This window comes from Mycobacterium angelicum (assembly GCF_002086155.1).
Taxonomy (GTDB): Bacteria; Actinomycetota; Actinomycetes; order Mycobacteriales; family Mycobacteriaceae; genus Mycobacterium; species Mycobacterium angelicum.
The window spans coordinates 114,146-229,488 of the sequence record NZ_MVHE01000003.1 but is presented as its reverse complement, the minus strand read 5'-3'; the positions used below and the strand labels follow the sequence as shown (position 1 = coordinate 229,488).

Annotated in this window: 111 protein-coding genes and 4 pseudogenes (2 of these 115 running past the window's edge); 69 read left to right on the top strand and 46 right to left on the bottom strand. The window is 67.0% G+C overall.

All coding sequences use genetic code 11. The annotated features are described in order from the left end of the window. The 5 genes and pseudogenes from BST12_RS03815 to BST12_RS03800 all read right to left on the bottom strand — a co-directional run. Window positions 1–1,121 carry the 5' portion of a type I polyketide synthase gene (locus BST12_RS03815; protein WP_083111672.1) on the bottom strand. It extends 3,409 nt beyond the left edge of the window, so 1,121 of the gene's 4,530 nt are visible here — the first part of the coding sequence; the start codon lies at window positions 1,119–1,121; its stop codon lies off the left edge, out of view. Further along, window positions 1,121–2,227 (bottom strand): annotated as a pseudogene (locus BST12_RS34795) (beta-ketoacyl reductase); the annotation flags it as partial. The gene BST12_RS03815 and the pseudogene BST12_RS34795, both read right to left, overlap by 1 nt. A 596-nt stretch (window positions 2,228–2,823) precedes the next feature. After that, a pseudogene (locus BST12_RS34790) lies at window positions 2,824–5,890 on the bottom strand (type I polyketide synthase); the annotation flags it as partial. Beyond that, entirely contained in the window at window positions 5,887–7,638 is a 1,752-nt protein-coding gene (gene fadD26, locus BST12_RS03805; RefSeq protein WP_083111670.1) for a long-chain-fatty-acid--AMP ligase FAAL26/FadD26, read from the bottom strand. The gene fadD26 and the pseudogene BST12_RS34790, both read right to left, overlap by 4 nt. A gap of 680 nt (window positions 7,639–8,318) precedes the next feature. Next, entirely contained in the window at window positions 8,319–9,032 is a 714-nt protein-coding gene (locus BST12_RS03800; protein ID WP_083111669.1) for a thioesterase II family protein, read from the bottom strand. Between the two features lie 219 nt (window positions 9,033–9,251). Between BST12_RS03800 and sepIVA the strand changes: the two genes are divergently transcribed. From sepIVA to BST12_RS03745, 11 genes are all read left to right on the top strand, one after another. Then, window positions 9,252–9,989, top strand: coding sequence for a cell division protein SepIVA (gene sepIVA, locus BST12_RS03795; RefSeq protein ID WP_083111704.1), 738 nt, complete (start codon window positions 9,252–9,254; stop codon window positions 9,987–9,989). An 80-nt stretch (window positions 9,990–10,069) separates the two neighbouring features. Continuing rightward, window positions 10,070–10,660 (top strand): YceD family protein, encoded by a 591-nt coding sequence (locus BST12_RS03790; protein WP_083111668.1) that lies wholly within the window; start codon window positions 10,070–10,072, stop codon window positions 10,658–10,660. Continuing rightward, entirely contained in the window at window positions 10,657–11,370 is a 714-nt protein-coding gene (rnc, locus tag BST12_RS03785; RefSeq protein WP_083111667.1) for a ribonuclease III, read from the top strand. Before BST12_RS03790 ends, rnc begins: the two co-directional genes overlap by 4 nt. Continuing rightward, window positions 11,371–12,219, top strand: a complete 849-nt coding sequence (gene mutM / locus BST12_RS03780) for a DNA-formamidopyrimidine glycosylase (RefSeq protein ID WP_083111666.1) — start codon at window positions 11,371–11,373, stop codon at window positions 12,217–12,219. It begins immediately after the preceding gene. A 97-nt stretch (window positions 12,220–12,316) separates the two neighbouring features. Next, a complete protein-coding gene (locus tag BST12_RS03775) occupies window positions 12,317–12,724 on the top strand; it encodes an OsmC family protein (protein WP_083111665.1) in 408 nt (135 codons plus the stop codon). After that, window positions 12,717–12,992 (top strand): acylphosphatase, encoded by a 276-nt coding sequence (locus BST12_RS03770; protein ID WP_083111664.1) that lies wholly within the window; start codon window positions 12,717–12,719, stop codon window positions 12,990–12,992. Before BST12_RS03775 ends, BST12_RS03770 begins: the two co-directional genes overlap by 8 nt. Window positions 12,993–13,058: 66 nt before the next feature. Then, window positions 13,059–16,658, top strand: coding sequence for a chromosome segregation protein SMC (gene smc / locus BST12_RS03765; RefSeq protein ID WP_083111663.1), 3,600 nt, complete (start codon window positions 13,059–13,061; stop codon window positions 16,656–16,658). Window positions 16,659–16,673: 15 nt separating this feature from the next. Beyond that, on the top strand, window positions 16,674–17,966 hold the full coding sequence (gene ftsY / locus BST12_RS03760) for a signal recognition particle-docking protein FtsY (RefSeq protein ID WP_083111662.1): 1,293 nt from the start codon (window positions 16,674–16,676) through the stop codon (window positions 17,964–17,966). A gap of 178 nt (window positions 17,967–18,144) precedes the next feature. Further along, the gene (locus tag BST12_RS03755) at window positions 18,145–19,569 is read left to right on the top strand and encodes an ammonium transporter (RefSeq protein ID WP_139801470.1); all 1,425 of its coding nucleotides are present in this window, start codon (window positions 18,145–18,147) and stop codon (window positions 19,567–19,569) included. A 2-nt stretch (window positions 19,570–19,571) separates the two neighbouring features. Next, complete coding sequence (glnB, locus tag BST12_RS03750) at window positions 19,572–19,910, top strand: nitrogen regulatory protein P-II (RefSeq protein WP_055577570.1); 339 nt, start codon at window positions 19,572–19,574, stop codon at window positions 19,908–19,910. 36 nt (window positions 19,911–19,946) lie between these two features. Then, the gene (locus BST12_RS03745) at window positions 19,947–22,367 is read left to right on the top strand and encodes a [protein-PII] uridylyltransferase (protein ID WP_083111660.1); all 2,421 of its coding nucleotides are present in this window, start codon (window positions 19,947–19,949) and stop codon (window positions 22,365–22,367) included. Here BST12_RS03745 and BST12_RS03740 read toward each other — a convergent pair. Then, entirely contained in the window at window positions 22,364–24,040 is a 1,677-nt protein-coding gene (locus BST12_RS03740) for a DEAD/DEAH box helicase (protein WP_139801474.1), read from the bottom strand. The two genes, BST12_RS03745 and BST12_RS03740, sit on opposite strands and share 4 nt — an antisense overlap. Window positions 24,041–24,481: 441 nt before the next feature. On the opposite strand from BST12_RS03740, the gene ffh reads away from it, so the two are divergent. The 5 genes from ffh to BST12_RS03710 all read left to right on the top strand — a co-directional run bounded on the left by ffh (window position 24,482) and on the right by BST12_RS03710 (window position 31,396). After that, a complete protein-coding gene (gene ffh / locus BST12_RS03730; RefSeq protein ID WP_083111659.1) occupies window positions 24,482–26,068 on the top strand; it encodes a signal recognition particle protein in 1,587 nt (528 codons plus the stop codon). Beyond that, a complete protein-coding gene (locus BST12_RS03725; RefSeq protein WP_245850044.1) occupies window positions 26,064–27,155 on the top strand; it encodes a metal-dependent hydrolase family protein in 1,092 nt (363 codons plus the stop codon). The genes ffh and BST12_RS03725 overlap by 5 nt, the downstream gene beginning before the upstream one ends. Window positions 27,156–27,196: 41 nt before the next feature. Next, window positions 27,197–28,930, top strand: a complete 1,734-nt coding sequence (locus tag BST12_RS03720) for a serine/threonine-protein kinase (RefSeq protein WP_083111657.1) — start codon at window positions 27,197–27,199, stop codon at window positions 28,928–28,930. Window positions 28,931–29,004: 74 nt separating this feature from the next. After that, window positions 29,005–30,792 (top strand): N-acyl-D-amino-acid deacylase family protein, encoded by a 1,788-nt coding sequence (locus BST12_RS03715; protein WP_083111656.1) that lies wholly within the window; start codon window positions 29,005–29,007, stop codon window positions 30,790–30,792. Window position 30,793: 1 nt separating this feature from the next. Beyond that, on the top strand, window positions 30,794–31,396 hold the full coding sequence (locus BST12_RS03710) for a TetR/AcrR family transcriptional regulator (protein ID WP_083111655.1): 603 nt from the start codon (window positions 30,794–30,796) through the stop codon (window positions 31,394–31,396). Here the strand turns inward: BST12_RS03710 and BST12_RS03705 are convergent, their stop codons facing one another. Beyond that, the gene (locus BST12_RS03705; RefSeq protein WP_083111654.1) at window positions 31,397–32,269 is read right to left on the bottom strand and encodes a D-alanyl-D-alanine carboxypeptidase family protein; all 873 of its coding nucleotides are present in this window, start codon (window positions 32,267–32,269) and stop codon (window positions 31,397–31,399) included. A gap of 161 nt (window positions 32,270–32,430) precedes the next feature. On the opposite strand from BST12_RS03705, the gene BST12_RS03700 reads away from it, so the two are divergent. The 5 genes from BST12_RS03700 (at window position 32,431) to trmD (ending at window position 34,972) form a co-directional block, all read left to right on the top strand. Further along, on the top strand, window positions 32,431–32,850 hold the full coding sequence (locus BST12_RS03700) for a nuclear transport factor 2 family protein (protein ID WP_083111653.1): 420 nt from the start codon (window positions 32,431–32,433) through the stop codon (window positions 32,848–32,850). Window positions 32,851–33,004: 154 nt separating this feature from the next. Beyond that, a complete protein-coding gene (gene rpsP, locus BST12_RS03695; protein ID WP_083111652.1) occupies window positions 33,005–33,502 on the top strand; it encodes a 30S ribosomal protein S16 in 498 nt (165 codons plus the stop codon). Window positions 33,503–33,509: 7 nt separating this feature from the next. After that, a complete protein-coding gene (locus tag BST12_RS03690) occupies window positions 33,510–33,752 on the top strand; it encodes an RNA-binding protein (protein ID WP_036354608.1) in 243 nt (80 codons plus the stop codon). 8 nt (window positions 33,753–33,760) lie between these two features. Continuing rightward, on the top strand, window positions 33,761–34,282 hold the full coding sequence (rimM, locus tag BST12_RS03685; protein ID WP_083111651.1) for a ribosome maturation factor RimM: 522 nt from the start codon (window positions 33,761–33,763) through the stop codon (window positions 34,280–34,282). Window positions 34,283–34,285: 3 nt separating this feature from the next. Further along, entirely contained in the window at window positions 34,286–34,972 is a 687-nt protein-coding gene (gene trmD, locus BST12_RS03680; protein ID WP_083111650.1) for a tRNA (guanosine(37)-N1)-methyltransferase TrmD, read from the top strand. Between the two features lie 3 nt (window positions 34,973–34,975). Here the strand turns inward: trmD and BST12_RS03675 are convergent, their stop codons facing one another. Next, the gene (locus BST12_RS03675; protein WP_083111649.1) at window positions 34,976–35,932 is read right to left on the bottom strand and encodes a serine hydrolase; all 957 of its coding nucleotides are present in this window, start codon (window positions 35,930–35,932) and stop codon (window positions 34,976–34,978) included. A gap of 375 nt (window positions 35,933–36,307) precedes the next feature. Here BST12_RS03675 and rplS point away from each other — a divergent pair, with 375 nt between their 5' ends. The 4 genes and pseudogenes from rplS (at window position 36,308) to BST12_RS03655 (ending at window position 38,670) form a co-directional block, all read left to right on the top strand. Beyond that, window positions 36,308–36,649, top strand: coding sequence for a 50S ribosomal protein L19 (rplS, locus tag BST12_RS03670; RefSeq protein WP_012393605.1), 342 nt, complete (start codon window positions 36,308–36,310; stop codon window positions 36,647–36,649). A gap of 54 nt (window positions 36,650–36,703) precedes the next feature. Further along, window positions 36,704–37,576, top strand: coding sequence for a signal peptidase I (lepB, locus tag BST12_RS03665; RefSeq protein ID WP_083111648.1), 873 nt, complete (start codon window positions 36,704–36,706; stop codon window positions 37,574–37,576). Between the two features lie 13 nt (window positions 37,577–37,589). Beyond that, window positions 37,590–38,331 (top strand): annotated as a pseudogene (locus BST12_RS03660) (ribonuclease HII). A 33-nt stretch (window positions 38,332–38,364) separates the two neighbouring features. Continuing rightward, on the top strand, window positions 38,365–38,670 hold the full coding sequence (locus BST12_RS03655) for a DUF2469 domain-containing protein (protein ID WP_012393608.1): 306 nt from the start codon (window positions 38,365–38,367) through the stop codon (window positions 38,668–38,670). Between the two features lies 1 nt (window position 38,671). Here the strand turns inward: BST12_RS03655 and BST12_RS03650 are convergent, their stop codons facing one another. Both BST12_RS03650 and BST12_RS03645 read right to left on the bottom strand, forming a co-directional pair. Then, window positions 38,672–39,409 carry a GAF and ANTAR domain-containing protein gene (locus BST12_RS03650; RefSeq protein ID WP_083111646.1) on the bottom strand — a complete coding sequence of 246 codons (738 nt, stop codon included), beginning with the start codon at window positions 39,407–39,409 and terminating at the stop codon, window positions 38,672–38,674. A gap of 83 nt (window positions 39,410–39,492) precedes the next feature. After that, entirely contained in the window at window positions 39,493–40,878 is a 1,386-nt protein-coding gene (locus BST12_RS03645) for a WS/DGAT/MGAT family O-acyltransferase (protein WP_083111645.1), read from the bottom strand. A gap of 119 nt (window positions 40,879–40,997) precedes the next feature. Here BST12_RS03645 and BST12_RS03640 point away from each other — a divergent pair, with 119 nt between their 5' ends. The 9 genes from BST12_RS03640 (at window position 40,998) to BST12_RS03600 (ending at window position 51,422) form a co-directional block, all read left to right on the top strand. Next, window positions 40,998–41,978 (top strand): NAD-dependent epimerase/dehydratase family protein, encoded by a 981-nt coding sequence (locus BST12_RS03640; RefSeq protein WP_083111644.1) that lies wholly within the window; start codon window positions 40,998–41,000, stop codon window positions 41,976–41,978. After that, window positions 41,968–44,334 carry an FdhF/YdeP family oxidoreductase gene (locus BST12_RS03635; RefSeq protein ID WP_372510947.1) on the top strand — a complete coding sequence of 789 codons (2,367 nt, stop codon included), beginning with the start codon at window positions 41,968–41,970 and terminating at the stop codon, window positions 44,332–44,334. Before BST12_RS03640 ends, BST12_RS03635 begins: the two co-directional genes overlap by 11 nt. Further along, entirely contained in the window at window positions 44,334–45,155 is an 822-nt protein-coding gene (fdhD, locus tag BST12_RS03630) for a formate dehydrogenase accessory sulfurtransferase FdhD (protein ID WP_083111642.1), read from the top strand. The genes BST12_RS03635 and fdhD overlap by 1 nt, the downstream gene beginning before the upstream one ends. A 189-nt stretch (window positions 45,156–45,344) precedes the next feature. Then, a complete protein-coding gene (locus BST12_RS03625) occupies window positions 45,345–45,722 on the top strand; it encodes a YraN family protein (protein WP_083111641.1) in 378 nt (125 codons plus the stop codon). Beyond that, a complete protein-coding gene (locus BST12_RS03620; RefSeq protein WP_083111640.1) occupies window positions 45,722–47,233 on the top strand; it encodes a YifB family Mg chelatase-like AAA ATPase in 1,512 nt (503 codons plus the stop codon). The genes BST12_RS03625 and BST12_RS03620 overlap by 1 nt, the downstream gene beginning before the upstream one ends. After that, a complete protein-coding gene (dprA, locus tag BST12_RS03615) occupies window positions 47,230–48,399 on the top strand; it encodes a DNA-processing protein DprA (protein ID WP_083111639.1) in 1,170 nt (389 codons plus the stop codon). The genes BST12_RS03620 and dprA overlap by 4 nt, the downstream gene beginning before the upstream one ends. Window positions 48,400–48,433: 34 nt before the next feature. Then, the gene (locus tag BST12_RS03610) at window positions 48,434–49,285 is read left to right on the top strand and encodes a siderophore-interacting protein (protein WP_083111638.1); all 852 of its coding nucleotides are present in this window, start codon (window positions 48,434–48,436) and stop codon (window positions 49,283–49,285) included. A gap of 34 nt (window positions 49,286–49,319) precedes the next feature. Next, the gene (locus BST12_RS03605) at window positions 49,320–50,480 is read left to right on the top strand and encodes a lactate 2-monooxygenase (protein ID WP_083111637.1); all 1,161 of its coding nucleotides are present in this window, start codon (window positions 49,320–49,322) and stop codon (window positions 50,478–50,480) included. A 33-nt stretch (window positions 50,481–50,513) separates the two neighbouring features. Further along, window positions 50,514–51,422 (top strand): tyrosine recombinase XerC, encoded by a 909-nt coding sequence (locus BST12_RS03600; RefSeq protein ID WP_083111636.1) that lies wholly within the window; start codon window positions 50,514–50,516, stop codon window positions 51,420–51,422. A gap of 129 nt (window positions 51,423–51,551) precedes the next feature. Here the strand turns inward: BST12_RS03600 and BST12_RS03595 are convergent. Then, window positions 51,552–52,052: pseudogene (locus BST12_RS03595) on the bottom strand (M23 family metallopeptidase); the annotation flags it as partial. A gap of 238 nt (window positions 52,053–52,290) precedes the next feature. Between BST12_RS03595 and rpsB the strand changes: the two are divergent. The 11 genes from rpsB (at window position 52,291) to BST12_RS03540 (ending at window position 61,086) form a co-directional block, all read left to right on the top strand. Beyond that, a complete protein-coding gene (gene rpsB / locus BST12_RS03590; protein WP_083111634.1) occupies window positions 52,291–53,127 on the top strand; it encodes a 30S ribosomal protein S2 in 837 nt (278 codons plus the stop codon). A gap of 12 nt (window positions 53,128–53,139) precedes the next feature. Beyond that, window positions 53,140–53,955, top strand: coding sequence for a translation elongation factor Ts (tsf, locus tag BST12_RS03585; RefSeq protein WP_083111633.1), 816 nt, complete (start codon window positions 53,140–53,142; stop codon window positions 53,953–53,955). A 20-nt stretch (window positions 53,956–53,975) separates the two neighbouring features. Beyond that, window positions 53,976–55,379: an amidase gene (locus BST12_RS03580; protein WP_083111632.1), complete on the top strand. Its 1,404-nt coding sequence runs from the start codon at window positions 53,976–53,978 to the stop codon at window positions 55,377–55,379. A 191-nt stretch (window positions 55,380–55,570) separates the two neighbouring features. Then, the gene (locus BST12_RS03575) at window positions 55,571–56,056 is read left to right on the top strand and encodes a Na+/H+ antiporter subunit E (RefSeq protein WP_170062044.1); all 486 of its coding nucleotides are present in this window, start codon (window positions 55,571–55,573) and stop codon (window positions 56,054–56,056) included. Further along, window positions 56,053–56,307 (top strand): monovalent cation/H+ antiporter complex subunit F, encoded by a 255-nt coding sequence (locus BST12_RS03570; RefSeq protein ID WP_083111630.1) that lies wholly within the window; start codon window positions 56,053–56,055, stop codon window positions 56,305–56,307. The genes BST12_RS03575 and BST12_RS03570 overlap by 4 nt, the downstream gene beginning before the upstream one ends. Beyond that, a complete protein-coding gene (locus BST12_RS03565; protein WP_083111629.1) occupies window positions 56,304–56,609 on the top strand; it encodes a monovalent cation/H(+) antiporter subunit G in 306 nt (101 codons plus the stop codon). Before BST12_RS03570 ends, BST12_RS03565 begins: the two co-directional genes overlap by 4 nt. Continuing rightward, on the top strand, window positions 56,606–56,872 hold the full coding sequence (locus tag BST12_RS03560; RefSeq protein WP_083111628.1) for a Na(+)/H(+) antiporter subunit B: 267 nt from the start codon (window positions 56,606–56,608) through the stop codon (window positions 56,870–56,872). Before BST12_RS03565 ends, BST12_RS03560 begins: the two co-directional genes overlap by 4 nt. Beyond that, entirely contained in the window at window positions 56,869–57,612 is a 744-nt protein-coding gene (locus tag BST12_RS03555) for an MnhB domain-containing protein (RefSeq protein WP_245850041.1), read from the top strand. Before BST12_RS03560 ends, BST12_RS03555 begins: the two co-directional genes overlap by 4 nt. Further along, on the top strand, window positions 57,609–57,959 hold the full coding sequence (locus tag BST12_RS03550; protein ID WP_083111627.1) for a sodium:proton antiporter: 351 nt from the start codon (window positions 57,609–57,611) through the stop codon (window positions 57,957–57,959). The genes BST12_RS03555 and BST12_RS03550 overlap by 4 nt, the downstream gene beginning before the upstream one ends. Continuing rightward, a complete protein-coding gene (locus BST12_RS03545) occupies window positions 57,952–59,769 on the top strand; it encodes a complex I subunit 5 family protein (RefSeq protein ID WP_211281198.1) in 1,818 nt (605 codons plus the stop codon). The genes BST12_RS03550 and BST12_RS03545 overlap by 8 nt, the downstream gene beginning before the upstream one ends. Before the next feature lie 66 nt (window positions 59,770–59,835). Continuing rightward, window positions 59,836–61,086, top strand: a complete 1,251-nt coding sequence (locus tag BST12_RS03540) for an HNH endonuclease signature motif containing protein (protein ID WP_083111625.1) — start codon at window positions 59,836–59,838, stop codon at window positions 61,084–61,086. Window positions 61,087–61,242: 156 nt separating this feature from the next. On the opposite strand, the gene BST12_RS03535 is transcribed toward BST12_RS03540, so the two are convergent. The 9 genes from BST12_RS03535 to BST12_RS30575 form a co-directional block, all read right to left on the bottom strand. Further along, the gene (locus tag BST12_RS03535; protein WP_083111624.1) at window positions 61,243–61,449 is read right to left on the bottom strand and encodes a hypothetical protein; all 207 of its coding nucleotides are present in this window, start codon (window positions 61,447–61,449) and stop codon (window positions 61,243–61,245) included. A gap of 23 nt (window positions 61,450–61,472) precedes the next feature. After that, the gene (locus BST12_RS03530; protein WP_083111623.1) at window positions 61,473–62,093 is read right to left on the bottom strand and encodes a DUF5947 family protein; all 621 of its coding nucleotides are present in this window, start codon (window positions 62,091–62,093) and stop codon (window positions 61,473–61,475) included. Then, the gene (locus tag BST12_RS03525) at window positions 62,090–62,650 is read right to left on the bottom strand and encodes a hypothetical protein (RefSeq protein ID WP_083111622.1); all 561 of its coding nucleotides are present in this window, start codon (window positions 62,648–62,650) and stop codon (window positions 62,090–62,092) included. Before BST12_RS03525 ends, BST12_RS03530 begins: the two co-directional genes overlap by 4 nt. After that, window positions 62,647–64,440: a nickel-dependent hydrogenase large subunit gene (locus BST12_RS03520; protein WP_083111621.1), complete on the bottom strand. Its 1,794-nt coding sequence runs from the start codon at window positions 64,438–64,440 to the stop codon at window positions 62,647–62,649. Before BST12_RS03520 ends, BST12_RS03525 begins: the two co-directional genes overlap by 4 nt. A gap of 28 nt (window positions 64,441–64,468) precedes the next feature. Beyond that, entirely contained in the window at window positions 64,469–65,530 is a 1,062-nt protein-coding gene (locus tag BST12_RS03515) for an NADH-quinone oxidoreductase subunit B family protein (RefSeq protein WP_083111620.1), read from the bottom strand. 32 nt (window positions 65,531–65,562) lie between these two features. Further along, window positions 65,563–66,108 (bottom strand): hemerythrin domain-containing protein, encoded by a 546-nt coding sequence (locus tag BST12_RS03510; RefSeq protein WP_083111619.1) that lies wholly within the window; start codon window positions 66,106–66,108, stop codon window positions 65,563–65,565. 9 nt (window positions 66,109–66,117) lie between these two features. After that, complete coding sequence (locus BST12_RS03505) at window positions 66,118–67,455, bottom strand: hypothetical protein (protein WP_083111618.1); 1,338 nt, start codon at window positions 67,453–67,455, stop codon at window positions 66,118–66,120. Between the two features lie 100 nt (window positions 67,456–67,555). Continuing rightward, entirely contained in the window at window positions 67,556–67,750 is a 195-nt protein-coding gene (locus BST12_RS03500) for a hypothetical protein (protein WP_083111617.1), read from the bottom strand. Window positions 67,751–67,862: 112 nt separating this feature from the next. After that, complete coding sequence (locus tag BST12_RS30575) at window positions 67,863–68,267, bottom strand: ANTAR domain-containing protein (protein WP_308207355.1); 405 nt, start codon at window positions 68,265–68,267, stop codon at window positions 67,863–67,865. A gap of 215 nt (window positions 68,268–68,482) precedes the next feature. Between BST12_RS30575 and BST12_RS03490 the strand changes: the two genes are divergently transcribed. Both BST12_RS03490 and BST12_RS03485 read left to right on the top strand, forming a co-directional pair. After that, window positions 68,483–68,962 (top strand): MPT63 family protein, encoded by a 480-nt coding sequence (locus BST12_RS03490; RefSeq protein WP_083111616.1) that lies wholly within the window; start codon window positions 68,483–68,485, stop codon window positions 68,960–68,962. 81 nt (window positions 68,963–69,043) lie between these two features. Continuing rightward, window positions 69,044–69,979 (top strand): lysophospholipid acyltransferase family protein, encoded by a 936-nt coding sequence (locus tag BST12_RS03485; RefSeq protein ID WP_083111615.1) that lies wholly within the window; start codon window positions 69,044–69,046, stop codon window positions 69,977–69,979. A 5-nt stretch (window positions 69,980–69,984) separates the two neighbouring features. Here the strand turns inward: BST12_RS03485 and BST12_RS03480 are convergent, their stop codons facing one another. Continuing rightward, on the bottom strand, window positions 69,985–70,722 hold the full coding sequence (locus tag BST12_RS03480) for a winged helix-turn-helix domain-containing protein (RefSeq protein WP_083111614.1): 738 nt from the start codon (window positions 70,720–70,722) through the stop codon (window positions 69,985–69,987). 194 nt (window positions 70,723–70,916) lie between these two features. On the opposite strand from BST12_RS03480, the gene pyrH reads away from it, so the two are divergent. From pyrH to BST12_RS03440, 8 genes are all read left to right on the top strand, one after another. Next, a complete protein-coding gene (gene pyrH / locus BST12_RS03475; protein ID WP_372510946.1) occupies window positions 70,917–71,732 on the top strand; it encodes a UMP kinase in 816 nt (271 codons plus the stop codon). A gap of 31 nt (window positions 71,733–71,763) precedes the next feature. Further along, window positions 71,764–72,321, top strand: coding sequence for a ribosome recycling factor (gene frr, locus BST12_RS03470; protein ID WP_083111701.1), 558 nt, complete (start codon window positions 71,764–71,766; stop codon window positions 72,319–72,321). 32 nt (window positions 72,322–72,353) lie between these two features. Next, window positions 72,354–73,262 (top strand): phosphatidate cytidylyltransferase, encoded by a 909-nt coding sequence (locus BST12_RS03465; protein ID WP_083111612.1) that lies wholly within the window; start codon window positions 72,354–72,356, stop codon window positions 73,260–73,262. 20 nt (window positions 73,263–73,282) lie between these two features. Further along, window positions 73,283–74,383 (top strand): dual-specificity RNA methyltransferase RlmN, encoded by a 1,101-nt coding sequence (rlmN, locus tag BST12_RS03460; protein WP_083111611.1) that lies wholly within the window; start codon window positions 73,283–73,285, stop codon window positions 74,381–74,383. A 129-nt stretch (window positions 74,384–74,512) separates the two neighbouring features. Further along, window positions 74,513–75,022, top strand: a complete 510-nt coding sequence (gene dsbE, locus BST12_RS03455; protein ID WP_083111610.1) for a disulfide bond-forming protein DsbE — start codon at window positions 74,513–74,515, stop codon at window positions 75,020–75,022. A gap of 4 nt (window positions 75,023–75,026) precedes the next feature. Continuing rightward, window positions 75,027–75,932, top strand: a complete 906-nt coding sequence (locus BST12_RS03450; protein WP_083111609.1) for a cytochrome c biogenesis CcdA family protein — start codon at window positions 75,027–75,029, stop codon at window positions 75,930–75,932. 15 nt (window positions 75,933–75,947) lie between these two features. Beyond that, window positions 75,948–76,454 (top strand): YlcI/YnfO family protein, encoded by a 507-nt coding sequence (locus tag BST12_RS03445; RefSeq protein ID WP_083111608.1) that lies wholly within the window; start codon window positions 75,948–75,950, stop codon window positions 76,452–76,454. A 23-nt stretch (window positions 76,455–76,477) separates the two neighbouring features. Then, window positions 76,478–77,293, top strand: a complete 816-nt coding sequence (locus BST12_RS03440) for a DUF4097 family beta strand repeat-containing protein (RefSeq protein WP_083111607.1) — start codon at window positions 76,478–76,480, stop codon at window positions 77,291–77,293. Window positions 77,294–77,296: 3 nt separating this feature from the next. On the opposite strand, the gene BST12_RS03435 is transcribed toward BST12_RS03440, so the two are convergent. The 4 genes from BST12_RS03435 to BST12_RS03420 form a co-directional block, all read right to left on the bottom strand. Further along, window positions 77,297–77,551 carry a DUF2631 domain-containing protein gene (locus BST12_RS03435; protein WP_083111606.1) on the bottom strand — a complete coding sequence of 85 codons (255 nt, stop codon included), beginning with the start codon at window positions 77,549–77,551 and terminating at the stop codon, window positions 77,297–77,299. A gap of 77 nt (window positions 77,552–77,628) precedes the next feature. Continuing rightward, window positions 77,629–78,222: a fasciclin domain-containing protein gene (locus tag BST12_RS03430; RefSeq protein ID WP_083111605.1), complete on the bottom strand. Its 594-nt coding sequence runs from the start codon at window positions 78,220–78,222 to the stop codon at window positions 77,629–77,631. A 107-nt stretch (window positions 78,223–78,329) separates the two neighbouring features. After that, window positions 78,330–80,069 carry a cytochrome c biogenesis protein DipZ gene (locus tag BST12_RS03425; protein ID WP_083111604.1) on the bottom strand — a complete coding sequence of 580 codons (1,740 nt, stop codon included), beginning with the start codon at window positions 80,067–80,069 and terminating at the stop codon, window positions 78,330–78,332. A 127-nt stretch (window positions 80,070–80,196) separates the two neighbouring features. Continuing rightward, the gene (locus BST12_RS03420) at window positions 80,197–80,856 is read right to left on the bottom strand and encodes a fasciclin domain-containing protein (protein ID WP_083111603.1); all 660 of its coding nucleotides are present in this window, start codon (window positions 80,854–80,856) and stop codon (window positions 80,197–80,199) included. On the opposite strand from BST12_RS03420, the gene dxr reads away from it, so the two are divergent. The 13 genes from dxr (at window position 80,855) to BST12_RS03355 (ending at window position 95,431) form a co-directional block, all read left to right on the top strand. Beyond that, complete coding sequence (gene dxr, locus BST12_RS03415; protein WP_083111602.1) at window positions 80,855–82,195, top strand: 1-deoxy-D-xylulose-5-phosphate reductoisomerase; 1,341 nt, start codon at window positions 80,855–80,857, stop codon at window positions 82,193–82,195. The two genes, BST12_RS03420 and dxr, sit on opposite strands and share 2 nt — an antisense overlap. A gap of 8 nt (window positions 82,196–82,203) precedes the next feature. After that, on the top strand, window positions 82,204–83,418 hold the full coding sequence (locus tag BST12_RS03410; protein WP_083111601.1) for a M50 family metallopeptidase: 1,215 nt from the start codon (window positions 82,204–82,206) through the stop codon (window positions 83,416–83,418). 22 nt (window positions 83,419–83,440) lie between these two features. Continuing rightward, on the top strand, window positions 83,441–84,628 hold the full coding sequence (gene ispG / locus BST12_RS03405) for a flavodoxin-dependent (E)-4-hydroxy-3-methylbut-2-enyl-diphosphate synthase (protein WP_083111600.1): 1,188 nt from the start codon (window positions 83,441–83,443) through the stop codon (window positions 84,626–84,628). 59 nt (window positions 84,629–84,687) lie between these two features. Continuing rightward, a complete protein-coding gene (locus BST12_RS03400) occupies window positions 84,688–85,542 on the top strand; it encodes a GNAT family N-acetyltransferase (RefSeq protein ID WP_083111599.1) in 855 nt (284 codons plus the stop codon). Between the two features lie 146 nt (window positions 85,543–85,688). Then, window positions 85,689–87,500, top strand: a complete 1,812-nt coding sequence (locus BST12_RS03395) for a penicillin-binding transpeptidase domain-containing protein (RefSeq protein ID WP_083111598.1) — start codon at window positions 85,689–85,691, stop codon at window positions 87,498–87,500. 89 nt (window positions 87,501–87,589) lie between these two features. Continuing rightward, window positions 87,590–88,186, top strand: a complete 597-nt coding sequence (locus tag BST12_RS03390) for a DUF1707 SHOCT-like domain-containing protein (protein ID WP_083111597.1) — start codon at window positions 87,590–87,592, stop codon at window positions 88,184–88,186. Between the two features lie 5 nt (window positions 88,187–88,191). Next, the gene (gene map, locus BST12_RS03385; protein ID WP_083111596.1) at window positions 88,192–89,049 is read left to right on the top strand and encodes a type I methionyl aminopeptidase; all 858 of its coding nucleotides are present in this window, start codon (window positions 88,192–88,194) and stop codon (window positions 89,047–89,049) included. Window positions 89,050–89,052: 3 nt separating this feature from the next. Further along, complete coding sequence (locus BST12_RS03380) at window positions 89,053–90,552, top strand: cobyric acid synthase (protein ID WP_083111595.1); 1,500 nt, start codon at window positions 89,053–89,055, stop codon at window positions 90,550–90,552. Window positions 90,553–90,608: 56 nt separating this feature from the next. Then, entirely contained in the window at window positions 90,609–91,166 is a 558-nt protein-coding gene (locus tag BST12_RS03375; protein WP_083111594.1) for an alpha/beta hydrolase, read from the top strand. A 54-nt stretch (window positions 91,167–91,220) separates the two neighbouring features. Next, window positions 91,221–92,570, top strand: a complete 1,350-nt coding sequence (locus tag BST12_RS03370; protein WP_083111593.1) for a glutamine synthetase family protein — start codon at window positions 91,221–91,223, stop codon at window positions 92,568–92,570. After that, window positions 92,524–93,291 carry a gamma-glutamyl-gamma-aminobutyrate hydrolase family protein gene (locus tag BST12_RS03365; RefSeq protein WP_083111592.1) on the top strand — a complete coding sequence of 256 codons (768 nt, stop codon included), beginning with the start codon at window positions 92,524–92,526 and terminating at the stop codon, window positions 93,289–93,291. Before BST12_RS03370 ends, BST12_RS03365 begins: the two co-directional genes overlap by 47 nt. Further along, complete coding sequence (locus tag BST12_RS03360; protein WP_083111591.1) at window positions 93,288–94,658, top strand: aldehyde dehydrogenase family protein; 1,371 nt, start codon at window positions 93,288–93,290, stop codon at window positions 94,656–94,658. The genes BST12_RS03365 and BST12_RS03360 overlap by 4 nt, the downstream gene beginning before the upstream one ends. Beyond that, window positions 94,655–95,431, top strand: a complete 777-nt coding sequence (locus BST12_RS03355; protein ID WP_083111590.1) for a 3-oxoacyl-ACP reductase — start codon at window positions 94,655–94,657, stop codon at window positions 95,429–95,431. The genes BST12_RS03360 and BST12_RS03355 overlap by 4 nt, the downstream gene beginning before the upstream one ends. Before the next feature lies 1 nt (window position 95,432). Here the strand turns inward: BST12_RS03355 and BST12_RS03350 are convergent, their stop codons facing one another. The 21 genes from BST12_RS03350 to nicT form a co-directional block, all read right to left on the bottom strand. Next, window positions 95,433–96,623, bottom strand: a complete 1,191-nt coding sequence (locus BST12_RS03350) for a PPE family protein (protein WP_083111700.1) — start codon at window positions 96,621–96,623, stop codon at window positions 95,433–95,435. Between the two features lie 373 nt (window positions 96,624–96,996). Continuing rightward, window positions 96,997–98,115: an alkaline phosphatase family protein gene (locus tag BST12_RS03345; protein WP_083111589.1), complete on the bottom strand. Its 1,119-nt coding sequence runs from the start codon at window positions 98,113–98,115 to the stop codon at window positions 96,997–96,999. Between the two features lie 21 nt (window positions 98,116–98,136). After that, a complete protein-coding gene (locus BST12_RS03340) occupies window positions 98,137–98,919 on the bottom strand; it encodes a DUF6390 family protein (protein WP_372510918.1) in 783 nt (260 codons plus the stop codon). Further along, window positions 98,882–100,018: a hydrogenase formation protein HypD gene (hypD, locus tag BST12_RS03335; protein ID WP_083111588.1), complete on the bottom strand. Its 1,137-nt coding sequence runs from the start codon at window positions 100,016–100,018 to the stop codon at window positions 98,882–98,884. Before hypD ends, BST12_RS03340 begins: the two co-directional genes overlap by 38 nt. A gap of 9 nt (window positions 100,019–100,027) precedes the next feature. Continuing rightward, on the bottom strand, window positions 100,028–100,300 hold the full coding sequence (locus BST12_RS03330; RefSeq protein WP_083111587.1) for a HypC/HybG/HupF family hydrogenase formation chaperone: 273 nt from the start codon (window positions 100,298–100,300) through the stop codon (window positions 100,028–100,030). A gap of 16 nt (window positions 100,301–100,316) precedes the next feature. Then, on the bottom strand, window positions 100,317–101,423 hold the full coding sequence (gene hypE, locus BST12_RS03325; protein WP_083111586.1) for a hydrogenase expression/formation protein HypE: 1,107 nt from the start codon (window positions 101,421–101,423) through the stop codon (window positions 100,317–100,319). Beyond that, entirely contained in the window at window positions 101,420–102,088 is a 669-nt protein-coding gene (locus tag BST12_RS03320) for a D-sedoheptulose-7-phosphate isomerase (protein ID WP_083111585.1), read from the bottom strand. The genes hypE and BST12_RS03320 overlap by 4 nt, the downstream gene beginning before the upstream one ends. After that, on the bottom strand, window positions 102,085–102,798 hold the full coding sequence (locus BST12_RS03315; RefSeq protein ID WP_083111584.1) for a HypC/HybG/HupF family hydrogenase formation chaperone: 714 nt from the start codon (window positions 102,796–102,798) through the stop codon (window positions 102,085–102,087). Before BST12_RS03315 ends, BST12_RS03320 begins: the two co-directional genes overlap by 4 nt. Before the next feature lie 4 nt (window positions 102,799–102,802). Continuing rightward, window positions 102,803–105,139, bottom strand: a complete 2,337-nt coding sequence (gene hypF / locus BST12_RS03310; RefSeq protein WP_083111583.1) for a carbamoyltransferase HypF — start codon at window positions 105,137–105,139, stop codon at window positions 102,803–102,805. Beyond that, the gene (locus BST12_RS03305; RefSeq protein WP_083111582.1) at window positions 105,136–105,375 is read right to left on the bottom strand and encodes a HypC/HybG/HupF family hydrogenase formation chaperone; all 240 of its coding nucleotides are present in this window, start codon (window positions 105,373–105,375) and stop codon (window positions 105,136–105,138) included. Before BST12_RS03305 ends, hypF begins: the two co-directional genes overlap by 4 nt. Before the next feature lie 4 nt (window positions 105,376–105,379). Then, a complete protein-coding gene (locus BST12_RS03300) occupies window positions 105,380–105,847 on the bottom strand; it encodes a hydrogenase maturation protease (RefSeq protein WP_083111581.1) in 468 nt (155 codons plus the stop codon). 23 nt (window positions 105,848–105,870) lie between these two features. Next, window positions 105,871–105,990 carry a DUF6893 family small protein gene (locus BST12_RS34785; protein ID WP_372510916.1) on the bottom strand — a complete coding sequence of 40 codons (120 nt, stop codon included), beginning with the start codon at window positions 105,988–105,990 and terminating at the stop codon, window positions 105,871–105,873. A gap of 10 nt (window positions 105,991–106,000) precedes the next feature. Then, window positions 106,001–107,356, bottom strand: coding sequence for a hypothetical protein (locus BST12_RS03295; RefSeq protein WP_083111580.1), 1,356 nt, complete (start codon window positions 107,354–107,356; stop codon window positions 106,001–106,003). Next, entirely contained in the window at window positions 107,353–108,009 is a 657-nt protein-coding gene (locus tag BST12_RS03290; protein WP_083111579.1) for a DUF6084 family protein, read from the bottom strand. Before BST12_RS03290 ends, BST12_RS03295 begins: the two co-directional genes overlap by 4 nt. Then, a complete protein-coding gene (locus tag BST12_RS03285; protein ID WP_083111578.1) occupies window positions 108,006–108,638 on the bottom strand; it encodes a DUF5947 family protein in 633 nt (210 codons plus the stop codon). The genes BST12_RS03290 and BST12_RS03285 overlap by 4 nt, the downstream gene beginning before the upstream one ends. Next, on the bottom strand, window positions 108,635–109,513 hold the full coding sequence (locus tag BST12_RS03280) for a NifU family protein (protein WP_083111577.1): 879 nt from the start codon (window positions 109,511–109,513) through the stop codon (window positions 108,635–108,637). Before BST12_RS03280 ends, BST12_RS03285 begins: the two co-directional genes overlap by 4 nt. 3 nt (window positions 109,514–109,516) lie before the next feature. Continuing rightward, window positions 109,517–111,310, bottom strand: coding sequence for a nickel-dependent hydrogenase large subunit (locus BST12_RS03275; RefSeq protein WP_083111576.1), 1,794 nt, complete (start codon window positions 111,308–111,310; stop codon window positions 109,517–109,519). A 50-nt stretch (window positions 111,311–111,360) separates the two neighbouring features. After that, on the bottom strand, window positions 111,361–112,416 hold the full coding sequence (locus BST12_RS03270; RefSeq protein ID WP_083111575.1) for an NADH-quinone oxidoreductase subunit B family protein: 1,056 nt from the start codon (window positions 112,414–112,416) through the stop codon (window positions 111,361–111,363). Between the two features lie 190 nt (window positions 112,417–112,606). After that, entirely contained in the window at window positions 112,607–113,392 is a 786-nt protein-coding gene (gene hypB / locus BST12_RS03265) for a hydrogenase nickel incorporation protein HypB (RefSeq protein ID WP_083111574.1), read from the bottom strand. Window positions 113,393–113,404: 12 nt separating this feature from the next. Continuing rightward, window positions 113,405–113,740: a hydrogenase maturation nickel metallochaperone HypA gene (locus BST12_RS03260; RefSeq protein ID WP_083111573.1), complete on the bottom strand. Its 336-nt coding sequence runs from the start codon at window positions 113,738–113,740 to the stop codon at window positions 113,405–113,407. Between the two features lie 88 nt (window positions 113,741–113,828). Beyond that, window positions 113,829–114,890, bottom strand: a complete 1,062-nt coding sequence (gene nicT / locus BST12_RS03255; RefSeq protein WP_083111698.1) for a Nickel transporter NicT — start codon at window positions 114,888–114,890, stop codon at window positions 113,829–113,831. Window positions 114,891–115,065: 175 nt separating this feature from the next. On the opposite strand from nicT, the gene BST12_RS03250 reads away from it, so the two are divergent. Next, window positions 115,066–115,343 carry the 5' portion of a Fur family transcriptional regulator gene (locus BST12_RS03250; protein ID WP_083111697.1) on the top strand. Its footprint extends 256 nt past the window's final position, so 278 of the gene's 534 nt are visible here — the first part of the coding sequence; its start codon is at window positions 115,066–115,068; its stop codon lies beyond the right edge, outside the window.

Below are 115,343 nucleotides of genomic sequence, written 5' to 3'. Positions count from 1 at the left end.
ATATTGGTCTTGACCGCCCCCAGTGCGCACGAGCCGTCGCCGCGGCCGTAGGTGGCGGCCAGCGCCTCGAATTCGATCGGGTCGCCCAATTGTGTTCCGGTGCCGTGGGATTCGACGTAGTGCACGCTTTCGGGCGCGATGTCGGCCGACCGCAGCGCGTCGGCGATCACGTCGCACTGGGCCGCGGTGTTGGGCGCGGTGATGCCGTTGGAGCGCCCGTCCTGGTTGACCGCCGAGCCGCGCACCACGGCCAGCACCTGATCGCCGTCACGCAACGCGTCGGTGAGCCGCTTGAGCACCACCACTCCGGCGCCCTCGCCGCGCACGAAGCCGTCGGCGGTCGCGTCGAAGGTGGCACACCGGCCCTGCGGTGACAGCAATCCCCAGGCGGAGATGGCGATTTGGGTTTCGGGGCGCAGCGTCACGCTGACCCCGCCCGCCAGCGCCAAGTCGGTTTCCCGCAATCGCAGGCTCTGACAGGCCAGGTGGATGGCCGTCAGCGACGACGAGCACGCCGTGTCGACAGCCGCCGCCGGACCGCGCAGCCCCAGCATGTAGGAGATGCGTCCCGCGGTGATGCTGTGCGAGTTCCCGGTGCCCGTGTAGGCGTCCACGTTGTCGCGGCTGCTGGCCAGCATGGACTGGTACTCGCTGAAGTAGACGCCCATCATGACGCCGGTGCGCGTGCCGGCCAGGGAATCCGTTGGGATGCCGGCATGTTCGAGCGCTTCCCAGGCAACCTCGAGCAGCATGCGCTGCTGCGGGTCCATGGATGCGGCCTCACGCGGGGTGATGCCGAAGAACTCGGCGTCGAATCCGGCGATGTCGGGGACGAAACCGCCCCACTTCGTCGTCATGTGCCCAGGTGTCAAGGGGTCCGGGCTGTAGTACTCGTCGGCATCCCACCGGTCGGCGGGAATTCCGGAAATCGCGTTGCGTCCCTCGACCAGCAACTCCCAGAAGCTCTCCGGGCCCGTCACGTCACCGGGAAAGCGGCAGCCGATACCGACCACCGCCACCGGCTCGGCCAGCGTGGTGCGCGAGGCCTTGCTGAATTCTTCGGTCAGGGCAGCGCGCTGCTGCGCCGTCATGCCCGAAATGCGGCTGAAAACGGTTTGCATTACGAAGACTCGATGCGGTCGAACAGGCTGTCCAGCGTGCTGCCCGCGGAAGCGGACAGCTTGGAGATTTGGTCGATCTCGGTTTCCTGTTGCGGCGCAATCAGTTTCGCGAGGTGACCCGCCAGGGCGGCGACAGTCGGGTGGTTGAACAGCATGGTCGCCGACAGCTCCATGCCCACGAACATCTCGGCTTCGCGCCGAATCGCCATCGCCATCAACGAGTTGAGCCCCAGCTCGGCCAGTGGCCGGTCGGTTTCCAGGTCGGACTCCGGAATCCGCAACTCGCGCGCCACGATGGCGCGCAGCCCGTTCTCGAATTCCTCGCGCAGCGCAGCCGGTGACAGATGCGACCAATCCCGGGCCGGGATCGGCGAGGCCTCCGCCTGCAGCAGGTCGTCGACGATGCGCAGCGATCCGCGGGTCCGGTACGCCTCGGCCAGCAGCGGCCAATCCGCGTCCACCACAACGGAATGCACCCCGGCGGCACGGCTCATCACGACGGGCAGTGCGGCAATTGCCACCTCGTCGTCCATCGGCCGCAGCCCGGATTCCACGCTGACGCTGCCGTCGCCCTGGGTGTTGGCCAGGGAGTTCCACAAGCCCCAGTTCACCGTCGTGGCCGCCAGCCCCAACGCGCGGCGCGAGTAGGCCAGCGCGTCGAGGTAGCCGCTGGTCGCGGTGTAGTGGCCCAGCCAACGCGAGCCGGTGAGGCCGGAGATCGAGGAGAACAACACGAAGTGCTGCACCGGCTTCTTCAGCGTCAAGCGGTGCACGATAGCGGCCGCGTCGAGCTTGGGCGCGAACATGGCACGCACGTCGTCGTCGGTCATTTCGCTGAGCAGGACCGGGCCGCCGCCGAAGGCCGCGAGGTAGACGCCCTCCAGCCGCGGCAAGTCGGCGCCGAACCGGTCGAACAGCGCAGCCATGCCGGCCTCGTCGGTGGCGTCGACGGCCACGGTAACGAGGGTAATGCCCTGTGCGGCAAGGGTTGCGGTGAGCTCCCGCAGCCGCTCGCCGGGGTTGCGGGAGGCGGCGACGATGGTCTTGGCGCCCATCTGTGCGAGCTGGCGGATCAGATGCGGCCCGATGTTGCCCGTCGCACCGAGGACCAGTTGGCTGGTCTCGCCATCGAGCTGGACCGGGGCTTCGGCGGGCACGGCGCGACGGCGCAGCCGTGCCACATGCCGCACACCCCAGCGGTAGACCACCTGGTCTTCGCCGTCGCTGCCGGCGACTTCGTCAAGCAGCTGCGGCGCTGCCAGTTCGGCGGGCACCGACTCGTCCAGATCGACGATGCCGCCCCAGATTTCGGGGTGTTCCAGAGCCAGCGTGCGCCCCAGGCCCCACAGCACGCCGTGCGCGGGATTGGCCCGGTCGCCTTCGGTGACCGGCTGGGCATTACGGCTGACGACGAACAGCTTTGCAGCGCCCGGCTTTTCGGCCTGCTTTTCGGCTAGAGCCGCGGCGAGCGCGCGCAACTGGTGGAACTTCCCGTAAGCCAGTGTCACATCGAGGGCCTGGCCCGCGGGCGGTGCGTACACGACGTGGTCGACGCCTTCGAGTGCGTCGAGCAGCGCGGCCCGGTCCGCGACCGATTCCAGCACGGCGACGTGCGATTGCTCGCCGGCGATCCGGCCCAGTTCGGCACCCAGGCCGGGGTCGGCGACCACCAGCCAGCGGCCGGTCGCGGCTTCGGCCTTCAGCGGCTTGGCATCCAGTGGCTTGGTGGGCCAGTCCACCTGATAGCACCACTCGTCCAGCGCCCCATCCAGATACTCGGTGGCCACGGGAGCGCTTGGCGCAGCACCGCTTTGGTGTTGGGTCGCCGGAAGCTGCAACGCCACGGACGAGGTATTGATCCAGTGGTGGGTGTGGTGCCAGGGCGTGGTGGGGATCTGTGGGTGCGGCTCGGGCGGATGCGGCGTCTGCGGCGGGTGTGAGGTGCGGACCGTGTTGAGGTTGGTGCGGAAGGTGATGGTGTCGTCGTTGTCGCGCTGCAGGCTGCCGACGCAGGAGTACTTGCTTCCGTGCTGCACGGTGTGCAACGTCTCGAGCACCGCCTGAGTCAGCAGCGGATGTGCACTGATCTCGATGAACGTGTGGTGGTCGGTTCCGGCGGCGGTGATGGCCTGCTGGAAGTGCACCGGGTTGCGCATGTTGGTGGCCCAGTGCTCGGCATCGAAAACCACAGTGCTGTCCAGGTTTTCGTACGTCGTCGAGATGATCGGAATGGCCGGGGTGCGCGGGGCGAGATCAGCAAGCTCCGCGCGCATCGCGGGCTGCAGCGCATCCATGGCCGGATTGTGCGGGGCCACTTCGATATTGACCCGGCTGGCGAACCGGTCCTTGGCGCGGACCCGGGCGATCAGTTCGTCGATCTGCTCGGTGGGTCCGGAGATCACCGTCTGGCGCGGCGAGTTGTAAATGCCCAGCGTGACTTGCGGGTAGTCGGCGATCAGCGCCTCGGTCGCGGCCGCGTCGAGTTCTAGCAGCGCCATGCCGCCCTGTCCGGACAACGGGGCCATCAGCCGCGAGCGGACAGCGGTCACCCGCAGCCCCTCGGCCGGGGTGAGCGCCCCGGCGACCACGGCAGCGGCGACCTCGCCCATCGAGTGGCCGATAACCACGTCGGGCTGCACGCCGTAAGAGCGCCATAGGCCGGTGAGTGCCAGTTGCATGCCGATCAGGCCCAGCTGGATCTGCTCGATGCCGACCAATTCCGTGCCGCCGGCGATGACGTCGTACAGCGAGAAGCCGGCGTTCTCCAAGAACACCGGTTCCAGTTCGGCGACGGCGGCGGCGAAAGCGAGTTCGTCAGCGAGCAATTGGCGGCCCATGCCGGCCCACTGCGAGCCGCGGCCGGAGTAGACGAAGACCGTTCCTGGACCGGGCGGGCTGTCCTGCGGGTTGACGACGCCGGGCGCGTGCTGGCCGGCGGCCAGCGCCCGCAATCCGGCGACCGCCTGGCCGCGCTCGCGTGCCACGACGGTCCCGAACATCGCCTGCCGGGAACGGTGATGGTTGACCGTGTGGGCGACATCGGCCAGCGCCACGTCGGCGCCGGCGCTCTCCATCCAATCGGCAAGCACCGCCGCCGTCGCGGCCACTCGCTGCGGCGTCTTGCCCGCAACCACCAGCGTTGACACCGCGGGATCGGCTACCGGCTCGGGTGCCGCATATATCTCTTGGCCCTGCTCGATGACCACGTGCGCATTGGTGCCGCCGAATCCGAACGACGAAACACCGGCGCGGCGTGGATGCCCCGTCTCCGGCCATTCCAGTTGTTCTGCAACAACTTTCATGCGCAGATCGGCAAAGGGGATGTGCGGATTCGGGCTTTCGAAACGCTGATTGGGCGGAATCTGGCCGCGCTGCACCGCGAGCACCGTCTTGATGAAGCCGGCGATCCCGGCCGCCGCCTCGGTGTGGCCGAGGTTGGTCTTGACGGTGCCGATGAGCAGGGGAGACTCCTCGGAACGTCCGCGACCCAGCACCGTGCCGAGCGCGCGGGCTTCGATGGGATCACCCAACAGAGTTCCGGTCCCGTGCGCCTCGACGTAGTCGACCTCGTTGGGCTGCATCCCGGCGTTGGTGTAAGCGGCACGCAACACCGCCATCTGGGCCGCGGGATTGGGCGCCATCAGCCCGTTGGAGCGACCGTCCTGGTTGACCGCCGAGCCGCAGATGACGGCCAGCACCCGGTCGCCGTCACGCTGCGCATCGGTCAACCGCTTGAGCACTACCACCCCGGCGCCTTCACCGCGCACGAACCCGTCGGCCGCCGCGTCGAAGGCACGGCAATGACCCGTCGGCGACAACGCGCCAACCTGATCGAACCCGCGAAACACCGCCGGGGACAACAACAAATTCACACCGGCCGCGATCGCCAGGTTGGAGTCCTCGGTGCGCAGGCTCTGGCAGGCCAGATGGATCGCGACCAATGAGGACGAGCATGCGGTGTCCACGGCCACCGAGGGGCCGCGCAGGTCAAGGAAATACGACAGCCGGTTGGCGATGATGCTCATGGCGCCGCCGGTGTTGCTCCAGCCGTCCACCTGCGACAGATCCGTGGATGCGATGGCACCGTATTCGCTTAAGCAGGAACCGGCGAATACACCGGTCTGCGTGCGCCGCAGCGAGCTGGGCGCAATTCCCGCGTGCTCCAACGCTTCCCAGGCCACTTCCAGCAGCAGGCGCTGCTGCGGGTCCATCTTGTCGGCCTCGCTGGGGGAGATCTCGAAAAACTCTGCGTCGAAGGCATCGATGTCGGACAGGAAGGAGCCCCACCGGGTGGTGCGGGCCAGCGTCGCGGCCACCTCCGGCGACACGCTCTCGAACGGCTCCCACCGCTGCGCGGGGACTTGTCCGATCGAGGAACGGCGTTCACAGAGGAACTCCCACAACGCTTCTGGTCCGGTTATCCCGCCGGGGAAGCGGCATCCCATCCCGATGACCGCGATCGGCTCGTCGAGCGAGTTTCGCGCCGGGCGCTTCTGCGCGGCCTCGGATTCTGGATCGGGCTCGGGGGAGGTGAGATATGCGGCGAGGGCGTTGATCGTCGGGTGCTCCCAGAAGTCGATCGGGGATACCGTTCTGCCCAACAACTCCGTCAGCTCACCCGAAAGCACCACTGCGTCACGTGAACTCACGCCGAGGTCGGCCAGCGACAGATGCGGATCCACCTCGTCGGGTGTGCAGCCGATATTCGTAACCAGGTAGTCGACGAGCCAGTGGCGAAGGTCGGATTCGCCACGAACGCTCGCCGTCATACGGTCACATCCAGCCGCTTGAATCCGTCGCTGCGGTATCGCTCGACGCAGGCCGAACGCCGGACCTTGCCGCTGGTGGTGATGGGAATCGAACCCGGTGATACCAGCACCAGGTCGGCCACGCGCAGACTGTGCGACTTCGATATTGCCGAGGTGACCTCACGCTTCACCGAGCGCAGTTTGAGCATGGCCTCCTCAGCGGAAGCCCCGCGCCGCTTGAGTTCGATGATGGCGACCAGTTGTTCGGTGATGTCGTCGGGCACGGCGATGGCCGCAACCCGGCCGCCGGTGATCTCCTGAATCGTGGCCTCGATGTCGTCGGGGTAGTGGTTGCGCCCGTCCACGATCAGCAGGTCTTTGATCCGCCCCATGATGAACAGCTCGCCGTTGGACATGACGCCCAGATCTCCGGTGCGCAGCCATGGTCCCTCCGGGGTACCCGGCGCGGGGTTGACCAGCTTGGCGTTGAAGACGCGTGCGGTCTGCTCCGGCTTGCGCCAATAACCCATGGCCACGTGGTCGCCGTGCGCCCAGATTTCGCCGACTTTGCCCGGCGGATTCTCGACCATGGTCTCGGGATTGACGATTCGCACCGACGACGGATCGGGCGAGCCATAGCTGATCAGTTCAGTACCGACCGAACGCTCGGTTCCGCAGGGCCTGGCCTCTCCGGACGTCAAATGCTCGTAGTCGAACCGGACCGTCTTGGGCACGGTCCCGGCTTCGGGCGCCGCCACGTACAGGGTGGCTTCGGCCAGCCCGTAAGAAGGCCGTACCGCGGTGGGGCTGAGGTTGTACGGAGCGAAACGCTCGGTGAAACGCTTCACCGTTGCGACGTGAATACGTTCACTCCCGCTAACGATGCCCTCGACGTTGCCCAGGTCGAGCCCGGCCATGTCGTCGTCGGACGTGCGTCGCACCGCCAATTCGAAAGCGAAATTGGGTGCAGCGGAAAAGCACTTTCCACTGGTGGCAAGCAGTTGCATCCAGCAGGCCGGGCGGCGCAGGAATGACATGGGGCTCAGCAGTATCGCGCTGCGCCCGGCGACCAATGGTGCGCAAATTCCGAGAATCAAACCCATGTCGTGGAACAACGGCAGCCAGGACACCACCGTCCCGCTCGGAATCTTTGCCGGATCCCCGAAATAGCCGTAGAGACTCTGCGTCACATTGGCGACGACGTTTTTGTGCGACACGATGACGCCGGCCGGTGTGCGTGTCGATCCGGACGTGTATTGCAGATAGGCGGCGCCGGTGGACAGCTGCGGGAAGGAGGGAAGGTCGCGCGGTGTGTCCAGATCGAGCAGATCGACTTCAATGACGAACGGGGCGGGCTGCCCGTTCTGCGCGCATGCGTATTTCGTCACGTCGCCCACCACCGACGAAGTCGTCAGAATGGCGACCGGCTGCGAATCGCGCAGCACCGCGGAAACGCGATCATCGTGAATTCCGTATTGCGGGGTCGACAGTGGGACCGCAATAAACCCGGCTTGCAGCGCGCCGAGAAAAGCGATGACGTATTCCAGACCCTGCGGCGCCAAAATCGCTACCCGGTCACCGGGCGCGCCGCATAGTTTGAGTTCCTCAGCAATAATGCAAGCGCGACCGTAGATCTGTGCCCACGTCAAAGTCTCAGCAAACCCTTTAGGGTCTAATCCGTAGTCAATGTACGTGTACGCGGTGGCATCGGCCTGCTGCTCGGCCCGCTCCCGCAGCAAAGCTGGGAGGGAAGGATCCGTCACCGGCATCGCGTTACGCTCCTATTCGACTGCCTGCAGTTGTCTATGATTCGTCCCCGGTGGGCCGCCGGTTGGATCGCGCAGGGGACTTCCTTGCCCTCTGCAACCTGCTGGTCTGAGCTGACCAGGCCGCTCTGACGATTACGCAGCCATCTCTACCGCAGCACGCCCGCGTTCCGTCAGTTGATCGCCCCTAAGACTATCCCCGTTTCCCCGTACTACTAGGCCCTATAAATAAGGTAAGCACCTCTGGTGACGGGTGCGTGCAGTATTTGCAAAATACACACGCTACCCACAGCCATCGCCAATGTCATCGACACGCCTTCTGGCCCTCTCACCTGCGACTAAGCTTCTCGCCTGGGTTGCCCTGTGTGGTTGTTGTGACTTTTGATACATCAGTGACGGATGTTCAGTCTTGTGAGAGTTGAGCCGTATTTTCTGGCACGGTGCGCCAGTTCTTTTGGGACCAGCGTCCCGTTGTGACGACACTAACACGTCTCGCGGGGGTGCCGGCCCACGTACATAAGGGCGCCCTTCCCATCGCCGCACGGGCGGCCGGAGGGCTCCGCCGGGACGCGCCGGGCAGCGCTGGCGGGGCTCGCGGCGCGGCGAACTTCCGGCGCCGGCCGGCCGGTATGGCACGCAGGGGGTTCGGCTCCGCCGGACGTAGGGCCAGATTTTGGCCGCAGCTAAGCCTGTTCAGTCCATTCGAGTGTTCGGTCCTGTATCTCACCGACCAGCTCTGGCAAATGGCTACTGAGGTAGAAGTGATCTCCGGGAAATAGCTGAAGCCTGAACTCCGAAGTCGTTCGCTCTCGCCATGGCTCCATGTCGTCCGGGGTGGCAATCCAATCCTTGTCCCCGATGAATGCATAAATCGGGCACGACAACCGTGTCTCGGGGGGACAGTTATAGCCGGCGATGGCACGGGCCGCGCGCAAGGTGGGCAGCACCCCTACCAGAAATTCCTCGTCCTCAAAAAACTCAGGGTTGGTCCCCGTCATTTGCGCAACGAGATTCAGCATTTCGCGATCCGTCATGCCCTGAATCTGTTTGTAGCGGATATGTCCCGGCGCCGAACACGCCGAGAGGAAGAGGGCGACGACTCGATGGCCGGCCTTTTGGAATCGTAGGGCCACCTCGAAGGCGAGCAGTCCGCCCATGCTGTGACCGAAGAACGCGTACGGCTCCTCCGTTCGGCTGGAGGGCTTCATCATCGCGAAAATGTCATCGGCCAAGGCGGGAATGCTCGCCAGCGGCGGCAGGCCGGCGCCATCTCGCTGGCCGGGGTAGTGCACGGCGATTCGCTTCAGATCGGCGGAGAACTCCTTGGCGAATGGAACGTAGAACTTCGCGTCGCCCCCGGCGTGCGGGAAAATATAGAGCGTGGGCGTGGTCGTCATTTCACCTTTTATCGTTGTTCGCCCGCCCCATCACCGCGCCCAGCATACCGTCAGCAGCTCCATGCTTCGGCCGGGCCTGCGGACGGTCCCGGCGATACGCTGGCAGCAAGAGACGGCGAAATGTGAAATTGGGCCCGACACACCGACGCACGCACCGTCGTCACAGATGTAACACCAGGCACACTGGTAACAACAAAACGATGCCAGGAGGGTATGGCCGTGTACCGAGTCTTTGAAGCGCTCGACGAATTGGGCGCCATTGTCGAAGAGGCCCGTGGCGTGCCGATGACCGCGGGCTGCGTCGTGCCCCGCGGCGATGTGCTGGAACTGATCGACGACATCAAAGATGCGATCCCCGGCGAACTCGACGACGCCCAAGATGTCCTCGACGCGCGCGATTCGATGCTGCACGACGCGAAGACCCACGCCGACTCCATGGTGTCCTCGGCGACCACCGAATCGGACTCGATGCTCAACCACGCCCGGGCCGAGGCCGACCGGATCCTTTCGGACGCGAAAGCTCAGGCCGATCGGATGGTGAGTGAAGCGCGCCAGCACAGCGAGCGCATGGTCGGCGAGGCGCGCGAGGAGGCGATGCGCATCGCGGCCTCGGCCAAACGGGAGTACGAAGCCAGCGTCAGCCGTGCCAAGACGGAATGCGACCGGCTCATCGAGAACGGCAACATCTCCTACGAGAAGGCCGTGCAGGAAGGTATCAAGGAGCAACAGCGCCTGGTCTCGCAAAACGAGGTGGTGCAGGCGGCCAATGCGGAATCCACCCGCCTCATCGACACCGCACACGCCGAAGCCGACCGGCTGCGCGGCGAATGCGACATCTACGTCGACAACAAGCTCGCCGAATTCGAGGAATTCCTCAACGGCACGCTCCGCTCGGTCGGGCGGGGGCGTCACCAACTTCGCACCGCCGCCGGCACTCACGACTACGCGACACGCTGAGCGCGTTCACGCCGCGCGATGATTACGCGCGGGTGAACGGACCCCTAGCACTTCACGCCGCGCGCCGTAGGATTTCCCCTATGGCGAGGCAGCGAGCTCAGACATCACGTCGCCCTCTGCATACTCTGGCTAAGCCGATGGTGCTCGACATCGCACGATTGGGACGACGGCCAGGAGCCATGTTCACGGTGCAGGACACGGTGCACAGTCCCGCGCGCATCGGCGTGGAGCTGATCGCGATCGAGCAGGGTGCACCGCTGGACCTGGACCTGAGGGTGGAATCGGTCTCCGAGGGAGTATTGGTGACCGGGACGGTGGCCGCGCCCACCACCGGTGAGTGCTCCCGCTGCCTGACCCCGATCCAGGGACGCGTGCAGGTCAGTCTGACCGAACTGTTCGCCTACCCGCACAGCGCCACCGAGGAGACCACCGAGGAAGACGAGGTTGGGCACGTCGTCGACGAGCGGATCGACCTCGAACAGCCGATCATCGATGCCGTCGGCCTGGAACTGCCGTTCTCGCCGGTGTGCCGGCCCGACTGTCCGGGACTGTGCCCGCAGTGCGGAATCGCGCTGGCCAGCGAGCCTGGTCACCACCATGAACAGATCGACCCCAGGTGGGCCAAGCTGGCCGGCATGATCACTCCGGACAACCCCGAGGGCCAGCGGTGACCCCGGCACGACAGCCGCTGCTCGACGCGCTCGGCGTCGAGTTGCCCGAGGAGTTGCTGACCCTGGCGTTGACGCACCGCAGCTATGCCTACGAAAACGGCGGACTGCCCACCAACGAGCGGTTGGAGTTCCTCGGCGACGCCGTACTCGGGCTCACCATCACCGACGAACTCTTTCACCGCCATCCCGACCGTTCCGAAGGCGACTTGGCCAAACTTCGCGCCAGCGTGGTCAACACCCAGGCGCTCGCCGATGTCGCGCGCAGCCTGCCCGAGGGGGGCCTTGGCGTGCACGTGCTGTTGGGCCGCGGCGAGGCCAACACCGGCGGAGCCGACAAGTCCAGCATCCTGGCTGACGGGATGGAATCGCTACTTGGCGCCATCTATCTGCAGCACGGTATCGAGACCGCGCGCGAGGTGATCCTGCGGCTATTCGGGCCGCTGCTGGACGCCGCGCCCACCTTGGGCGCCGGCCTGGACTGGAAGACCAGCCTGCAGGAGTTGACCGCCGCACGGGGACTGGGGCCGCCGTCGTACCAGGTCAGTTCCACCGGCCCGGATCACGACAAGGAATTCACCGCTGTGGTCGTCGTGATGGACACCGAATACGGCTCGGGGGTGGGCCGCTCCAAGAAGGAAGCCGAGCAGAAGGCCGCGGCGGCCGCCTGGAATGTGCTGGACAGCGCCGTCGCCGGCAAAACCTCGGTTTAGATGCCCGAGCTGCCCGAAGTCGAGGTGGTACGCCGCGGCTTGCAAGCCCACGTATTGGGCAAAACGATCACGGCCGTTCGGGTGCACCATCCGCGCGCGGTGCGCCGCCACGAAGCCGGTCCCGCCGACCTGACCGCGCGGCTGCTCGGCGTGCGGATCACCGGAACCGACCGCCGCGGCAAGTATCTGTGGCTGACGCTGGATTCCGGTGAGGCCCTGGTGGTGCACCTGGGTATGAGCGGGCAGATGTTGCTGGGCACCGTCCCGCGCGCCGAACACGTCCGGATCTCCGCACTGCTGGACGACGGGACCGTGCTGAGCTTCGCCGACCAGCGGACCTTCGGCGGCTGGCTGCTGGCCGACCTCACCACCGTCGACGGCAGCGTGGTGCCGGTTCCGGTCGTGCACCTGGCGCGTGATCCGCTCGACCCGCGCTTCGATGCCGACGCCGTGGTTAATGTGTTGCGGCGCAAGCATTCCGAACTCAAACGTCAACTCCTCGATCAGCAGGTGGTGTCGGGCATCGGCAACATCTACGCCGACGAAGCGCTGTGGCGGGCCAAGGTGAACGGTGCCCGGGTGGCCGCCACACTGACCCGCAAGCAGCTGGCGGCCGTCCTGGACGCCGCGGCGGAGGTGATGCGCGAAGCGCTGGTCAAGGGCGGCACCTCGTTCGATTCGCTGTATGTCAACGTCAACGGCGAGTCGGGTTACTTCGACCGATCGCTGGACGCCTACGGCCGCGAGGGCGAAAACTGCCGGCGCTGTGGCGCGGTGATGCGCCGGGAGAAGTTCATGAACCGCTCGTCGTTCTACTGTCCGAAGTGCCAGCCGCCACCCCGGCAGTAGCGTCGTGCGCCGAGCGTGCGTGTTTGTCCAACGACACGCCGGTGAGCTCGGCATTCCATGCACGCTCGCGCCTCCGGCGCGCGGTAAGAAAGAAGCCATGACGGAACTCTGGGTGGAACGCACCGGCACCCGCCGCTACACCGGATACAGCTCGCGTGGAGCGCAGGTACTCGTCGGTTCCGAGGATGTCGAGGGTGTATTCACCCCCGGCGAGCTGCTCAAGATTGCGCTTGCCGCCTGCAGCGGCATGTCCAGTGACCAGCCGCTGGCCCGTCGGCTCGGCGACGACTTCAAAGCCGTCGTCCGGGTGTCCGGCGCGGCCGACCGCGACCAGGAGCGCTATCCGTTGCTCGAGGAGACGCTGGAGCTCGACCTGTCGGGCATGAGCGACGACGAGAAGCAACGGCTGCGCGTGGTCGTCGAGCGGGCCGTCGACCTGGTGTGCACGGTTGGACGCACGCTGAAGTCGGGTACCACCGTCAATTTCGAGGTCGCCGATGTCTGACGTGCGACTGACCGCCTGGGTACACGGGCAGGTGCAGGGAGTCGGCTTCCGCTGGTGGACGCGCTGCCGCGCGCTCGAGCAGGGGCTGACCGGCTACGCGGCCAATCAGGCCGACGGCCGTGTGCTGGTGGTTGCCAACGGGCCGCGTGAGGCCGGCGAGAAACTGCTGGAATTACTGCGCGGCGGCAGCACTCCGGGCCGGGTGGACAACGTTGTCGCCGACTGGTCGGAGCCCACCGAACAGTTCAGCGGATTCGTCGAGCGGTGATCGCAAGCGCGCGAAGCCGGGCGCGCCGGGTCACCGCCATTTGGCCCAGCGGTAATCTGGCCCCTCGTGTACCTCAAGAGTCTGACGCTGAAGGGTTTCAAATCCTTCGCGGCGCCGACGACTCTGCGTTTCGAACCGGGCATCACCGCCGTCGTCGGGCCCAACGGCTCCGGCAAATCCAACGTGGTCGACGCGCTGGCGTGGGTGATGGGGGAGCAGGGGGCGAAGACCCTGCGCGGCGGCAAGATGGAGGACGTCATCTTCGCCGGCACCTCGTCGCGCGCGCCGCTGGGCCGCGCCGAGGTCACCGTCACCATCGACAACTCCGACAACGCGCTGCCGATCGAGTATTCCGAGGTATCGATCACCCGGCGGATGTTCCGCGATGGCGCCAGCGAATACGAAATCAACGGCAGCAGTTGCCGTTTGATGGATGTCCAGGAGCTGCTCAGCGACTCCGGCATCGGTCGCGAGATGCACGTCATCGTCGGCCAGGGCAAGCTCGATGAGATCCTGCAGTCGCGGCCCGAGGACCGCCGCGCGTTCATCGAAGAAGCCGCCGGCGTGCTCAAGCACCGCAAGCGCAAGGAAAAGGCCCTGCGCAAACTCGACTCCATGTCGGCGAACCTGGCCCGGCTCACGGATCTGACCACAGAGCTGCGCCGTCAGCTCAAACCGCTGGGACGTCAGGCCGAGGTGGCCCGACGAGCGCAAACCATTCAAGCCGACTTGCGCGACGCCCGGCTGCGGCTGGCCGCCGACGATTTGGTGAGCCGTCGCACCGAGCGGGAAGCGATCTTCGAGGCCGAATCCGCCATGCGCCGCGAGCATGACGAGGCCGCGGCACGGCTTTCGGTGGCAGCCGAGGAGCTGGCCGCCCACGAAGCGGCGCTGGCCGAACTGACCAGCCGCGGCGAGTCGATCCAGCACACCTGGTTCGGCATGTCCGCGCTGGCCGAGCGGGTGGGCGCCACTGTGCGTATCGCCACCGAACGCGCCCACCATCTCGACGTCGAGCCGGCCGCACCCAGTGACACCGACCCCGATGCGCTGGAAGCCGAAGCCGAGCAGGTGGCCGTCGCCGAGCAGCAGCTGCTCGCCGAGCTGGCCGCCGCGCGCGCCCAGCTGGACGCCGCCCGGGCCGAACTGGCCGAGCGCGAACGCCAAGCGACCGAGGCCGACCGTGCCCATCTGGCGGCGGTCCGCGCCGAGGCGGACCGGCGTGAGGGACTGGCCCGGCTGGCCGGGCAGGTGGAGACCATGCGGGCGCGCGTCGAATCGATCGATGACAGCGTCGCGCGGTTGTCCGAGCGGATCGAGGACGCCGCCGCGCGCGCCCAGCACACCCGTGCGGAGTTCGAGAGCGTGCAGGGCCGGGTCGGTCAACTGGATCAGGGCGAGGTCGGCCTGGATGAGCAGCACGAGCGGACGGTGGCTGCGTTGCGGCTGGCCGACGAACGCGTTGCCGAGCTGCAGGCGGCCGAGCGCGGCGCCGAACGCGAGGTGGCATCGCTGCGGGCCCGTATCGATGCGCTCTCGGTGGGCCTGGAGCGCAAGGACGGTGCCGCTTGGCTGGCCCGAAATCACAGTGGCACAGGGCTTTTGGGGTCACTGGCCCAGCTGGTGAAGGTGCGGTCGGGCCATGAGGCGGCGCTCGCGGCCGTGCTCGGGTCGGCCGCCGACGCTTTGGCCGCCGACAGCCTGGGCTCGGCGCGCGCCGCCGTCACCGCGCTCAAGCAAGCCGACGGCGGCCGCGCGGCCCTCGTCGTCAGCGACTGGCCCGCTCCCGACGAAACCGTGCGGCCCGGACTTCCCGGCAGCGGCGTGTGGGCGCTCGACCTGGTCGAGGCGCCGTCGTGGCTACGCGGCGCCCTGGTCGCGATGCTTTCCGACGTTGCGGTGGTCGACGACCTGGCCGAGGCGCTCGATCTGGTGGCGGCGCGGCCGCGGTTGCGCGCGGTCACCCTGGACGGTGACCTGGTGGGCGCGGGCTGGGTGAGCGGCGGTTCCGACCGCAAGCTGTCCACCTTGGAACTCACCTCCGAGATCGACAAGGCCCGCGCCGAACTGGCCGCCGCCGAAGCGCAAGTGGCGCAGCTGAGCGCGGCGCTCTCGGGCGCATTGACCGAACAGGCCGCCCGGCAGGACTCGGCCGAGCAGGCTTTGGCCGCGCTCAACGAATCCGACACGGCGATCTCGGCGATGTATGAGCAGCTGGGCAGGCTGGGTCAGGATGCGCGCGGCGCCGATGAGGAGTGGACCAGGCTGGTGCAGCAGCGCGAGCAGCTGGAAGCCGGCCGGGCGCAGACGTTGGACGAGGTTTCCGAACTCGAGACGCGGTTGCGCAATGCGCAGGAGACCCAGCAGGTGGACGCCGCCGAGCCCATCGATCGTCAGGCGATCGCCGCCGCCGCGGATTCGGCTCGCAGCATCGAGGTGGAGGCCAGGCTGGCGGTGCGGACCGCCGAGGAACGTGCCAATGCGGTGCGCGGGCGGGCCGATTCGCTGCGCCGCGCGGCCGCGGCCGAACGCGAGGCGCGGATCCGCGCCGAGCAGGCGCGGGCCGCCCGGTTGCGCGCGGCGGCGGTGGCCGCAGCGGTCGCCGAGTCCGGACGGCTGCTGGCGTCGCGGTTGAACCGCGTGGTCGACGCCGCTTCGCGTCTTCGCGACGAGTTGGCCGCCGAGCGCCAGCAACGGTCGGCGGCGATGGCTGCCGTGCGCGAAGAGACGAACACGCTGAGCTCCCGGGTGACCGCGCTGACCAGTTCGCTGCATCGCGACGAGGTGGCAAACGCCCAGGCGGCGCTGCGCATCGAGCAGCTCGAGCAGATGGTGCTCGAGCAATTCGGCATGGCGCCGGCCGATCTGGTCGCCGAGTACGGGCCGGAGGTTCCGTTGCCGCCCAGCGACCTCGAGATGGCCGAATTCGAGCAGGCCCGCGAGCGCGGCGAGCAGGTGGTCGCGCCCGCGCCGATGCCGTTCGACCGCACCACCCAGGAGCGCCGGGCCAAGCGCGCCGAGCGTGAGCTGGCCGAGCTGGGCCGGGTCAACCCACTGGCTCTGGAGGAGTTTGCTGCGCTGGAGGAGCGCTACAACTTCTTGTCCACCCAGCTCGAAGATGTCAAGGCAGCCCGCAAAGACCTGCTGGACGTCGTCGCCGAGGTTGACGCCCGCATCCTGCAGGTGTTCAGCGACGCGTTCGTCGACGTCGAGCGGGAATTCCAAACGGTTTTCACCGCACTGTTCCCCGGCGGGGAAGGCCGGCTGCGGCTGACCCAACCCGACGACATGCTCACCACCGGAATCGAGGTCGAGGCGCGTCCCCCCGGCAAGAAGGTCACCCGGCTGTCTTTGCTGTCCGGCGGTGAGAAGGCGCTGACGGCGGTGGCGATGCTGGTCGCCATATTCCGGGCCCGCCCGTCGCCGTTCTACATCATGGACGAGGTGGAGGCCGCTCTCGACGACACGAACCTGCGCAGGCTGATCGGACTGTTCGAGATGTTGCGGGACCGCTCGCAGCTCATCATCATCACGCACCAGAAGCCCACGATGGAAGTCGCCGACGCCCTCTATGGCGTGACCATGCAGGGCGACGGCATCACCGCGGTCATCTCGCAGCGCATCCGGGGACAGCAGGTCGATCGTCTGGTGGGAAGTTCCTCTTAAGGAAGGTTTGTCCGCGTGTCGGAAGGTTTGTGGATCGCCATAGCGGTCGTTGCCGCCCTGGTCGTCATCGCCGCCCTGGTGTTCGGCCTGGTGCGCTACCGCCGCCGCCGGATCAGCCTGTCGCGGCCCGAAACCGGTGCGATCGATCGGTCGGGTGGCTACACCGCGTCGTCGGGCATCACCTTCAGCCAGACACCGACCGTCGAGCCGGTGGCCCCGGCCGACCGCATCGATACCAGCGGATTGCCGGCCGTCGGCGACGATGCGACCATCCCGCGCGACGCGCCCAAGCGCACCATCTCCGAGGTCCAGCTTCCCGATCTCGAGCCCGAACCCGAGCCGGCGGCGCCGGAGGTCCGTCCCGAAGTACCCGAAGTAGAGGCGATCGAGCCGCCCGAAGGTCGCTTGGAACGGCTGCGCGGGCGGCTCGCCAAGTCGCAGAACGCACTCGGACGCAGCATGCTCGGCCTGATCGGCGGCGGCGACCTGGACGAAGACTCCTGGCAGGACGTCGAGGACACGCTACTGGTCGCCGATCTGGGGCCGGTGGTCGCCGAGTCGGTGGTATCGCAGCTGCGCAGTCGGCTGGCCAGCGGCAATGTCCGCACCGAGGCCGACGCACGAGCCGTGCTGCGCGACGTCCTGATCAAGGAGCTGCAGCCGGACATGGACCGCTCCATCCGTGCCCTGCCGCACGCCGACCACCCCTCGGTGCTGCTGATCGTCGGCGTCAACGGGACCGGCAAGACCACCACGGTTGGCAAGCTGGCGCGGGTATTGGTCGCCGACGGCCGCCGGGTCGTGCTCGGCGCCGCCGACACCTTCCGCGCCGCGGCGGCCGATCAGCTGCAGACCTGGGCCTCTCGGGTGGGCGCGGAGGTAGTGCGCGGCGCCGAAGGCGCCGACCCGGCCTCGGTCGCCTTCGACGCGGTCGACAAGGGCATCGCCGCCGGCGCCGACGTCGTCGTCATCGACACCGCCGGGCGGCTGCACACCAAAGTCGGCCTGATGGACGAACTCGACAAGGTCAAGCGGGTGGTGACCCGCCGCGCAGCGGTCGACGAGGTGCTGTTGGTGCTCGACGCCACCATCGGGCAGAACGGATTGGCCCAAGCCAAGGTGTTCGCCGAGGTCGTCGACATCACCGGCGCGGTACTGACCAAGCTGGACGGAACGGCCAAGGGCGGCATCGTTTTCCGCGTCCAGCAAGAGCTCGGGGTGCCGGTGAAGCTGGTCGGACTGGGCGAGGGGCCCGACGATCTGGCGCCGTTCGAACCCGCCGCGTTCGTCGACGCCCTGCTCGGCTGATCAGCGCCCGGCTTAGCCGCGCTTGCGATCGCCACGCAGCTCTTACACAGCAACTTTTACGTTAATCCCCACGAAACATTGCGGTCCCATTGCCGCAACAACTTGTGCGCATGGTTCTGGATCAGGCCGCCAGTCATCCATCTGGGGCCCTCTCAACGCTGACTGGAGGTGATAGCGAGTGAGTGATTTCCCGACCATGGGCGTGCCCAACACCGGTGATACCGCCTGGATGTTGGCCAGTTCGGCGCTCGTGCTGTTGATGACGCCGGGGCTGGCCTTCTTCTACGGCGGCATGGTGCGAGCCAAGAGCGTGCTCAACATGATCATGATGAGCGTCAGTGCGATGGGCGTCGTGACCGTGCTGTGGGTGCTCTACGGCTACTCGATGGCGTTCGGCGACGACACGGCCAACGTCGTCGGCAGCCCGACCGAATACTGGGGCTTGAAGGGCCTCATCGGCGGCAACGCCGTTGCCGCGGACCCGAGCACGCAGACCGCCGCGGTGAACATCCCGCTGGCGGGCACCCTGCCGGCCACCGTCTTCGTGGCATTCCAGCTGATGTTCGCCATCATTACCGTCGCCCTGATCTCGGGCGCGGTGGCCGACCGCCTCAAGTTCAGCGCCTGGCTGGTTTTCGCCGGACTCTGGGCTACCTTCGTCTATTTCCCGGTTGCGCACTGGGTTTTCGCGTTCGACAAGTTCGCCGCTGCCCGCGGTGGCTGGATCGCCAACAAGCTGCACGCGATCGACTTCGCCGGCGGAACAGCGGTCCATATCAACGCCGGTGTGGCCGGCCTGGTGCTGGCTATCGTGCTGGGCAAGCGCCGCGGCTGGCCCACGACCCTGTTCCGGCCGCACAACCTGCCGTTCGTCATGCTCGGCGCCGGTCTACTGTGGTTCGGCTGGTACGGCTTCAACGCGGGATCGGCGACCAGCTCCAACGGGGCCGCGGGTTCGACGTTCATCACCACCACGGTCGCCACGGCCGCGGCCATGCTGGGCTGGCTGCTCACCGAACGCATCCGGGACGGCAAGGCCACGACGCTGGGCGCGGCCTCGGGCATCGTCGCCGGGCTGGTGGCCATCACGCCGTCCTGCTCGTCGGTCAACGTGCTGGGGGCGTTGGCGATTGGCGTCGTGGCCGGTGTGCTGTGCGCGCTTGCGGTGGGACTGAAGTTCCGGTTCGGCTTCGACGACTCGCTGGACGTGGTGGGCGTGCACCTGGTCGGTGGTCTGGTCGGCACCCTGCTGGTCGGCCTGCTCGCCGCGCCGGAGAGTGTGGCCATCAACGGCGTGGCCGGTGTGTCGAAGGGGCTGTTCTACGGCGGCGGTTTCGCGCAATTGGAGCGCCAGGCGATCGGCGCGTTCAGTGTTCTTATCTATTCTGGCGTCGTCACCCTTATCCTTGCTTTGATCCTGAAGTACACCATTGGGTTGCGTCTGGGGGCAGAGCAGGAATCCGCCGGTATCGACGAGTCTGAGCACGCTGAGAGCGGCTACGACTTCGCCGTCGCCAGCGGTTCGGTTCTTCCCCGTGCCACCCTGCCAGACACCCCGAACGGCCTGGGGGCGAGATTGGGCGAGAAAGTGGAGGCGGAATAGAGATGAAGCTGATCACCGCGATCGTGAAGCCATTCACCCTCGACGACGTCAAGACCAGCCTGGAAGACGCTGGAGTCCTCGGGATGACGGTCAGCGAGATCCAGGGCTATGGACGGCAGAAGGGCCACACCGAGGTTTACCGCGGTGCCGAGTATTCGGTCGATTTCGTGCCGAAGGTTCGGATCGAGGTCGTTGTCGACGATTCCATCGTCGACAAGGTGGTGGACAGCATCGTCCGGGCTGCGCGCACCGGAAAGATCGGGGACGGCAAAGTATGGGTCAGCCCCGTGGACACCATCGTGCGGGTACGTACGGGTGAACGCGGGTCCGACGCCTTGTGACAAGGTGTTGACCCGCACCGGCCGGACCCGGCCGAGGTGACCGAGAACGCCCGCGCGGCAGTCGATTTGGCTGCCGCGCGGCGTGCGCTGTTGTCCGGTGAGAAGCGCGAAACGACGCCCGCCGAGCTGCGGCAGGTGGTGCTGGCGCTGCACGAATCCTGGCTGACGGCAACGGCCGCCGAAATCGGCATCACCGAGGACAGCGGCTTCGCCCTGGTCGGCGTCGGCGGGCTCGGCCGTCGCGAGCTGCTGCCGTATTCGGATCTGGACCTGGTGCTGTTGCACGACGGCAAGGCCCCCGAGGTGCTGGGGCCGGCTGCCGACAAGTTGTGGTATCCGTTGTGGGACGCCAACATTCGGCTCGACCACAGTGTGCGTACCGTCAGCGAGGCGTTGAACACCGCCGGTTCCGACATGACGGCCGCGTTGGGCATGCTGGAAGCGCGCCACATCGCCGGCACCGAGCGACTGTCGGCCGAATTGATCGACGGGGTGCGACGGCAGTGGCGTACCGGAATCCGTTCGCGCATGGACGAACTCGTCGAGATGACGCACGCCCGGTGGCTGCGGCTGGGCCGCATTGCGCATCGCGCCGAGCCCGACCTCAAATCCGGTCGCGGCGGCCTTCGCGACGTCCAGCTGCTCAATGCGCTGGCGCTGGCTCAGCTCATCGACCGCCACGGGATGGCAAGTGCTGACCTGCCGGCGGGGTCGCTTGACAGCGCCTATCTCACCCTGCTGGATGTGCGGACCGAGTTGCACTGGGTGTCGGGCCGCGGGCGCGACCAGTTGCTGGCCCAGTTCGCCGACGAGATCAGCGCCGCGTTGGGAGTCGGGGACCGATTCGACCTGGCCCGCATGCTGTCCAATGCCGGTCGCACCATCAGCTTCCACGCGGTGACCGGGCTGCGTACGGCCTCCAACGCACTGCCGCGGCGCGGCATCTCGGCGCTGGTGCGCCGGCCGAAGAGACGTCCACTGGACGAGGGCGTCGTGGAGTACGCCGGCGAAATCGTACTCGCGCGCGAAGTTCAACCGCAGCATGATCCCGGCCTGGTGCTCAGGGTGGCTGCCGCCTCGGCCGACACCGGGGTGCCGATCGGTGCCGCCACGCTGAGCCGGCTGGCCGATAGTGCCCCGGAGTTGCCGGTTCCCTGGCCGCGTGAGGCACTGGACGACCTGCTGGTGGTGCTGCTGGCCGGCCCTACCGCGGTGCCGACCATCGAGGCTCTGGACCGCACCGGATTGTGGGGCCAGCTGCTGCCGGAATGGGGGGCGATCCGCGATCTTCCGCCGCGCGACGTTTCGCACAAATGGACCGTGGACCGGCACGTGATCGAAACCGCGGTGCACGCGGCACCCTTGACTACCCGCGTGGCGCGGCCGGACCTGCTCGCCCTGGGTGCGCTGCTGCACGACATCGGAAAGGGCCGAGGGGGCGATCACAGCGTGCTCGGAGCCGAATTGGTGGTGCAGATCGGCGAACGGCTGGGCATGTCGGCGCCCGACATCGAGATTCTGGCCACGATGGTGCGCCACCATCTGCTGCTGCCCGTCACCGCCACCCGAAGCGACCTCAACGACCCCAAGACCATCGAGGCCGTCTCGGAGGCTTTGGGCGGTGATCCGCAGGTGCTGGAGCTGCTGCATGCCTTGTCGGAGGCCGACTCCAAGGCCACCGGGCCCGGGGTGTGGAGCGACTGGAAGGCCTCGCTGGTCGAGGATCTGGTGTCGCGGTGCCGGATGGTCATGGCCGGCGAGTCGCTGCCGCATGCCGAACCCACTGCGCCCCACTATCTTTCGTTAGCCGCCGACCATGGTGTGCATGTCGAGCTGACGCCGGACGAAAGCGAGCGCAGCCACGTGGTGATGGTCGCGCCGAACGAACGGGGGCTGGTGTCCAAAGCCGCGGCGGTGCTGGCGCTGAACTCGCTGCGCGTGCACTCGGCGACGGTCAACATTCACGAAGGCGTCGCGATCACCGAATTCGTGGTGTCCCCACTGTTCGGTGCGCCGCCCGCCGCAGAACTATTGCGGCAACAGTTCGTGGGTGCGCTGCACGGCGCCGATGTCTGCGAGACGCTGGAGAAGCGGGACAGCGACGCGGCGAGCTCCGCCTCCGCCCGGGCGGGGGAGGTGCAGGTGGGGGTGCCCGTCACGCGTTCGACCGCCCCGCCCCGCATCCTGTGGCTGGATACCGACACACCGGGCCAGCTGATCCTGGAAGTGCGTGCCATGGATCGCACTGGTCTACTTGCTTTGCTGGCCCGGGGGATGGAGCGGGCTCAGGCGGACATCGTCTGGGCGAAAGTGAACACCTTCGGTTCCACCGCGGCCGACGTGTTCTGTGTGACGGTGCCCGCCGACTCCGACGCGCGGACCGCCGTGGAGAAGCACCTGATGGCCGTATTAGGCGGGCGCGTAGACGTTTTGGAAGACGAGCCCGCCGGGGATTAGGCCAGTTCGGAGTTGAGCTGGCGCACCGCATCGATGCGCGCCTTGAGCTGATCGCGGGTCGCTGCGGCGATCGGCGGGCCGCCGCAGCGGCGGCGCAGCTCGTTGTGGATCCAGCCGTGGGGTTTGCCGGTGCGATGATGAGCGATCGACACCAAGGTATTGAGTTCGCGGCGCAGTTCGCGCAGTTGGCCGTGTGTGGTGGTAATCGCAGGTGCGGTATGTCCCGCGGCCGCGCGTTTCTGCAGCTGTTCGTCCTGGCGCCGGTGCAGCAGGGCGCGCATCTGTTCGGCGTCGAGCAGGCCGGGGATGCCGAGGTAGTCGGCCTCCTCTTCGCTGCCGGCCGGGGTGGCGGTGCCGAACGACGACCCGTCGAAGATCACCTGATCCAGCTCGGCATCCGCGCCCAGTGAGGTGAAGCCTTTTTCCGCATCGCTCGGCTCGGATTGCGTTCTGGTAGCCGGGTCGGCATCAAGTGGGTCGTCGAGCGATTCGCGATGCGGTTTGCCCAGCACGTGGTTGCGCTGGGCCTCCAGCTCGCTGGCCAGCTGCAGCAGATTGGGTACCGACGGCAGGAAGATGCTCGCCGTTTCGCCCGGCCGTCGCGACCGCACGAACCGGCCGATGGCCTGGGCGAAGAACAGCGGCGTCGAGGCGCTGGTGGCGTAGATGCCCACCGAAAGCCGCGGCACGTCAACGCCTTCGGAGACCATGCGCACCGCGACCAGCCAGCGGTTGGTGCTGGCGGCGAACTCGGAGATGCGCGCCGAGGATCCCGGATCGTCGGAGAGCACCACCGTCGGCGTCTCGGCGGTCAGCTTCTTCAGCAAGGTGGCGTACGCGCGGGCTGCGGTCTTGTCCGAAGCGATGATCATGCCGCCGGCGTCGGGCACATGCTCACGCAACTGGCGCAGTCGCTGGTCGGCGGCGGTGATGACGGCGGGCATCCATTCGCCGGCGGGATCCAGCGCGGTGCGCCAGGCTCGCGCCGTCTGTTCGACGGACAGCGGCTCACCGAGGCGCGCTTCGTGTTCTTCACCGGCGCTATCGCGCCACCGTGCCTGCCCGGAATAGGCGAGAAAGACCACGGGCCGAACCACGCCGTCGGCAAGAGCTTCGGCGTAGCCATAGGTGTGGTCGGCATGCGAGCGCAGCGTCCCGTCGGCGTCGGGCTCGTAGCTGACGAACGGGATGGGGCTGTCGTCGCTGCGGAAGGGCGTGCCGGTCAGAGCAAGCCGGCGGGTGGCGTCGCTGAAAGCTTCCCGAATGGCATCGCCCCAGGTCTTGGCGTCACCGCCGTGGTGAATCTCGTCGAAGACGACCAGCGTCTTGCGTTGCTCGGTGCGCACCCGGTGCAGCGTCGGATGCGCCGCGACCTGGGCGTAGGTGACGACCACACCGTGGTACTCGGGCGAGGTCTGCGGATTGGAGTTGGTGAACTTCGGGTCCAGCGAAAGGCCATGCCGTCCGGCGGCCTGCGCCCACTGCGTCTTGAGGTGTTCGGTCGGTACGACGATGGTGAGCTGTTCGACGGCGCGATGGCTCAGCAGCTCGGCCGCGATCCGCAGCGCGAACGCCGTCTTGCCGGATCCCGGGGTGGCCACGGCCAGGAAATCCCGCGGCTCGGTGCCCAGGTATTTGACCAATGCCCGTCGCTGCCAGCCGCGGAGCTGCATCGACAACAGATCCCCCCGTAGCTGCTCGACCGTGCCTGGCGGCTGTGAAATGTAGCATGGCAACGCATTTGGACGCAGCTGCCACGCGGCCCCCGCGGCGGGCGCCTGGCGGGCTCGCCGAGACTGCACCCAGTGCGAGCGGTTTCGGCGTGTCGGCGACGCTGTCGCAGTCTCGCGGCAACGGTGACCCGCTTCGCGGGTCCATTAGCACGACGGTGGTGACCCGCTTCGCCCCGCTGCGCGGCGCTCGCGATCACCACTAGGCTGCATGGTGGTGACCCGCTTCGCCCCGCTGCGCGGCGCTCGCGATCACCACTAGGCTGCATGGTGGTGACCCGCTTCGCCCCGCTGCGCGGCGCTCGCGATCACCACTAGGCTGCATGGTGGTGACCCGCTTCGCCCCGCTGCGCGGCGCTCGCGATCACCACTAGGCTGGCGGGCGTGTTTGAATCGCTGTCCGACCGCTTGACCGGTGCCCTTCAGGGGCTGCGCGGCAAGGGCCGCCTGACCGACGCCGATATCGATGCCACCACCCGCGAAATCCGGCTGGCGCTGCTGGAAGCCGACGTTTCGCTACCGGTGGTCCGCGCGTTTGTGCACCGCATCAAGGAACGCGCCCGGGGCGCCGAGGTGTCCGGGGCTCTCAACCCGGCCCAACAAGTCGTCAAGATCGTCAACGAAGAACTGATCGGCATCCTCGGCGGCCAAACCCGTGAGCTGGTGTTCGCCAAGACGCCGCCGACCGTGGTGATGCTGGCCGGCCTGCAGGGTTCGGGTAAGACGACGCTGGCCGGCAAGCTGGCCGCGCGGCTGCGCAATCAGGGGCACACGCCGATGCTGGTGGCCTGTGACCTGCAGCGCCCGGCAGCGGTCAACCAGCTGCAGGTCGTCGGGCAGCGGGCCGGGGTTCCGGTGTTCGCGCCGCATCCCGGCACTCCACCTTCTGGCCCGGACACCGGGCCGCCCGGCGACCCGGTCGCCGTCGCGGCGGCCGGACTGGCCGAGGCCAGGGCCAAGCACTTCGACGTGGTCATCGTCGACACCGCGGGCCGGCTGGGCATCGACGAGGAGCTGATGGCTCAGGCCGCGGCCATCCGGGACGCCGTCGAGCCCGACGAAACGATCTTCGTCCTGGACGCGATGATCGGCCAGGATGCCGTCGCCACCGCGCAAGCCTTCGGCGAGGGCGTCGGATTCACCGGTGTGGTGCTGACCAAACTCGACGGCGACGCCCGCGGCGGTGCCGCGTTGTCGGTCCGCGAGGTCACCGGTGTCCCCATTCTTTTCGCCTCCACCGGCGAAAAGCTGGAGGACTTCGACGTATTCCACCCCGACCGCATGGCCAGCCGCATCCTGGGCATGGGCGATGTGCTCAGCCTGATCGAGCAGGCTGAGCAGGTCTTCGACGCTCAGCAGGCCGAGGAAGCCGCCCTCAAGATCGGGGCCGGCGAGCTGACCCTGGAGGATTTCCTCGAGCAGATGCTCGCGGTGCGCAAGATGGGCCCGATCGGCAACCTGCTGGGCATGCTGCCCGGAGCCGGCCAGATGAAGGACGCCCTCGCCGAAATCGACGACAAGCAGCTCGACCGGGTGCAGGCCATCATCCGCGGCATGACGCCGCAGGAGCGCGCCGATCCCAAGATCATCAACGCCTCACGTCGGCTGCGCATCGCCAACGGCTCCGGTGTCAGCGTGTCGGAGGTCAACCAGCTCGTCGACCGATTCTTCGAAGCCCGCAAGATGATGTCGTCGATGCTCGGCGGCATGGGCATCCCCGGCATGGGCCGCAAATCCGCCACTCGAAAAGCCAAGGGTGCCAAGGGCAAGAAGGGCAAGAAGACCGGACGCGGCCCCACGCCACCCAAGGTCAAGAGCCCGTTCGGGCCCGGCATGGCCGGAGTGCCGGGCATGCCTGCCGGGTTCCCCGATCTGTCCCAGATGCCCGAAGGCCTCAACGAGCTGCCGCCGGGGCTGGCCGACTTCGACCTGTCCAAGCTGAAATTCCCGGGCAACCCAGGCAGAAATTAGCCCCGCCGTGCGCCTGCACGTACACGGATCAAGGCTGCCCGACGAAACCGACGTCGATCTGTGGATCGTCGACGGCCGCGTCAGCACCGAGCCGGTGGCCGGCGCCGAAAATGTCTTTCGGCAGGGCTGGATCATGCCCGGGCTGGTGGACGCCCACTGCCATGTCGGGCTCGGCCAGCACGGCGCCATCGAACTCGACGAAGCGATCGCCCAGGCCGAGACCGAGCGCGACGCCGGCACGCTGCTGCTGCGTGACTGCGGCTCACCGACCGACACCCGCAGCCTCGACGACCACGACGAGCTGCCGCGCATCATCCGCGCTGGGCGGCATCTGGCCAGGCCCAAGCGCTACATCCCCAACTTCGCGGAAGAACTCGACGACGAAACCCAGCTGCCCGCCGCCGTCGCCGAGCAGGCGCGCCGTTCAGACGGCTGGGTCAAGCTGGTCGGTGACTGGATCGACCGCTCGATCGGCGACCTGGCGCCGCTGTGGTCCGACGACGTCCTCACGGCCGCGATCGGCGCCGCGCACGCCAACGGCGCTCGGGTTACCGCGCACGTCTTCGCCGAGGACGCGCTGCCCGGTCTGATCCGCGCGGGCATCGACTGCATCGAGCACGGCACCGGCCTCACCGACGACACCATCGCTCTGATGCTCGAACACGGCACCGCGTTGGTGCCCACCCTGATCAACCTCGAGAACTTCCCGGGCATCGCCGACTCTGCCGAGCGCTACCCGACGTATGCCGCGCACATGCGTCACCTCTATGACCGTGGCTATCAGCGGGTGGCCGCGGCGCGCGAGGCCGGCATTGCCGTGTACGCGGGCACCGACGCCGGCACCATGATCAAACACGGGCGCATCGCCGACGAGGTCGAGGCGCTCAAGGGCATCGGAATGAGCGCCACCGACGCGCTGGGAGCGGCCTGCTGGGACGCCAGGAACTGGCTCGGCCGGCCGGCGCTCGGTCACGGGGCATCGGCGGACTTACTGTGCTACTCGCAGGATCCGCGGCAGGGACCCGCTGTGCTGAACCGGCCCGATCTGGTGATCCTGCGCGGCAGGGTGTTTCGCCCCGGGCGTTAGCCCCCCAAGCGCGGCGCTCGAAACGTGGTTAGTATCGCCGCATGGCGTTGGCCAACGGCGCAATCTTCGCCGGTTACACCGTTGTGCGGATGCTGGGTTCTTCGGCGACGGGCGAGCTCTACCTGGTGCAGCGGCCGTCAGCGCCGGGATGGCAGTCGCTGAAGGTCCTTCCATTGAGCATGTCGTCCGACGGCGAATTCCGTCAGCGGTTCCACGCTGAGACCCAGCGGGCCGCGAACCTCTATCACCCCAACATCGTGGAGGTGCACGAGCGCGGCGAGTTCGAAGGACAGCTTTGGCTCGCGATGGACTACATCGATGGCGTGGATGCCGTCCAAGAGATGGCCAATCGATTCCCCTCGGTGTTGCCCGTCGGCGAGGTGCTCGCCATCATCTCGGCCGTCGCCGCCGCTCTCGACTACGCGCACCAGCGCGGGGTAGTGCATCGCGACGTCAAACCCGCCAGCATACTGCTGACCAATTATGGAGCTGGTGAGCCACGAATCCTGTTGACAGACTTCGGGATAGCGCTCAGCGGTGCTCGTGGCGTCGCCTATCCCGCGCCGGAACTGTCGCTCGGGGGCCAGGGCGACGAACGTGCCGACCAGTATGCGCTCGCCGCCACCGCGATGCACCTGCTCACCGGGGCGCCGCCGGTGAGTCCGCCGACGCCACCCACGCTCGCCGTCCTGCGCCCGGACCTGGCCCGCCTGGACGCTGCGCTGTCCAGGGCGCTCGCCACGCAACCGGCCGACCGCTTCGGCAGCTGCCGGGAGTTCGCCGCGGCGCTCACCGAGCTGGCCGGCGTCGCAGACCGCGGCCCCGCAGCCTTTGCAACGGCGGCAGTGGTCGTCAACCCCGCACCCGCCTATGTCGTCGATTACCCCGCCTATGAACCCCCGTCCGAGTGGCCAGACACCGCCGAACCGCAAACCGCGCCGGCACCCCAAGCGCGACCGCGCGGAACATTTCTGCGGTCGGCGGCCGCAGCCTTGGCGCGGCGGCTGGACGCTTTCTCCACGACCGCCGGCAATACGCCGACGAGGCGCAGACCGCGCCGGATCCTGGCTGGGGCCGCGGCGGTGCTGCTGCTCGCCGGCCTGCTTGCGGTCGGCATCGTGATCGGACGGAAGACAAGCACGACTGCCACCCAGGCCGCCAGCCCGCCGACAAGTGCACCACCGGTCTCCGCCGCGCCGCCGTCCAGCGACCCGGCTGCAGCCCCGGTACCTCTCGACGGCACCTACCAAGTCGAGATCGAACGCTCAAAGCAGACATACGATTTCACCCCCGCCCCGCAACCGCCCGACGTGAACACGTGGTGGGCAATCCGCTCTGCGTGCACCCCGTCGGCCTGCCTTGCCGCGGCGACGATGCTCGATGACAACACCCACACGCAGGCCAAGGAGGGCGTGCGGCCGCTGATCCTGGAGTTCGGCGGCGGTCAGTGGAAGTCGCGGCCGGAAGACGTGCAGTTCCCCTGCGTCGGGGCGAACGGTTCGGCAAGCACCCAGGACACGATGCAGGTGCTGTCGCTGCGACCACAACCTCAGGGCGACCTCGTCGGCGAAATGGTCGTCACCGTGCGCAGCAACGAATGCGGACAGCAGGCTGCGGTCATCCGGATCCCCGCCGTTGCCAGCCGCAGCGGCGATGTACCGCCGGCCGTGACGGTGCCGGACCCGGCCACGGTCCCGTCGCCTCCCTCGACGCCAACGTCCCAAACGCCACCGACAACGCCATCGACCACCGTACCGACGGGGCCTGGCCGCTGACCCAGCCAGGAAAGATTGCGAGTGATCACTATCTATGTTAGCTTCGTGAGCAACGCGACGACCCTGGAGGAAACGTGACTTACGACGTGATCATTCGCGACGGACTGTGGTTCGACGGCACCGGCAGCGCGCCGCAGACCCGCACCCTGGGTATTCGCGATGGCGTGGTGGCCACGGTGTCCGCGACGCCGCTGGACGAGACCGGCTGCCCCGAGGTGATCGACGCCGCGGGCAAGTGGATCACTCCCGGCTTCATCGACGTGCACACGCACTACGACGCCGAGATCCTGCTCGACCCGGGGCTGCGCGAGTCGGTGCGGCACGGCGTAACCACTGTGCTGCTGGGTAACTGCTCGCTGTCGACTGTGTACGCCGGCGCCGAAGATGCCGCCGATCTGTTCAGCAGGGTCGAAGCGGTCCCGCGGGAATTCGTGCTCGGCGCGCTGGAAAGCAACAAGACCTGGTCGACGGCCGCGGAGTACATCGAGGCGATCGACGCCCTGCCGCTTGGGCCGAATATCAGTTCGCTGCTTGGGCATTCGGACCTGCGCACCGCGGTGCTCGGACTCGAGCGCGCCACCGACGAAACCGTTCGGCCCACCGAGGCCGAGCTGGAGAAGATGGCCGAACTGCTCGACGAGGCGCTCGAAGCCGGAGTGCTCGGCATGTCCGGGATGGACTCGGCGATCGACAAGCTCGACGGCGACCGGTTCCGCTCGCGCGCGCTGCCGTCGACGTTCGCGACCTGGCGCGAACGGCGCCGGCTGATCAAGGTGCTGCGCAAGCGCGGCCGGATTCTGCAAAGCGCACCCAATGTCGACAAGCCCAACACCGGATTGCTGTTCTTCCTGTCCAGCAGCCGAATGTTCGGGCTGCGCAAGCGAGTTCGGATGAGCCTGCTGGTATCGGCCGACGGCAAGTCCATGCCGCTGGCGGTGTACACCTTCGGCATCGGGACCCGCGTGCTCAACAAGCTGCTGGGCTCCAGCGTGCGGTTCCAGCATCTGCCCGTGCCGTTCGAGTTGTATTCCGACGGAATCGATCTGCCGGTGTTCGAGGAGTTCGGTGCCGGAACGGCCGCACTGCACCTGCGAGACCAGTTGCAGCGCAACGAATTACTTGCCGATGAGGCATACCGCCGGCAGTTCCGGCGGGAGTTCGACCGCATCAAACTCGGGCCGTCGTTGTGGCACCGGGACTTCCACGACGCGGTGATCGTCGAATGCCCCGATAAGTCGTTGATAGGCAAGAGCTTCGGCAAGATCGCCGACGAGCGCGGGCTGCACCCGCTCGATGCATTCCTGGATGTCCTGGTGGAAAACGGCGAGCGCAATGTGCGCTGGACGACCACCGTCGCCAACCACCGGCCCAAGCAACTCAACAAGCTCGCCGCCGAGCCGAGTATCCACATGGGTTTCTCCGACGCCGGCGCGCACCTGCGCAACATGGCCTTCTACAACTTCCCGCTGCGGCTGCTCAAGCGCGCCCGGGACGCCTACCGGGCCGGAGCGCCGTTCATGCCGATCGAGCAGGCACTGTATCGGTTGACCGGCGAACTGGCCGAATGGTTCGGCCTCAACGCCGGAACCTTGCGCGAGGGTGACCGTGCCGACTTCGTCGTGATCGACCCGGCGTTCCTGGATGACTCGGTGGACGGCTACCACGAGGATGAGGTGCCGTTCTACGGCGGCTTGAGTCGCATGGTCAACCGCAACGATGCGACCGTGGTGGCGACCGGCGTGGGCGGCACGGTGGTCTTCGGCAACGGCGAGTTCCGGGCCGGCTACGGGCAGACCGTGCGGTCGGGTCGGTACCTCAAGGCAGGCGATCCGCAGCGCGCCGCGGTGAGCGTGAGCGCCTGACATGGCCAGAACCCAGCAGCAACGCCGGGAGGAAACCGTCGGCCGGATGCTCCAGGCGTGCATCGACACCATCATCGAGATGGGTTACGCCCGGGCGTCGGCCGCGGTGATCACCAAGCGGGCCGGTGTCTCGGTGGGTGCGCTGTTCCGTCACTTCGAGACCATGGGCGATTTCATGGCGGCGACGGCGTCGGAGGTGCTGCGCCGGCAACTGGAAACGTTCACCAAGCGGGTCGCCGAGATACCGGCCGACCGGCCCGCGCTGGATGCGGGGCTGACCATCCTGCACGACATTACCCGCGGTCCCACCAACGCTGTGCTGTACGAGCTGATGATCGCCGCGCGCACCGACGAAAAGCTCAGGGACACAATGCAACACGAGCTAGGCCAGTATTCCGCGAAGATCCTCGACGCGGCGCGGGCACTGCCTGGAGCCGAAAGTATCCCGGACGAAATTTTTCCGGTCGTGGTGGCCCTGCTGACCAACGTCTTCGACGGAGCCGCCGTGGTCGAAGGGGTACTGCCACAGCCCGAGATCGAGGAGCGACGCATCCCGGTGCTGACGGCGCTACTGACCGCCGCGCTGTCAGAGCCGGGAGAGTGACTACAGCGAGCCGATGCTGGCCTGCGGGTTGAGGGCGAACCCCCAGTCGAAAAGGCTGCCGGCCTGATCCCAATAGGTTGGTCCGCCTTCTTTGACCAGCCCGTACATCATCGCGATGACCAGCCGTCGGCCGCCCCGGGCAGCGGCGCCGACAAACGTCTTACGGGCGGCGTTGGTGAAGCCCGTCTTACCGCCGATCGCGCCCGGGTATCTGCTGAGCAGCTCGTCCTGGTTGACGATGGGCTCGTCACCGTGATCGCCGGGGAACATCGCCGAGGGTTCGGCGGTGATCTGCGCGAAGACCGGATTGGCCATGGCCGCGCGGAAGATGACGGCCAGGTCGTGCGCCGTCGACGCGCCGGAACCGCCGGGTCCGTCCAGCCCGGACGGCGTCGCCGCATGGGTATTCGGCGCGCCCAGGGCCGCGGCTTTGGCGTTCATCTTCGCTACCGCGGCGTCCTGGCCGCCCAGCATCTGCGCCAGCGTGTTCGCGGCGTCGTTGCCCGAGACCAGCAGCAGACCGTCGAGCAGCTGGCGGGCGGTGTAGGTGCGGCCCGGCTTGACGCCGACACAGTTGCATTCGACCTGCGTGTCGGCGACGTCGGCGACGACGGTCGAGTTGAGGTTCAGCTCGTCGAGGGCCACCAGCGCCAGCAACACCTTGATGGTGCTCGCGGGCGGGTGGGCCACATTCTGGTCGCGCCCGGCCAGCACCTGACCGCTGTCGAGGTCGGCCACGATCCAGGTCTGCGCGGGGCCGTCGGGGATCGGCACCGAGCCGACGGGCTGTACATCGGTGTCTGCGCTCGCGGTGCCCGTACCGAAAACAACGGTGGCGAGCAGTGCCGCGCCTGCGGCCATGAGCTTTCGCATGGGGGGTGAGTCTAACTTCCAGGCGCCGCAGGAAGGGCCGCGAACGGGCGGCGAAGGGCCGGAGCGCCCGCTGCGCGACACATAAATCACGCACACGACTCGCCGATGGGAGTCGCCCAGGGTTATATCTGGCGAGATCACACCGGTGCTTGAATCGGTGCATGCTGAGCTTGGCCGAAGTTTCCGACCGCTTGGAGATCCAGCAGCTGCTGGTCGATTACTCCACCGCCATCGACAACCGCCGCTTCGACGACCTCGACAAGGTGTTCACCCCGGACGCCTACATCGACTACCGGGCGCTGGGCGGCATCGACGGCCGCTATCCCGAAGTGAAGAAGTGGCTGTCGGAGGTGCTGCCCAATTTCCCGGTGTATGCCCACATGCTGGGCAACTTCTCGGTCCGCGTCGACGGGGACACCGCGTCGTCACGGGTGATCTGCTTCAACCCGATGGTGCTCGGCGGCGACAAGGAGCAGATCCTGTTCTGCGGGCTTTGGTACGACGACGAGTTCGTGCGCACCCCCGAGGGCTGGCGGATGACGCGACGGGTCGAATCGAAGGTGTTCCAGAAAGTCCTGTGATTTCTGCCCGAGAGCCCAGTTCTGGCACAATGGGCCGCTGGCCGCCGCGCCCTTTTCGCAGGGTCGCTGTGCGGCGACACACGCGAGGCAAAACCGGACCCGGGCATCCCGCCCGGATCGCTGAATTGCGGCGTGCACACACAGGAGTTCAACCATGGCTGTGAAGATCAAGCTCACCCGGCTTGGCAAGATCCGCAATCCCCAGTACCGCATCGCCGTCGCCGACGCGCGCACCCGCCGCGACGGCCGCTCCATCGAGGTCATCGGTCGCTACCACCCGAAGGAAGAGCCGAGCCTCATCGAGATCAACTCCGAGCGCGCCCAGTACTGGCTTTCCGTCGGCGCTCAGCCCACCGAGCCCGTCCTCAAGCTGCTGAAGATCACCGGTGACTGGCAGAAGTTCAAGGGCCTGCCCGGCGCCGAGGGCCGCCTCAAGGTCAAGCCCCCCAAGCCCAGCAAGCTGGAGCTGTTCAACGCCGCGCTGGCCGCCGCCGACGGCGGGCCGACCACCGAGGCCGCCAAGCCGAAGAAGAAGTCCGCTCCGAAGAAGGCCGCCAAGGCGGACGCGGAGGCTGAAGCCGCCGCCGACGCTGCGCCGGCCGAGGCGCCCGCCGAGGGTGGCGAGCAGTCCGAGCCCACTAGCGAAAGCTGATCGCAGCATGAGCACCGTTGTGGTCGACGCCGTCGAGCACCTGGTCCGCGGGATCGTCGACAACCCTGACGATGTCCGAGTCGACCTGGTGACCAGCCGTCGCGGGCGTACCGTCGAAGTTCATGTCCACCCAGACGACCTGGGCAAGGTGATCGGTCGCGGGGGCCGCACCGCGACTGCGTTGCGCACGCTGGTCGCCGGCATCGGCGGCCGCGGGATCCGCGTCGACGTGGTGGACACCGACCAGTAGCGCAGCCGATGGAGCTGGTCGTCGGGCGCGTGGTGAAGGCGCACGGCATCACCGGTGAGGTCGTCGTGGAGGTTCGCACCGACGACCCCGACAGCAGGTTCGCGCCCGGCACCCGGTTGCGCGCCAAGCGACCGCGGGACGGCGGGCCGGCGCGCAGCTACGTGGTCGAGGGTGCGCGCGACCATGGTGCCCGCATGCTGGTGCGGCTCGCCGGAGTGACCGACCGCGATGCCGCCGACGCGTTGCGCGGCAGCGTGTTCGTCATCGACTCCGACGAGCTGCCGCCGATCGACGAGCCGAACACCTACTACGACCATCAGCTGGAAGGCCTTCGGGTTCGCACGGTGACGGGGGAGCAGGTCGGCGTGGTCGCCGAGGTGTTGCACACCGCCGCGGGTGAATTGCTGGCCGTGAAGCGGGATTCCGGTGAGGTGCTGGTGCCGTTCGTCAGCGCGATCGTCACGTCGGTGTCGCTGGACGACGGCGTGGTGGAGATCGATCCGCCCGAGGGCCTGCTGGATCTGGGCTGAGCCGTGCAAATCGACGTCATCACGATCTTCCCCGACTACCTGGATCCGTTGCGACAATCGTTGCCGGGCAAGGCGATCGCGTCGGGCCTGGTCGACCTGAAGGTGCACAACCTGCGGCGCTGGACCCACGACGTGCACCACTCGGTCGACGACGCACCCTATGGCGGTGGCCCGGGCATGGTGATGCGGGCGCCGGTGTGGGGCGACGCGCTCGACGAAATCTGTTCGGGTGAAACGCTATTGGTCGTTCCCACGCCCGCAGGTGAATTGTTCACTCAAGCCACCGCCCAGCGCTGGAGCGCCGAAGCGCACCTGGTGTTCGCCTGCGGCCGCTATGAGGGCATCGATCAACGGGTCGTCGAGGATGCGGCTAAGCGGTTGCGGGTAGCAGAGGTCTCCATCGGTGACTATGTCTTGCCGGGGGGAGAGTCGGCGTCCGTGGTGATGATCGAAGCGGTGCTGCGGTTGCTGCCCGGGGTGCTGGGCAATCCCGCGTCGCACCAACAAGATTCGTTCTCCCCGGCACAGGAGCGGCTCTTGGAGGGGCCCAGCTACACCCGGCCGGCCAGCTGGCGTGGCCTCGACGTCCCGGAGGTTCTGCTTTCCGGCGACCACGCCCGAATCACGGCCTGGCGCCGGGTGGTCTCGCTGCAGCGTACCCGGGACCGGCGCCCGGACTTGGCTCCCTGACGGTCAGATCCGGCCGTCGGGAAATATCGTCTTGACCGCCTCGGTGATGGTGGCGCGGGCGGTCGCGTCATCGGAGGGCTGCAGCGACTCGATCACCATGATGTAGCGGTGATCGGAGCCGATCACACCGGTCGACAGGTGCATCCAGTCGGCGCCGATACAGCACATCCAGCCCTGCTTGACCGCTACCGGTTCGGCATACAAACCATCGGGGATGCCGAAACGTTGCGGATAGCCGTCGATTCCGGTGGGTGTGGACTGGGCCAGGTCGTTGACGATGATGCCGGCCCGCGCCGGCGGCAGTCCGCCCGAGCCGTCGAGCAGCATCTCGTAGTAACGGATCAGGTCCTGTGCCGAGCTGATGGTGTTCCACCAGCGCCCGTCGCTCGGCGGTGCGGTTGATCCCAGTCCGTACCGTAGGGCGACCGACGTGATGATGGCGTCGCCGCCGCCCTGATCCCAGAATCTTTCCGCCGCGCCGTCATCAGATGACTGCAGCATGGTGTCCAGCGCCTGATGGTCCTCGGCCGTGAGCGCGGTCCTGCCCTGGGATTCCTGCAGCAGCAGATTGTCGGCGATGAAGAGCTTGGCCACCGACGCGGTGGCGATGATCTGGGTGTTGCCGTTCGACACCAGTTGGTGGGTCGCGCGGTCGAAGACGGCCACCGAAAGGGTCGCACCGCTGGCGGCGGCCGCGGCGGTTGCCTGCTCGATGCGTTCCTGGGCCCCGGTGAGTCCACCGCTGATCGGGGGCAGCGCCGCGGGCACGCCGAGCGGCGTGACGGCGCGCAGCAGCAGTTCGACCAGCTGTTCTTGGGGTTGCGCCGGAGTCTGCACCTGGGAGGTGCTGGGCGCGGCGAGGCTGAACGCGTTCGCGTGGACTTTTGCCTCGCAGCCCGCGACCACCACCAACGTCACCCCCGCCGCGGCGGTGAGCATCGTGAGCGGCCGTGCTCGCATTCTCTCCTCCGACATCACGAAAGTCGTCCAAGTGGCGGCCGCTCTGCCGTTCGGAGCCCTTGTGGCCCGGGTGTCACGCGAAGCTTCGGGTTCGATTCGGCGCAGCTGACCCCAGTCATATGTACCATTTGCACGCGCTTTCGGCCGGTCGCGAACCACGCTAGTTTCCTGTGATTTTCACTGCATGCGTACCGTCTGGCACAATTGACCAGTTGTCTCCAGCGGCTGCCGGTCGGCTGGGCTGTTGCCAAGCCAATTTCCGGCCGCTTTCCCGCCTGCTGCGAGACGCACCCAGAAGCCCGTACCCATCGGCTTGGTAGACCGTTGCACCCGCACGGTTGACCGAGCCGCGACCCGCGAGGAAGTGTCTTTCCAATGAACAGGCTGGACTTCGTCGACCAGGCGTCGCTGCGCGACGACATCCCGGCCTTCAGCCCGGGCGACACCATCAATGTGCACGTCAAGGTCATCGAAGGCGCCAAGGAACGTATCCAGGTGTTCAAGGGAGTGGTGATCCGGCGTCAGGGCGGCGGCATCCGCGAGACGTTCACGGTGCGCAAGGAGAGCTACGGTGTGGGCGTCGAGCGGACATTCCCGGTGCATTCGCCGAACATCGACCATATCGAGGTGGTGACCCGTGGTGATGTCCGTCGCGCCAAGCTGTACTACCTGCGTGAACTCCGCGGCAAGAAGGCCAAGATCAAGGAGAAGCGCTGACCCCGCAGGCCTCGGTGGCCATTTCGGCCGCCCGGTGCTGGCTACGCTGATCTCGTGACCGAGACCACGGACTCTCCATCGGAGCGCCGGCCTGAGACTGGAAAGTCGCAGCCCGGTGACACTGACCCGCAGGACGGGCCTGACCAGGCCGCTGAACAGGTCGACGACACGTCAGCCGCGGAATCGGAACAGGCCACCCAGGACGACGAGTCCGAACCCGCTAAGCGGTCCACGCTGCGGGAATTCGCCACCCTGGCGGTGATCGCGGTGGTGCTCTACTACGTCATGTTGACGTTCGTGGCGCGCCCATACCTGATTCCGTCCGAATCGATGGAGCCCACGTTGCACGGATGCGCGACGTGCACCGGCGACCGGATCCTGGTCGACAAGCTCACTTACCGTTTCAGCTCACCCAAGCCCGGCGACGTCATCGTGTTCAAGGGCCCGCCGTCGTGGAACGTCGGCTACAAATCGATCCGGTCTTCCAACACCGCAATTCGCTGGGTGCAGAACGCGCTCTCGTTCATCGGTTTCGTGCCTCCCGACGAGAACGATCTGGTCAAGCGGGTGATAGCGGTCGGCGGCCAGACGGTCCAGTGCCGCGCCGACACCGGCTTGACGGTCAACGGCAAGCCGCTCAAGGAGCCCTACCTCAACCCGGCCACGATGATGGCCGACCCGTCGGTGTATCCGTGCCTGGGCAGCGAATTCGGCCCGGTTACCGTCCCGCCGGGGCGGCTGTGGGTGATGGGCGACAACCGGACCCACTCGGCGGATTCCCGTGCCCACTGCCCGATGCTGTGCACCGGCGACGCGATGGGCGGGACCGTGCCGGTGGCCAACGTCATCGGCAAGGCCAGGTTCATCGTGTGGCCGCCGACGCGATGGGGTGGCGTGGGGTCGGTGAACCCGCAACAGGGCCAGTAGCGATGGCTCCCAGATGAATAAGACCTGGCCGCCGCGGACGGTGATCCGCAAATCGTCCGGCTTGCGCACCCTCGAGTCCGCGCTGCACCGCAATGGTCTGGGCCCGGTGGCCGGGGTCGACGAGGTGGGTCGGGGCGCGTGCGCGGGTCCGTTGGTGGTCGCCGCGTGTGTACTCGGCCCAAATCGCCTGGAAAGCCTTGCCGCTCTTGATGATTCGAAGAGGCTCACCGAGAAGGTGCGGGAGAAGCTGTTCCCGTTGATCTGTCGCTATGCGGTGGCGTACCACGTGGTGTTCATTTCCTCGGTCGAGGTAGACCGCCGCGGCGTGCACGTGGCCAACATCGAAGGCATGCGGCGGGCGGTGGCCGGTTTGTCGGTGCGGCCGGGCTATGTCCTCAGCGACGGCTTCAGGGTGCCCGGGCTGGCGGTGCCGTCGCTGCCGGTGATCGGTGGCGACGCGGCGGCCGCCTGCATCGCCGCGGCCAGCGTGCTGGCCAAGGTAAGCCGGGACCGGCTGATGGTCGCGATGGACGCCGAACACCCGGGGTACGGCTTCGCCGAACACAAGGGGTACAGCACACCGGCGCACAGCCTCGCGTTGACCAGGCTGGGTCCCTGCCCGGAACACCGTTACTCGTTCATCAATGTGCGACGGGTTGCGACCGGCTCCAGCGGCCGGGTGCTGGCCGAATACGAAGCCGAATGCAAACCGGACCCTCCGGCCGCGGGCGGCGAATACCGGTGAGCAAAGATGAGACAACAGTTCCGGGAGAAGGACGTCTGAGCAGATGAGTGCGGAAGATCTCGAAAAGTACGAAACCGAGATGGAGCTCTCGCTGTACCGCGAATACAAGGACATCGTCGGCCAGTTCAGCTACGTCGTGGAGACCGAGCGCCGCTTCTATCTGGCGAACAGCGTCGAGATGGTGCCGCGCAACGCCGACGGCGAGGTGTATTTCGAGCTGCGGCTGGCCGACGCCTGGGTGTGGGACATGTACCGGCCGGCGCGCTTCGTCAAGCAGGTGCGGGTAGTCACCTTCAAAGACGTCAACATCGAAGAGGTTGAGAAGCCCGAGCTGCGGTTGCCTGAGTAGCTCAGTCGGCCGTCGGCAACTGACCGCGCGCGTCGATGACCTTGCGGGCGACGTCAGCAAGCTTGATGTTCAGGCTCTGCGAGTGCCGGCGCAGCAAGTCGAAGGCTTCGTCCTCGCTGAAATTGTGCAGCAGCATCAGCATGCCGACCGCCTTGCCGATTTCGCGGTTGCTGATCAGTCCTCGCCGCAGGCTGCCGGCGTCTTCGCCCTGAGCGACGGCGTTGATGGCGACGCTGGCAAACGATGCCAGTACCGCCGCTCGCCCGGCGGACTCGGTGTCGAAGCTGTTGGCCTTTTCGCTGAACAGGTTCAGTGCCGCGCCTTTGCGTTTGTCGATCAGCAGCCGAAATCCCATGGCGCCGCGCACCGGTGTTTCTTCTACGAGGCGGGCCGCGAACTTGGGCCATTGGCTGGGCGTGGTCAGGTCCGTTTCGATCTGCGGCGTTTCTTCCTCGATGGCGTCGATGCAGGGGCCGTCGCCGGCGAGGCGCTCCAGATCGTCAATCCGCTGGGCGAGCCGGTCGCTGGCGCCCACGGTGACGTAACGATCGTTGCGGCGCACCAGGAGGCTGGCATGATCGCAGCCCGGGACGATCAGGGTTGCGGCTACGCAGATGGCCGCGTACATCTCGTTGGCGTCCAGGCCTTGATAGATGATCTCGGCGAGGGCAGCAAAGACCGTGGCAGGGTCCGCGGTTGTCGCGCCTGGTGATGAAACAGTCTTCGATTTGTCCGCCATGTTGCCCCTCCTTTCGGCTGTTGTCCGATTGCCGCCGTTCATGTGCATTGCTGGCCGTACAGTATCCGTCGCCGAAAGTGGCCTCATACCCCGGCGGCCAGTTCCAAATCTTTCAGCGATGTTTCCAGATGGCCGAGCATGCGCTGCAGGTGCGGCACGCTGCGCCGGCAGCCGACGATTCCGAAGTCGAGATTTTCCGCGTTGGTGGTGACGGTGATGTTCATCGCCTGGCCGTCCAGCGCGATCGACAGCGGATAGTTGCCGGTCATGCGCGCGCCACGCCAATACAGCGGGTCCGGCGAGCCCGGCACGTTCGAAATCACGACGTTGAACGGTGGCGGTGCGCTTGCCACAAATCCGGGAATCAGTGCGAATACCAAGCCGCCGGTGAGGAAGGCCGACAGGGCCAGTTGCTGCACCCGCGGCAGCTGGGTGAACACCTGCTTGGCGTCGCGCATGGAGGCGTTGATCGCCTGCAGGCGTGTTCCGGCGTCGCCGATGTCGGTGTTGAGGTTGCACAGCACGGTGCCGACCATGTTCCCGCCGCCGTCGGTTTCGTGTTCCTTGCGCAGGCTTACCGGAACCATCGCCACCAATGGAGCCTGCGGCAGGGCGTCTTGTTCGAGCAGATAGCTACGCAGCGCACCGGCGGACATGGCCAGCACGACGTCGTTGAAGGTGACGTCCGCGGCGGCCTTGACGGCCTTGATCCGCTCGATTGACCACGATTGTGCGGCGACGCGCCGCGCACCTCCGATCCGGACGTTGAACATCGTCTTGGGCGCCTGGAACGGCAGAGTCAGTTGTTGCTCGAGCAGCGCCGCGCGCGCCAGCGTGAGCGTCGACGGCGCCAGGGCCGCCGCCGAGCCAAGGGTGCGCGACAGCAGCTGCAGAGGTGAGGCGTTGCGACCCGAGCCACCACGCGGCTTGCGGGGCGTCAGCGCCCAGGGCACGCGGACCTCGTCGTCGCCGGGATCGCTGGTGAAGGCGCGCTGCATCAACTTCTGCGCGGACACGCCGTCCTGCAGCGAATGGTGAAATTTGATGTAGACCGCATAGCGCCCGTCATTGAGTCCCTCGACCAGATGCGCTTCCCACAGCGGCCGGTGCCGGTCCAGCAGGCTGCCGTGCAGCCGCGACGCCAACTCCAGCAGCTCTCGTACCCGACCCGGGCGGGGCAGAGCCGAACGGCGAAAGTGATAGTCCAGCTCGACGTCGTCGTCGAAGGACCAGGCCAGGTTGGTAACCGGGCCCAGAAAAGCCGGATGTTTGCGGAACGTGGGCTGGACATCGGTGCACCGCAACATCGATTCGTAGGCCTCGGTCACAAAGCCGTCGTCGGCGTTGTCGGGGGCCACCTCGGGGGCCTCCTTGGGCGGCTCGAAGAGCTGCAGACTGCCGACATGCATCGGATGTTCGCGCGATTCGCCGAGCAGAAACATGGCATCGGCCGGTGCTATCAGCTGCATGGTCGGTCTCCCGAAGTCGTGGTGTACCCCGACGGAATAGCCACGTCAGGCGGCTTGCACACATGTGACCCGCCTGGGTCGGCGTTTGGGTCTCGGCGGCTGGGGGAACACCAGTTCGGGTGGGACTCACTGTGGCAGTCACCGGACCGACCGGAGAAATCGGTATTTCAGCGGTGACGGCCTTGGAGCGTGATCCAGCCGTGCAGCGGATCATCGGCATGGCGCGCCGGCCCTTCGATCCCTCGATGCTGGGCTGGGTGAAAACCACCTATCAGCAGGGCGACATCCTCGACCGCGAGGCCGTGGACGCGTTGGTGGCACGGGCCGACGTGGTGGTCCACTTGGCCTTCATCATCATGGGTTCGCGGGAAGAGAGCGCGCGGATCAATCTGCAGGGCACCCGCAACGTGTTCGAGGCCACCGTTGCCGCGCAGCGGCCTCGTCGCCTCGTCTATACGTCCTCGGTGGCCGCCTACGGCTACTACCCCGATAACCCGGTACCGCTCACTGAAGATGTACCGGCGCGTGGCTGCCCGGAGCACTACTACTCCGAGCAGAAGGCCGCATGTGAGGCGGCGCTCGCCGAAATCACCAAGGGTTCCTCGCTGGAGGTCTTCGTGTTGCGGCCGTGCATCGTCGCCGGACCCGAGGCGCACGCGCTGTCCGACGCGATGCCGTGGAAGCAGCTGCCGGCCCCGATCCGCGCGGTGGCCAGGGCGGTGCCCATGTTGAAGCCGGTGGTGCCTGATCCGGGCTTTCCGATGCAGCTGGTGCACCACGACGATGTTGCGAGCGCCATTGCGCTGGCCGCGACGGCACCGGCACCGCCGGGCGTGTACAACATCGCCGGTGATGGTGAGGTGACGGTCACCGACGTCGCAAGAGCGTTGGGTGGCCGGCCGGTGCGCGTCCCCGGCGCCGCTGTGTCGGCGGCGTCCGCGGCGATCTCCCGGCTGCCCTTCCTGCCGTCGGCGGTGGAATGGCTGCACGCCGCGCGGACATCGGTCGTGATGGACACCAGCAAGGCGCAACGGGAGCTCGGCTGGCACCCGACACATTCCTCAGCGGAGACGTTGGCGTCGCTGGCCGCTGCAGTGTAGGGGCCAATCGCGGTACCTTGAGGCCGTGAGATTACAAGGCTCATTTGGCGACTCATTGGGCGACGTGCCCGCCGATTACGACGAGCATGCGGTGACCGTCTCGCCGCGCAAACACGAGGCCGCGGGCGTGCGGGCCGTGATGGTGTCGCTGCAGCGTGGACTGGAGCAGATGGGGGCGTTGCGCACCGCGGCTGCGCTGGCCCGGCTGAATCAGCGCCACGGCTTCGACTGCCCGGGGTGTGCATGGCCGGAGGAGCACGGCGGCCGCAAGCTGGCCGAGTTCTGCGAGAACGGCGCCAAGGCCGTCGCCGAGGAGGCCACCAAACGCACGGTCACGCCGGAGTTCTTCGCGCGGCACTCGATCGCTGAACTGTCCGGGATGCCCGAATACTGGCTCTCCCAGCAAGGGCGCCTGGCCCATCCGATGGTGTTGCGTCCCGGTTCAGACCATTACCGGCCGATCAGCTGGGACGACGCCTACCAGCTGATCGCCGAGCAGCTGGGCGGCCTGGACAGCCCGGATGAGGCGGTGTTCTACACCTCGGGACGCACCAGCAACGAAGCCGCCTTCTGCTATCAGCTGCTGGTCCGCAGCTTCGGCACCAACAACCTGCCCGACTGCTCCAACATGTGCCACGAGTCGTCGGGCTCGGCGTTGACCGAGTCGATCGGCATCGGCAAGGGCTCGGTCACCGTTGACGACGTCGCGCACGCCGACCTGATCCTGATCGCCGGGCAGAACCCGGGCACCAACCACCCGCGCATGCTGTCGATTCTGGAGAAGGCAAAGGCCAACGGCGCCAAGGTCATTGCGGTCAACCCGTTGCCGGAAGCCGGACTGATCCGGTTCAAGGATCCGCAGAAGGTGAAAGGCGTTGTGGGGCATGGCGTCCCGATCGCCGACGAATTCGTGCAGATCCGCCTCGGCGGGGACATGGCGCTGTTCGCCGGACTGGGCAGGCTGTTGCTGGAGGCTGAGGATCGCGCGCCCGGCACCGTCGTCGACCGGGCATTCGTCGACGCGCACTGCGCCGGGTTCGACGAATACCGGCGCGCGACCCTGCAGGTTGACTTCGACACCGTGCTCGAGGCCACCGGCGTCGAACGCGCCCAACTCGAGCGTGTGGCGGCGATGCTGATGGCTTCGCAGCGCACGGTCGTGTGCTGGGCGATGGGTCTGACTCAGCACACCCACGCGGTGGCCACCATCGGGGAGGTCACCAACCTGTTGCTGCTGCGCGGCATGATCGGCAAGCCCGGCGCGGGGGTGTGCCCGGTGCGCGGGCATTCCAATGTGCAGGGCGATCGCACCATGGGTATCTGGGAGCAGATGCCCGAGGAGTTCTTGGTGGCGTTGGATCGCCAGTTCGGCATTGTCAGCCCGCGCCGGCACGGCTATGACACCGTGGCCGCGATCCGCGCCATGCGCGACGGGCAAGCCAAGTTCTTCATGGGGATGGGCGGCAACTTCGCGTCGGCCACCCCGGATACCGGTGTCACCGAGGCTGCCTTGCGTAATTGCGCTCTGACCGTTCAGGTTTCGACCAAACTCAACCGCAGCCATCTCGTGCACGGCCATACCGCGCTGATTCTGCCGACGTTGGGGCGTACCGACCGGGATATCCGCGGCGGACGTAAACAGCTTGTGTCAGTTGAGGATTCGATGTCCATGGTGCATCTGTCGCGGGGCAGTCTGCAGCCGCCCAGCGACCAGGTGCGCAGCGAGGTGGAGATCATCTGCCGGCTGGCCCGCACGCTGCTGGGGCCCCAGCACCCGGTGCCGTGGGAGCGGTTCGCCGCCGACTACGACAGCATTCGCGACGCGATCGCGGCGGTGGTGCCCGGCTGCGACGACTACAACCGCAAGGTGCGGCAGCCCGACGGGTTCCAGTTGCCGCATCCGCCGCGGGATGCGCGCGAATTCCACACCAGCACCGGCAAAGCCAACTTCGCGGTAAACCCGCTGCAGTGGGTGCCGGTACCGCCGGGGCGGCTGGTGTTGCAGACCCTGCGCAGTCACGACCAGTACAACACCACGATCTACGGGCTCGACGACCGCTATCGCGGGGTGAAGGGCGGGCGCCGGGTGGTCTTCGTCAACCCCGCCGACATCGCGTCACTGGGCCTGCGCGCGGGCGACCGCGTCGATCTGGTGTCGGAATGGACCGACGCGGAATCCCGGCTGCAGGAGCGTCGCGCCAAAGACTTTCTGGTAGTGGAGTATTCGACTCCGGCCGGCAATGCCGCCGCCTATTACCCGGAGACCAATCCGCTGGTGCCGCTTGATCACACCGCGGACAAATCGAACACCCCGGTTTCCAAGGCGGTCATCGTTCGATTGGAGCCGGCGTCTTAGTGGGGCACGTAACGGCGCGCCGGCGAGTAAAGCATCTCAGCGCCGATCAAGCGGTCACCCGGGCGGAAACGCTGGCCGTTGAGGAGCCGCTGGAGATCCGCCTCAACGGGACGCCGATCACCGTGACGATGCGCACGCCGGGCTCCGATATCGAACTGGCACAAGGCTTTCTGCTGACCGAAGGGGTTATCGCGCGCCGCGAGGACGTGCTGACCGCGCGCTATTGCGACGGGCGCGGCGAGGACGGCGCCAACACCTACAACGTTCTCGACATCACGCTGGCTGCCGGAGTCGACCTGCCAGATCTCGATGTGACCCGCAACTTCTACACCACGTCATCGTGCGGGGTCTGTGGCAAGGCGTCGCTGGAGGCGGTGCGCCTGATCAGCCGGTTCTCACCCGCCGATGATCCCGCTACCGTCAGTGCCGCCACGCTGAAAGCCATGCCAGACCAATTGCGCAGTGCGCAAAAGGTTTTCGCCAGCACCGGCGGGCTGCACGCCGCGGCGCTGTTCGGTGTCGACGGCGCGATGCTGGCCGTGCGCGAGGACATCGGCCGGCATAACGCCGTGGACAAGGTGATCGGATGGGCGCTGGAGCATGACCGGATACCGCTGGGGGCCGCGGTGCTTCTGGTCAGCGGCCGCGCGTCGTTCGAGTTGACCCAGAAGGCGTTGTTGGCCGGTATTCCGGTGCTGGCCGCGGTGTCCGCGCCGTCGTCGCTGGCCGTTTCGCTGGCCGATGAGTCCGGGATGACATTGGTGGCTTTCCTGCGAGAGGACTCGATGAACGTCTACACGGGGGCCGACCGGATCACTTAGCGTCTTCGAGTGTGTATCCACGGCGGCGGAATCGCCGCGGTGACGCCCTGAGTGCACTCTCAAAGCCGTGGGCGCACATTCGATTCGGGCTTGGGGATAAACCCGCGACTGTGGACAAGTGTCGCCGTGACGGTCGCAAAAAGGTCCGGGCGGGACGGTGTTGTCGGGTCCGGCGTGCAACCTGGCTGCATGACGACCTTGAAGACGATGACCCGGATCCAGCTGGGGGCTTTGGGCGAGGCGCTTGCGGTGGACCATCTGACCGGGATGGGGTTGCGGATCTTGCACCGCAACTGGCGCTGCCGCTATGGCGAACTGGATGTGATCGCCTGCAACCCGGCCACCGCCACGGTGGTGTTCGTGGAGGTCAAGACCCGAACCGGCGACGGCTACGGCGGGCTGGCGCACGCGGTGACCGACCGAAAGGTGCGACGGCTGCGCCGGCTGGCCGGGTTGTGGCTGGCAGGGCAGGACCAGCGCTGGGCGGCGGTCCGCATCGACGTGGTCGGAGTGCGAATCGGTCGGCGCCGCACCCCGGAGATCATGCATCTGCAGGGCGTCGGCTGATGGCGCTGGGACGCGCGTTCTCGGTCGCGGTGCGCGGATTGGACGGCGAGACAGTCGAAATCGAGGCCGACATCACCTCCGGGCTCCCGGGCGTTCATCTGGTCGGACTACCCGATGCCGCGTTGCAGGAGTCCCGCGACCGGGTCCGGGCGGCGGTCACCAATTGCGGCAACCCGTGGCCGATGGCGCGGCTCACCCTCGCACTGTCGCCGGCGACGCTGCCGAAAATGGGATCGGTCTACGACATTGCGCTGGCCGCGGCGGTGCTTTCGGCGCAGCGGAAGAAGCCGTGGCACCGGCTGGAAAAGACGGTGCTGCTGGGGGAGTTGTCGCTGGACGGACGGGTCCGGCCGGTGCGCGGGGTGCTGCCCGCCGTGCTGGCCGCTAAACGCGACGGCTGGCCGGCCGTCGTTGTTCCGGCCGATAATCTGGCCGAGGCCAGTCTGGTCGACGGCATCGAGGTGTGGGGAGTTCGCACCTTGAAGCAACTGCAGAGCTGGCTCAGCGGGTCGGCCGGCCTCAACGACCGGATCGCCGCGACAACCCCCGCCGACGAGGCGACGGTGGATCTGGCCGACGTGGTGGGGCAATCGCAGGCCCGGTTCGCCGTCGAGGTGGCCGCGGCCGGGGCGCATCACCTCATGATGACCGGTCCGCCGGGCGTCGGCAAAACCATGCTGGCGCAACGTCTTCCGGGATTGTTGCCGCCGCTGACCGAGAGCGAGTCGCTGGAGGTCACCGCGATCCATTCGGTGGCCGGCCTGCTGTCCGGACACACGCCGTTGATCACCCGGCCGCCATTCGTGGCGCCGCACCACAGTTCCACCGTTGCGGCGTTGGTCGGCGGCGGCTCGGGCATGGCGCGCCCGGGTGCGGTCAGCCGCGCGCATCGCGGAGTGCTGTTCTTGGACGAGTGCGCCGAGATCAGTCTGAGCGCGCTGGAAGCGCTGCGAACACCGTTGGAGGACGGTGAAATTCGCCTGGCCCGCCGCGACGGCGTGGCCCGCTATCCCGCGCGTTTCCAGCTGATCATGGCGGCCAACCCGTGTCCGTGCGCACCGACGGTTCCTCAGGACTGCATCTGTGCGGCCGCGGCGAAGCGACGCTACCTCGGCAAGCTGTCCGGCCCGTTGCTGGACCGGGTGGATCTGCGGGTGCAGATGCATCCGGTGCGGGCCGGTGCGTTTTCGCCCGCGGATGGCGAGTCGACGGTGCAGGTGCGCCGACGGGTTGCGACGGCGCGAGAGTCGGCCGCCCAGCGGTGGCGAGCGCACGGTTTCTCTACCAACGCCGAAGTCAGCGGGCCATTGCTGCGCCGCAAGTTCCGTCCCGGCAAGGCGGCGATGGACCCGTTGGGCAAGGCGTTGGACAGCGGTCTGCTGAGCATCCGCGGCGTGGACCGCACGCTGCGCGTCGCGTGGAGTCTGGCTGATTTGGCCGGCCGAACTTCGCCCGGCATCGAGGAAGTCGCCACCGCGTTGAGTTTCCGGCAAGGAGGAGCACAGCGATGACCGATCCCGCAGCCCGCGCCTGGGCCTATCTGTCCCGAGTGGCCGAACCGCCCTGCGCGCCTCTGGCCGCCCTGGTGCGACGCGTAGGCCCGGAAGAGGCGGCCGACCTGGTCCGGCGCGGACTGGTCGATGAAGAGGTGGCCCAGCACACCGAGGCCAAACGCGAAATCGACCATTCCGCAGCAGATCTCGAGCTGCTGGCCCGTCGCGGCGGACGACTGATCACACCCGACGACGACGAGTGGCCGGGATTGGCGTTCGCCGCATTCTCGGGTTGCGCGGCGCGGGACAGGCCGCGCGGCGGGCCGCCGATGGTGTTGTGGGCACTCGGCCCGGCACGGCTGGATGAGGTTGCCGACCGCGCCGTCGCCATGGTCGGAACCCGCGCCGCCACGCCCTACGGCGAGCACATGACGGTCGAGCTGGCAGCGGGATTGGTTGAGCGCGACATCGCGATCGTCTCCGGCGGCGCCTACGGCATCGACGGCGCAGCGCATCGGGCGGCGCTCGCTTCCGACGGTGTCACCGCGGCGGTCCTGGCCGGCGGGCTCGACATCTTCTACCCATCCGGACATTCGGCGCTGCTGCATCGCATCGCCCAGCACGGGCTGCTGTTCACTGAATACCCGCCGGGGGTGCGTCCGGCCCGGTACCGGTTCCTGACCCGCAACCGTCTGGTGGCCGCGGTCGCGGGAGCAGCCGTGGTGGTGGAAGCGGGGCTGCGCAGCGGCGCGGCGAACACGGCCGCCTGGGCGCGGGCACTGGGCCGGGTGGTGGCCGCGGTCCCCGGGCCGGTGACGTCGTCGGCGTCGGCGGGGTGTCATGCGCTGCTGCGAAACGGCGCGGAGCTGGTCACCCGCGCCGCCGACATCGTGGAGCTGGTCGGTCGCATCGGTGAGCTGGCGCCCGACGAGCCGCGACCTGCCACCCCGCTGGATGGGCTCGGTGAGCCGGAACGACAGGTGTACGAGGCGTTGCCGGGCCGCGGCGCCGTCACCGTCGACGAGATCGCCGTCGCCGCGGGCTTGCCGCCGGCCCAGGTGCTGGGGCCGCTGGCGATCCTCGAAGTTGGCGGGCTGGCAGAGTGTCGCGACGGTCGTTGGCGGATCGTGCGTGCAGGTCGCGGCAAGGCTTCGGCCAGGAGCCCAGCCCCGCGACTCGTATAGTCGACTGCGGGTTGGGTATCAGACAGGAGGACAAGTGGCGGGTCGACCCGTGCAGAGCTTTGAAGTCGTCGGTACCCAACAGCTGGCGCCACATATGGTGCGGGTGCTGATTGGCGGTGAGGGCTTCGATGGCTTCACTCCCAGCGCCTTCACCGATTCCTACGTCAAGTTGGTGTTCGTCGCCGACGATGTCGACGTTGCCGCGTTACCCCGGCCGTTGACCATCGACAGCTTTACCGACCTGCCTCCGCAGAAGCGGCCGTCGGTGCGTACCATCACCGTTCGCCGCGTCGACCCGGCCGCCCGGCAGATCGCCCTGGACATCGTGACGCACGGCGATCACGGCGTCGCCGGCCAATGGGCCGCCGCGGCACAACCCGGCCAGCCGATCTACCTGATGGGCCCAAGCGGCGCCTACGCCCCCGATCCGGCCGCTGACTGGCATCTGCTGGCCGGCGATGAATCCGCCCTGCCCGCCATCGCCACAGCGCTGGAAGCGTTGCCGGCCAATGCAATCGGCAAGGCATTCATCGAAGTCGCCGGGCCGGATGACGAGATTGCCCTGACCGCGCCGGAGTCAGTGGAAGTGAACTGGGTATACCGCGGCGGCCGGGCCGATCTGGTACCCGAGGACCGCGCCGGTGACCACGCGCCGCTGGTCGAGGCGGTGACCACCGCGCAGTGGCTGCCGGGACAGGTCCAGGTCTTCATCCACGGTGAGGCCCAGGCCGTCATGCACAATTTGCGTCCCTACATTCGCAAAACGCGTGGCGTAGAAGCGAAATGGGCCTCGTCGATCTCCGGCTACTGGCGGCGTGGGCGCACCGAAGAGACGTTCAGGCAGTGGAAGAAGGAGCTGGCGGAGGCGGAGGCCGGCCCTCAGTAGCGCCACCGCGGCCAGCGGCTGGCATTCTCGACGCATGGCGTTCGGGGACTACCAGATCGAAATCTACTTCCAGGGCCTGGCCGGGATAGTGCCGCAGCTGCCGATGGCGTTCGCGGAATTGGAGGCCAAGGCCGAAATGGCCCTGCCGCCGTCGGTGTGGTCCTACGTCGCCGGCGGCGCCGGCGACGAGCGCACCCAGCGGGCCAACCGGGATGCCTTCGATCGGTGGGGCCTGATACCGCGCATGCTCGTCGGAGCCACCGATCGTGACCTCACCGTCGAGATGTTCGGCCTCACGCTGCCCTCTCCGCTGTTCATGGCGCCGATCGGAGTGATCGGGCTGTGCGCCCAGGACGGCCACGGCGACCTGGCCACCGCACGCGCGGCCGCCCGCACCGGCGTCCCGATGGTGGCCTCGACGCTCACCGTGGACCCCATGGAAGACGTCGCGGCCGAATTCGGTGACACCCCAGGGTTTTTCCAGCTGTATACCCCCACCGACCGTGAGGTGGCGGCCAGTCTGGTCCAGCGTGCCGAAGCCGCCGGCTACAAAGGCATCGTCGTCACTCTCGACACCTGGGTCACCGGCTGGCGGCCCCGCGACTTGAGCACCGCCAACTTCCCCCAGCTGCGCGGCCATTGCCTCGCGAACTACTTCAGCGACCCGGTATTCCGGGCCAGCCTGCAGCGCCCGCCCGAGGAAGACCCGCAGGGCGCCACGCTGCGCTGGGCGCAAATCTTCGGAGCTCCGTTGACCTGGGACGACCTGGGCTGGTTGCGGTCGTTGACCGACCTGCCGCTGATCCTCAAGGGCATCTGCCATCCCGACGACGCCCGGCGCGCCAAGGACGGCGGTGTCGACGGCATCTACTGCTCCACCCACGGCGGCCGGCAGGCCAACGGCGGCTTGCCCGCGGTGGACTGTCTGCCCGCCGTGATCGAGGCCGCTGACGGGTTGCCGGTGCTGTTCGACTCGGGTATCCGCAGCGGCGCCGACGTCGTCAAGGCGCTCGCGCTGGGCGCAACCGCCGTCGGCGTCGGCCGGCCGTACGCCTACAGCCTGGCCCTGGGCGGCGTCGACGGCATCGTGCATGTGCTGCGCATGCTGCTCGCCGAAACCGACTTGATCATGGCCGTCGACGGATACCCCAAGCGCAAAGATCTCACCCCGGACACGTTGCGGCGCGTCGGCTGAGCGCGGGGCTGTGCTGCCTGCGACTGTGAACGAGTGCCCGATAACAGCGAGGCGATCCTCGAGGAGTTCGACGAATACCTGGATCTCCAGTGCGGCCGCTCGGCCCACACCCGCCGCGCATATCTGGGCGACCTGCGCTCGCTGCTGGCCTTTCTCGCCGATCGCGGCGCGGGTCTGGACGGATTGAGCCTGCCAGTCCTGCGCGCGTGGCTGGCCGCTGCCGCCGGCGCCGGGGCCGCGCGGACGACGCTGGCCCGGCGCACCTCGGCGGTCAAGGCCTTCACCGCGTGGGCCACGCGCCGCAACCTGTTGGCCGGCGATCCCGCCGCACGCCTGCAGGTGCCCAAGGCGCATCGAACCCTGCCGGCGGTACTGCGGCAGGATCAGGCGCTGGCGGCCATGACAGCCGCGAAATCCGGTGCCCAGCAAGGTGATCCGCTGGCACTGCGAGACCGGCTGATCGTCGAATTCTTGTATGCCACCGGAATCCGGGTGAGTGAACTGTGCGGCCTGGACGTCGATGACATCGACACCGGGCATCGGGTGCTGCGAGTGCTCGGTAAGGGCAACAAGCAGCGCACGGTGCCGTTCGGGCTGCCGGCCGCCGAAGCGTTGCGCGCCTGGCTGGCCGACGGGCGTCCGGCGCTGGTAACCGCGGAGTCCGGGCCGGCATTGCTGCTGGGCGCACGGGGCCGGCGCCTCGACGTCCGGCAGGCGCGCACGGTCGTGCACCAGACGGTTGATGCGGTGGATGGCGCGCCCGACATGGGGCCACACGGATTGCGGCACAGCGCGGCCACTCACCTCCTGGAAGGCGGCGCTGACCTGCGGGTTGTTCAGGAACTGCTCGGACATTCCAGTTTGGCCACCACGCAGCTCTACACCCATGTGGCGGTGAACCGGTTGCGGGCGGTGCACGATCAGGCGCATCCGCGGGCCTAGTGCGCCCAGTGCGCCGAGTGTGCTCTGACGGCTTCGAGTGGGTACTGAGGGTGGGATTCTTGGCTGTCGGCCGCCCTGAGCGCACATTCAAGGCCGCAAATGCACACTCGATGCGGGCGCGAGGCCGTCCAGCGGCTTAAGCCGTATCGGCGTGGCCGCCAGCAGGCCCAGCGGATCGACATAGTCGGCCCCCGAAGCCGGGCCCCACATCGCGCCCCAATGCAGGCACGCCTGACTCGGGCAGCCGGGATGCCCGGCCATCAGCTCGCCGATCGCAGTCTGCGCCGTCACCTGCTGACCGACCCGTACCGTCGCCCGCACCGGCTCGTAGCTGGTGTGCAGGCCGCCGGGGTGGGCCAGCGAAACGACCGGGCGCCCGGCCAGCGTTCCGGCGAACACTACCGTCGCTTCACCGGCCGCATACACCGGCTGACCTGCGATTCCGGCCAAGTCCACACCGCGATGACCGGGATGCCAATCCGGAAAGGGCGCATCGAAGGCGCGGACCACGGCCGGCGGCGGCCGCAGCGGCCAGTCCAGCCGCACACCGTCGGCCGAAGCGGGCGGCGCACCGACCAGCGCCCAGCACAAGAACAGCACCATCCGTCGCACCCGGTCAGTCCAGTGCATCCACCCCGGCGGGGCCACTCACCGCTGTGGACAAACCACCAGTTGGTGCGGTGTAAACTTCTCCACGCAGCTCGCATCAGTGGGCTGACTTCGCGTGTCTGCACCGCGACTCCCGTTGCACTAGGAGTTCGCATCGTATGCCGGGCGGTCCCGTAACAGGGTCCGGCATCGCCGCAGACACCAGGGCCCGGCTTCACCCGATGCCGGGCGACAACCGACACAGGTAAGGCACATAAGCATGGCTGTCGTAACCATGAAGCAGCTGCTCGACAGCGGCACCCACTTCGGGCACCAGACCCGTCGCTGGAATCCCAAGATGAAGCGGTTCATCTTCACCGACCGCAACGGCATCTACATCATCGATTTGCAGCAGACGCTGACCTTCATCGACAAGGCGTACGAGTTCGTCAAGGAGACCGTCGCCCACGGTGGGTCGGTGCTGTTCGTCGGCACCAAGAAGCAGGCGCAGGAGTCCGTCGCCGCCGAAGCGACCCGCGTCGGCATGCCGTATGTGAACCAGCGCTGGCTGGGCGGCATGCTCACCAACTTCTCCACCGTGCACAAGCGTCTGCAGCGCCTCAAGGAACTCGAGGCCATGGAGCAGACCGGCGGCTTCGAGGGCCGCACCAAGAAGGAGATCCTGGGTCTGACCCGGGAGAAGAACAAGCTGGAGCGGTCCCTCGGTGGTATCCGCGACATGGCCAAGGTGCCGTCGGCGATCTGGGTCGTCGACACCAACAAGGAGCACATCGCCGTCGGCGAGGCTCGCAAACTGGGCATCCCGGTCATCGCGATCCTGGACACCAACTGCGACCCCGACGAGGTCGACTACCCGATCCCGGGCAACGACGACGCGATTCGTTCGGCGGCCCTGCTGACCAAGGTGATCGCGTCCGCGGTGGCCGAGGGCCTGCAGGCCCGCGCCGGGCTGGGCCGCGGCGACGGCAAGCCGGAGGCAGATGGTGCCGAGCCGTTGGCCGAATGGGAGCAGGAGCTGCTGGCCTCCGCAACGGCCACCGCCGCCCCCAGCGACCCGGCCGCCGGCGACACCGAAACCACGACCGACCCCTCATAGGAAGGCTGACCATTGGCGAACTACACCGCTGCCGACGTCAAGCGACTTCGGGAGCTGACCGGTGCCGGCATGCTCGACTGCAAGAACGCCCTGGTCGAGACCGACGGCGACTTCGACAAGGCCGTCGAGGCCCTGCGGATCAAGGGCGCCAAAGATGTCGGCAAGCGCGCTGAGCGGGCGACGGCCGAGGGCCTGGTCGCGGCCAAGGGCGGCGCCCTGATCGAGTTGAACTGCGAGACGGACTTCGTCGCCAAGAACGCCGAGTTCCAACAGCTGGCCGACAAGGTAGTGGAAGCCGCCGTGTCCTCGAAAGCCGCCGATGTCGACGCGCTCAAGGCCGCCAAGGCCGGCGACCAGACGGTCGAAGAGGCCGTCGCTGCGTTGTCGGCGAAGATCGGCGAGAAGCTGGAGCTGCGTCGGGTCGCGATCTTCGACGGGACTGTGGAGACCTACCTGCACCGGCGCTCGGCCGACCTACCGCCGGCGGTGGGCGTGCTGGTCGAGTACAGCGGCGACAATGCCGAGGCCGCACATGCGGTCGCACTGCAGATCGCCGCGCTCAAGGCCCGCTACCTGACCCGCGACGACGTGCCCGAGGAGGTCGTCGCCACCGAGCGGCGGATCGCCGAGGAGACCGCCAAGGCCGAAGGCAAGCCTGAGCAGGCGCTGCCCAAGATCGTCGAAGGCCGCGTGACCGGCTTCTTCAAGGACACCGTGCTGCTCGAACAGCCGTCGGTTTCCGACAACAAGAAGACCGTCAAGGCACTGCTCGACGAGGCGGGCGTGACAGTGACGCGGTTTGTGCGGTTTGAGGTCGGTCAGGCCTAGGCGGCGCTAGCGTCACATACATGACGCGCATACACGCTTTCGGAGACGATGCCCTCGGCGACCTCGACGCGGTCGCTCTCGCCGAGGAGATTCGCTCGGGCCGAGTCAGCCGGGCCGAACTCGTCGAGGCCGCCATCGCGCGCGCCGAAGCGGTCGATCCCACGCTCAACGGCCTGGCGTATGCGGCCTTCGATCAAGCGCGGGCCACGGCGTCCGGCGACGTCAAGGGCTTTTTCAACGGCGTGCCGACGTTCATCAAGGACAACGTCAAAGTCGCCGGACTGCCGTCAATGCACGGCACCGACGCGTGGCAGCCCTACCCGGCGGCCGCCGACAGCGAGATAACCCGAGTGCTGCTGGGCAGCGGCCTGGTGGCGCTGGGCAAGACGCAGATGTCGGAGTTCGGGTTCAGCGCCGCCGCCGAACATCCCCGGCTGGGACCGGTGCGCAATCCGTGGAACCCCGACCACACGGCGGGCGCGTCGTCGTCGGGATCGGGGGCGTTCGTCGCCGCCGGCGTGGTGCCGATCGCACACGCCAACGACGGCGGCGGTTCCATTCGCATCCCGGCCGCCTGCAATGGACTGGTGGGTCTCAAGCCATCGCGGGGGCGGATGCCGCTGGACCCGGAGTATCAGCGGCTGCCGGTGAGCATCGTGGCCAACGGGGTGGTAACCCGTTCGGTCCGTGACACCGCGGCCTGCTACCGGGAGGCCGAGCGCATCTGGAGCAACCCCAAACTGCCGCCGATCGGTGACGTGACGCGGCCGGGCAAGCAACGGCTCAAGATCGCGGTGGTAACCAATTCGGTCCAGCGCGACGCAAGCCCAGAAGTACGGGAATTGACCTTGAAGGCCGCCGCCCTGCTCGAGGAACTGGGCCATCGCGTCGAATACATCGACAACACCTGGGTGCCGGCCAGCTTCGTCGACGATTTCGTGCTGTATTGGGGTCTGCTGTCGTTGGGCCAGATCGCCACCGGGCGCCGCACATTCGGCGACACCTTTGACCGCACCCGGCTGGACACCCTGACGCTGGGGCTGGCCCGGCACACCAAGCGCAATCTCCACCGGCTGCCGCTGGCGATCACGCGGCTGCGCCGGCTGCACCGGCGCAGCGCGCAGTTCTTCGCCAACTACGACGCGCTGCTCACGCCGACGCTCGCCGAGGTGACGCCGCAGGTCGGTTACCTGGCGCCCAACGACTACCAGCAGGTGCTCGACCGGCTGTCCAACTGGGTCGCGTTCACGCCGCTGCAGAACGTGACCGGGGACCCTGCGATCTCGCTTCCGTTGGCGCAATCCGCGGATGGCCTCCCGGTCGGCATGATGCTGTCCGCCGATATCGGCCACGAGGCCCGACTGCTGGAGCTGGCCTATGAGCTCGAAGAGGCCCGGCCCTGGGTCAGGATTCACGCCTGCTGAACCACCGGCCCTCCTGAACCGGCCCTAGGGATTTTCGCGCTCCGGTTTTACCCGCCTCGTGGCGGGCAACTTCACTGCTTGCGGGGTCACGAGCAGAGGAGGTCCGATGCCGAAGACGTCCAGGGGCACGCCGAAAATCGATGAGCTGACCAAGCCCGATCCGGTCGGCGCGATCAAGAAGCTCAACCGCCGTGTCCCGGGGAAGTAAGCGCAACGGATTGGCACCGTTGCTCGGTGAAATCGCATTCTGGTGGATCCTCACCGCCGGTGTTTGGCTGGTCACGTTGAGCGCACGCACGTCCTCGGAATTGGCGGTGATGGCGGTGTGCACGCTGCCGTGTGCGATGCTGGCGCGCCCGGCCCGGCGCGCCAACGCCGGACGCTGGCAGCTCCGGATCGGCTGGCTGCGCTGGCCGCTGACCATGGCGGGCGAAGTGATCCCACAAACCGTCCAGGTATGGGTGTACGCCCTGCGGAGGACCAGGCCGACGATTCGAGCCGTGCCGTTGCCCGACGAACCCAAGGCGGTGGCGGCAGCACGCCGAGCCGCCGCCGTTCTCACCCTGGCCACCACACCGGGAACCGTTGTCCTGGACTGTGATCCACGTAAGCGATCGGTGCTGGTCCATCTCACCGGCCGGCGACCGAGCCGGCTCGAACAGGCGGTGCAACGATGAGCGCCGGCGAGATTGCGGTGCTGCTCTTGCTGATCGGGGCATTTCTGCCCGGCATCGTGATGTCGTCGCGCGGCCTGCCGCAGCAGCGGCTGGTGGGACTCGAGTTCGCCAGCATGGCCGCGGTCCTGGCCCTGACGGTGATTTCGGTTGCTTGGCAACGTGATTCGAATCTGATCGTCCCCCTGGTTTTGGCCCTGGTGGCGCTACCCAGCTCGTTGGTCTACACGAGGCTGCTGGGGCGCGACAGATGAGCAGCCAGCCGATCGGTTGGGCAGTGGTATTCATCGGCGTCGCGGTGATGTCGCTATCCGCGATCGTCGCGACGGCCCGGCCCCGGGTGTTCGATCGGCTGCACCTGCTGACCACCACGACATCGGTCGGGGCGCCACTGATCGGTTTGGGGCTGGTCATTTTGCGGGGATGGAGCCAGGCCTCGGCGATGATCATCGTCATCACGGTGCTGGTCGTCTTGTCCGCGCCGGTGGTCTCGTCGGCGACGGGCCGGTTGACGGCCGACCTCGACGGCGTGCTCGATCAGGATCGGCCGAAATGACCGCGTTGATCATGGTCGTGCTGACGCTGGTCGGGGTTACCGGAACGGTCGTCGCGTTGACCGGAGCACCCGACCGCCAGGCCATCCCGTTGTCCATTTTCGGCCTGGCTCTCACCGTGCTCTTCGTGCTGCTGCAGGCCCCCGACGTCGCGTTGTCGCAGTTGACAATTGGGGGAATCGTGGTGCCGCTGATGGTAATGCTCACCATTCGGGCGGTGCGCCGGCAGACCGACGACGGCAATACCGAAGAGTCCGCACGGTGACGCGCGGGATCCGCACGGCGGTGTTTCTCCTCTCGGCGGCGGGTCTGGCCGCGTTGCTCTGGATCGCGATGACCGAGCTGCCGGTGTTCGGTCACGACGACCACCTTTACCGGGATCTGGCTGTCGCAGCGGCCTTTTCGCGGGCAACGGCCAATGTCGTCGCGTCGGTCAACTTCGACCAGCGCGCGCTGGACACGCTGGTGGAGGAGAGCATTCTGCTGGGTTCGGTGACCGGGGTCATGACCCTGCTGCGCCCGGCGGTGGAAGAACGCGAATACCGGCCGCCGCATGGCGGAACGGTATTGGATTCGACGCGACTGGTCGGCTATGTGATGCTGCCGGTGACCCTGGCGCTCGGCGTCGATGTGATTGTGCACGGGCACCTTACCCCCGGCGGCGGGTTCCAGGGCGGCGTGGTTTTGGCCGCGGGCTTGCATTTGCTGTATGTCACAGGCAGTTTCAGAGTCTTGGACCGGCTGCGGCCGGTCAACGTCTTCGATATCGGGGAGGCGCTGGGGGCGGCTGCGTTCGTGGTGATCGGGCTGGCCGGGGTGGTGGCCGGCGGTGTGTTTCTGCAGAATCTGTTGCCGACCGGCACCATGGGCAACCTCTTCTCGGGCGGATCGGTGGCCCTGCTCAACATCGCGGTGGGTGTGGAGGTGGCCTGCGGGATGACGGTGTTGCTGGCGCAATTTCTGGCCCAGGAGATCACCATCGTCAAGGAGGGCGGGGGCCGGTGAGCGTCTATCCCTACTGCGTGGCGGCTTGGCTGGTGTTGATCGGCGCGTTCGGAATTGTCCGCAGCCGCAACCTGATTCACGCGGTCGTGTGCCTGTCGGTGGCCCAGTCCGGCACCTATGTCCTGCTGTTGACCGTCGGGTTCCAGCGCGATTCCGCACCGCCGATATTCAGCGGGCCGAACGTGCCGTCGGCCAAAGTCGTGGTCGACCCGGTGGTGCAGGCGATGACGTTGACCGACATCGTGATTCAGGCGACCGTGACGGCATTGCTGTTGGCGCTGGCGATTCAGATCCACAAACGCCACGGAACGCTGGATCCCGATGAGCTGTCCGCACTGCGTGGCTGAGCCGGCCGCCCAGATCCTGCCGCTGCTGGTCGCGGTTCCCCTGGTAGCGGCCTGCGTGCTGCTGGCCGGCAGCCACCGGTTGTCGCGCGCGGCGGCCAGCTGGCTCACGGTCACGGTGTCGGTTGCCGCGACCGGTGCGGCCGCAGTTGCGTTGGCAGCGGCGCAGGAACATACCGTGGTCACCTGGATCGGCGGCTGGTTCATGCAGGGACGGGCCACGGTCGGTATTGCGCTGGCCGCCGACCCGATGTCGGCCGGCCTGGCCACGTTGATCGGCGTGCTGATGGCCTGTGCCGCGTTCTACAGCCGGCGCGGCCTCGACGAGGCGGGACCCCGCTTCGACGCACTGATGCTGATCTTTCTGGCGGCGATGAACGGTTTCGTCTTCGCCACCGATGTGTTCAACATGTTCGTGTTCTTCGAACTGATGGGTGCGGTGGCCTACGCCCTCACCGGGATCAAGATCGAAGACAAGTCGGCGATCCAGGGCGCCCTGAACTTCGGCATCATCCAATCCCTTAGCGCCTGCCTGACTTTGGTCGGTATCGCCATGCTGTATGCGCGGGCGGGCCAGCTGGGCATGGCTCAGCTGGGCATCGCGCTGGCCAAGCGGCCGGCCGACGCACTCACCGTCGCCGCCTTCGTGCTGATCTTTGCCGCGCTGATGGTGAAAGCGGCCATCGTCCCGCTGCATTTCTGGCTGGCCGACGCGCACGCCGTCGCCCCGGCCGGGGTCTGCGTGCTGTTCTCCGGCGTGATGGTCGAGCTCGGGCTCTACGGCTTGTGGCGGGTGTACTGGGTGGTGTTCGCCGATGCGTTGCCCCGCGCCGCGGTATCGCGGACGTTCGTGGTGGTCGGTGTGGTCACCGCGGTCATCGGAGCGGTGATGTGCCTGCTGCAGCGGCACCTCAAGCGGCTGCTGGCTTACTCGACGATCGGCCACATGGGACTGTTCCTGGTTGCCGCGGCCTCCCTGCGTCCCGACGCGATTGGCGGCACGGCCATCTACGTGATAGCCCACGCCGGCGCCAAGTCGGCGCTGTTCTTACTGGTGGGCATCCTGCTGGATCGCTATCAGACGGTCGATGAGCTGGAGTTGTCCGGGCGCGGGCGCGGACAGTGGGCGCTTGGCGTGCTGTATCTGGTGGCGGCGGCTGCACTGGCCGGGCTGCCGCCGTTCGGCACCGCGCTGGGCAAGTCGCTGAGCGAGGAGGCGCTCGGCTCGGGTTGGGGCTCGGCGTTGTTCCTCCTCGTTTCGGCGGCGACCGCCGGTGCGGTGCTGCGCGCCGGTGTGCGGTGCTTCACCGGATGGGGCCATGACCGAGAAGAATCAAGCGACGGTGCCGAAGAACCCAGCAAGGGGGATGAGGAACCTGACACCAGGCTGGGCCGGACGCCGCCCAGCATGTACGCCGCGACCGTTGTGCTGCTGCTGGGTTGTCTGGCGGCCGGCATCCTGCCCGGCGCCGCCGATGCCGCGGACGCTGCCGCGCGCAGCTTCACCGACACCGCCGGTTACGTCACGGCCATCGTCGGCGGTACTGCCGCGTCACCGGGTACCGGCCCGAGCCACGGGTGGTCAGCCACCGGCGTCGGGCTGGCGATACTCGGCGTCATCGCCGCTGCGGGCGTGGCGTTCGTCGGGTTGCGGCCGCCGGCCAACGCGATGCGGCGCGTCGTGGCCGCGGCATCCCGGCCCGTGGTCACGGTGCTACACGGCGCGCACTCCGGTCATATCGGTGACTACGTCGCGTGGATGTTCGCCGCCCTCACCGTGCTCGCGGCGGCCTTGGCGGTGCAGGTGGCGTAAGGGTGACTTTGGAAACCGGAAGCCGGCTGGCCCGGACTTGTCGGTGGTGGCTGCGATGATGACGTCATGTCTTCTGCTGCTTCTGCGGGCGCCGTAATGGTGAGCCCGAGCGAGCGGCTGGAGGTGTTGTTTGAGGAGCTGGCGGAGTTGACCGGTCAGCGCAACGCTATCGACGGGCGCATCGTGGAGATCGCGGCCGAGATCGATCGCGACGAATTGTGCGGGATGACCGGGGCGCGGTCGGTGCCGGCGTTGGTGGCCTGGAAGACCGGCTGCTCACCGGCCAATGCCCACACGATCGCCACCATTGCGGGCCGGCTGGACGAGTTTCCGCGTTGCGCTGAAGGCATGCGGGAGGGTCGGCTGTCGCTGGATCAGATCGGAGTTGTTGCGGCGCGGGCAGGGGAGGGATCTGACGAGCATTACGCGCAGCTGGCGCGCAGTGCCACGGTCAGCCAGTTGCGCACCGCCGTCAGGCTGGAGCCGCGGCCCGAGCCCGCTCCTGGGCCGGCCCCGCAGCCCTCGATCACCAAGAGCAGCGATGAGCAGTTCACCTGCTGGCGGATCAAACTTCCCCATGCCGAGGCGGCTAAGTTCGACGCTGCCTTGGCATCTCACCTGGATGCGTTGATCGCGCAGTGGAAGCGCGATCACCCCAATGGCCGGGGCGCGTCCCATCAGCGGCCGCCGTTGCCCGGTGCTGTAGAGGCGTTTCTGCGTCTGGTCGAGGCGGGTTGGGACGCCGAGGCCACCCGCCGCCCCCACGGACAGCACACCACCGTGGTGGTGCACCTCGACGTCAAGGAGCGGATCGCAGCGCTGCATCTGGGTCCGCTGCTGTCGGCCGAAGAACGCCGTTACCTGACCTGTGATGCCACCTGTGAGGTGTGGTTTCACCGCGACGGTGAGGTCATGGGCGCCGGCCGGGCGACCCGCGTGATCAACCGCAGGCTGCGCCGCGCCCTAGAACACCGCCACCCGACGTGCGCGGTTCCCGGCTGTGACGCCACCCGTGGTCTGCACGCCCACCACCTGCTCCATTGGGAAGATGGCGGCCCCACAGAATTGGCCAACCTGGTGCTGCTGTGTCCGTACCATCACCGGTTGCACCATCGCCGCGCAATCACCATCAGCGGGGACCCCACCGCGCTGATCGTCACCGACAACACCGGCCGAGCACTGAGCCCGGGATCGCTGGCGCGTCCGCCCACCCAACCCCCGCCCGCGGTGGCGCCGTGTCCGGGACCTACCGGCGAACGCGCCCAGTGGTGGTGGTATGAACCCTTCCAGCCGCAACCACCACCAACAACCAACTGATTGGGTAGGGAGCTACATCCGTTCGGTCTTGATATAGCGGATGATCGCGGGCAGCTCACGCCAAAACAGCGCAAGCATGCCGACACTCAGCACGGTCAGCAGCACATACCGCGGCTTGTTCATTTCACGAGACTCCTCAGCGATTCCGAAGCCGGCTCACCCCGGCGGCAGGTTGGGCATGATGGGCAGGATCGCATCGTGTTTCTTGGGATGCACGCCGGTAGAGCGCCGGGCATCGGCGGTGCCGTCCTCATGGTGGCCGACGTTCTTGTGGTACGGCCCCTGGTTGCCCTGCTCGACTCGCCACGAATGCGCCGTCGCATCAGGTTTGGTGTCGGGCTTGCCGACCCGGATCTCGGCCATGTCGGCCCCTTTCTTGGATCTGATTACGGTGTCGGAGAAAAGCTTTCGTTCAGCTCAGCGAAGAAGCCGTCGATTGCCGGCCAGACCCGGCTGCCGCCGGTAAGCCCGCGCCATTCGCTTCGGATCACTGCCACCAGCCGGTAACAGTCGTCGATCGGAACGATCCAGTGTTCGTCGGCGTGACGAGCGGTATTGACCAACAGCGCCTCGACGACACCGGCCAGCTGTCCAAGTTGTGGCCATTCCTCCACCACGGCACGCCAATTGGCGGCATCCACCTCCCACGCCGTCGCGCCCATCGGGCTGGGATAGTGCGCGGTGACGGCTCCGTCATCGCCAATAGTGAAGAATGCCAAGCCAACCGGTACGCCGAGCGCAGCAAGCCCCAGGGTGGGCAGGCGTAGTCGCCGATCGGGAATCAATCGGTAGTGGTCGCGACCGGCGGCCTCGCGGACGAACAGGACGCTGCAGGCGCGGCAGGCGCACAGCAATTCCTCGCTGTGTTCGTCGAGCAGGTGCCGATGCGGTTCCGGTATTGGGGCGCTGCACAACTGGCAATGCAGCACTTCGTCGATGGGCGCGGATGCCCGGCGGATGGTGCGCTGCAGGGCAGAGCGCGGTGTAACCGTCGATAGGCCGTTCACGTGCGGACTCCGCCGGCCGGTGTGTGGGCCAGCAGATTCTCGAGCGGAATGAATGCGCCCTTTCGCGCGGCGCCCGACACCACGCTCACCTCGGACAACTCGGGGGTCAAGGCCAACACGGCATCACGCACCACCTCGGCAAGACCGGCCGATCCGCACCCGTGGGCCGAAAGTCGCACGGTGGCAACGCCGTCGTCGATGCCGGCCAGTTCCAGGTGTGCGCCCTGTTCCGTCATGGCAGCGGCCAATCGGGCAACGACGCGGGACACGCGCGCGCCGACCGGCTCGGGGTGAATACCGTGCAACACCAGCAGATGACCGAGTAGCTCGTCGTCCAGAAACGCCTCGCGCAACGCCGCAGTATCGGCGACAAAGCCGATGGCGCGGGCCAGCGCCTCACCGTAGACCCGGGCCAGCGCCGTCACCGCCTCGGCCGCGATCTGCCCGCCCGGACCCGGGGTCAGCTCCACCTCTTCGAGCAGCCCGTCCAGCCGAGTCAGCAGCTCACGAATCTCGTTGTCCGGCAAACGATTCGATGGGACGGCCGGGCCGGTCATGGCTCCATCCACCCTGTCGGCGAATGGATCTTCTGGATGGTGCGGCCACCGCCGACGTACATGTGCACGCCGCACGGCAGGCAGGGGTCGAAACTGCGCACCGCACGCATGATGTCGACACCGCGGAAGTGGTCCGGGCCGTTCTCCTCGAAGATCGGCATGTTCTGCACTGCATCCTCATAGGGGCCAGGGGTGCCGAAGGAGTCGCGCGGACTGCCGTTCCACGGTGTTGGCGGATAGGGGTGATAGTTTGCGATCTTTCCTTTCTTGATCACCATGTGATGCGACAACACCCCGCGCACCGCTTCGTGGAATCCACAGCCGATCGCCTCGTCGGGCACCTCGAAGTTGTTGAACACCTTGGTGTCGCCGGCCCGCATCCATTCCATCGCCCGCTCCAGGAAGAACACCGCCATCGCCGCGGCGTAAGCGACGAAGTAAACCCGTGCGCGGTCGCGCTCTAATGCGTTGGACCACTGGGGAATCGTCCACTCCACGGTGGTCTCCGGCAGTTCTCGGCTCTTGGGCAACGAGATCTGCACGCTGTGCCCGGTCGACTTGATGTAGGGGGTGTTGACCAGACCGGCCAGCGCCGTGGCATACAGCCTGGCGAACGGGCCGCCGCCGGTGTCCAGCGCCAGGTGTTCACCGCTGTTCTTGTCGAACCAGCGGGGGCTCATCACCCAGCTGTATTTGTCGTTGAAATCCCGTTTCTGCGGCTCGGGCAAGGTGGTCTGGTTCCACGGATGCCGCATGTCCACCGGGTTGCCCAGTGGGTCGTGGGTGACGAACGGCTCCTCGTTGACCCAGTCGTGGTAGAACGAGCTGCCCAGCAGGATGCGGATGCCGAGGTTGATGTCGACCAGGTCCGTGGTGACCAGTTTGCCGTCGACCACCACGCCCGGCGTCACGAACATCGCCCGCCCCCAGTTGGTCATGTTCTCGTAGCGGTAGTCGACGGTGTAGGCGTCCTGGAAGGCGCCCCAACAGCCCAGCAGCACCCGGCGCCGGCCGACTTCCTCATAGCCCGGCAGCGCGTCGTAGAAGAAGTCGAAGACGTCGTCGTTCAACGCGACGGCCTTCTTGACGAAGTCGAGTATTCCCAGCAGCCGCGACAGGTAGTCGGTGAACAGGCTTGGCTGCGGCATGGTGCCGACGCCGCCGGGGTAGATCGTCGACGGGTGTACGTGCCGGCCTTCCATGAGGCAGAACATTTCTCGCGTGACGCGACTGATTTTGAGCGCCTCCCGGTAGATTTCGCCCTCGAACGGGTTGAAGGCACGCATGATGTCGGCGATGGTGCGATAGCCATGGATGCCGGCGTGCGGCGCCTCGGTGTTCTCGGCCTTGGCCAGTACGCCGGGATTGGTCTCCTTGACTATGGCCTCGCAGAAGTCGATGAACACCAGGTTGTCCTGAAAAATGGTGTGATCGAACAGGTATTCGGCGGCTTCGCCGAGGTTGATGATCGCCTCGGCCAGCGGCGGGTTGTCGATCCCGTAAGCCATGTTCTGGCAGTAGACCGAGCAGGTGGTGTGGTTGTCGCCGCAGATTCCGCAGATGCGGCTGGTGATGAAGCCGGCGTCGCGCGGGTCTTTGCCCTTCATGAACACCGAATAACCGCGAAACAGCGACGAGGTGCTGTGGCACTCTTCGACGATCTTGGTGCCGAAGTTGATCTTGGTGTAGATGCCGAGGTTGCCGATGATCCGGGTGATCGGATCCCATGCCATCTCAATGGTTTGCGACGAACCCTTTGCGCCCGTTTGCGCCGGCTCGGTGACAGTCATTTGCGTTGTCCCTTCTACAGTTCGGGGTTCACGGACGCCAGCGTGGGTTGTAGCCGCTAGTGAGCGCATCCCGGTTATGCCGCCACTTGGGTTCTTTGTTGCCGTTGATGTTGGTGATGCCGCGCATGCGGCGAATGAAGGCGCCGTAGGGTTTGACGATCATCGAGGACAGGCTGCCGCCCGGTGGTGCATCCATGAAGGGCTGAAACTTGTCCGGGAAGCCGGGCATGGTGCAGGCGATGCAGATGCCGCCGACGTTGGGGCAGCCCCCGATACCGCCCATCCAGCCCCGCTTGGGCACGTTGCAGTTGACCACCGGGCCCCAACAGCCAATGTGCACTTGGCATTTGGGGGAGTTGTAGTCGTGGGCGAAGTCGCCCTGCTCGTAATAGCCGGCGCGGTCGCAGCCCTCATGGACGGTCTTGCCGAAGATCCACTGTGGACGCAGCATGTGATCCAGCGGCGGCGGCGGCGCGGATCCGGCCGCGTGGTAGAGCACCCAGGTCAGCGTCTCCATGAAGTTGTCCGGTTGCACCGGGCAGCCGGGAATGTTGACGATCGGCAATGCCCCGGTCGATTTGAAGTCCCAGCCCAGATAATCGGCGAGTCCCATGGATCCGGTGGGATTGCCTGCCATGGCGTGGATTCCGCCGTAGGCGGCGCAGGTCCCGATCGCGACGACCGCCCACGCCTTGGGGGCCAGGTTGTCCAGCCACCAGTTCAGCGTCAGCGGCTCACCGGTTTTCAGATCGTTGCCGAACGACGTCCAGTAACCGTCGCCGTTGATGTTCTCGTTGGGTATCGAGCCCTCGATCACCAGGATGAACGGCTCGAGTTCGCCGCGGGCGGCAGCCCGGAACGGCGCCAGGAACTCCTCGCCGCCCATGGTGGGGGAGAGCACCTTGTTGTGCAGATGGACGGTCGGCAAGCCGGGCACCAGTCCGCTGATGACGTCCTCGATCGGTGGTTGTGCCGCGGCGGTCACCGAGACGGTGTCGCCGTCGCAGCTCATGCCTTCCGAGATCCAAAGGATGTGAATTTCGTCGAAACCGTGCGGCTTGGGTTGGGTGGCTATTTCGGGTACCGCCATCGGATCATCCTTTCAAGAGTCGTTGTGCGAGTTTATGTTTGGGGACGCTTCTGGAACCGGTCACGCACCCGGTCGTACAGGGCGGCGACGGGCGCTGCCAGTGCCAGAGCCGGCGGTTCGGTGGGCGCCTTGGGGTGTGGCCGGGTGGGCGCGACTTTCTTTGCCTCGTCCAGCACTTGGCCCAGCTCGTCGAGGGTCTGCTGGTCGACCGCTTCTCGCAGCTTGGGCCAGAGCTGTTCCTCTTCGTCCTGGACGTGCTCGTCGATCTCCTTTTGCAGGGCAGCCATTAAGTTGCGCGTCTGGTCCTGATCGTCGCCCGCCTTGTCGAGTGCGAGCAGCGTGTGCTTGACCACCATGTGTTCGTCCAGATGATGGCCGATCTCCTGTTCGCCGTCCGAAAGTGCCTGCTTGGCAAGCGGATACACCATCAGCTCCTCCAGCGCAGCATGCTTGGACAGCTCCCGGATGGCGATCTCGACCACTCCGCGCCGCTGATCGTCGGTCTTGGCTGCCTCGTAGTCGCGGAAAAGTTGTTCCACCATTCGGTGGTCGTGGTTCAACAGCTCGATCGCGTCCATCGCTGCCTCCTATAACGATTCCTGTTGTTGCACAGTCACTTCCGCTTCCAACGGCGACACCTCATCGGCGCCGAAGTAGTAGAAGCGCCCGTACCATCGGTTCAGGTCGGCACCTTCGTCGTCGTCGAGCGTGACGGCGATGCGCCAGACGTCCTCGGTGTCGAGCAATACAGCTTCCACAACTGCGGTTCGGCCGTCCAGGAAGATGTCGTGGGCGTCGGTGCCGCGACGGCGTGGCTGCAGACGCACCCGGCTGCCCGCGCGGATATCGACGCCGTCGACGGTCACGACGTCCGGCCCGGCAGGCCGGTACGGCCGCATCGCCCGGACGGCGCCGTGCAGGCGATCCATCACCTCGCGCGGCATCTGGTCGACGCGGTCGATGATCGCCGCGGCCCGCGGGTCGGTCGCCCGGGCCTCTTGCTTCTCCTGCTCGGTCAGCGTTCCGGTGCGCAGCGACAGGATTTCGTCGATCTCCCCAGCGTCGAACAGGTCGCCCGGGCTTTCCGGGCTCACCGCCGGGTAGTCGTAGAGCAGGATCGGCGAAGACAACATCACGTCGTGGCGTCCCGGCTCGCCGGCGAGTACCGGAAAGGTGTGGATGTTCCGGCAGGCCTTGGCCGCCGGTGTGGCCCATGCCGGCGGGTCGAGCAGCGACAGGAACGCGCCGTCGTCCAGCCCGATCAGGGTGTGCGTGGCAACCAGGGATGCACTTAGCGCGTCCCGGCGCGCAACCCCGGAAACCGTTGTCGCATCGCTGTTTTCGGTCGTCACATAAAGCGTTCGCAGTGGGAAGGGCGCTTGGGCCGTGGATATCGAAAGCCGTATCGTCGCCGAAATGGCTTGGCTGGTACGGATTATGCGTCCGGCTCCCTGCGGCAGCGGCTCGATGGTTTGGGCGCCGGGTACGCGCACGTCGACGACAAGGGACGAGTCGACCAGATCGGCGATGGTGGCCACGACCTCGTGCTCGCGGGGCACCGCGTCGTCGAAGGTGAGATGTCGTCGCTCGCCGTCGTCGAGCTGGTCGACCGGTTCAAATTCGCCGTCGGCACATGCGCGCTGAACCGACCGGTGATGTACGTGCAGGAACCGGAGCCGGACGCGTATGCAGGCGCTGTGCGGAGCCTCCAGCAGACACTCGGACCGCTGATACCACCCGTCTGCGGACCCGCTGACCCCGGTGTCGGCATCGGCGTCCGGCGACAACCACGGTCGGGGCGCCAGAACGCCGAATTGCCAACGCACCCGGTTTTTGGGCGACGAGCGGCGATACGGATAGAGCAGATACCCCTCGTACAAAATGGCGTCCGCAACCGCCGAGAGGGAGTCGAAGCCGCATTCCATGCCGCTGCCCGCCGTTATCAGTCGACGTGGCGAGCCGGAGCAGGCCCACCGACGGTGGCGATACCCGGCTTACCTGCGGCTAAACGCTGTTAAGACGCAATTATTTCGGCAGTCGCGGGAGTAGTAGGCCATAGCCGTTGGCTCGCAAGCTGCAACGCAGCGCGGCCGTCGGCGTGTGGTCCAACAGCCACCCACTGATGGCCGATTGCTGGCGGGTCACCGACTCACCATCCACCTTCAGCAGCCTGAGCAACCTCAGCGCCGTCGACGGTTCCAGTTCGGAAGCCGTGTCCATCCTCGTTACCTCCCGCTCAGCCGGATCTGCCGTGGCATGCCGCGGCTGGGGACATCGATACCCACATCGGGGGCCGCGCAAACCCGCGCGGCCGGGAACCCGGTGGTACCGGTTAGGGCGAAGGGGCCTCGCGTCGTGGACGTTCGACATTGACCAACCGATGAGAGATGTCGACGACGGGCGTGTTCGATTCCTGCGACAGTCGCTTCAGCAAATAGAATGCCGCGACGGCATCGATGCCGAATCGCTCCATCAGCATGCCCTTTGCCTGGCCGATAATGGCGCGCGACGCAAGCGCACTGCGGAATTGGTCGTCGCGCCGAGAGATATTCCACGCCAGTGCCGCATGAGTGGCGAAAGCCAGCTTCACTTCTAGCGAATCGCCGTCGAATGCAGTGCGCCTGTTCGGGCGTAGAAATTCAGCGCGCCCGCCATTTGCCTGTCGCTGAATATTTGAAATGACAAGACGGACCGCGCAGGTGTACTTTGCAGCGCGTCCTCGCGGCAATGCGGCCATCGCTCGTCGGCGACCAGTCCATTTCGGCCAGCCGGCGGAGCTCGATTTACGCGGAACGCGCAGGTAGACAGCAGAAATTGCGGTATGTGCGGGCGCGCATGTTTGAGGCACGCGCCGATCGGTTATGGACACACGTGGGGGGCGGTCCTCGTAATTCACATGGAGCATAGCGCTCCGGCGGGGAACGCGATGGACTCGAAAGGGAGGAGTCAAGTATGAAGTTCACGAAAACCGCTGCAAAAACTGCTATCGGGGCCGCTGGAATCGCAGCTGCTGCCGCATTCAGCGCAGCTCCGGCAATGGCCAATCCAAGCATTCAGGACTTCGGCACGAGTGCGCCGCTCATCAGCGGGCCGCTGGTTACCGCCTACACGGTCAGCGACTTACAGCCGAGCAGCACAACGATCCCGGGCTACACACCCAAGGGTCAGCTGTGGGAGGCCAACGTCACCGCCGTGGCCAATAGCGGCACGGTGACGCCCGTGGTGTCCGACTTCAACGCGCGCACCGCGGCCGGCCAGAACTACCACGTCGTCAACAATGTGCCCGCCCCGGCCGGGATCAACCCCGCGCCGATTCCGCAGGGCGGCCAAAGCACCGGAAAGGTCTACTTCGACGTGACCGGTGCGCCCCCGAATGGCGTCGTCTACAACGACGGTGTTCAGGACGTCCTGATTTGGACGAATAACGCCTAACTTGGCACGGCGTAACGCCTCCCCGCGTCAATGGCGACGCGGGGAGGTTGCGTTTTTGCCGCAGTCGGGTACTCAACGGCGATGACACGTTCGGACCACAGACCACCCGAAGTCGTCGAGCAAGCGCATCGGCACGCCGATCTAGCACGCGAGTCGATGCAGGAAAAGCGCGACGGCCAAGACGGCGGCTTGAGCGGCTGGGTGGCCAAACGCGCCGGGGAATGGGATCTCGAGGGTCAGGACGAGACCACACTGCAGCGCCAAAAATTCTTCTGGAATGTGTTGGTGGACTACTGGTTTCGCATGGAGATCGACGGCTGGGAGAATGTCGGCGACGCGCCGGTGCTGCTGATCGGCATCCATTCCGGTGCCCCGTTCGTCTGGGATGCATGGACCGTCGGCCTGCAGTGGTGGCGGCGCTTCGGCCCCGAGCGTCCATTGCACGGCACCGCACACGACGCGCTGATGGCGATTCCGGGTATCGGGCGCTATTTCCGGTCAATGGGCGTGCTTCCGGCCGCCCCGGACGCGATCGCCACGGCGCTGGCCGAGGGGCGCGACGTGGCGTTGTGGCCGGGCGGGGAGGTGGATTCGCTGCGGCCGTGGACTGAGCGCGATCGCGCGAACCTGGCGGGGCGCAAGGGCTTCGTGAAAATGGCCATTCGCGCGGGGGTGCCTATCGTGCCCATCGCGACCGTCGGCGGCGCCGATGCGATGCCGGTGCTGATTCGCGGTGATCGTCTGTCCCGGGCCTTGCGGCTGGATCGGATACTGCGGCTCAAGGTGTTTCCGCTGGCGATCTCACTGCCCTGGGGGATCGCTCCGGCGGCGCTTCCGCAGCTGCCGCTGCCGGCCAAGATCCGGACCCGGTTCATGCCCGCCGTCGAGGTGGACCACGATCCGGCCCGGGCATCCGACGACGAGTACATCGATCGCAAGTACCGCGAGGTAGAGGACAGCATTCAGCGCGGGATGGACGCGCTGGCGCGCAAACGCACGCTGCCGGTATTCGGCTGACGCAGTTATTGCGCGATCGAGCCCTCGGCCGGCGTCGGGGTTGCCCAGACCGGATTCAGCAGCGGGTCGCCGACCACCCATCGCGGTTGCGGTGGCGTCACCGCCATATAGCCCACACCGCGCACGGTATCGACCATCGACTCGTAGTTGGGCCCCAGCTTGGCCCGCAGCCGTCGCACGTGTACATCGACGGTTCGAATGCGGCCGGTGCAGTCGTACCCCCACACTTCGTGCATGAGCCGGGTGCGGCTGAACGCCCGGCCGGCGTGCTGCACAAGGAAATTCAGCAACTTGAATTCGGTGAGCGTCAGGCCGAGGTCCTTGCCGTCCACCGACACGCCGTAGCTGTCCGGGTGCAGGACGAGGTCGCCGAATTGCAATGTGCCCGCAAGGGCGCTGCGGCGCCGCGCGATCGCCAACCGCAATCGCGTCTGCAGCTCGGTCGCGCCGGCCGCGGCCAGCAGCACGTCGTCGAAATTCCAGTCCACGTCCACTTCGACGAAGTCGGCGGGCGCCACCACGGCGACCACGGCCAGCGACGGCATGCTGGCGGTCAGACGCCGACAGACCCGCCGCGCCGCGACCAGGTCGGTGCGCGCGTCGATCACCGCGACTTCGGCGCCGCCGGCTACCGCGGCGTCGCTATCGTCCAGCGGTGCGCGGCGGACGGCCTGCGCAAAGGAAGGCAACGTGGGCAGCGACGCTTCGAAATCGGCGGCATTGGTCAGTAGCAGGACTTCCAACAGACGTCTCCAAACTTCATCAGGGTGCCCGACCCCCTATCCGTAGGCACCTCCGGGGAGATGACTGCAGCGCACCGCTGGATACCCGATTGAGGGCCGAACTACTCCAACGATGTGAAATGAGTTCGCCCAGGAAGGTCCGCGATCGGATCGTCAACTGGGCAAATAACGCACCCCGCCCACGCGTGGGTGGTGTGATGAGGCAGGATATGAGCGGCCGTCCCAGGTGGTTGCCGGGATGGCACTGTCATGCGAGGAGACTGATGACGGAGCCGACGAGCACCAACGGCATACCGGTCCGGCCGTCGAGGTATTCACGGGTGCTGCTCAAGCTTGGCGGCGAAATGTTCGGTGGCGGGCAGGTCGGGCTGGACCCCGATGTGGTGGCGCAGGTGGCCCGTCAGATCGCCGACGTGGTCCGCGGGGGTGTGCAGATCGCCGTGGTGATCGGTGGGGGCAACTTCTTCCGCGGGGCGCAGCTGCAGCAGCTGGGCATGGAGCGCACCCGGTCGGACTACATGGGCATGCTCGGCACGGTCATGAACAGCCTTGCCCTGCAAGACTTTCTGGAAAAAGAAGGCATCGTCACCCGGGTCCAGACCGCGATCACCATGGGCCAGGTGGCCGAGCCCTACCTTCCACTGCGCGCCGTGCGCCACCTGGAGAAGGGACGGGTGGTGATCTTCGGCGCCGGCATGGGGCTGCCGTACTTCTCCACCGACACCACCGCGGCCCAGCGGGCGCTCGAGATCGGCGCGGATGTGGTCTTGATGGCCAAGGCGGTCGACGGCGTATTCGCCGACGATCCGCGGACGAACCCCGACGCCGAACTGCTCACCGCCGTCAGCCATCGCGAGGTGCTGGACCGGGGGCTGCGGGTAGCCGATGCGACCGCGTTCAGTCTTTGCATGGACAATGACATGCCGATCCTGGTGTTCAACCTGCTGACCGATGGCAATATCGCCCGCGCGGTCGCTGGTGAGAAGATCGGGACGCTGGTCACCACGTGATGACTGGCGATGATGCAGAGGAGTGGCGCAGATGATTGACGAGGCTCTCTTCGACGCCGAAGAGAAAATGGAAAAGGCCGTCTCGGTGGCCCGCGACGACTTGTCCACGATCCGGACCGGTCGCGCCAACCCGGGCATGTTCTCCCGCATCGCCATCGACTACTACGGGTCGACCACTCCCATCACGCAGCTGGCCAGCATCAACGTGCCCGAGGCGCGGCTCGTCGTCATCAAGCCGTATGAAGCAGCCCAGTTGCACGCGATCGAGACGGCCATCCGCAACTCCGACCTCGGCGTCAACCCCAGCAACGACGGCACCCTCATCCGGGTCGCGGTACCGCAGCTCACCGAGGAGCGTCGCCGCGAGCTGGTCAAACAGGCCAAGGGCAAAGGCGAGGACGCCAAGGTCTCGGTGCGCAACATCCGTCGCAAAGCCATGGAAGAACTGCACCGCATCCGCAAGGACGGCGAAGCCGGCGAGGACGAGGTCGTCCGCGCGGAGAAGGACCTGGAGAAATCCACTCACCAGTACGTCGCGCAGATCGATGAGCTGGTCAAGCACAAAGAAGGCGAGCTGCTGGAGGTCTAGCGACCGTCCAGCAGCTAAGTCCCTTCAGATCAGTGGCAACCACCGATACCGACCCCGGCGCGCCGCAAGACGAGCCTGCGCAGCCGGCGAAGAAGGCGTCGCGAGCCGGGCGTGATCTGCGCGCTGCAAATCTGGTGGGCTGGGGTATCGGCCTCGCCCTCATCGCGACGGTGATCTACGCCCCGCGTGGCTGGGTCGTGTTCTGCGCGGGTGCCGCGCTGATCGGCAGTCACGAGGTGGTGCGCCGGCTGCGCGAAGCCGGGTATCTGATTCCGGTCATCCCGCTGTTGGTCGGTGGTCAGGTCACCGTCTGGATGACCTGGCCCTACCGTGCGGTTGGGGCGCTGGCCGGGTTCGGCGCCATGGTGGTGGTCTGCATGATCTGGCGGCTTTTCATGCAGGACGAGCGCCAGCGCGACGACAACGACGCGCCGATGTCGAGCAACTATCTGCGCGACGTGTCGGCGACGGTCTTCTTGTGCGCATGGGTACCGCTGTTCACGGCTTTCGCCGCGATGCTGGTGTACGACCCGAAACACGGCCCCGGGTACGTCTTCTGCCTGATGCTCGCAACCACCAGCTCCGATGTGGGCGGCTACGCATTCGGTGTGCTGTTCGGCAAGCATCCGATGGTTCCGAAGATCAGCCCGAAGAAGTCCTGGGAGGGCTTTGCCGGCTCGTTGATCTGCGGAATCACCGCGACCGTCCTGACCGGGACCTTTCTGGCCGGAAGAACCCCGTGGGTCGGTGCGTTGCTGGGTGTTCTATTCGTACTCACCACCACGCTGGGCGATCTGGTGGAGTCGCAGGTCAAGCGTGACCTGGGGATCAAGGACATGGGCCGGCTGCTGCCCGGCCACGGTGGCCTGATGGACCGGCTCGACGGCATACTTCCATCCGCGGTGACGGCCTGGATAGTGCTGACCCTGATTCCTTACTAAGGGCCGATACTGGACAGATCATGGTCCAACAGTTGATCTTCGAGGCGCCCCGGCGTGGCAAGCCGCCGCGGCACCTGGCCGACCTCGACGCGGCGGGCCGTGCGTCAGCCGTTGCCGAGCTGGGGCTGCCGGCGTTTCGGGCCAAACAGCTGGCACATCAGTACTACGGCCGGTTGATCGCCGACCCGCGGCAGATGACCGACCTGCCCGCTGCCCTGCGCGATCAGCTCGCCGAGACGATGTTCCCTGAACTGCTCACGGTGGCCCGCCACGTCGCCTGTGATGCCGGCCAGACACGAAAGACGCTGTGGCGCGCGCTTGACGGCGCGACCATCGAATCGGTGCTGATGCGCTATCCGCAGCGCAACACGGTATGTATCTCGTCGCAGGCCGGGTGCGGCATGGCCTGCCCGTTCTGCGCCACCGGCCAAGGCGGGCTGACGCGCAACCTGTCGACCGCGGAAATCCTCGAGCAGGTGCGTGCCGCCGCGGCGACGCTGCGCGACGACTTCGGTCCCCATCCCCAACGGCTGTCCAACGTGGTGTTCATGGGCATGGGGGAGCCGCTGGCGAACTACGCCAGGGTGCGCGACTCGGTGCAGCGCATCACCGAACCACCGCCTTCGGGTTTCGGGATTTCGGCGCGCTCGGTGACGGTGTCGACGGTGGGTCTGGCGCCGGCCATCCGCAAGCTTGCCGACGAGCGGCTCGGCGTCACCCTGGCGCTGTCGCTGCATGCCCCCGACGACGAACTGCGCGACACCCTGGTTCCGGTGAACAACCGGTGGAAGATCAGCGAGGCGCTGGACGCGGCCCGCTATTACGCCGACGTCACCGGCCGGCGGGTGTCCATCGAGTATGCATTGATCCGGGACGTCAACGACCAACCGTGGCGGGCCGATCTGTTGGGCCGGCGGCTGCACCGGGCGCTGGGGCCGCTGGTGCACGTCAACCTGATCCCGCTCAACCCCACACCGGGCAGCCAATGGGACGCGAGCCCCAAGCCGGTCGAGCGTGAATTCGTCAAACGCGTTCGGGCACAGGGTGTTTCATGCACCGTGCGGGATACCCGCGGCCGGGAGATCAGTGCCGCATGCGGACAGCTGGCCGCTGAGGGTTGATTGCTCACCGAGACGGTAAATCTGCAGAATATGTTCGAGTAGGCACCTGCGAAATTGCAGCCTCGGCGAAACCGCCGAACTGCCCAAGCGCGCTTGAACCCGCGATAGGGCTGATTCGTCATATGAGGCATGACTCTTCGCCTTGTCTGCGCAACCAAAGCCGCTGCGGCCGTCGTCGCCGCGTTCATTTTGATGTTCGGCCTGGCCACCGCGCCGCGTGCGCTAGCGGCCGATGATCGTCTCAACTTCACCGCCACCACCCTCGGTGGTGCCCCCTTCAATGGCGCGAGCCTGCAAGGCAAGCCGGCGGTGTTGTGGTTCTGGACGCCGTGGTGCCCGTTCTGCAACGCCGAGGCGCCCGGGCTGAGCCAGGTGGCGGCCGCCAATCCAGGGGTGACTTTCGTCGGCGTCGCGGCCCATTCGGATGTCGGGGCGATGCAGGGCTTCGTCGCCAAGTACGGCCTCAATTTCACCAACCTCAACGACGGCGACGGCGCGATCTGGGCCCGTTACAACGTGCCCTGGCAGCCGGCCTGGGTGTTCTATCGCGCGGATGGCTCCTCGACGTTCGTCAACAATCCGAGCTCGGCCATGTCGCAGCAGGAGCTGGCCGGCCGGGTCGCGGCCCTGACGGCCTGAACCGGTGAACCAGGCCCTGATCGGATTGGCCTTCGCCGCCGGATTGGTGGCAGCGCTGAATCCCTGCGGCTTCGCCATGCTGCCCGCGTACCTGCTGCTCGTGGTGCGCGGGCAGCCGTCTGCCGAGCCGGCTCCGGTGCTCGGCGCCGTCGGCCGGGCGCTGGGCGCCACGCTGGGGATGGCGCTGGGTTTCTTGACGGTATTCGGCTTGTTCGCAGCGCTGACCATCTCGGCGGGTAACACGGTGCAGCGCTACCTGCCGTATGCCACCGTGCTGATCGGCGCCGTGTTGGTGGCATTGGGTTTGTGGTTGCTGGCGGGCCGCGAGCTGACGGCGCTGACGCCGCGACAGCGCGCGGCGCGATGGGCGCCGACCGTTCGGTTGGGTTCGATGTACGGCTACGGCGTCAGCTATGCGATCGCATCGTTGTCGTGCACCATCGGCCCCTTCCTGGCGGTCACCGGGGCCGGCCTTAGGGGTGGTTCGGTGGCGGGCAGCGTGGCCGTCTATCTCGCCTACATCGGCGGGCTCGCCCTCGTGGTCGGTGTGCTCGCGATCGCGGCAGCGACCGCGAGTTCGGCACTGGCCGACCGCCTGCGACGCATCCTGCCGTTCGTGAACCGGCTCAGCGGGGCGGTGCTGGTGCTGGTCGGGCTGTACGTGGGCTACTACGGCCTCTATGAGGTGCGTCTGTTCACCGGCAACGCCAATCCCCGGGATGCGGTGATCACCGCGGCCGGACGGGTGCAGGGCGCGCTGGCCGGCTGGGTGCACCAGCACGGCGGATGGCCGTGGGTAGCGGCGCTCGCAGCACTGGTGTGTGTTGGGTTGGCCGGAATTGTGTGGCGGCAGAGATGGCTGCGCAGACAACGTGACACCAAAGATGCGCTTGCGGTGATGTCAAAATAGTGTCACCATGACACCATGGAATTGCAGCCCTATGTCGACGCGGTTCGGCACGAGCTGAACCTGGCCGCGGCCGCCGCCGGTGCCGAGGCGCAGAATCTCGCCGAGCGATTGAGTGCCCCGCTCGAGTCCGCGCTGCGGCTGGCGCTGCTGGAAGCGCTGGCGGCGGCGGCCGACGAGATCACCAGTGACCTCGCGCCGCGATCCGTGGAGGTTCGGCTGCGGGGACGCGACCCGGAGTTCGTTCTCAGTGACGGCCCGCACGAGCTGGAAGCCGGCGACCGGGACCAGGTGTTGGAGGCGCATTACGAGTCTGTCGATTCGGGCGACGGCGGTACCTGGCGAGTCACCCTGCGACTGCCCGAGGGGCTGCGCGCGGCCGTCGAGGCGGCCGCGCGCCGAGAGGGGGCGTCGCTGAACGCCTGGCTGGTGCGCGCCGCCGCGAAGGCCAGCCAGGGGGCGTGCGCACCTTCCGATTACACCGCCCGCAGTCATGGTCAGCACGTGACCGGCTGGGTGCGCTGACCTCTTTACCGAAGGAGACGGCCATGCAAACTTTTGACACGCCCGAGCCGATCAGCGTGCGGCTGGAAGCCGGTGCGGGTTCGGTCCGGCTTGCCGCGACCGAGCGCGCCGACACCGTCGTGCAGGTGCGGCCCCGCGACGAATCGAGCGGTTCCGACGTATGGGCCGCCGAACACACCCGGGTGGAATTCCGCGACGGCAAGCTGGTCGTGTCCGGCGCCAAGCGCGGTCTGCCGCGGTTTCGGGGCGGTGCCGTCGACGTCGAGATCGCGCTGCCGTCGCGGTCTCGGGTCTACGCCACGCTGGCATCGGCCGACCTGCGCGCCGACGGCGAGTACGCCGACTTCCGGTTCGGGTCGGCCAGCGCCGCGGTGGACATCGACGTCGTCGTCGGAAAGGTCAAGGGCGCCAATGCGTCTGGATCGTTTCGCATCAACAGGGTGGAAGGTTATGCGTCGGTGGCAACCGCCTCGGGCGCGGTGCACGTCGGCAACCTCGACGGCGAACTCAAGTTCAAGGGCGCCAGCGGCTCGCTGACGGTCGAGGTACTGCGCGGCAGCGTAAAGTCGCGCACTGCCTCGGGGTCGGTGTCGGTGGGTGTGGCAGTTCGCGGTGCGGTATCGGCGGCGACCGGTAGCGGTGAGGTTGCCGTCGGAATTCCGGAGGGCACCGCCGCCCGGCTGGACATCACCACCGGATCCGGTGTCGTCACCAATCGGCTGCAGCCGTCAGACGGCCCGGAACTCGGCGACGAGACCCTCATCCTGCAGGTGCGCAGCGGCTCGGGCGACGTCGACATCCATCGGGCGACACCCGCCCACGAAGCCGTGGGCGGGTGAGCGCTACCTGATCCAGCCGCGCCGGCGGCCCCACAAGTCGCGGACCAGCACCACCAGCACCAGGACGGCGAACCCGATCAGGAACCAGTCCTCGACGTGGCCGACGTGGTTGCCGCGCAGCATCGCCAGCAGGAACAGGATCGCGAACGCGCCGACGAAATGCCAGGTGCGGTGATTGATCCTGCTCCAGCCCCACGCTGCGGACGGCACCTCAGCGACGTCGACACCGTTGAACTCGTCCACCTCAGTACTGGCCACGGCCGTTCCTCCGGATTTGCTTAAAGGTTGGAGGACATTCTGGCATACACCGCGTGGGCGGCACCGGCTACGTGTGATTAGCGGGGCGGCATCAGCACGGTGTCGATCATGTACACCGTCGCGTTCAGGGTCTGCACCCCGCCGCACACCACCGAGGCGTTGTTCACCCTGAGACTGTTGCCGGACCCGGTGACCGTCAGCGACGCGCCCTGAACCGTGGCGTGCGTGCCGATGGCTTGGGCCGGCGTCAGCTGCCCGGGCACCACGTGGTAGGTGAGAATCTTATTCAGCAGCGGCGCATCGGTTTTCAGCGATTCGACCGTCGCGGCGTCAAGCTTGCCGAACGCTTGATCGGTGGGGGCGAAAACCGTGAACTGGCCGCCGTTGAGGGTGTCCACCAGATTCACCTGCGGGTTGAGCTTGCCCGAGATAGCCGAGGTCAGCGTGGTGAGCATCGGGTTGTTCGAGGCGGCCACCGCTACTGGGTCAGCGGCCATCCCCTCCACCGACCCCGGCCCGGTGGGCACCTGCTGGGCGTAGGCCTGGCAGCCGGGGCCGACCAGCGTGGTCGCCGGGGTGGCCGCCGCGGTAGGCGCACTGGTCATTGCCAGACCGATCGCGGCCGCCGCTGCGAAAGTCATTGCCGCAGTGGCCTTTTGCTGTAGCTTCATTGCCTGAGCTCCTCGGTGATTGTCGACGGCGCTGCGGCCGACTGGTTTGTTCTGACATCAACGATTCGGAGCAGGATGGGTTTTGGATGGCTCGCAGGGCAAAGTCGTCAGCCGTAGGTGAACGAATACACCTGCAACCCCTGGCTGGGAACCACTTCGAGCGTGCCGTCGACCACCTGTTCGCCCGCGACCACCTGGTGGGCCGTCGGCGCGCCGCTGATCGGCAGCGTCGTCGACTTACCGTCGCGCAACACCGTCAGGCTCCCGGTGCCGCCGACGACCAGATAGACGTTCTTGGCGCGATAGTTGAGCTTGATGCGGGAGTTGTCGCTGTCGGCGGTCGCACCCTGGTAGTCCAGCGACCAGCGGCCGCTCAGCGCGAAGGAATTGGCGGCCAGCGCCGGCGGGTAGGCAAACGTCGCCGAACCCTGGTCGTAGCGCTCGTTGCCGCCGAAGTTGATCACCTTGCCGACGCCGAAGTACGTCTCGGGAGTGAGCCCGGCGGTGGGCGTGGTGTCGGCCGCATCCACCGGTGGCGGCAGTGCGACGCCGGTGTCGGCGTCGACGAGCAACTGGCGAATCAGGTTCTCGGTGCCGTCGTAGTCGCCTTCGCCGAATTTGATATGGCGGACAACGCCTTTGGCGTCGATCAGGTATTCGGCCGGCCAGTATCGGTTGCGGTAGTTGGTCCATGTCGAGTAGTTGTTGTCCAGCGCCACGGGATAGGTGATGCCCAGATCGGCGGCACCACTTGCCACGTTGTCGGCGACCCTCTCGAATGCGTACTCGGGCGTGTGAACGCCGATGACTTCGAACCCACTGTTCTTATAGGCCCGATACCAGCCGACGACGTGCGGGACGGCGCGCTGGCAGTTGATGCACGAGTACGCCCAGAAGTCGATGAGGACCACCTTGCCGCGCAGCGCGGCGAGGTCGACGGGCTTGTTGCCGGGGGTGTTCAGCCAGGCCTCGATACCGCGGATATCCGGTGCGGGACCGCAGTTTTCAAGTTTTGCGGCGCCGTCGGTGCAGTTGGACAACTGCGCGTTCTGGTCATTGACCAAACCACCGAGGTTGAGCTTCTCCCGAATCTGGTTGTCCCCGCCCACCTTCTGCTGTAGCGCGCTGGTGTAGTCGGGAATGGCGCGCTGCAGCAGCGCGGGCACGTTGAACACCAGCGCGACCGCCAGCAGGATCGTGACGATGCCGGCCGCGACTCGGATCTCGCGCTGGCGGCGGCGAAAAGCGCTCACCCGGGCGGCCACCTGCTGGCCGGCCAGCGCGAAGAACAACAGCGGCAGCGCCGCGCCGACGGCGAACGAACACGTGAGCACCACGGTGTTGACGCCGATGTTCGAGGTGGCCCCGGCCACCACGATGGCGGCCAGTACCGGACCGGCGCAGGGCACGTAGAGGGCGCCCAACGCCAGGCCCAGCCCGAAGCCGTTGCCGCCGGTCTTGACCTGTTTTTGCGGGAGCCGCGAAAAAGGCCGCTCCAACAGCTGCTCAACGCGGGGAAAGATCAGCCCCAGACCGATCGCGACAAGTGCGACCAACGCCACCCAGCGGATCGCGTCCTGCCGCAGGTGCAGCAGCGACAGCAACGCGGTCCCGGCCAGGGTGACGACGCTGAAGCTCAGCACCAGCCCGGCGATCACCCGGTAGGGCCGCAGCGCCTCGGACCGCAGGCGTTTCGGCTTGACGGCCACCGCAACCGCGCCGGGCTCTGCCGGCGCCGCAGGAGTCGGTGCGCCGGAAAAGAAGATCACCGGCAGCACCGGCAGAATGCACGGCGATATCCCGGTGATCAGGCCTCCGATGAGGCCGATGAGTGCAAGTGTCAACATGTCTCCTATTCGAGGCCGAAGCCGCCGCGGATCGGACCGGGGCCACGAATTCTCTTGCGCGGTAAGGACATTCATAGCAGGAAAGGGCGGCCCGGCACAGCCGGGCCGCCCAGAGCCTGCGCAACCGCTACGTTGCCGGCGGCATCAGCACGGTGTCGATCATGTACACCTGCGCATTCGCGGTGGACACGCCACCGCAGACCAGGCCGGCGTCGTTGACCTTGAGGTCATTGCCGGTGCCCATGACGTTGACCGTGGCGCCCTGCACGGTGGCGTGCTGGCCGTCCACGCGTGCCGGGCTGAGCTGTCCGCTCACCACGTGATAGGTGAGGATCTTGTTCAGCAGCGGCGCATCGGTCTTGAGGCGGTCCAGCGTCGCGGCGTCGAGCTTGCTGAACGCCTGGTCGGTGGGGGCGAACACGGTGAACTGGCCGCCGTTGAGGGTGTCGACCAGGTTCACCTGCGGGTTGAGCTTGCCCGACAGTGCCGAAGTCAGTGTGGTCAATTGCGGGTTGTTCGCCGCCGCGACCGTCACCGGGTCCTGCGCCATGCCCGCCACCGAACCGGGGCCGGTGGGGACCTGCTGGGCGTAGCTGGCACAGCCCGCACCGATCAGGTTGGCCGACGGGGCGGCCGTCGGTGTCATCGGGGCAGCCGTCGAGGAGCCGGCCGGCTTGGAGGTGGCGGGGCTGGCCGCCCCGCCGCTGCTTGAACAGCCCGACAACGCCGCGATCGCGATCGCGCCGATGCCCGCCGCCGCACATGCCTTGCGCTTCACATTTTTCATGGTTGATCCGACTCCCTTGTCTCGTGTCGTGGGCCTGCACCCCCTATTCGGTGCCGTTCGCGGGACAGATGGGAGGCACAATGATCAAGTGAGCAATCCGACCGACCGGCGGCTGCGTGTTCTGGTGCTGGGCAGCACCGGCTCGATCGGCACGCAGGCCCTTGAGGTCATCGCCGCCAATCCGGACCGTTTCGAGGTGGTCGGTCTGGCCGCCGGCGGCAACAACCTGGACACGCTGCTGCGACAGCGCGCCGAGACCGGGGTGACCAATATCGCCGTCGCCGACGACGAGGCGGCGCAGCGGGCCGGCGACATTCCCTACCGGGGCGCCGACGCCGTCACCCGGCTGGTCGAGGAAACCGAGGCCGACGTCGTGCTCAACGCGCTGGTCGGGGCCCTCGGCCTGCGGCCGACGCTGGCAGCGCTGCAATCGGGTGCGCGCCTGGCGCTGGCCAACAAGGAATCGCTGGTCGCCGGCGGGCCGCTGGTAGTGCAAGCGGCGCTGCCCGGTCAGATCGTGCCGGTCGACTCCGAGCACTCCGCGCTGGCGCAGTGCCTGCGCGGCGGAACTCCCGACGAAGTCGCCAAGCTGGTGCTGACCGCATCGGGCGGGCCGTTCCGGGGCTGGTCTGCCGCCGATCTCGAGCACGTCACCCCGGAACAGGCCGGCGCACATCCCACCTGGTCAATGGGCCCGATGAATACCCTGAACTCGGCGTCGCTGGTCAACAAGGGTTTGGAGCTCATCGAGACGCATCTGTTGTTCGGCATTCCCTATGACCGCATCGAGGTCGTGGTCCATCCGCAGTCGATTATTCATTCGATGGTCACTTTCATCGACGGTTGCACGATCGCTCAAGCCAGTCCACCGGATATGAAATTGCCGATTTCTCTGGCCCTGGGCTGGCCGCGACGGGTTCCCGGGGCCGCCGCCTGTTGTGATTTCAGCACCGCCCACACCTGGGAATTCGAGCCGCTGGACGCCGGGGTTTTCCCGGCTGTCGAATTGGCCCGGCACGCCGGCGAGACCGGCGGCTGTATGACCGCCGTCTATAACGCGGCGAACGAGGAAGCGGCGGCGGCCTTCCTCAATGGCCGGATCGGGTTTCCCGCAATTGTCGGCACAATTGCAGAGGTGCTGCACGGTGCCGACCAATGGGCCCATTTACCCGCTACCGTGGATGACGTGCTTGACGCGCAGCGCTGGGCGCGGGAACGCGCGCGGCGCGCGGTATCCGGAATGGCTTCAGCAGGTCGACACGAATCGACCGTGGCGATCGCAAGCGCGGCGAAGCCGGGCGAAGCGGGTCGACACGAATCGACGACAGAAAGGTCCTGACAGCGGAGATGATGTTCGTTATCGGCATTGTGCTGTTCGCGCTGGCCATCCTTATTTCGGTGGCACTGCACGAGTGTGGCCACATGTGGGCCGCGCGGGCTACTGGCATGAAGGTGCGCCGGTATTTCGTCGGCTTCGGTCCCACTCTGTGGTCGACGCGCCGGGGCGAGACCGAATACGGTTTCAAGGCCATTCCGGCGGGCGGCTTCTGCGACATCGCCGGCATGACTCCGGTCGAGGAGCTGGCGCCCGACGAGCGCGAGCGCGCGATGTACAGGCAGAAGACGTGGAAGCGTGTCGCGGTGCTGTTCGCCGGGCCCGCGATGAATTTCGTGATCTGCGTGGTGCTGATCTATGGCATCGCGCTGATCTGGGGACTGCCCAACTTGCATCCGCCCACCAAGGCCGTCATCGGCGAAACCGGTTGTGTCGCACAGGAATCGGTGCAGGGCAAGCTGGAGAACTGCACCGGCCCGGGTCCGGCGGCGCTGGCCGGGCTGCGCGCCGGGGACGTTGTCGTCAAGGTCGGTGACACCCCGGTGTCGACCTTCGAGGACATGGCCGCGGCGGTGCGCAAACTGCACGGCACCGTGCCCGTCGTCGTCGAGCGGGACGGCACCACGATCACCACCAACGTCACCATCGAATCCGCCAAACGCTGGGTGCCCAACAAGCAGGGCAACCAACTCGAGCCGGCCAACGTCGGCGCCATCGGGGTGGGCGCGGCGCGCAACGGGCCCACGCACTACAACGTCTTGACCGCGGTGCCGGGCACCATCGCCTTCACCGGTGACTTGACCGTCGAGGTGGGCAAGGCACTGGTCACCATCCCGACGAAGGTCGGCGCGCTGGTGCACGCCATCGGCGGGGGACAGCGTGACCCGCAGACGCCCATCAGCGTGGTCGGTGCCAGCATCATCGGCGGCGACACCGTCGACCACGGGTTGTGGGTGGCGTTCTGGTTCTTCCTGGCCCAGTTGAATCTCATCCTGGGTGCGGTCAACCTGCTGCCGCTGTTGCCGTTCGACGGCGGGCATATCGCCGTGGCGGTGTTCGAGAAGATCCGCAATATGATCCGCACGGCGCGCGGCAAGGTGGCCGCCGCGCCGGTGAACTACCTCAAGCTGATGCCGGCCACGTACGTTGTCCTGGTTTTCGTGGTTGGGTACATGTTGTTGACCGTCACCGCCGATTTGGTCAACCCGATCAGGCTCTTCCAGTAGGGGCCGGAGAGAAGGGTTAACTGTGACCGTTGGCCTGGGCATGCCCCAAAGTCCGAAGCCTCCGGCACCCACGCTTGCCCCGCGGCGCGCCACGCGTCAGCTGATGGTTCGCGACGTCGGGGTGGGCAGCGACTATCCGATCTCGGTGCAATCGATGTGCACCACCAAAACGCACGACGTCAACTCGACCCTGCAGCAGATCGCGGAGTTGACCGCGGCCGGTTGCGACATCGTCCGGGTGGCCTGCCCGCGTCAGGAGGACGCCGACGCGCTGGCCGAAATCGCCCGGCACAGCCAGATTCCGGTGATCGCCGACATTCATTTCCAGCCGAAGTACATCTTCGCCGCCATCGACGCGGGATGTGCTGCGGTGCGGGTGAACCCGGGAAACATCAAGGAGTTCGACGGCCGGGTCGGCGAGGTCGCCAAGGCCGCGGGTGACGCCGGCATCCCGATCCGGATCGGCGTCAATGCCGGTTCGCTGGACAAGCGCTTCATGGCCAAGTACGGCAAGGCCACGCCTGAGGCGCTGGTCGAGTCGGCGTTGTGGGAAGCCTCGCTGTTCGAGGAGCATGGCTTCGGCAATATCAAGATCAGCGTCAAGCACAACGACCCGGTGGTGATGGTCGCGGCCTACGAGCAACTCGCGGCGCAATGCGACTACCCGCTGCATCTCGGCGTCACCGAAGCCGGTCCGGCCTTCCAGGGCACCATCAAGTCCGCGGTCGCCTTCGGCGCGCTGTTGTCGCGGGGCATCGGCGACACCATCCGGGTGTCGTTGTCGGCGCCGCCGGTGGAGGAAGTAAAGGTCGGAAACCAGATTCTCGAGTCGCTCAATCTGCGGCCCCGGTCGCTGGAAATCGTGTCGTGCCCGTCCTGCGGCCGGGCCCAGGTCGACGTGTACACGCTGGCCAACGAGGTGAGCGCCGGCCTGGACGGTCTCGACGTGCCATTACGGGTAGCGGTGATGGGCTGTGTGGTCAACGGCCCGGGCGAAGCGCGCGAGGCCGACCTGGGTGTGGCGTCGGGTAACGGCAAGGGTCAGATTTTCGTCCGCGGTGAAGTAATCAAGACCGTGCCCGAAGCGCAGATCGTCGAGACGCTGATCGAGGAGGCCATGCGGCTGGCCGAGCAGATGGGTGTCGGTTCGGATTCCGAGCACGATCCGGGCACGACATCGAGCGGTTCGCCGATTGTGACCGTAAGCTGATAGTGGCCAACATCACTGGCCGCTCAACCGCATTGTTCGCACCACGGAGAGTTCTTCAGATGTCGGCTCCGCCCATCTTGCGCCTGGTAGGCGAGCGACGGGTGTCCGTGGTGCGCGACGCTGCCGCGGTATGGCGGGTTCTCGACGATGATCCGGTCGAATCGTGCATGGTCGCGGCGCGGGTCGCGGACTACGGGATCGAACCCAATTCGATCGGCGGAGAGCTGTGGACGCTGCGTGGTCCGCAGGAGTCGCTGTGCTTCGCCGGCGCCAACCTCATCCCGCTGCGTGGCGGATTGATCGATCTGAACGCCTTCGCCGATGAGGCCATGAGCACGTCGCGGCGGTGCTCGTCGCTAGTGGGCAGGGCCGACCTGGTGTTGCCGATGTGGCAGCGCCTCGAGTCGACCTGGGGGCCGGCCCGCGACGTGCGCGATCACCAACCGCTGATGGCCATCAACACCCATCCCAGCTGCGACATCGACCCCGGGGTGCGCCAGGTTCGGCCCGAGGAGCTGGACGCCTACCTCATTGCGGCCGTCGACATGTTCATCGGCGAAGTGGGCGTCGACCCGCGGCTGGGCGACGGCGGTCGGGGCTACCGGCGCCGGGTGGCCAGCCTGATCGCGGCGGGGCGCGCCTGGGCGCGCTTCGAGCACGGGCAGGTGGTTTTCAAGGCCGAAGTGGGTTCGCAGTCGCCTACCGTCGGGCAGATTCAGGGGGTCTGGGTCCACCCCGAGTGGCGCGGCCAGGGTCTCGGCACGTCGGGAACCGCAACGCTTGCCGCGGTGATCGTCGGCAGCGGGCGCATCGCCAGCCTGTACGTGAACAGCTTCAACACGGTCGCCCGGGCGGCCTACGCGCGCGTCGGCTTCAAGGAAGTCGGCACTTTCGCCACGGTGTTGCTCGACTGAACCGTGAAACTGTAGTTGGCGCGCAAAAGTGCGAGTGCTGAGCACGATAAGTACAGGCTCGCGACGCGCCACCTAACCTGCGATAACGGTTCGGTCTCGGTGTGTCTGCGCCGGTGTCCGAGTCACAGTTCTTAACATCAGCAACGATGGTAACAAGAACAACACTGGCCTCAGCTGCCGCAGCTTTCCTCTTTGTCGCGGTGACGGCGCTGCCCGGATGCACGCCGCGGCCCGAAGGCCCAGGTCCGGCGGCCGAGAAGTTCTTCGCCGCGCTCGCCGTCGGCGATACGGCGACCGCCGCGCAGCTCAGCGACGACCCCAACGAAGCCCGCCAAGCGCTCAACGCGGCGTGGGCGGGACTGCAGGCCACCCACCTGGACGCCCAGGTGCTCAGCGCCAAGTACGCCGAGGACACGGGCACCGTCGCGTACCGCTTCACCTGGCATCTGCCCAAGAACCGGACCTGGAGTTACGACGGCCAGCTGAAGATGGCCCGCGACGAGGGCCACTGGCAGGTGCGCTGGGCCACCACCGGCCTGCACCCCAAGCTGGGGGAGCATCAGACGTTCGCACTGCGGGCCGATGCGCCCCGGCGCGCCTCGGTGAACGAGCTGGGCGGTAGCGACGTGCTGGCGCCGGGCTACCTGTATCACTACTCGCTGGACGCCACCCAGGCCGGACCCGGGCTGATCGGCACAGCGCACGCGGTGGTGGACGCGCTGAGACCGTTCAACGACACACTGAACGACCCTCAACTGCTCGCCGAGACCGCCAGCTCGGCCACCCATCCGCTGGATTTGGTCACGCTGCTTCCCGACGACAGCAGCAAGGTCTTTCCGGCGATCGGCAAGCTGCCCGGCGTCGTCATCACCCCGCAGCCAGAGCTGCTGCCTACCGATCCGAATTTCGCGCCGGTGGTGATGAGCGAGGTGAAGAAGGCGGTCGCCGACGAACTCGACGGCCAGGCCGGCTGGCGGGTGGTCAGCGTCAACCAGAACGGTGTCGACGTCGCGGTGCTGCACGAGGTAGAGCCGTCCCCGGCGCCGTCGGTCTCGATCACCTTGGACCGGGCCGTGCAGAACGCTGCCCAGCACGCTGTCGACACTCGCGGCGGCAAGGCGATGATCGTCGTGATCAAGCCGTCGACCGGCGAGATCCTGGCGATCGCCCAGAACGCGGGCGCCAACGCTGACGGCCCGATTGCCACCACCGGGCTATTCCCACCAGGGTCGACGTTCAAGATGATCACCGCCGGGGCGGCCGTCGAACGCGATATGGCCACCCCGAACACGATGGTGGGCTGCCCCGGCCACCTCGACATCGGGCACCGGACCATCCCCAACTACGGCGGCTTCGATCTCGGAGTGGTGCCGCTGTCGCGTGCCTTCGCCAGTTCGTGCAACACCACGTTCGCCGAACTGAGCAGCAAGTTGCCGCCCCGGGGCCTGACTCAGGCGGCCACCCGCTACGGCATCGGGCTCGACTATCAGGTGGACGGCATCACCACGGTGACCGGTTCGGTGCCGCCGACGGTGGATCTGGCCGAGCGCACCGAGGACGGTTTCGGTCAGGGCAGGGTGCTGGCCAGCCCGTTCGGGATGGCCCTGGTGGCCGCCACGGTCGCGGCCGGCAAGACCCCGGTTCCGCAGCTCATCGCTGGCCGGCCCACGACCGTGGACGGCGACAGCACGCCGATCAGCCCGAAGATGATCGACGCACTGCGCCCGATGATGCGGCTGGTGGTCACCAACGGCACCGCCAAGGAGATCGCCGGCTGCGGCGAAATCTTCGGCAAGACCGGTGAAGCCGAGTTCCCCGGCGGATCGCATTCCTGGTTCGCCGGCTATCGCGGCGATCTGGCCTTCGCGGCGCTCATCGTCGGAGGTGGCAGCTCGGAATATGCGGTCCGGATGACCAAGGTGATGCTGGAATCCCTGCCGCCGGGTTTTCTGGCCTAGGGCCTGTAACCTGGTGTTTGCTAACTCGCGGCCCGGATAGGGGCCCGGATCGCGGCCCGGATAGCGGCGAGGAACCATCAGGAAAGGCCATGACAGAGACCGGTGGGGACATGGCGGCTCCAATGACACTGCGGGTATCGGACGCCGACCGCAACGGCACGATGCGGCGCCTGCACAATGCGGTGGCCCTTGGGCTGATCGATATCCACGAGTTCGAGCAGCGCTCGTCGCGGGTGTCCTTCGCGCGCACCCGCAGTGAGTTGGACGGGCTGGTCGGTGATCTGCCCGGCCCGGGCGCGATCGTCACCTCCGCCGCCGACCGGGTGGAACTGCGCGGCTGGGCCGGCTCGCTCAAGCGCCAGGGTGCCTGGATGGTGCCCACCCGGCTGTCGCTGGTGCGTCGGCTGGGGTCGATCGAACTCGACCTCACCAGGGCGCGGTTCGCGGGGCCGGTGGTGGTGATCGAACTCGACATGAAGTTCGGCTCGCTGGACCTGAGGTTGCCCGAGGGCGCCAGCGCCTCGATCGACGACGTCCAGGTCTATGTGGGCAGCGCCAGCGACCGCCGCAAGGACGCCCCGGCCGAGGGAACGCCGCACGTCGTACTGACCGGACAGGTGACGTGCGGCTCGGTGGTCATCCGCGGACCGCGGCGGGCGTTACTGCGCCGCCCGCGATTAAGCTAGCTGCCATGCCTGCTCGAACCGCGCTTTCCCCCGGCGTGCTCTCCGCAACGCTGCCGGTGCCCACGTGGATCGCGCGGCCCGAATACGTCGGCAAGTCGACGGCCAAAGAGGGCTCCGAGCCGTGGGTACAGGAACCGGAAGTGATCGAAAAGATGCGCGTCGCCGGCCGCATCGCGGCCGGTGCCCTGGCGGAGGCGGGCAAGGCGGTCGCACCCGGGGTCACCACCGACGAGCTCGACCGGATCGCCCATGAATACATGGTCGACAACGGTGCCTACCCGTCGACGCTGGGCTACAAGGGATTCCCGAAGTCGTGCTGCACCTCGCTCAACGAGGTCATCTGCCACGGCATCCCGGACTCGACGGTGATCGAAGACGGCGACATCGTCAATATCGACGTCACGGCCTACATCGACGGCGTGCACGGTGACACCAATGCGACCTTTCTGGCCGGCGACGTGTCCGAAGAGCACCGCCTGCTGGTGGAACGAACGCGCGAGGCGACGATGCGTGCGATCAATGCCGTCAAACCCGGGCGTGCCCTGTCGATCATCGGCCGGGTCATCGAATCGTATGCAAATCGGTTCGGGTACAACGTGGTTCGCGACTTCACCGGTCATGGGATCGGCACCACTTTCCACAACGGACTGGTGGTGCTGCACTATGACCAGCCCGCGGTGGGGACGATCATTCAGCCGGGCATGACATTCACCATCGAGCCGATGATCAACCTCGGCAACCTTGACTACGAGATCTGGGACGACGGCTGGACCGTGGTCACCCGCGACCGCAAGTGGACCGCACAATTCGAGCACACCCTGCTGGTCACCGACACCGGCGCCGAAATCCTCACGCTGCCGTAACGGGTGAGCGGGGCGCTGCTGGTCGCCGGCACCAGCTCTGATGCCGGGAAGTCGGTGGTGGTCGCCGGGCTGTGCCGGTTGTTGGCGCGCGGCGGGGTGCGCGTCGCGCCGTTCAAGGCGCAGAACATGTCCAACAATTCCGCAGTGACGTTCGACGGCGGCGAAATCGGTCGGGCGCAGGCGATTCAGGCCCGCGCGGCGGGCCTGGAACCCAGCGTGCGATTCAATCCGATCCTGCTCAAACCCGGCAGCGACCGGACGTCGCAGCTGGTGATCCGCGGTCACGTCGCCGATTCCGTCACTGCGGCAGGTTATTTCCAGCATCGCGACCGGCTCGCAGCCGTCGTCATGGATGAATTGTCCAGTCTACGAAGCCAATTCGATGCAGTAATCTGTGAAGGCGCCGGCTCGCCGGCCGAAATAAATCTGCGTACAACGGATTTAGCGAACATGGGGCTGGCCAGGGCGGCCAACCTTGCGGTGCTTCTGGTAGGCGACATCGACCGCGGCGGACTGCTCGCGCACTTGTTCGGCACCGTCGCCGTCCTCGAACCCGACGATCAGGCGCTGATCGCGGGCTTCGTCGTCAACAAGTTTCGCGGGGATCCGGCCCTGCTGGCGCCGGGCCTGCAGCAGCTACTCGACAGGACCGGCCGCCCCACCTACGGCGTGCTGCCCTACGCCGAGCAGCTCTGGCTCGACGCCGAGGACTCGCTGTCGGTGGTTGCCCACCGTGTCGTCGGTACCCCCGCGGCCCCGCTCGGTGACCAGTGGCTGCGGGTGGCCGCGGTTCGGCTGCCCAGGATTTCCAACTCCACCGATGTCGAGGCGCTGGCATGTGAACCCGGCGTGCTGGTGCGCTGGATCACCGACCCGGCCGACCTGGCCGCCGCGGATCTGATCGTGCTGCCGGGCAGCAAGGCCACCGTGGCAGACCTGTGCTGGTTGCGGGAAGGCGGCTTGGCCGGCGGCATCGTCGATCACGCCCGCGCCGGCAAGCCGGTACTGGGCATCTGCGGGGGATTTCAGATGCTGTGCCGGCAAATCGAAGACACCGTGGAGTCCCGAGCCGGGGTTGTCGCCGGGCTGGGACTGCTGGATGCCGACGTCGTTTTCGCCGCCGACAAGGTGCTGCGTCGCTGGCAGCCGCCGCTGGCAGGCTATGAAATCCACCATGGCCGGATCGGCAGGTGCACCGAGGCGGCGTGGTTTCACGTCGACGGCATACCGCAGGGCATCGTGGCCGACGCGATCTTCGGTACCCACTGGCACGGCCTGCTCGACAACGACGACTTCCGTCGCGGTTGGCTCGCTCGGGTTGCCGAGGCCGCCGGCCGGCCCGGATTCGTCGTTGCCCGGGACGTGAGTGTGCCCGCCCGCCGCGATGCCCAACTGGATCTGATGGCCGACCTATTGGCGGCCCATCTCGACATGGACGCGATCGTCGGCCTGCTTGACGGCCCACCGCCGCGACCGCACCTGATCAGCGAGCTGCGCAGGTAGAACCTGGGAGCCTCGCTAACCCAAGCGATTACCGGTAGCTTGCGTAAGTGGCCTCGATGATGACCACACTCGACGGATTTCCCGTCCCGGTCGCGGTGACCGGGCCGGACAACGGTGTCGTCGTGGTCTTGCTCGCCGCCGATCAGCGCCCGCTCGCCGCGTACGACGCGGTCTGTGAGCGCCTGCACACCGCTTCGCTGCGCACCATCGTCATCGGCGCCGAGCCGCGGCTGACCCCCAAATCGGTGATCGGCATCCTCGACACGCTGCGCGTCGGGTGGGCGGTTTTGGTCGGCGACCGCGCCGGCGCCGAGCTGGCCTGGGAACTGGCGGCGACCAGGGTCGGCCGGTTCGTGGGCCTGGTGGCCATCGACCGCGGGCATCCGCGAGTGGCCGACATCGACGGCGTGGTACGCGACGCGCACTGCCCGCCGGTCGAGGTCAGCACGACCGTTCTGGTGAGCTCGCCGGCCGTGCGGGCGATCGCCCAGGACAGCCAGCGGTTCGTCTACGCCGAATACCGGGTGGTGGACCTGCCATCCGGACGGCGCAACGCGCAGGAGTCGACGGCCCAGCTCGCCACCGAGATCGTGTTGCGTACCAGCGCCTGGTAGCTTTCCGGCTTCTGGCCGCGCGGTTGACCGCTACCGGATGGTTGACTAGCAGGCATGACCGGTCCCGAATTGGAACAACTGGTCGCCGCCGGTGAGATCGACACCGTCATAGTGGCATTCACCGACATGCAGGGCCGGCTGGCCGGCAAGCGCATCTCGGGCCGGTTCTTCCTCGACGAAGTCGCCGCCCACGGCGTCGATTGCTGCAGTTATCTGCTGGCCGTCGACGTCGACATGAACACGGTGCCCGGCTATGCGATGTCGAGTTGGCAGAGCGGCTACGGCGACATGGTGATGACGCCGGACCTGACCACGCTGCGGCCGGTTCCGTGGCTGCCCGGCACCGCCCTGGTGATAGCCGATCTGGTGTGGGGCGACGGCAGCGCGGTCGCCGCATCGCCGCGCACTATCCTGCGCCGCCAGCTCGACCGGCTCGCGCAACGTGGACTGAGCGCCGACGTGGCCACCGAGCTCGAGTTCATCGTCTTCGACCAGCCCTACCGGCAGGCCTGGGCCAGCGGTTACCGCGGGCTGACGCCGGCCACCGACTACAACATCGACTACGCGATATCGGGCTCGTCACGAATGGAGCCGCTGCTGCGCGACATCCGGCTGGGTATGCAGGGCGCCGGACTGCGGCTCGAGGCCATCAAGGGCGAATGCAACCGGGGCCAGCAGGAGCTCGGGTTCCGTTACGACGAGGCGCTGGTCACTTGCGACAACCACGCCATCTACAAGAACGGCGCCAAGGAGATCGCCGACCAGCACGGCAAAAGCCTGACCTTCATGGCGAAATACGATGAGCGCGAAGGCAATAGCTGTCACATCCACCTCTCCCTGCGCCGCGAGGACGGTACACCGGTGTTCGCCGACGACAGCGGCCCGCACGGCATGTCGGCGACGTTCCGCAGCTTCGTCGCCGGAGTGCTGGCCACGTTGCACGAACTCACCCTGTGCTACGCACCGAACATCAACTCCTACAAGCGATTTGCCGACGGCAGCTTCGCCCCTACCGCGGTGGCGTGGGGTATTGACAACCGCACCTGCGCGCTGCGGGTGGTGGGCCACGGCCGCAGCATCCGGGTGGAATGCCGGGTGCCCGGCGGGGACGTCAACCAGTACCTGGCCGTGGCGGCGCTGATCGCGGGCGGGCTGTACGGTATCGAGCGGGGCCTGCAGCTATCCGAGCCTTACACCGGAAACGCCTACGAGGCCTCCGACGTCGAGCGGCTGCCAACCACGCTCGCCGACGCCGCAGCGGCGTTCGAAAGGTCGGAGTTGGCGGCCGAGGCGTTCGGCGACGACGTTGTCGCGCACTACCTGAACAACGCGCGCGTGGAGTTGGCGGCCTTCAACGCTGCGGTCACCGATTGGGAGAGGATGCGTGGTTTTGAACGGCTGTGAAGCACGCCGTCCGGTGGTGGGTCTTACGGCTTACCTGGAGCAGGTGCAGACCGGAATCTGGGACGTCCCCGCGTGCTATCTGCCCGCCGACTACTTCGAGGGCGTCAGCATGGCCGGCGGGATCGCGGTATTGCTGCCGCCACAGCCCGCGGATCCCGAGATCGTCGAATCGCTGTTGGACAGCCTGCACGCCCTGGTGATCACCGGTGGTTACGACGTCGACCCCGCTGCCTACGGCCAGCAACCGCACCCGGCCACCGACCCGCCCCGAACCGCCCGCGACGCTTGGGAATTCGCGTTGCTGAAGGCCGCGCTGGACCGCGGGCTGCCGGTGCTGGGCATCTGCCGCGGTGCGCAGGTACTCAACGTCGCGCTCGGCGGCACCCTGCATCAGCACCTGCCCGACGTGCTCGGCCACAGCGGCCATCGGGCCGGCAACGGGGTGTTCACCCGGTTACCGGTCCGCACCGTGCCCGGCACCCGGGTCGCCGCGCTGATCGGCGAGTCCGCCGACGTCCCGTGCTACCACCATCAAGCCATCGACAAGGTCGCCGACGGCCTGGTCGTCAGCGCCGGCGATATCGACGGCGTGGTCGAGGCGCTCGAACTGCCCGGGGACCGGTTTGCGCTTGCGGTGCAATGGCATCCGGAGAAGTCGCTGGACGACCTGCGGCTGTTCACCGCGCTGATCGACGCGGCGCGGTCGTACGCGGACCGATGAGCGCAGCGCAACTGATCAACCCCGCCACCGAACAGGTGCTGCGGACGGTCGAGCACGCCGATGCCGCCGCCGTCGACGACGCGGTGCGCCGGGCCCGGGCCGCCCAGCGGCGCTGGGCGCGGGTGTCGCCCGCCGAACGGGCCGCCGGCCTGCGGGCGTTCGCGGCCGCTGTCGATGCCCACCTCGACGAACTGGCCGCGCTGGAGGTGGCCAATTCCGGTCATCCGATCGCCTCGGCCGAGTGGGAGGCCGGCAACGTTCGCGACGTGTTGCAGTTCTATGCGGGCAGCCCGGAACGCTTGTCCGGCAAGCAGATTCCCGTGGCCGGTGGGCTGGACGTCACGTTCCACGAGCCGATGGGCGTGGTCGGGGTGATCACGCCGTGGAACTTCCCGATGGTGATCGCGACGTGGGGCATCGCGCCGGCTCTGGCCGCCGGCAACGCGGTGCTGGTCAAGCCCGCGGAATGGACACCACTGACCACGATGCGGCTGTGCGAGCTTGCGGTCGATGCCGGGCTGGACGAAGACCTGCTGCAGGTATTGCCGGGTAAGGGTTCGGTAGTGGGGGAGCGGTTGGTCACCCACCCGGATGTGCGCAAGATCGTCTTCACCGGCTCCACCGGCGTCGGCAAGCAGGTGATGGCCGCGGCGGCGGATCGCGTCAAACGCGTGACGCTGGAATTGGGCGGCAAGAGCGCCAACATCGTCTTCGCCGACTGTGACCTGGAACGCGCGGCGGCGACCGCACCGGCCGGGGTCTTCGACAATGCGGGCCAGGACTGTTGTGCGCGCAGCCGGATCCTGGTGCAGCGCAACGTGTATGACCGGTTCATGGAACTGCTGGAGCCAGCCGTCAAGAGCGTCGCCGTGGGCGATCCGGGATCGCGCGACACCGAGATGGGCCCACTGGTATCGGCGGCTCACCGGGACAGGGTGGCCTCCTATGTGCCAGACGGTGCGCCCGTCGCATTTCGGGGCAGCGCGCCGTCGGGTCCTGGATTCTGGTTCCCGCCGACGGTTCTCGCCCCGGAGCGGGCTGATCGCACCGTCACCGAGGAGATCTTCGGTCCTGTGGTCACGGTGCTCAGATTCGACGACGAGGCCGACGCCATCGCGCTGGCGAACGACACCGAATACGGTCTGTCCGGATCGATCTGGACCAACGACCTGTCGCGCGCACTACGGGTGTCGCGCGCGATCGAAGCGGGCAACCTGTCGGTGAATTCGCACTCCTCGGTGCGGTTCAACACGCCGTTCGGCGGCTTCAAGCAGTCGGGTTTGGGCCGTGAGCTGGGGCCCGATGCGCCGCTGCAGTTCACCGAAACCAAGAATGTGTTCATCGCAATCCAGGAGGAGGCGCAGTGACGGACCTGACCCGACGGCTGGCGGGCCGGGTGGCGGTCATCACCGGCGGCGGCAGCGGCATCGGCCTGGCGGCCGGTCGCCGGATGCGGGCCGAAGGGGCGAGGATCGTCGTCGGCGACATCGACGCACAGGCCGGCGCGGCGGCCGCGGACGAACTCTCCGGATTGTTTGTGCCGGTTGATGTTTCCGACGAAGCGGCGGTCAACGCGTTGTTCGACACAGCCGCGCAGACTTACGGTTCGGTCGACATCGCGTTCAACAACGCCGGCATTTCGCCGCCGGAGGACGACCTGATCGAGAACACCGAACTGCCGGCGTGGCAACGGGTTCAGGACATCAACCTGAAATCGGTGTACCTGTGCTGCCGCGCCGCGCTGCGGCACATGGTGCCAGCCGGCAAGGGCTCGATCATCAATACGGCATCGTTCGTTGCGGTGCTGGGTTCGGCGACATCGCAGATCTCCTACACCGCTTCCAAGGGCGGGGTGCTGGCCATGTCGCGCGAGCTGGGCGTGCAGTTCGCCCGGCAGGGCATCCGCGTCAACGCCCTGTGTCCCGGTCCGGTCAACACCCCACTGCTGCAGGAGCTTTTCGCCAAGGACCCCGAACGCGCCGCCCGCCGGCTGGTGCACGTGCCGCTGGGCCGATTCGCCGAACCGGACGAAATCGCCGCCGCGGTAGCATTTTTGGCCAGTGACGACGCGTCGTTCATCACCGCGTCGACCTTCTTGGTCGACGGCGGCATCAGCTCTGCCTACGTCACTCCGCTGTAGCTCATCCGGCGGCGGGCGGGTGGACCACCACGGTGGGCCGGAACCCGTAGCGGGGTGCCTCGCTGAAGCCACGTCCGGGCAGGCCACTGAGGGGCAGCCCGCCGAGCATGCTTGACGGCGCCTCGGTGACCGTGGTGGCCCCCGCGCCGGCGTTCGGCAGCGCCGACGCGACTGCTCCCAGCGGCGATGTCCCCGTCCAGGCGGACGGCACCGACAACGAACCGATCGAGGCGGCGTTGCCCACGCCGGCTGACATCGCCCCGCCGATCCCGCCCACCGACGCGCCGAGGTCGCTTGCGGCGCTGCCGGCGGCGGCCGCGGCCGCTTCGGCCGCCTCGCCCTGCATGCTCACCGCATCGGCCAGCGTGCCGAGGAAGTTACCCGGCGTGTAAAACCCGGAGGAAAGGATGTTGAACCCGACACTGCTCAGGGCGCCGCCCAATGGCGAGCCGTCGGAGCCGGTGAGGAAGTTGAGCAGCCCCGCCGGAGTGGACAGGTCAGCCCCGGTCATGCCGAACCAGTCCACCATCGCCGTCCCCTGCAGCCCTAATGCCCCAGCGGGCGACGCGAGCCCCTGCAGTGCGGTCGGAACCGCGGACGTGAACTGCGAAAGTGCATCTGGGATGCCGGAATTGGTGCTCAGCTGGGACAGGGCCGCGGCCTGGGCGCCGGTGGTGGGCGGCGGCGTACCGAACGGCGTCAACCGCGATGCCGCCGCCGAAGACGCTGCGTAGCCGTACATGGCGGCGGCATCCTGGGCCCACATCTCGCCATACTGCGCCTCGGTGGCCGCGATCGCCGGGGTGTTCTGCCCGAACAGGTTGGTGGCGACCAGCGACGCCAGCAGTGCCCGATTGGTAGCGATCACCGGTGGGGGCACGGTCATGGCGAATGCGGCCGCATAGGCCCCCGCGGCCGCCTTGGCCTGGCCCGCGGCCCGCAGCGCCTGCGCTGCGGTGGTCCGCAGCCACCCCACATACGGGGCGGCGGCGCCCGCCATGGCGGCCGAGGCGGGCCCCCGCCACGGCCCACTCGCCATGTCGGCGATTGCCAAACCGTAATCGCTTGCGGCCGAGGATAACTCGGCGGCCAGGCCATCCCAGGACAGCGCGGCGGCCAGTAGCGTGCCGGCGCCGGGGCCGGCATACATGCGGGCGGAGTTGACTTCTGGGGAAAGTGTTGCGTAGTCCATGGTGCGGTCCTTTCGGCTGACGCGGGCGAACGGCATGAGCGGGTGCCGCGACCGTGCCCGGGGCATGCGGGTATGACACACGACGTTCAGTCGTCGACGTGCGTGGAATTGGTTGTGGCGCAAGGAATCAGGCCAATATGTGGTCGAACCCGCAGCGGTGCGGTGGCGGCCGCGGCTGCACGCGGTCCAGCCGGCGGGCGCGGGCGGGACTGTGCACTTTTCGGCCAACCCAAGGACCGGCCACCGAACGTCCCCTCAATGTTCAGAAAAACTTCTTATAACGTCCACGTAACTACAGTGCTCACCCAGATGCAATCCATTTGCAGGAGCAAATTTGCGAATTTCTTCGCAGCCGCCCTTTCGCAGCCGGCCCTCAGCCCTGGAAGGTGATCAGGGGTATGGCCATCTCGGCCGCGGTGGACGCACCGTGAAAGCCGATGAGACGAGCGGTTTCCGGTGGCTCGTGGCCCGTGGCCAGTACCGCCGCGTCGCCGGTGCAGGTGACCACGACGTCGCCGATCCGGGGCAGATGCAGCGGGTTCATCGGCCCGAACATCCCGGTGGCCACCGCCTCCTCGCGAGTGTGGACGTCCGCCGCGCCGCCCAGCACTTCGCGCCAGGTGGCCAGCACATCGGCAACAGCGCCCGGTTGAGTGTGCAGGTAACGTACGCGCGGTTCGCCGGCGACGACGCGGACGCCCGCCGTTAGCCGCCGGTCGGCGTCGAGGTCGATGCGCGCGTTCGGCGGGACGTTGAGGCCGCCGTGGTCGGCTGTCACCACCAGCGCCGCACCGGCGGGCAGCGCTTCGACCAGGCGGGTCAGCAGCGTGTCGACGTAGGCCGCCGCGTCATGCCACTGAGTCGACCCGATCCCGAACACATGAGCCGCGGTGTCCAGTTCGGCGACATACCCGTAGACCAGCCCCGGAGCCGCGCGTAGTTCGTCGATCATCTGCTGGGCATAGTCGTCGTTGGCGTTCACCGGCCGAAAGTGGGCACCCCCATAGGCGGCTTCGGTCAGCCCGCTGCCGATGAACCACGCCGGCAGCACGGCGCGAGCCCCGACCCCGGCTTGCGTAAGCCGCTCGAACCATGTTGGCAATGGCTGCCATTGACGATGCGGCGGGTCGTCGCGCCAGCGTACGTGGCTGAGCACCCGGTCGGTGCCGGGGATGTTGACGGTGAACCCGAGGATGCCGTGCTCGCCGGGTGACGCGCCGGTTCCCAGCGACACCAGACTGGTCGGTGTCGTTGACGGGAAGGTACAGGCCAGTTGGGCCAGCCGGCCGACGCCACCGGTCAGGACCGAAGCCAGCAGCGGTGCATCGCCCGCCAATTCCGGTAGCAGATGCCAGCCCATGGCGTCGACGAGCAGGACCGCTACCCGGTCGACGCGGCCGAACTGCGGCACCAGGTCCAGGGTGTCGACCGCGCCGGGAACCCCGAGCAGGGCCGCCGCTGCGGGCAGTACGTCGCGGATCGAACCGGCCATGACGGCCAGTGTGGCACGAGACTACACGTGAGCGAGCCGCCGGCTGGTGACGCGCAGTTGCCGGTCGGTGCTCGCGGCCAGCGAGCGCAGCTGTCCCGGGTGCAGCCGGCCGCACAGCCGTCCCCAGTGCATTGCGACGTCGTCGCCGACGGCCACGTCGGGCACCGCGCTGTACCCGTCGGCCCACACGTCGACAACGCGGGTCGCGGGTTCGGACAGTGCGAGGACACCGCCATCCCAGACCAGCTTTCGGCAGGACACTTCGATGCTGTCGCCGTCGCGCGAAACCACTGTCCCCCAAGTGATCCGGCAATTGTCGAGCACGTGCAGCGGCTGTTCGTGGATGCCGCGGCTCAGGAAGCGCGTCCACGGATACACCCCGAAAACGTGGAAGCAATGGTTGGCGGCCGCCTCACCCGTCAGCTCGGCGGTTAGATGCGACCAATAGCTGCCGGCCTGCGGACCGATGATCGCCAGCAGTTCGTGCAAGAACGGCTCCGGATCGAGGGTGGCGCCCACACCGCCGCCCAGCCAATACGACTCCACCAGGCGGTAATCCAATGGGTCGGTGATACCGGTCAACGCCGAAAGCACCCGCAGATACGGCCAGGCGCCGGAGAACTTCGTCGCCGCGCGGCGAACCTCGTCGACCGAGCCGTCGCGCAACGTGGCACCCAGCGGCGGACCGCAAAAGCCAAGGGCGTTGGGCGCATAGGCGTAGCGGGCGAACATCTCGACACCGCGAGTGTCCGGGCCGGCCAACTCCTCACACCCGCCCGGATTGCCCCACGAGTTTGGCCGCATCACGGTGCATGCGGCCAAAGTTGTAGTAGGCCGCACACGCCCCCTCGGGGGACACCATGCAGGTCCCGATCGGCGTCTCCGGGGTGCATGCGGTGCCGAAAACCTTGCATTCCCAGGGCTTTAGCACGCCCTTGAGCACCTCACCGCACTGGCATGCCTTCGGGTCGGCGACCCGCACGCCGGGCATCGCGAACCGCAGTTCGGCGTCGAATTCCGCGAAGTCGTCGTGTAGCCGCAGCGCGCTGTGCGAGATGAATCCCAGCCCGCGCCATTCGAAGTGCGGGCGCAACGCGAATACCTTGCCCATCAGCGCCAGCGCCGCGGGGTTGCCGTGCTCGGGCACCACGCGCTTGTACTGGTTTTCCACCTCGCAGCGGCCCTCGCGGATCTGGCGCAACAGCATTGCCACCGAAGCCAGGATGTCCAGTGGCTCAAAACCGGATACCACCAACGGCTTTCGGTATACCTGCGGCACGAACCGGTAGGGCCGGTTGCCCACCACCGTCGACACGTGGCCGGGCCCGATGAACCCGGACAGCCGCAGGTCCGGGGATTCCAGGATGGCCTTGATCGGCGGCACGATCGTCACGTGATTGCAGAACACGCTGAAATTGGACAGCGCCAGGTCGCGTGCCCGTACCAGCGTCACCGCCGTCGAGGGCGCGGTGGTCTCGAAGCCGATGGCGAAGAACACCACCTTTTTGTCCGGGTTGTCCTGGGCGATCTTGAGCGCATCCAGCGGTGAGTACACGAACCGCACGTCGGCGCCGCGGGCCTTGGCGTCCAGCAGGCTGCCGTGCGAACCGGGTACCCGCATCATGTCGCCGAAGCAGGTGAAGATGACCCCGGGCTGCGCCGCCAGCCACATGGCGTCGTCGATGCGGCCCATCGGGATCACGCAGACCGGGCAGCCCGGGCCGTGCACCAGCTCGACGTTGTCGGGCAGCAGGTGTTCGATGCCGTGCCTATAGATGGTGTGCGTGTGGCCGCCGCACACTTCCATGAACTTGAAATGCTCGTCGTTGCCGGCGAGGTTCTCGATCGCAACCAATAGCTTGCGGGCCGCCGCCGGGTCACGGAATTCGTCGACGAATTTCATTGTCGCTCCTCACACAATCGCGGACGAATCGAAAGCTTCCATTTCGGTGGTGTACGCCTCGCCCAACTTCTTGACGGCGGCCAGGGTGAGCAGCGCCTCGGTCTCGTCGATCTTGGCCATCGCGAAGCCGACGTGGACCAGCACCCAGTCGTCGGGCTCGGGCATGTCGTCGTCCAGCAGCCGCACACTGATGGTGCGTTGCACACCGCTGACGTCGACCTTGGCCAAATAGTTTGCGGGATCGGTGATTTCAACAATCCGGCCGGGAATGCCCAGACACATCCGATGCTCCTTTCCCTCAGCAAATCCGGGGCAGTGGGTCGCCGACGAGCATGTCGACGATTCGGGTACCGCCGAATCCAGTACGCAGCACGACGCCTTGCGCGGGCTCGGTGACGATTTCGCCCACTTCGGCCGCATTGGCGCCCAGTGGATGCGACCGCAACGCGGCCAGGCCCGCTTCGGTCTCGTCGGGTGCGACGACGGCGACGAACTTGCCCTCGTTGGCGACGTACAGCGGATCGATGCCGAGTAGTTCGCACGCGCCATTCACCTTGGGCTGCAACGGGATTCGCTCCTCCTCTAGCAGCACCCCCAGTCCGCACGACTGCGCCAGCTCGTTGCACACCGTGCCCACGCCGCCCCGGGTGGCATCGCGCAGCCAGCGGGTGGACGGTGCGGCGGCCATGAGCAGTTCCACCAGCGGGCTCAGGCTGGCGGTGTCGGACTCGATGTCGGCCTCGATGGCAAGGTCGCCGCGGGCCAGCATCACGGCCATGCCGTGATCACCCATCGAACCCGACAACAGCACCTTGTCCCCGGTACGCACCGACTGCGCCGACAAGCGCCGTCCCAAGGGGATCACGCCGGTTCCGGTGGTGGTGATGAACAGGCCGTCGGCCGCACCTCTGGGCACCACCTTGGTGTCGCCGGTGACGATTGCGACGCCGGCGGTGGCGGCCGCGGCCGCCATATCGGCCACGATCTCCTTCAGTTCGGCGATCGGGAAGCCTTCTTCGAGCACGAACGCCGCCGAGATCCAGGACGGCACCGCACCGGCCATGGCCAGGTCGTTGCACGTTCCGTGCACGGCGAGTTCGCCCAGGCAGCCGCCGGGAAAACGCCTGGGCTGCACCACAAATGAATCGGTCGACATCGCGATTCGTTCCCCGCTGGGCAAGGTGAGCACCGCGGCGTCGCCGAGCGGCTCCAGCATCGGATTGGTGAACGCCTCCATGAACACCGCGTCGACCAGTGCCGCCGAGGCTTTTCCGCCGGCGCCGTGGGCCAGCGTGATGTGGTCGTCCAGCAACCGGGGACGGCGCCGGCGGAACGACTCGATCCGCTCGATCACCTCACCCTCGGCGAACCGCGGCCCCGAGGACAGGTATTCACCGGTGCTCATTGCGCCCCCACGCCTTGATCGCCCAGGCGTTCATGGACGGCCAGCCACAGCCGATAACCCAGCAGGGCTTGGGATTCCTGAATCCGGTGCACGCTTTGCGACCGAACCACGAAGCAGGCGTCCACATTAGGGTTGTCGGCAAAAGCGCCGCCGTCGTATCCGGCGAAGCCGACGGTGTACATATCCCGCTGGCGAGCCTCGGCCAGCGCGGCAAGCAAATTGGGGGAGTTGCCGCTTGTCGACATCGCGATCGCGATGTCACCGGCCGTCGCGCGGGCGATCAGCTGGCGGGCGAATACGAGGTCGAAACCCACGTCGTTGCCCAGTGCGGTGATGATCGCCTGATCGGTGGTCAGTGACCAGGCCGCCAGCGGCTGTCCCATCGGGGGCCGTGCGAACAGGCGCGCCAGCGTGGCCGAATCGGTACAACTGCCGCCGTTTCCAAAGGTGAACAGCCGGCCGCCTGCGGCGACGCGGCGCGCCATCTCGGTGGCGGCCCGGTCCAGCAGTCCGCTGTTGGCCTCCAGCGTGGCGCGCCGAAGCGCCAGGCTCTCGGCGGCTTTGGCCTGTGCCGACGCGGCCAGGTCGGCCAGTAGCGATCCCGCGTCGTCCTCCTGGGAGTCGATGAACGGATAGAGGAAGTTGGTCGGTTCGTCGGTAGTCACAGGTCCTCCTGATGGCGGCTGATCGCCGTGCCGGCGTGTACTAACACGAGGTCGCCAATGGCGACGGCGCCCACCAGCGTCGTCACCACGGTCTCGACGCCGCGGGCGGTGCGTACGGTGGCCGTCCCGTCGGCGCCGGCGCTGACCACCTCACCAAGCCGGCCTTCGTCGCTACAGGTCACGCAGACATCTTCGGCGCATTCCGGTTTGAGTAGGCCCGAGTGCTCGAAGCACACGTGCGTCAACTCCCACAGCAGGTGATAGAACAGCACGAAGCCGCCCGTGGCGGGCACCCGCGGATCGGGGTCGTCGAGCCAGAGTACGTGGTCTGCCATGCCGGCGGCAGGACGTTCACCGCTGCCGATCCAGATCGTGGTGGCACCCCAGGCGGGGGCGCGGCGCATAACCGAGCGCACTTCGGGCTGATCTGCACCCGAGACCGCAACCACGATGTCGTTGGGCCGCACCGACACCCGCACCAGGTCTACGAGGTCGGGGCCGGTCAGTGCCACCGCGGGCAGTGCCCGCTTACCCATGATCACCGGATGCACGAATTCGACGGCGATGTGCTGGGCATGCGGTTCCCACGACGGCGCGATGGACCACATGGTGGCGCCCGCGGCGAAGCGTTTGGCCAACGTCAACGCCGTGGTCGCCAGATAGGCCGTGAGATCTGCGGCCAGGCCACGGTCGATTGCGGTGGTCGTCATCGTCTCAGCCCCCTTCCAGCGCGGTCAGCATGCAGACAGCCGCCTGACCCAGCGCCAACCCGCCGTCGTTCGGCGGCACCAGGTGATGGGTCAGCACCTCAAAACCGGCCAGCTGCAATTGCTTTCGGCACAAACGCAGCAGTAGAACGTTCTGGAACACCCCGCCGGTCAACCCCACCAGCCGCACCTGACCGGCCACCAGTTCGACCGCGTCAGCGACAGCGACGGCCACCGCCTGATGAAAGCCTGCGGCCAGCGCCGCAGGTTGCGCTCCGGCGCGCAGCCCCGACACCAGTTCCCGCACTAACGGGCGCGGGTCGATCACCCCGTCCGCGCCCACCCCGAACCGCAGCGGAATGCCGGCCGAAGCCGTTTCGGCCAGCGCCTCGAGTTCGATGGCGGCCTGGCCCTCGTAGTCGATCCGGTGTCGCACCCCCAGCAGCGAGGACACGGCGTCGAAGAGCCGGCCCATGCTCGAACACGGCACACAGCCCGTGCCGCTCTCCAATTGCGAACGGGTGAACCGCAATTCCTCCGGCGCCGCGGCGGCGACCGGCGCCAGATCCGGCGCCCAGTCGACACCGGCCAGCCACAATTGAGACAGGGCCATTCGCCATGGGTTGCGCACCGCGGCGTCACCACCGGGCAACGGCACCGGCAGCAAGTGCCCGACCCGGGTGAACCGCTGGCTGTCGCAGCCGAGCGCGAGAATCTCACCGCCCCAGATCGTTTCGTCGCAGCCGTAGCCGGTGCCGTCGAATGCGACTCCGATGATCGGCTCGCCGAGGCGCCCGTGCTCGGCCAGCAGTGACACCACGTGGGCGTGGTGGTGCTGAATGAGATCCAGCGGCGCATCCTGGGTGTGGCGCTCGGCCCAGTTGCGGGTGTGGTAGCCCGGATGCAGGTCGGCGGCCATTCGCGATGGCTCGCCCCGTATTTCGCTGAGCTGGTCGACCGCACGCTCGAATGCGCGCAACGTCTCCCAGGTGGCCATGTCGCCGATGTGCCCGGACAGGTAGGCGCGCGAGCCGTCGGTGAGGCAGCAGGTGTTCTTCAATTCCGCACCCACCGCCAGTACGGCCGGGCCATTCCGCCCGAGATCGACCGGGAGGGGGGCATAGCCGCGAGAACGGCGGATCGGCAGTTCCCGTCCCTCGGTCACCCGCACCACCGAGTCGTCGCACGGCACGTGGATGGGCCGGTCGTGGTCGAGGACGGCATCGCGCAACCGTGGAAGTCGTTGCCGCGCGTCCTCTTCGGAGAAGCAGATCGGCTCGTCGGACCGGTTGGCACTGGTCAGCACCAATGCATCGGGGACGGGTGCGCGGGCGCCGGGCACCGGGGCGAGCAGCAGGTGATGGATGGGGGAGTAGGGCAGCATCAGCCCGAGCAGTGGGCTGCCCGGCGCAACGCCTGCGGCCACAGACGGATCCGGGCGCCGCCGCAGCAACACGATCGGCCGGGCCGGCCCCGACAGCACAGCGGCCTCGGTTTCGTCGATGTAGGCGTAGCGGCGGGCCACATCCAGGTCGCGGACCAGCATGGCAAAAGGTTTGGCCCCCCGCGCCTTTCTGGATCGCAGCGCGCCGACGGCAGCCTCGTCGTGAGTCAAGCAGGCCAGGTGGTAACCGCCGATTCCCTTGACGGCGACCACGGCACCCGCCGCCAGCGCCCGCTGGGCGGCTGCCAACGCGGCATCGGAACCGTCGACCCGTCCGGCGGGCGAACTGAACCATAGCGACGGCCCGCAGTCCGGGCAGGCTATCGGCTGCGCATGGAATCGGCGATCGGCCGGATCGTGGTATTCGCCCGCGCACCGTGGGCACATGGCGAATTCCGCCATGGTGGTGCCGGGGCGGTCATAGGGCAATGCCCGGATGATGGTGAACCGCGGCCCGCAATTGGTGCAGGTCACAAACGGGTGGCGGTAGCGCCGATCGAACGGGTCGAACAGTTCGGCGACGCACTCGTCGCACACCGCGACGTCAGGCGGGATCGGTGTCTTGGCTAACCGGGCACCCGAAACCGCCCGGCTGGCCACGATAGTGAACCGGGGGGCGCAGGCGGCCTCGGCAGCCACGTCGGTTACCGAGACAGCAGTGATGTGCGCCAGCGGCGGGGCCTCGGCCCGCAGCCGGCGGCCGAACTCGTGCACCCGCATCGCGTCGCCCTGTACCTCGAGAAAGACTGCGCCGGAATCGTTGCCGACGAAGCCGGCCAAACCCAGATCGGTGGCGATCCGGTGTACGAACGGGCGAAAACCAACCCCCTGCACGACACCGGTCACGGTGAAGCGTTGCCGGACGGCGCCGGACGGCAGTGTCAGGGGGCTGGTGGTCATGTATCGCCCCGGCCCATCAGCTGAAGCCCTGCCAGCGCCTGTTCGGCGCCGGCCCGGTCGGTCTTCTCCACCACGAATCCCATGTGGATGATCACCCAGTCGCCGGCGACGAACGTCTCGTCGGGCAACATGCCCACGTTGACCTTGCGCGGCTCGCCGGCCACGTCGACGAGTGCCAGTTGCCCGTGGTAACCGTCGAGCATCCCGATCACTTGACCAGGTATACCCAGACACATGGTTTCAGCCTTCCTCGCCCAGGGCGGCGACGATCTTCTCCACCGCCCGTACGGCCCGCGGGACGGCTTTTGCGACGGGCTCGGTGAGGCCGATGCCCTCCTCGACGCTGCCCGCCTCGCACCCGACGACGACAGTGTAGGGCGGCTCACCGCCCAGCGCCCGTAAGCTGGCGAACACCGTCTCGGGATCCATGCTGTGGCCGTCCAGACCGGCTGTACGGCAACCGGATTCGTGGTCGGCCTGGAACACGTGCAAGGTGCCCGGGTTACCGCGGCTTGGTACCGCGTCCACGAGGACCAGCGTGTCCCATTCCTCCAACAGGTCGTAGGCCAGGTGCATGCCGCGGATGCCGTAGTCGATGACCCGCACACCGGCTTGCGGGAGCTCGGCGTGGCGGACCACCTCGGAGCCGAAACCGTCGTCGCCGAGGAAGATGTTGCCGATTCCGGCCACCAGAATGCGCGCTGTCATGGAGTTGCCTGTGCCCTGGCAACCTACATGCGCCGCAGCCTCAGGTAGCGACGGGCATCGGGGATGGAGATCAGTCCCATGACCAGTGCCGCCGCGACGACCAGGGCGAGGATGACGAGGAAAACCCAACCCAAGACTTCCATTTCGAACTCCTTACTCGTGTGGTGATTGCTCCGTTGTGTCCAGCGGTTCGACTTCGTCGGGGGAGAAGTACAGGTAACGCCCGTACCAGTCGTGCATTTCGGCGGCCGGATCGTCGTCGACGGTCACGGCGACATGCTTGTTGCCCTCGACATCCTCGTGCACCGATGCGACGTGAGCGGTCTTGCCGGCGACGAAGATGTCCTGGGCGTCGGCGTGGCGCCGCGGTCGCAGCCGGACCCGGCTGCCCCTGGCCACTCGGACACCGTTGACCAGCACGGCGTCGATCTCGGGACGAACCGCATTGTCGGCCAGCGGGTCCCACCAATCGATACCTTCGGGTATCTCGGGGACCAGTCCGGCCACCCGATGCGGATCGCGCAGTACACCGTGCAGGCGGGCCATCGCATCCGGCGACATGGCGTCGCACTGGTCGATGATCCGGGCCGCGCGCGGATCGGTGGCGCGTGCCTGTGCCTTCTCCTGGTCGGTCATCGTCATCACGCGCAGGGTCAGGATCTCGTCGATCTCGGTGCAGTCGTACAGTGCGGTGTTGCTCTGTTCGGCGATCTCGGGATGGTCATAGAGAATGATCGGCGAGATGAGCAGCATGTCGGTTGCGCCGGGCGGGCCGGCCAGCACGGGGAAGCAGCGGTGCTGACGGCAGCGCGACACGGCGGTCACCGCATCGGGTTGCGGTTCGAGGAGTGAGACGAACCGGCCGCCGGCAACTTCGGCGATGACGTGGGCTCCGATCATGGATCGCGCGATGGAATCGTTCTTGTCGACCGCGGCGAAGCCGACGTTGCTCAGCCGTAACGAGATGCGGCGCAGATTGCCATCCAGTTCGGTGCACAGCGAAAGCTCGCCGCGCACCTCCCGGCGTTCGCGGACCAGACGGCCACCCTCGACCGGTTCGATCTCCACCCCCGCGGCGGCCGCCACCGGCAGCGTCCAGCGCTGCTCGCCATCCCCGAATTCCAGTGGGCCGAAACGTATTTCACATTCGATGGCTTCGTCCCAGGTGAGGTAGGACCCCGACGCCGTGGACAGTTCGGCGACCGGTTCGAAGCCGGCCAGGCCACCGCTGCGTTCACGTTCCGCGCGGCGGTGCTGCAAGTGCAGAAACCGCAGCACCACGGTGATCGCCTTGCCCCCGTCGACCAGAAATTGGGCGGCCAGCGTGTCGTCTTCGCCAAGCCCGGCTTCGGCAGCACCAGGAGGACCCAAAACGCCGAATTGCCAACGAGATTGGTTTTTGGTCGAGGTGCCGCGATACGGGTAGAGCAGGTAGCCTTCGTAGAGCACCGCGTCGGCGACGGCGCGGGCGTGGCTCCAGCTCGAGGTGAGCGCTGTCTTGGATGTCACCGCGGCGCCTCCTCGGATGCGGTGGCCAGCAGCGCGGTGACGGCATCGTCGAGGTCGAGCATCCCGTGTGCCGACTTGTAGCCGGCCAGCGCGGTGACGGTTTCGTGGCGCAGGCGTACCCAGCCGGTGTTCGGGTAGTGCTGGGCGATCAATTGCCGCCATACCGCGACCGGCATGTCGTAGCGGTCCTCGCAGTCCCAGGACACCTGCTGCACCGAGAATCCCCGCTCGGACTTGACGAAAATGGTCCCGCTGAACAGGAATTGGAGGGGCAGGGTACCGTCGCGCAGCGCGTGCAGGTACTTGGCCGCGGCCACCTCGAAGTCGTAGCTGCACTCCAATGGCAGTGCGACCGGAGTATCGCCGACGAAGCCCGGCACCATCGCGGTGCAGTGCTGCCACAGGAAGGTGCGCTGGGTGCTCGCCCAGCGGTCCCGCGTTCCGAACAGGTCGACCAATCCGGCGGCCTCCTCGTCGGAATAGGACCGCCGCAGGGGCTCAATGCGGACCTGGCAGCGCAACGCGATGGCGTGCACCGGCTCGTCGGTATCGGTACTGACGCGGATTCGGGCCATGAGCACCGGAGTGACGGAGTAGGGCTCGGGTGCTACGTCCAAAACCCTGAAGCTGACCTGCAGCGGCTCGCCGGTCATCGCGGAGTCTCCCGGGCACGCGCAGCGATCTGCGCGAAGAAACCGTCGATGAACTCACGCGCCTGCTGGCCGCCGTCGAAACCGCGCCACAGCATCCGCAAGCGTCCGACGAACTCATAGCAGGCGTCGATGGGAACGAGATACGTTTGCGGCTGAGCTAATTCGTCGTCTTCGGGCACCCGGACCAGTAACGCCTCGACGTCGTCGGCCAGCAACGCCACCCGGGGGTCGGCGGCGATCGCGTTCCAGGCGTCCAGGTCCAGTTCGGATTCCGTCGCGCCGGCCGGGCCGGGGTAGAAGGCGACGGTGCGCTGCAGCGCCGAGTTGGTGAAGAAGAAGGCCACACCCACCGGGATCTGCAGTGCCTCCCAGCCGCGGCGGTCCAGTGCGAAGTCGCGCAGCGCCAGATACCGGTCGGGCACCGCCCGATAGCGCAGTTCGGCGCTGGAGTCGGTGAACAACAGATAGCAGGCACGGCATACGCACATCAGCTGCCGGGCGGCCACATTGACGACGTGCTGATGCTCCTCGGCGATTGACTCCGAACACATCTCACACCGCTCGCCGGCCGGCTCGGGAGGGCGCCGGTTGGTTTGAATGCGGCTCAGCACGTCGTAGGGAGTCGTCATGCCGGCACCCCCGTGGCGTGCAGTGCCACCGATGGCACACCGTCGCGCGCCAGCAGTGGGACCGGCTCAAGACGCGCCCCATCCGGGCCGGCGCCTGCCCGCACGACGTCGAAATCGGTGTGGCAGCGCGGACATTGCAGCATCGCGGCGTGCAGTGTGGCGCCGGCAAGCGAGTCGTCGCACACCGGGCAGTGGTCCCGGTAAACCAGTGTCTGGGCACCGACCCGGCAGACCAGTAGCGCAGTTCCCGCCACCAGGAACCCCGCGACTTCACCGGGTCCCAGGTCGGCCAGCTCGGGGACCGGGTGCCAGCTGCTTGACCCGTGACCATTCGAATGCACACGCGACAACAGGGATTCCGGGCGAATCACATTCGTATCGGGCTGGGACCGCACCTCGATCGAGGTGACTTCCGGGGCGGCCGCCCGCACGGCGTCTTCCACCGCCAGTTCCAGCGTCACCGCCGAGGACGGGCAGCTCTTGCAGCTGCCCTTGAAGGCCAGTCGCACAGTGCCGTCGTGGGTCACCTCCAATAGCTCAACGTCGCCGCCGTGCGAGCCCAGGTAGGGCCGCACCCGGTCCAGCGCGTCGCAAACCCGCCGGTGCACGTCGTGCGGGTGCAGGCCGTGCACCAAGAGCAGGCTGGCCACCAGGTCGTCGGTGGCCAGCCGCTCGGCTACGCCAGGAGCGTCAGCCAGCTCCATGATCCGCTGCAGCCCAGCCCCATACAGTCCGACCACCTCGCGGACCAGCTGTTGCGCGCGGTCGTAGGCGGCCGTCCCGTTCGCGGCGCAGGCATCCAGCAGCGTCTGGATCCGATCGCCCGCTGAACGCCATTGCACGTCGTTATCGGGAAGCTCCGGGCGATCCGCCATGTGTCACTCCGTTGACTGGGTTGGACTGTGCAGTCTCTCCAGCGTCTTGCCCTTGCCCAGGTACATGTGGACACCGCAGGGCAGGCACGGGTCGAAGCTGCGCACGGTGCGCATGACATCGATGCCCTTGAAGTTCTCCCGGTCGTTCTCTTCGAAGATCGGTTGGCCCTGCACCGCATCCTCGTAGGGGCCCGGTGTGCCGTAGCTGTCCCGTGGGTTGGCGTTCCACGGCGTCGGTGGGTACGGGTGATAGTTGGCGATCTTGCCGTCCCGGATCACCAAGTGGTGGCTCAGCACACCGCGCACCGCCTCGGTGAAGCCGCACCCGATGCCCTCGTCGGGCACCTCGAACTTCTCCCACGTCTTAGTGCGCCCGGCCCGTATTTCCGCCAACGCCTTCTCGGCGAAATGCAGCGCGCACGCCGCCGCGTAAGCCTGGAAGTAGGTCCGCGCCCGGTCGCGCTCGATGGTGTTGCTGCCGTACTTGGGAACCTTCCACTCGAATTCGACCGGCCCCTTCAACGCCGTCTTGGGCAGGTTGATCTTCACGCTGTTACCGGTCGCCTTGACGTAGCCGATGTCGACCAGACCGGCCAGTGCGGTCGACCATAGCCGCGCCAACGGGCCGCCGCCGGTGTCCAAGGCGAGGTGATCGGTGCCGTCGAACCAGCGCGGCGACATCACCCAGCTGTACTTGCCGCCGTCCAGTTCGCGCTTCTGCGGGTGCGGGTTGGTGTGCTGGTTCCACGGATGGCGCCGATCCACCTTATTGCCCAGTGGATCGGTCTTGACGAACATCTCCTGGTCGGTCCAGTCGTCGTAATACGAACTGCCCAACAGGATCCGGATGCCGAGGTTGATATCGACCAGCGAATGGGTGACCAGCTTGCCGTCGACCACCACGCCCGGGGTGACGAACATCGCGTTGCCCCAGCGCTCCATGTCCTTGTACTCGAAGTTGCACACCTCGGGATCCTGGAAGGACCCCCAGCAGCCGAGCAGCGTACGGCGCAGGCCTACCTTCTCGTAGCCGGGAATCGCCTCATAGAAGAAGTCGAACAAGTCGTCGTGCATCGGGACGACCTTCTTCATGAACTCGACGTATCGCATGAGCCGCGTCATGTAGTCGGTCATCAACTGAACGGTCGCAACGGTGCCGACCCCGCCCGGGTACAGGGTGGACGGGTGTACGTGGCGACCTTCCATGAGGCAGAACATCTCTCGGGTCCAGCGGCTGACCGCAAGCGCTTCCCGGTAGAACTCGCCGCTGAACGGATTGAGGGAGCGCATGATGTCGGCGATGGTTTTATAGCCGTGCGCGTCGGCGTGTGGTGCGGCGGTGTTCTCCGCCTTGGCCAGCACGCTCGGGTTGGTCTCGGCGACCATCTTCTCGCAGAAGTCCACCCCGACCAGGTTCTCTTGAAAGATGTTGTGGTCGAACATGTATTCCGCGGCCTCGCCGAGGTTGACGATCCACTCGCCGATGTGCGGCGGCTTCACCCCGTAGGCCATGTTCTGCGCGTAGCAGGAGCAGGTGGCGTGGTTGTCGCCGCAGATCCCGCAGATGCGGCTGGTGATGAAGTGGGCGTCGCGGGGGTCCTTGCCCTTCATGAAGATCGAGTAGCCGCGGAAAATCGACGATGTGCTGTGACACTCGACGACTTCCCGGTTCTCGAAGTCGATCTTGGTGTAAATGCCGAGGCTGCCCACGATCCGGGTGATCGGGTCCCAGGCCATTTCGACGAGCTGGCCGGGTTCACGCTTTGCGGTGGTCGGCTCGGGAACGATGGTTGTCATGGAAATATCTCCGTCTTGAGGTGAGTGAAGTGCCGCGAGCTACCGCGTACTCACCAGGTTCTGCGTGCCCCGGTGGTCAGTTGGGTGCCCTTGTGGCGCCAGCGCGGTTCCTTGTCGAGGGTGTGCTCGGTGATGCCGCGCAGACTGCGGATGACGGTCCCGTACAGGCCCGACGCAGTGCTGGATAACTTGCCGCCCGGCGGCTCGTCCATGAACGGCATGAACTTGTCCGGGAAGCCCGGCATCGTGCATCCGATGCAGATCCCGCCGACATTGGGGCAGCCGCCGATGCCGTTGATCCATCCACGCTTGGGCACGTTGCACTTCACTACCGGGCCCCAACAGCCAAGCTTGACAATGCATTTCGGGGATCCGTACTCGGTGGCGAAGTCGCCCTGCTCGTAGTAGCCGGCCCGGTCACAACCCTCGTGCACGGTATTGCCGAACAGCCACTTGGGCCGCAGCGCGTCGTCGAGCGGGATCATCGGCGCCTGGCCGGTGGCCATGTAGAGCAGGTAAGTGAGCGTCTCGGCCAGGTTGTCGGGATGGATCGGGCAGCCGGGAACACACACGATCGGGATGCCGGCCTTGCTCTTCCAATCCCAGCCGAGATAGTCGGGTACACCCATAGCACCGGTCGGATTGCCGGCCATCGCGTGGATGCCGCCGTAGGTGGCACAGGTTCCCACGGCGACTATCGCGGTGGCCTTGGGCGCCAACCGGTCGAGCCATTCACTGGTCGTCATCGGCTGGCCGGTTGCCGGGTCGTTGCCGAACCCGCACCAGTACCCCTCGTCCTTGATCTTCTCGTTGGGAATCGACCCCTCGACGACGAGCACAAACGGGTCCAATTCACCACGGTCGGCTTTGAAGAACCAGGCAAGGAAGTCGTCGGCACCCCCGCTGGGTCCGCACTCGAAATCGATCAACGGCCAGTGGACGGCGACCTGCGGAAGGCCGGGAAGCGCGCCAAGCGCAATCTCCTCGACGCTGGGCTGGGTGGCGGCAGTCAACGCTACCGAATCGCCATCACAACTGAGACCTGCATTGATCCATAGAACGTGGATCAACGTTTCTTCTGCTTTGACTGCTGCTTCCGTGGGCATGCTGCAGCTTTCCGGGGCCGGGCTGAGGTCCCCTACGCCACCGGAGTCGACCGTCGGCCCACTTGCGCGGCGCTGCTTTTGGGTCTACCCCCGCTACCGGGTGTTGTCAACGTTTCGCAGCTGGGCCTAGCCCGTGATGCAAGCGGTTTGCAAGTGCTTGGCTTGCAAGTGATATCGGCGGGCGCCGGGGTCAGCCCGCCGGGCCGGCGACGAACCGGCGCAGCCAGCCGAACCAGGCGTCCATGCCGGCCCCGGTGCGCGCGCTGACCGGCAGGATGGTGGCGGCGGCGTTGACCTCGCGCACATGCGCGATATATGCGTCGACATCGGCATCCAGATACGGAACCAGGTCGATCTTGTTGAGCAGGACCACATCCACCGACCGGAACATCACCGGGTATTTCAATGGCTTGTCCTCGCCCTCGGTCACCGAGTAGACCATGGCCTTGGCATGCTCGCCGACGTCGAACTCGGCCGGGCAGACCAGATTGCCGACATTTTCGATGATCACCAAATCCAGGGCCGGCAAGTCCAGGCCGGGTAGCGCGCGGTTGACCATGGGGGCATCCAGGTGGCACTCGCCGCCAAATCCGTTGCTGGTGTTCAGCAGTGCGACCTGGGCGCCGCGACCGGCGAGCTTGGCCGCATCCAGGTCGGTGGCGATGTCGCCTTCGATCACGCCGATTGCCAGCTCCGCGGCGAGTTCGTCGAGGGTGGCTTGCAGCACCGTCGTCTTGCCCGATCCGGGTGAGCTCATCAGGTTGAGCGCGCGGATGCCGTTGCTGTCGAACGCGGCACGGTTGAAATCGGCACGCGCATCGTTTTCGGCGAAGATGTCTTCCAGCACATCGATTCGCTGCGCTCCGGTCTGGTAACCGCTGTGGTCACCATGCTCGCGGTGACCATGCTCGTGCTCGTTACCCGCGTGCTCGTGGGTATGCACAGTTCCGTCGTCGTGCCGGTGAAACCTGCCCATGGCGAAGACCTTTCACGAGACGTCGAGTGAAGTCACCAGAAACTCGTTGCCGTGCAGCACCTCGACGTCGGCGCTGTCGCACTGCGGGCACCAGATCGACCAGGCCGAGGTGATTTCCGAGGTAGCGCCGCAGGCGCGGCAACGCACCTCGGCGGTGATGCATTCCAGTTCCAGCTCGGCGTCCGGCATGTCCGCCGAGTCGCGCACCAGCGTCCAGCAGAACGACAGCGACTCCGGAACCACTTGGCGAAGCGCGCCGACGCGGACCCGGACCACATCGACGTGGCGCCCGTCGGCGTGCGTTCTGACCAGGCCGGCGATCGCTTCGCACAACGCGAGCTCATGCATCGCCTGGCCAAGACCCTGGGCAACCCATGAGCCTGTTCTACACCGCTGCGTGGCCAGGTTCCACAATGTTGGCCAGAGCCGTTGTGCCTCAGCTTGTTTCGCTGGCCGGGGTCCACCGCTCTTCGATGCGGCCATAGCGCCACACCAGCACCGCGATGGCCCAGGCGGCGACGAACATCCCCACTACGACGAAGCCGACGGCGTTGAGGTTCAGTCCGCCCAGCCAGTCCCAGAACGGGCCGCGCCAGCCGAGCTGGTCGGCGAACAGGCCGAGCAGTTCGACGGTGCCGATCAACAGCGCGACGGCCACCGAGAGGCCGGTGATGGTGATGTTGTAGTAGATCTTGCGCACCGGGTTGGAAAACGCCCAGCCGTAGGCGAAGTTCATGAACGAGCCGTCGATGGTGTCCAACAGGCACATCCCGGCGGTGAACAGCACCGGCAGACACAAAATGGCGTACCAGGGCAGCCCGGCCGCCGCGCTGGTGCCGGCCAGGACCAACAGCGCGATTTCGGTGGCGGTGTCGAATCCGAGTCCGAACAGCAGTCCCACCGGATACATGTGCCAGGACTTGGTGATCGATTTGGTGAACCGGCCGAGAAACCTATTGATAAGCCCTCGGTTTTCCAGCTGTTGCTCGAGTTCCGCCTCATCGAAATCACCGCGGCGCAGCCTGGCGAATACCCGCAGAATGCCGGCCAGGACGATGACGTTGAGGATGGCGATCAAATACAGAAACAGGCCCGATACGCTGGTTCCGATCAGCCCCGTGTAGCGGTGCAGCGCCGAGGAATCGTCCTCGACCGGGCCGGCGAGCGCCTTGAGTCCGGTCGCCAGCAGCACCGCCAAAGCGAAGACCACTGTGGAGTGACCCAGCGAGAAGAAGAAGCCGACGGCAAGCGGGCGCTGGCCGTCGCTCATCAGCTTGCGGGTGGTGTTGTCGATGGCCGCGATGTGGTCGGCGTCGAACGCGTGCCGCAAGCCCAGGGTGTATGCGGTAACCCCGACACCGATGCCGAATGCCTTGCCGCCCAAGCTGAGCCGCGCGGGATCCACGACGCAGACCAAGGTGATCCAGCCGACGAGGTGCAAGGCGACGATCACCGCCAGCATCAATCCCAGCCGCCACCACTCCGCGGTCGACAACATGTTGCGCAGGTTCGGCCATCGTGACCGGCCCGCCCGGGCGGCGGTCGAGTTCACTGCGGGCACCCATCGACTGTAAGTACGGTGTTGAGATGGATGCAAATTACTTGCAGGAATGCCGACGGGCCGGTGCGTGCGTTCGTTGGCAATCGCGGGCGTGTGGCGCGACACTGAACAGGTGACAGCTAAGCCGTCCGGCGTGGAGCCGGCGGTCACCGAACGAATCGGCGAGTTCCTGCGCGCCAGGGGCCTGCGGCGGATGACGTCGCGGATCCAGGTTCTGGCGGTGCTCGAGCCGGTTAACGGGCACCTTTCGGTGGCCGATATTCATCACCGGCTCGCCGGGCGGCTGCCGCCGGGCGCTCAACCGCCCGATCTGGCGACGATCTATCGCACGGTGACCACGCTGGTGGAGCAGGGGGTGTTGCACGCGTTGACACTCGACGGTGGGGTCAC

Coding starts and splice junctions, on each gene's coding strand:
- BST12_RS03280 (WP_083111577.1), bottom strand. CDS start 109,513: ATGGCGGATCGCCCGGAGCTTCCCGATAACGACGTGCAATGGCGTTCA.
- rimM (WP_083111651.1), top strand. CDS start 33,761: ATGGAGCTGGTCGTCGGGCGCGTGGTGAAGGCGCACGGCATCACCGGT.
- BST12_RS03500 (WP_083111617.1), bottom strand. CDS start 67,750: ATGGACACGGCTTCCGAACTGGAACCGTCGACGGCGCTGAGGTTGCTC.
- nicT (WP_083111698.1), bottom strand. CDS start 114,890: ATGTTGTCGACCGCGGAGTGGTGGCGGCTGGGATTGATGCTGGCGGTG.
- hypD (WP_083111588.1), bottom strand. CDS start 100,018: ATGAAATTCGTCGACGAATTCCGTGACCCGGCGGCGGCCCGCAAGCTA.
- BST12_RS03710 (WP_083111655.1), top strand. CDS start 30,794: ATGGCCAGAACCCAGCAGCAACGCCGGGAGGAAACCGTCGGCCGGATG.
- hypB (WP_083111574.1), bottom strand. CDS start 113,392: ATGGGCAGGTTTCACCGGCACGACGACGGAACTGTGCATACCCACGAG.
- hypE (WP_083111586.1), bottom strand. CDS start 101,423: ATGAGCACCGGTGAATACCTGTCCTCGGGGCCGCGGTTCGCCGAGGGT.
- BST12_RS03340 (WP_372510918.1), bottom strand. CDS start 98,919: ATGCGGCCAAACTCGTGGGGCAATCCGGGCGGGTGTGAGGAGTTGGCC.
- BST12_RS03290 (WP_083111579.1), bottom strand. CDS start 108,009: ATGACCGGCGAGCCGCTGCAGGTCAGCTTCAGGGTTTTGGACGTAGCA.
- rpsP (WP_083111652.1), top strand. CDS start 33,005: ATGGCTGTGAAGATCAAGCTCACCCGGCTTGGCAAGATCCGCAATCCC.
- BST12_RS03445 (WP_083111608.1), top strand. CDS start 75,948: ATGGAATTGCAGCCCTATGTCGACGCGGTTCGGCACGAGCTGAACCTG.
- rpsB (WP_083111634.1), top strand. CDS start 52,291: ATGGCTGTCGTAACCATGAAGCAGCTGCTCGACAGCGGCACCCACTTC.
- BST12_RS03720 (WP_083111657.1), top strand. CDS start 27,197: ATGGCGTTGGCCAACGGCGCAATCTTCGCCGGTTACACCGTTGTGCGG.
- BST12_RS03565 (WP_083111629.1), top strand. CDS start 56,304: ATGAGCAGCCAGCCGATCGGTTGGGCAGTGGTATTCATCGGCGTCGCG.
- hypF (WP_083111583.1), bottom strand. CDS start 105,139: ATGACCACCAGCCCCCTGACACTGCCGTCCGGCGCCGTCCGGCAACGC.
- rlmN (WP_083111611.1), top strand. CDS start 73,283: ATGGTCCAACAGTTGATCTTCGAGGCGCCCCGGCGTGGCAAGCCGCCG.
- map (WP_083111596.1), top strand. CDS start 88,192: ATGCCTGCTCGAACCGCGCTTTCCCCCGGCGTGCTCTCCGCAACGCTG.
- BST12_RS03580 (WP_083111632.1), top strand. CDS start 53,976: ATGACGCGCATACACGCTTTCGGAGACGATGCCCTCGGCGACCTCGAC.
- BST12_RS03275 (WP_083111576.1), bottom strand. CDS start 111,310: ATGACAACCATCGTTCCCGAGCCGACCACCGCAAAGCGTGAACCCGGC.
- BST12_RS03540 (WP_083111625.1), top strand. CDS start 59,836: ATGTCTTCTGCTGCTTCTGCGGGCGCCGTAATGGTGAGCCCGAGCGAG.
- BST12_RS03705 (WP_083111654.1), bottom strand. CDS start 32,269: ATGCGAAAGCTCATGGCCGCAGGCGCGGCACTGCTCGCCACCGTTGTT.
- BST12_RS03420 (WP_083111603.1), bottom strand. CDS start 80,856: ATGAAAAATGTGAAGCGCAAGGCATGTGCGGCGGCGGGCATCGGCGCG.
- frr (WP_083111701.1), top strand. CDS start 71,764: ATGATTGACGAGGCTCTCTTCGACGCCGAAGAGAAAATGGAAAAGGCC.
- BST12_RS03370 (WP_083111593.1), top strand. CDS start 91,221: ATGACCGGTCCCGAATTGGAACAACTGGTCGCCGCCGGTGAGATCGAC.
- BST12_RS03535 (WP_083111624.1), bottom strand. CDS start 61,449: ATGGCCGAGATCCGGGTCGGCAAGCCCGACACCAAACCTGATGCGACG.
- BST12_RS03775 (WP_083111665.1), top strand. CDS start 12,317: ATGACGGAACTCTGGGTGGAACGCACCGGCACCCGCCGCTACACCGGA.
- BST12_RS03425 (WP_083111604.1), bottom strand. CDS start 80,069: ATGTTGACACTTGCACTCATCGGCCTCATCGGAGGCCTGATCACCGGG.
- BST12_RS03570 (WP_083111630.1), top strand. CDS start 56,053: ATGAGCGCCGGCGAGATTGCGGTGCTGCTCTTGCTGATCGGGGCATTT.
- BST12_RS03360 (WP_083111591.1), top strand. CDS start 93,288: ATGAGCGCAGCGCAACTGATCAACCCCGCCACCGAACAGGTGCTGCGG.
- BST12_RS03560 (WP_083111628.1), top strand. CDS start 56,606: ATGACCGCGTTGATCATGGTCGTGCTGACGCTGGTCGGGGTTACCGGA.
- BST12_RS03260 (WP_083111573.1), bottom strand. CDS start 113,740: ATGCATGAGCTCGCGTTGTGCGAAGCGATCGCCGGCCTGGTCAGAACG.
- BST12_RS03740 (WP_139801474.1), bottom strand. CDS start 24,040: ATGCAGCTCCGCGGCTGGCAGCGACGGGCATTGGTCAAATACCTGGGC.
- BST12_RS30575 (WP_308207355.1), bottom strand. CDS start 68,267: ATGGCCGCATTGCCGCGAGGACGCGCTGCAAAGTACACCTGCGCGGTC.
- BST12_RS03440 (WP_083111607.1), top strand. CDS start 76,478: ATGCAAACTTTTGACACGCCCGAGCCGATCAGCGTGCGGCTGGAAGCC.
- dprA (WP_083111639.1), top strand. CDS start 47,230: ATGACCGATCCCGCAGCCCGCGCCTGGGCCTATCTGTCCCGAGTGGCC.
- BST12_RS03700 (WP_083111653.1), top strand. CDS start 32,431: ATGCTGAGCTTGGCCGAAGTTTCCGACCGCTTGGAGATCCAGCAGCTG.
- BST12_RS03350 (WP_083111700.1), bottom strand. CDS start 96,623: ATGGACTACGCAACACTTTCCCCAGAAGTCAACTCCGCCCGCATGTAT.
- BST12_RS03510 (WP_083111619.1), bottom strand. CDS start 66,108: ATGGACGCGATCGAGCTGTTGAACCACGACCACCGAATGGTGGAACAA.
- BST12_RS03690 (WP_036354608.1), top strand. CDS start 33,510: ATGAGCACCGTTGTGGTCGACGCCGTCGAGCACCTGGTCCGCGGGATC.
- BST12_RS03395 (WP_083111598.1), top strand. CDS start 85,689: ATGGTAACAAGAACAACACTGGCCTCAGCTGCCGCAGCTTTCCTCTTT.
- BST12_RS03770 (WP_083111664.1), top strand. CDS start 12,717: ATGTCTGACGTGCGACTGACCGCCTGGGTACACGGGCAGGTGCAGGGA.
- BST12_RS03490 (WP_083111616.1), top strand. CDS start 68,483: ATGAAGTTCACGAAAACCGCTGCAAAAACTGCTATCGGGGCCGCTGGA.
- BST12_RS03655 (WP_012393608.1), top strand. CDS start 38,365: ATGAGTGCGGAAGATCTCGAAAAGTACGAAACCGAGATGGAGCTCTCG.
- glnB (WP_055577570.1), top strand. CDS start 19,572: ATGAAGCTGATCACCGCGATCGTGAAGCCATTCACCCTCGACGACGTC.
- mutM (WP_083111666.1), top strand. CDS start 11,371: ATGCCCGAGCTGCCCGAAGTCGAGGTGGTACGCCGCGGCTTGCAAGCC.
- BST12_RS03800 (WP_083111669.1), bottom strand. CDS start 9,032: ATGACGACCACGCCCACGCTCTATATTTTCCCGCACGCCGGGGGCGAC.
- BST12_RS03790 (WP_083111668.1), top strand. CDS start 10,070: ATGGCGAGGCAGCGAGCTCAGACATCACGTCGCCCTCTGCATACTCTG.
- BST12_RS03315 (WP_083111584.1), bottom strand. CDS start 102,798: ATGACGACCACCGCAATCGACCGTGGCCTGGCCGCAGATCTCACGGCC.
- BST12_RS03330 (WP_083111587.1), bottom strand. CDS start 100,300: ATGTGTCTGGGCATTCCCGGCCGGATTGTTGAAATCACCGATCCCGCA.
- BST12_RS03375 (WP_083111594.1), top strand. CDS start 90,609: ATGATGACCACACTCGACGGATTTCCCGTCCCGGTCGCGGTGACCGGG.
- BST12_RS03650 (WP_083111646.1), bottom strand. CDS start 39,409: ATGGCGGACAAATCGAAGACTGTTTCATCACCAGGCGCGACAACCGCG.
- rplS (WP_012393605.1), top strand. CDS start 36,308: ATGAACAGGCTGGACTTCGTCGACCAGGCGTCGCTGCGCGACGACATC.
- BST12_RS03270 (WP_083111575.1), bottom strand. CDS start 112,416: ATGCCCACGGAAGCAGCAGTCAAAGCAGAAGAAACGTTGATCCACGTT.
- dsbE (WP_083111610.1), top strand. CDS start 74,513: ATGACTCTTCGCCTTGTCTGCGCAACCAAAGCCGCTGCGGCCGTCGTC.
- BST12_RS03520 (WP_083111621.1), bottom strand. CDS start 64,440: ATGACTGTCACCGAGCCGGCGCAAACGGGCGCAAAGGGTTCGTCGCAA.
- BST12_RS34785 (WP_372510916.1), bottom strand. CDS start 105,990: ATGGAAGTCTTGGGTTGGGTTTTCCTCGTCATCCTCGCCCTGGTCGTC.
- BST12_RS03345 (WP_083111589.1), bottom strand. CDS start 98,115: ATGGCCGGTTCGATCCGCGACGTACTGCCCGCAGCGGCGGCCCTGCTC.
- BST12_RS03605 (WP_083111637.1), top strand. CDS start 49,320: ATGGCGTTCGGGGACTACCAGATCGAAATCTACTTCCAGGGCCTGGCC.
- BST12_RS03525 (WP_083111622.1), bottom strand. CDS start 62,650: ATGACCGGCCCGGCCGTCCCATCGAATCGTTTGCCGGACAACGAGATT.
- dxr (WP_083111602.1), top strand. CDS start 80,855: ATGGTTGATCCGACTCCCTTGTCTCGTGTCGTGGGCCTGCACCCCCTA.
- BST12_RS03620 (WP_083111640.1), top strand. CDS start 45,722: ATGGCGCTGGGACGCGCGTTCTCGGTCGCGGTGCGCGGATTGGACGGC.
- BST12_RS03645 (WP_083111645.1), bottom strand. CDS start 40,878: ATGCAGCTGATAGCACCGGCCGATGCCATGTTTCTGCTCGGCGAATCG.
- BST12_RS03400 (WP_083111599.1), top strand. CDS start 84,688: ATGTCGGCTCCGCCCATCTTGCGCCTGGTAGGCGAGCGACGGGTGTCC.
- BST12_RS03305 (WP_083111582.1), bottom strand. CDS start 105,375: ATGTGTCTGGGTATACCTGGTCAAGTGATCGGGATGCTCGACGGTTAC.
- BST12_RS03625 (WP_083111641.1), top strand. CDS start 45,345: ATGACGACCTTGAAGACGATGACCCGGATCCAGCTGGGGGCTTTGGGC.
- BST12_RS03300 (WP_083111581.1), bottom strand. CDS start 105,847: ATGACAGCGCGCATTCTGGTGGCCGGAATCGGCAACATCTTCCTCGGC.
- BST12_RS03410 (WP_083111601.1), top strand. CDS start 82,204: ATGATGTTCGTTATCGGCATTGTGCTGTTCGCGCTGGCCATCCTTATT.
- BST12_RS03485 (WP_083111615.1), top strand. CDS start 69,044: ATGACACGTTCGGACCACAGACCACCCGAAGTCGTCGAGCAAGCGCAT.
- BST12_RS03515 (WP_083111620.1), bottom strand. CDS start 65,530: ATGGCGGTACCCGAAATAGCCACCCAACCCAAGCCGCACGGTTTCGAC.
- fadD26 (WP_083111670.1), bottom strand. CDS start 7,638: ATGCCGGTGACGGATCCTTCCCTCCCAGCTTTGCTGCGGGAGCGGGCC.
- BST12_RS03390 (WP_083111597.1), top strand. CDS start 87,590: ATGACAGAGACCGGTGGGGACATGGCGGCTCCAATGACACTGCGGGTA.
- BST12_RS03675 (WP_083111649.1), bottom strand. CDS start 35,932: ATGCGAGCACGGCCGCTCACGATGCTCACCGCCGCGGCGGGGGTGACG.
- BST12_RS03285 (WP_083111578.1), bottom strand. CDS start 108,638: ATGACGACTCCCTACGACGTGCTGAGCCGCATTCAAACCAACCGGCGC.
- BST12_RS03430 (WP_083111605.1), bottom strand. CDS start 78,222: ATGAAGCTACAGCAAAAGGCCACTGCGGCAATGACTTTCGCAGCGGCG.
- BST12_RS03505 (WP_083111618.1), bottom strand. CDS start 67,455: ATGGAATGCGGCTTCGACTCCCTCTCGGCGGTTGCGGACGCCATTTTG.